Here is a 115,343-nt window from a genome sequence, read left to right as displayed (position 1 = left end):
CAGTGGTGGAAGAAACAGCAATATGATTGCTGTTGAAGTTAAATAGACAGTTGTTTTAGCAGGCTCATCTGGTCTATCATTCCTGAATGGCGCCAGATGATTTCTCCCTTTTTAAAAAGGAGGAAGGTTGGCACGGCTTTGACATTGTATTTCGCTGCAGCAGCCTGATTTTTATCGATATTGATTTTGATCACCCTTGCCCTTCCCTCCGTAATTCTGGCGACCTCCTGAATCACAGGGTTCATCGATTTACATGGTCCACACCAGTCGGCATAAAAATCTACGAGTACCGGGGTTTCTGATTGAATAAGTTCCTGAAATGCGCTCATATCTGTTTTTTGAATTCCGGAGAAAATGTAAGCACTGAGGCGGTCGTTTTCTCCGGTTTGTGGTTAATTATAATGCGTCATAAATGGTGACCTTTTCAAAAAGACCACGGAATTCATCTAAGAAAGCAAGGTGTAAAGGATGCGTTTGATAAACGTCATGTCCGGCAAGATCTTCAAAAATAATGATCAAAGAAAAAGTATAAGAGGTATCCACTACGGCGCGCTCAATGGGAGCAGGGACGCCTACATAAAAAGTCTTTACAGATTCGATTTTTTCTAATGATTCAACACCTTTTCTGAAAGCGGTTTTCTGATCTTCGGTGGTATCGGCTTTTAGCCAGAATAAAACGTGGTGAGCTAACATATTCTAATTGTTTTTTTGTAAATATAACGAATTAGAAAATCTCTGATAATAAAGACTCGGAGACAGGGCCTGAAACCTGCCCCCGGAATCTTAATCTAGCGTGCTTTTACTAAAACGCGACAGGGGGAGAAAACGCTACAGGAAATTGTAAATAATTATTTTTAATGTATTTGGCATAATGATTAATTCGTTGAGTAATAAATTAATACAGAGGTGAATTGTGGGAGTAAACAAAACCTATTGAAGCTTTTTCCGATGAAACGGAATTTGTCCCGGAGAAAACGAGATGAAAAAGAAAGCCGGATGTTAAATAGCTAACATCCGGCTTTTCAGCTGTTAAAAAGGCTTTTTTTCTTAATATCCGGCTACTTTTTGCCGATATTGAATTTAAGGTTGACCTCAAAGTCGCCATCGGTATAACCGGTAATGGCAGAGGTTGCCGTATTGTAATAAGCCATTATATATAAGCTCGACTTGTAATTTATGCCCAGGCCAACCGTTACATTTTCCGTGCTGTGGTACATGCCCATCAGGTACAGCTTGTCGTTGGCAAAGCTGGCATTAACCCCGGCATCCCATAGGTTATCATAATTCTTGATTCCTCTGAATACCCCTTTAGGCTCAAGTCTGACTGCATCCACATCGCTGCCCAGGTTGAATTTGTAACTTATTGCGGAGTAAAATGTAGGCTTATCTGCATAATTTAAATCTTCTTTTTTAAATGCAGAACGCAGATTCGGGATGGAGCCTTCAATGTTTAATCCTTTGGAGGTATAGGCAACTCCAAAATCACCATCTACGAGATAACCTCTGTCGTTAAACCTGGCAATCGAAGGGTCATTGATGTCGCTGTTTTTTAAGCTGCTCAGGTCAAAACGGTCCTTGCTCGCGCCGAAAGAGAGGCCAAAGCTTAACCCTTTGTCATCTGCATTGAGGGGAAGGTGGTAGGCAAAAGTCGCTACTGCTTTGGTATGTTGTATTCCGCCTGCCTTTTCATTACATACATTTACACCAAGACCGACTTTACCCAATTGCTGATCGAGGGTAATCCCCTGACTAAGCGGAGCGCCTGGAATGTTTGACCATTGTTTGCGAAAGCTTCCGTTAATATTTAAACCGCTGCCTGCTCCTGCCATTGCCGGATTGACCAGGTATTTGTTATGAAAATACTGTGCATTCAGAGGAAGGATCTGTGCCTTTAATTCCTGCATAAATACCGATGTAAATAACAGTAAACTAAGGCTGATGTGTTTTATATGTGGATTGATTGATTTCATGTCTCTATAAATTAATCTCTGATAATATTGATATACCCTTTGAAATTACCTAGTCCGGCGCCCATATCCAGAATGTAGTAATAAGTGCCTTCCAGAAGTGGACTGCCATTTACAGTACCGTCCCAGTCGTTGGCATAGGATTGTCGCTGAAACAATACCCGCCCGCTCTGGTCAAAGATTCTCAGCGTATTTTTAGGATAATAATCAATGTTTTTAATCACGAACCTGTCATTAATACCATCTCCGTTCGGCGTAATGAGGGTTCCTGCTTCCAGTTTGTAATCATCGGCCACACTGATCGAAATGCTTTGTTCTGAACTGCAACCACTGGCATTGGTTACGGTCACTTTATAATTGCCGCTTTGTTTTGGCCTTATAGATACCGTGGCGCTATTTTGTCCGCTTAACACTTCATTGCCCGTCCAGCTGTATTGCGTTCCCCCTGTGGCTGTTAACTGGATCACATCTCCTTTAGAGATATTGCCTCCTTTGCTGCTTAAGATCTGTATTACCGGCAAAGCGTTGATCGTAATGGTTGCGGTTCCTGTTTGTGCCTGTGTACCGTAAGCATCTGTAACGCTGACTAACTTATAGGTAAACAAACCTGAATTGTTTGAGGGCGCAGTTGTGCTGGCAACATTCGTATTGCTGATCAGACGGATAGTATTGCCTCCATTTATCGAATATAAAAAGGTGAATGGAGCGGTTCCTGTTGTGCCATTGAAGGTGACTGCCGGCGGAGTACCATTGACACATACTGCCGCGGAACCTGATATTGTAGCTACCGGCAATGGTTTTACGACAACTGTTGCAGATCCTGTTTGCGGCTGACTGCTATTGGCATCACGCACATTGGTCAGCGTATAGGTAAAGCTGCCCGGTGTTTGGGTCGGAACTTCCAGCATTGCCGTATTTCCTGAGCTGTTCAGGCTTTGTGTTTCGCCTCCGTTGATCTGATAACTGAAGGTAAAAGGAGGGACACCAGCTGTCGCGGTAAAGATGATCATCGGTGCCGGGCTGCCTATGGCCACGGTGGTATTGCCACTGATGGTTCCGGATGCTTTTGCATGGATCGTTAAAGTTGCAGGTTTGTAATCAATGGAATAATTAGGGCTCAGCGCGAGATTGCCCTGGGTAATCTGGTAGGTCCCTGCAGCTTCTCCGGTATTCCTGCTCAGCTGACCTGAAAATACATCTGTTTTTATCGGTGCTGTTGATGAAGTATAGGTAAATACCGGATCTGCTGCTCCGGCTAGTTTCTGTTTGTTTTCGGCAGTAACCACCATTGGTAGTTGTGCAACAGTTAAAATCTGTTGTTTTGGTGTCGCCGGACTGTAGAGTGCATTGCCTTCCTGGTTCGCTGTAATCGTAGTTACCCCGGCATTGACGATACGGATTTTATGGTCTGTGATCGTGGCAACATTTGCATCAGAAGTAGTATAGGTCAGGTTGATGTCCGTATTGTCGCTGCTGGCACCAATTTCCATGTCAGGATCTCCATAAGTGGCGGTTCTGGTCGGATTGAAAGTGATGGTTTGGGTTTTCGGAATAAAGCTGTCGTCGCGGGTATACCAGATTGGAGAGGTGATGATCCTGCTTCCGTCAGTTTCCAGAATGTCAGCATAATAATAACCTGTGGCTAAATTCGTCAAATCACTATGGGTATAATTTAGTACTCCCGAGCTACTGTTACTGAGTTGGGTGGGGTTAACGCCACTTCCCGGCGTTCCATACATCAGTTTGATGCTCGTTACGGGATTGGTGGTTGCGGTGCTGACTGAGATTACTGGTCCGGCGACACCGGTAAAGGTACTGCCCAGCGGCATTTTATTTAAAGTGAAGGTTACCTTTGCTGCCGAATCCTGAGAAGCATAAAAACGCATTTTCTTAATGGCATCCAGGAGATCGTTTTCTGTGAGTGCAGGGGCGAGGACCACCAATCTGGCACGGGTATGTCGTCCAAAGGTTAAATTGTGATTGTCGTGGTCAATGCTGGCACCAAGACGGTATCCTTTGGCCAGCATGCGGTTGTAATACCCGAGGTAACTCATCGAGCTGGCCGGATCTGAATAGGTCAGGTTGGTAGAGAAGGCAGGGCCGCTTTCAAGCGCTGTTCCTACAATGGCACTGTCTGCACTTAAATCATAAGTGGCCAATAAGTTGTTGTAATCTGCTGTACTTGGATGCGCAAGGGTAGCAATGGCATTCAATCCATGGCGGTTGATGGCCCTGAATAATCCTGTCGGGCCCGTGTATACACTTTTAGGAACATAGATCTGGTGTTCTCCGGTTTCCCATCCGATTAGCGAATCTATTCCGTAAACGATCACGTGACCACCACCGCTGATGACACCCCATTCCATGCCGTGAAGGGCGAGGAAAGTGGAAGTAGTTGCTTTTTTAGCGGCATCCATGCCTGGCTGCCAGTTGGCAAGCGACATTCCTGCTCCGGTATGGTTATGCTCGGAAAGGCCGAGAAAGTCCATTTTCATGGAATTCTTCGCAAATTCATAATCATCTTCGGGTTTTTTAGTCTTATCGTCTTTATTCCCGTCTGAATAACTGCTATGACTGTGCAGGTTTCCGTAATAGAAATTAAGGCTGTTAGGGTCTAAAATGCCTGTTTTATGACTTCCTGTAAGTGGGCTGCTGCTCAGGTATAACGGACCACCACTACAACTGCTGTTGAGGGCGAAAATATAAAAATAGTAAGTTGTGTTTTGAGCGAGCCCGTTTCTGATGAAGCTGTTTCCTGTTCCTCTTTTAATTACTGTGCCACCTCCTAAAGCGTCTCCAACGGTGTAAACCGTTTGGTTGACAGGGCTGGCAGTAAGTGTATTGTTGGTGCTCATCACCACCAGGTACTCATCCGCATTATTGGCAGGCGTGTAGCTCCCCTGGATAAAGTTGTAATTCGATGAAGTTACGGTAAAAGCGGTAGGCTGACTTGCCGGAATGGCACAGGGCGCAGGTGTTTTTGTAATTTCAGATCCGTTGAGTGAGTTTGTGCTGAGGTATTTCGGCCCCCCTGTGCAGGAGATGTTGTTTAAAGAGAAAATGAAGTAGTAATATTTAGTGGAGTTTGGGAGTCCGGTATCTGTGAACGTTGAGCCCACAATGCGGGCGGCAACAATGCCACCACCGATGGCAGTCCCTTTATTGTAAACAGTTCCGTCTACTGGTAAGGCCGTCAGGCTGGGTGATAAGCTTCTGATGATCAGGTATTCGTTGGCATCTGTAGCTGCGGTAAAGCTGCCTGTAATGCTGTTGGTGCTGATGTTGCTAAAAATTAATGAACCGGCAATGGTAGCTGGTGCCACACATGGAGGAAGGTTGGGCGGCAGGTGAACGCCCAGTCTGTTCAGGTCGTCATCGTCTATGGCATTCTGAACGATGGGGATGGCCAATTGGGTCCAGTCGTCGATATTGAAAGTTGGCGTTGGTCCGGTTACGGATATATTTCTTACATAAGAGATGTCTTTCGCGTTGATACCTTGTCCGAAAGCGTCAATGATGTTGTTGTCGTTGTCCAACAGGGTAACGCCGTCATTTCCATTGAAGTTGATCACCAGATTGCTGGTTTGTGCAGCACTGGCCGGGGTTAAGTAAGAAACCTCAGCACCATTTCCTGTATTGCCAATCAATACTGTTCCCTGAGCAGGAATGATCACGTTTAGGTTCACAGTCTGGGATGGGTTTGGCGTAATGTTAATGTTGCCGGCATCTCCTGAAATGTTATATAATGCAAGTTTTAATTGTAAAGTGGCGGTGTTGACCGGACTATTGCTCAGGTTACTCAGTTCAATCCATTTGTTGGTGGAAGTACCTTCGTAATACTGACTGATGATTACCGGAATGTTTAGGGCCGGTGGGTTCTTGGTGGTCGCGTTCAGTATACTGATGGCCGTTTGTGTATTTGAGGTTGCATCAGACGCGACGAGGTAAATGTTGTAGGCTGTACTGGCAACTAATCCGGTGATGGTTTGTGTGGCATCAGTATTGGCTGTATTGACCATCAAGCCCGACTTTAATGCGGCAATTCCATTGCCATCCAGGCCTGCTTTTATCTGTGCAGTGGTCGTTGGTGCCGTTCCTGTAGCTGGAATTAAAACATAATACGTTGTTCCATCTTCATTGATGTTGCTGATCAATTCCAGTGTCGTATTGCCAATGGTACCCATTTTTGGGTAGCCTGCGGTATTAACGGGCGCTGTGACATCCGGATTTAAGGTTGTCGCATTTAAGGTAGAAAATGTAGTTTGAAGGTTTGGTATGGCCGCAGCATCCGCGGATACGCTGAATATTTTGTAAGCCGTGCTTGGATTTAAGCCATTGATGGTAGTACTGGCTTCGATATTCGCTGTATTTGGAATGCTACCTGATTTAAATGCGGCGATTCCATTGCCATCCTGGCCATTTTTTATTTGTGTGGTGTTGGTTGGAGCGGTTCCTGAAGCTGGGATCAATACATAATAAGTAGTCCCGGGTTCATTGATGTTTGTTAAAAGATCAATAGAGCTGGAACTGATGTTGTTGGTTTTTGGGTAGTTAAGGGCATTCACAGGGGGAGTATTGTCAGTTCCTCCGGTACTGGAAACGTTTCCGCCAATGTCAAAACCCATTCTTCCCGGAGCAGGGGAATTGAAGCCCCAGCCGCCAGTTGCGGTTTGTCCGCTTGCATAAAAACGCAAGGTAATGGTGGTTCCTGAAGCTACATTTTGCAAAGCAGTAACTCCCGAAAGGCTGATGGTTGGAAAAGGGCTTGTCGTTGAATTGGTCACATTGGCTGCCAGAACAGTAGACGGAGCGCCAATAAGTGTAAAATTGGTGCCATCCAGGCTGTAGGCAAACTGAACACTTACTCCTGAATTTGCGTAATAGGCGCCAGTCCCGGCGAAAATTGCGTTGATGGTGGAGAGGGAAATGGTTTTTCCGCTGGAGACAGCGAGGGTTACCTCGTAATAATCTGTGTTTGCAACACTGATCCCATCGTTTCTAAAGCCAGTGGTCCTGAAAGAGTTTCCTGCCATACTGGCGGGTGCGCCGGCTCCTCTGGTCAGTACGGGAGCAGCAGTAAGTCCTGGATCATAGGTGTTGGCTGTGGAGGTGGGGAGCTGATTCTGTCCGCTGAAGTCCCAGCTGGCAATTTGAGCCTGAAGCTGGGCGGGAAAATAAAGAACAACAAAAAATAACAACAATAGTAATTGTTTTTTCATAAGAGCATAGGTTTAGATTGCCAAAAATATACGCAAAAAATTCCGCTGATGTTAATTTGTTGTTAAATATTGTGTTTGTTGAAAAATAAAGTTAATGATCTCATTTTTTAAGAGTTAGCATCATTATTTTAGAGTTAAATCTGCTTATATTGCTTCTTGTTGAAAAATAGGGGATTACAATCTTCAGAATTATTAATTCGGAAACATGTATGTTACATTAACTTAATTTTGATAAATTAGTTTCGGGGATTCAAACATGTCATTACAACACACACTTTCAGATCATGATCTTAAGACCAGGTTAATAGCCGGGGAGGAGTCTGCTTTTGCGGAACTGTATGATCGTTATAGTGCCCCGATTTATCAGTATATCAAGAAGTTTGTGCATTCTACAGATTTATCTGAGGACCTTACTCAGGAGATTTTTATTAAGATCTGGCAGTGTAAATCTAAATTGTGTGAAGTCAGGTCGATTAGGGCTTATCTTTTTATTATGGCCCGAAACCATACTTTAAACAGTCTTAAAAAAGCATTGAGGTCTGATGTAGCCATGTCGGAGGTCCTGAATTCTTTTGTAGAGGAAAGAAATGATACAGAAGAAAGCCTTTTAAGTAAGGAGTATCATGAATATCTGGAAAAAGCACTCGAGGCTTTACCTTCCAGGACCAGAGAGATCTTTAAGCTGTGCAGGCAACAGGGGAAAAGTTACGATGAGGTGGCTACTGAATTGGGAATCTCCAGAAATGCCGTAAAAAACCACATGGTAGGCTCTATGAAAATTCTCAGTGCTTCCGCGAAAAGAGACCTTGGCATCTCATTGAGTGTCCTGCTAACCGTCTTTCTTAAATAATTTTAAAAAAAATCTATTTCCAGCTACCCTTACCTGCCTCAAATATTGTCTTCCTATTTGAATGGCTAGCCCTATGGAAGAAAACGAATTTTATAAGATCCTTGTTCAGCGTTACCTGGACAAACAACTCAGTGATGAGGAGCTGGAGTTTTTTGTGCAGTTAACAAAAGAAGGAAAGCTCGATGATCAGCTGCTGGAGGCCTGGAATGAAGGTGCAGAGATTTCTGAGGACGATGAGATGGACTATCAGCGGGTCAATCAGCCGAAACCTTTATGGCCAAAAATTGCTGTCGCAGCAAGTATCCTGATTGCGATTTTTGCCGGGTTCTATTTTTACTCCGGTACTGGCAATACTTTAAATCCCTTAGCTGCGGTCGAAATTAAGCATGACGCTGCACCGGGAGGGAATAAGGCGACGCTGACTTTATCCGACGGTTCACAAATTTCATTGACTGATGCAGGAAACGGCCAGCTGGCAGAACAAGCTGGTGTAAAGATTACCAAGAATGCAGAGGGACAGCTGGTTTATTCTATCGTTCAATCTGATGCGAAGGAGCTGGCCTATAATACCATCAGTACGCCAAGAGGAGGTGTTTATCAGGTGAACCTGCCTGATGGGACCAGTGTTTGGCTGAATGCGGCTTCTTCAATTAAATTTCCTACCACATTTGCACACCTGAGCCAACGTAAAGTTGAACTCCGCGGTGAGGCTTATTTTGAGGTGGCAAAAAATAAAAAACTACCCTTTATTGTCAGCACTGACCGGCAGCAGGTAGAAGTCCTGGGAACACATTTTAACATCAATTCTTATGAGGATGAGGGGGAGGTGAAAACCACACTTCTGGAAGGCAGTGTAAAAGTTTCTGCCGGAAATGTGATGTTTCTAAAACCTGGTCAGCAGGCCACATTGCCATTACATTCCGCGGGAAAGATTAAGGTCGGACCGGCAAATATAGAGCAGACCATGGCCTGGAAAAATGGTTTCTTCCATTTTGAAAAAGAGAGCCTTCATTCGGTATTGCGACAACTGGCGCGCTGGTACGATGTGGAGGTTATTTACCAGGTAGACCGCCCTGATGATGAATTTATCGGAGATATCCCCCGTGGGGTGAAATTGTCTGAAGTGTTGAAGATCCTGGAATTTGAAGGAACACATTTTAGAATTGAAGGCAGGAAACTGTTTGTGATCAAATAAATACTAACCCAAATATATAACTCATGTATTGTTAACTCAAAAACGGTCAGATATGAAAAAATAGATACTCAAAAACAACGATCTCATATGAAGGAATAAACCGGACCCTGCTCGCAACAGGATCCGGATTGCCCATCCGATCATATCAGAATGGAACATTGTTCCGGTTGATCTCAAAAAATACTTATTGGATAATTAATGAATAAACCAAAACATTCAAAAATATGAATTTAAACTCATGTAGTAAAGCCTCTTTTGTCGGGAGGCTCAGCTCAATTAAGATTTTATTGGCCATGAAACTAACAGTAATTTTACTCTTTCTCGGTTGCCTTCAGGTATCCGCAGATGGTTTCTCGCAAAGAATTACGCTTTCAGAAAAAAACAGCTCTTTTAACAGCCTGTTTGAAAGCATCAAAAAACAAAGCGGTTATACTTTCTTTTACAATAATAAACTGATCAAAGAAGAAGGTAAAATCAGTGTGAGCTTAAGGAACGTAACGCTTGATGAAGCGCTTAGCCAGATTTTAAAAGACCGTCCTTTCTCTTATATGATCATGAATAAAACTGTGGTGATCAAGAAGGTCGAAGTAGAGAGCAGAAACAGACTGGAAAACCCGGAAGCCTGGGTTAACATCAAAGGAAAAGTCGTAGATACAGAGGGGAATCCGTTACCAGGGGCATCGATTCAGGTAAAAGGAACCAAAGAAGGTGCTTCTGCCGGTACTTCCGGTGAGTTTGTGGTTAATGCAAAGGCCGGAGATGTGCTGGTTGTGAAATTTCTTGGCTATGTGACTAAAGAGGTCGTTGTTACTGCGGCTAATGTCGTATTAAACGTGGTGATGGAAGCTCAGAAACAGGAACTTTCGGAGATCGTGGTGACTGCCCTGGGGATTAAGCGTTCGGAAAAATCTTTGGGTTATGCTGTACAGAAGATCGGTGGAGATAAAATCCAGACCGTGAAAGGTGTGGATCTGGGAACTTCTTTAACCGGTCAGGTAGCTGGTTTGGTAGTGAAAAACTCCACAGAATTTAATGGAAAGCCAAGACTCGAACTGCGCGGAGAGGACGCGCTATTGGTGATTGATGGGGTGCCGTATGGCAATATGACCCTTCGTGACATTCCTGCGGATGATATAGAAAGTATGGATTTACTGAAAGGCTCTACCGCATCGGCTCTATATGGTTCCAGGGCCATCGGTGGTGTGTTGTTGGTGACGACCAAGAAGGGCGCAGCAGGAAAAGGTTTTGCAGTAGATTTTAACAGCAATACCATGCTTCAGCTGGGATACCTTGCTGTTCCGGAAGTGCAAAGTTCTTATGGACGCGGTCAGAATGGAAAGATCGACAACGATTATGTCTGGGGACCAAAGCTTGATGCAGGCAATACAGCGAGAGACTGGAATCCGGCAACGAAGCAATTTGAAGATAACCGCCCGCTTGTTTCTGTTGGAAAGGATAACCTGAAGAATTTTATGAGTACTGGTGTGATCACGAACAACAACATTTCCATCGCACAGACCGGAGAAAATGGCAGTTTCAGAATTGGCTTAAACCACATTTATAATAAGGGCCAGTTTCCGAACCAGAAACTGAATATGATGAACTTAACTTCTGGTGGTGAAATCAAAATCAATGATCAGTTTAAAATTGAAAGTCACCTGGGCATTAGCAGACGTTCTGCTCCGCAGGTATGGGGAGGTGGTTATGACAACCAGGGCTACCTGTATCAATTGGTGATGTGGACAGGAACGGAATATGACGTTCGTGATTATAAAGATTATTGGGTGGTGCCGAATAAAACGCAGAACTGGATGTATACCAACTGGTATGACAATCCTTACCTGATTGCAAATGAGAAATTAAGCGGCATTACTGAAAACACGGTGAATGCGAATGTAACCGCTAATTATAAGTTTAATGAGGATTTTAACCTGATGCTGCGTTTGGGATATGACAATCTGAACAATGCAGAAACGATGAGGAATCCCACTTCAAATATCTTCTCCACCCGGGGTGGCTGGAATGCAAGGGGAATGTACAGCATTCAGAATAAATCCCAATTCAGTACCAATAATGACCTGATTTTAACCTTTAAAAAGAAAATCAATAAATGGTCTTTTGATGCACTTGCAGGGGGGACTCTTTATTACTATTCCAACGAATGGTTGAGAGCAACCACGAAAAATGGATTAATTTCTCCGACTTTCTTCTCTTTGGCAGGTTCTATAGAGCCGCCAACAGTAAGCCCATCACATAGTTCAAGACAAATCAATAGTCTTTACGGAAGGGCCTCCATTGGCTGGAATGATGCGGTGTTTTTAGATTTTACCGGAAGAAATGACTGGAATTCGGCGCAGCCAAAAAGCTCAAGAGATTATTTTTATCCTTCTATAGGTTCCAGTGTAGTGATTTCAGAATTGGTTAAACTTCCTGAAGTGATCGATATGTTTAAGCTTCGCGGATCATGGTCTGTCTTTAAAACTGCGTTTGATCCCTATGCAATCAACAATGTGTACAATACCACAACGGCGGCCTGGAATACATTGAACTCCGGCAGTTACCGTAATTATTTGCTTGGTGATGGCTTGCTTCCAAGTTCTCAACGGACCTGGGAAATTGGTACCGCAGGATATCTCTTTAAAAAACGATTGCATTTTGATGTGGCTTATTTTAATAAATATTATTACAACAGACAGACGGATACCAAAGAAAATGGAAATACTGCTTACCTGCCGGCTTCGAGCGGTTTTGCGATGGCAATCATCAATACCAAAGAGACTTTTGAGCGGAGAGGTATAGAAATTACGGTAGATGGATCGCTGATTAAAAGCAGGGATTTTGAATGGTATGCGACGATGAACTGGGCACAGCAACACCGGTATTATGTGGATACTGATCCTCAGTATTCTCCGGACGACCTTTGGACAAAAAAGGGACAACGTTTGGATACCTATAAAGCAAACTATTGGCTTAGAGATCCTCAGGGGAATGTTATTTATAACAATGGATTGCCTGTAAACAGTGATTATCAGCAAAAATATGGTTACGGAGAACCTGATTTCAGTTTTGGATTTATCAATAATTTCCGATACAAAAACTGGAATTTGGGCTTGAATATTGATGGCCGTATCGGTGGATTGATGTACAATTATATGTATGATAAGATGTGGGATACGGGAACGAATCCGGACTCAGACAATCAATATCGCTACGATCAGGTGGTGAATGGCCTGAACAACTATATCGGTCAGGGAGTGAAAGTGATTTCCGGAAAAGTGACCTATGATAAATACGGACAGATCACCAGTGACACCAGACAGTATGCGCCGAACGACGTACAGGTGGGCTATCAGAATTTTGCGCAGAATTTCAGAGGAGGAGATAAAGGGATTCAGAATGAATCTTTTGTGAAGCTTCGCGAGTTGTCGCTGGGCTACAGTTTCTCGCCTAACCTGATCAGTAAACTGGGCTTAAAAAGAGCTTCGTTTTCGGTGACCGGGCAGAATTTATTCATGTGGACGAATTTCAAGTATTCTGATCCGGATGTGGACACCGAAAACCTGAACTCGCCATCGCAGCGTATGATTGGTTTCAACATTAAACTGGGACTGTAAAAATATCTTATTGTAAATCGTAAAAATATAACCGATGAAACGTATTCTTTTAAAATATATGTTGGTCTTACCCACGCTGGTAATATTAACTCCCGGATGTAAGAAATTTGATGACATCAATTCAAATCCGGATAAAACAGGAGAAGTTAGTTCTTCTATTCTTGCCACTGGCATGATCCTCAATATGACGCGCGCCGATATCTCTACCCAGAAAGCATTTATGCAGCCTTTTCTATTGGGGAAATACATCACCTGGGGTGAAGGACAGGAGAGTTTTCAGTACAATAAGCTGACAAGAGCGGATTTTGGAAGGCTGACACAGCTTCGCAATATCGCGCCAATGGAGAAATATGCGACAAGCGATGCTTTGAAGAAATCTTATCAGGCATTGGGACATTTTATCCGGGCCTGGCAGTTTTTTCAGGCCAGTATGCAAGTTGGAGACCTGCCTTATAAAGAGTCTGTAAAAGCAGAAACAGAGAATATCTTACAGCCGAAATACGATTCACAGAAAGTCGTGTTTCAGGGGATTCTGGATGAACTTGATCTGGCAAACCAGCTTTTTTCTGAAGGTGCAACTTTTGATGGAGACCCGATATATGCCGGAAAAACGGATAACTGGAGGCGGTTAACCAATAGCTTTGAGCTTCATGTACTGATCAACCTGTATAAAAAGACCGGTGACGCAGATTTAAAGGTAATCGAGCGGTTTAAAGATATCCTCGCCAATCGCCCTTTGATGCGTGATTACAAAGATAATTTTGCACTCGCTTATAATAACATTGCCGGACAAAACTATCCATGGTCTGATGTTCCTGCGGGTTCAGGGAACTCCTTCGTGAAATCAAACTATACCATGCTTTCTAATACCTTGCTTGGCCCGCTGAGAACGCTGAAAGATAAACGTTTGTTTTACTATGCAAAACCTTCTCCGGTTAAAGTAGCAGGTGGATTGTCTGAATCAGATTACAATGCTTATCCAGGTGTAGAACCTTCTGATGCTTTTTCTGCGCTTCAAACCAGAAGAGTAGGGAAAGATTATGCCGATTTGAACAACCGCTATGTGCAATTGGTGAATGCTGAAGCGGTGAGCGTATTCAGCTACTGGGACCTGCAGTTTATCCTTGCAGAAGCGGCAGTAAGGGGCTGGATTACCGGACCTGCGGCACAAACTTATTATGCAGCAGGAATCAGCAGCTCTATGAATTTTATTGTCTCTAATACACCTGATCTGATGGATTATCACCATAACATGAAAATGGATGCTACCTATATCAGCGCTTTTCCGGGTACTGCAGGTGTGGCGCTTGCCGGAACCAATGAAGAGCAGATCTCTCAGATCATCACTCAGAAATATCTGGCCAACTTTTTACATGGAAGTAAATATGGTGCCTGGTATGAAAACAGAAGAACGGGATATCCCAACTTTATTTTGAACAGCACGACAAACTTAAATGCGCCGACTACACAGTTTCCTTTGCGCTGGATGTATCCTTCCAATGAGCTGGATTATAACAGTGCAAATGTGTCTGCAGCCATTCAAAGTCAATTTGGTGGCAATGATGATGTTAACGGGATGATGTGGTTGTTGAAGTAGTATTTTATGTTATATTTATAATCATGTAAAACAGATCATCGAATGACACAAAACAAGGGTTTAAAGAAAACGCTGACTCCCTTTATGTTGTGGGGGCTTGGAGTAGGGTATGTTATTTCAGGCATGTATTTCGGTTGGAATCTTGGCCTTGAAAAAGGAGGGACAGGGGGCATGGCAATTGCCACCCTGGCCATCATGGTGATGTATATCACCTTTACCTTTAGTTACGCAGAGCTGGCTTGCGCGATCCCTAAAGCAGGGGGAGTGTTCGACTATGCCAACAGAGCAATGGGGAAAAATATCGGCTTTATAGCCGGTATTGCCCAAATTGTTGAATTTATACTGGCACCTCCGGCAATCGCATTTGCCATAGGTGCCTATTTTAATGCCTTCTATCCACAGGTACCTGTTCTAACCAGTGCCATCGCCATCTATTTTATCTTTACCGCTTTAAACGTCTATGGGGTGAAAGCCGCAGCCTCGTTTGAAGTGATTGTAACCATCTTCGCGGTAGGAGAACTCTTGCTGTTCTCCGGAATAGCACTCCCGAAATTTGAGGTGGCCAACTTAACGCACAACGCTTTGCCAAACGGGTGGACAGGTGTTTTTGCCGCCATTCCATTTGCCATCTGGTTTTTTCTGGGCATCGAGGGTATTGCCAATGTTGCTGAAGAGACGAAGAATCCGCAAAGGGACATCAGCAAGGGATTTGGCTGGGCGATATTTACGCTGGCCATTCTTTGTATCCTGATCTTTATCTCCGCAACAGGGATTGCAGGTTGGGAGGCCATTGTCTATAAGAACGGAATAAGCGGAGAGACTTCGGATTCCCCACTTCCGCTGGCGCTGGCAAAAATCACGGGTAATAATCACCTGATGTATCATTTGCTGATTACGGTTGGCTTATTTGGTTTGGTCGCTTCTTTTCATGGATTGATCCTTGCCGCCGGAAGGTCTACCTATGAAATGGGGCGGGTGCACAATATCCCTTCCTTTCTTGGTAAGATATCTCCGCGGTTTCATACACCGGCCAATGCGCTGATCGGGAATATGGTGATTGGAATCCTGGCCCTGCTTTCGGGGAAAACATCAGAGATTATTATCGTCTCTGTTTTTGGCGCCTTAACGTTATACATCATTTCCATGATCTCGATTGTGATCCTGAGAAAAAGAGAACCAGAATTGCCGCGTCCTTTCCGGGTTCGTTTCTACCCTTTGTTTCCAGTGGTGGCGCTGATCATTGCATCAGTATCGATTGTCGCCATGTTTATTTTTAATCCTAAACTGGGCCTGATCTATTTCTCCATTCTGGCAATTACATTTTTGTTATACAGGACCTTTAAAACAGCTGATAAATGACAACAGAAGAAATTTTAGCATACGTAAAACAACATCCTTCGGGAAAAGTAAAAGTGGCTGTGGCGGATATCGATGGGGTGTTAAGAGGTAAATACATCGCGGCAGATAAGTTTGCAGCGATGGTAGAAGGCCGGTTGGGCTTTTGTGATGTAACCTTTGGCTGGGATATGGGCGATGTGGCTTACGACAATGTGAAGTTTACCGGATGGCATACGGGTTATCCTGATGCCCAGGTGAAACTGGACCTGAGTACCTTTCGGAAAATCCCCTGGGAGAATGATGTTCCTTTCTTTTTAGGTGATTTTGTCAATGATAAAAATGAGCCCGCTTATACTTGTCCGCGGCAACTGCTTCGTAAAGTGCTTGCTGAAGCGGAGGACCTTGGCTTCCGGCCCTATTTTTCCCAGGAGTTTGAATGGTTCAACTTTGCAGAGACACCGGAAACGGTCCACCAGAAGAATTTTCATGACCTCAATCCTTTAACACCAGGGATGTTCGGCTATTCCATTTTACGGAGCAGCCTGAAAAATTCTTATATGACCGATCTGTTTGACCTGTTGTGTAAGTTTGATATTCCTGTGGAGGGCTTGCATACAGAAACGGGGCCGGGAGTATACGAAGCGGCGATTAAATATGCGGAAGTACTACAGGCTGCAGATCAGGCGATATTGTTTAAAACCGCAGTAAAAGAGATCGCTTACCAGCATGGGATTATGGCCACCTTTATGGCAAAAATCTCTGAAAATCTGCCAGGTTGCAGTGGTCATGTGCACCAGAGTTTATGGGACAAGGAAGCAAAGCATAATTTGTTTTATGATGCAGATGCTAAAGATAAAATGAGTAGCCTGATGAAAAGCTATATTGCTGGTCAGCTGCACTGCCTTCCTTATATTTTACCGATGATTGCCCCAACCATTAACAGCTATAAAAGACTGGTAGAGGGTGCCTGGGCGCCGACCACCCTGACCTGGGGAATAGACAACCGGACGGTAGCCTTAAGGGCTTTGCCCGGCCATGTAAAGGCTACCCGTTTAGAAACGAGGGTAGTGGGCTCAGATACCAACCCTTACCTGGCTTTGTCGGCCTGCCTGGCAGCGGGTTTGTATGGGGTAAAACACAAACTCAGTCTGGATAAAGAAGCGACTACAGGTAACGGATATAAGGACCTCTCTAACGGTATTCTTCCTGGAAATCTGCATGAAGCGACCCTTAAAATGAAAGGATCTCCGATTGCCGGAGAATTGTTCGGAACTTCCTTCGTGGAACACTTTACCTTAACCAGGGAATGGGAGTGGAGGCAGTATGCGAAAGTGGTGACCGACTGGGAAATGAAAAGATATTTTGAAATTATTTAAGCTATAAAAGTGATGACATTTGATAAAGTATATCAATATAATTTTCCGACCACCATTCGTTTTGGTGCCGGAGCGATAAAAGAACTGCCAGCTTACCTTCAGGCAAATGGATTAAAACGGCCATTGATCGTGACCGATCCTACAGTGGCGGCCTTGCCTTTTTTTAAAGCCATCGTGGCTGATCTGGAAGCGCATCATCTTTCGGTAGAAGTCTTCAGTGATATTCATAAAAATCCGGTAAAGAGTGATGTTTACAAAGGAACGGAGGTCTGGGATCAAACCTCAAGAGATAGTGTGATCGGGATTGGTGGCGGAGCGGGTTTAGATGTGGCCAGGGCAATAGTGCTGCGTGTGAACCACCGGGAAGATTTGTTTAAATACGATGACCTGATTGGTGGGGATGTCTACGTGACGAATGAGGTGCCTCATTTTATCACCGTGCCAACGACTTCCGGAACAGGAAGTGAAGTGGGGCGAAGTGCGATTATCTCCGATGATGAAACGCATCAGAAAAAGATTTTATTCTCGCCCAAGCTGATGGCGAAAATCGTGTTTGCAGATCCGGTACTAACGATGGATTTACCTCCGCACATCACTGCAGCAACAGGGATGGATGCACTGACTCACAATATGGAAGCTTTTTTGGCGAAGAACGTACATCCACTATGTGATGGAATTGCCTTAGAAGGTATTTATCTGATCAAAGATGCCCTGGAAAAGGCTACCCATCAATCTGATCTGGAGAGCAGAAGTAAAATGCTGATGGCTTCGATGATGGGGGCAATCGCTTTTCAGAAGGGATTGGGAGTGGTACATTCTTTGGCGCATCCGCTTTCTTCCTTGCTGGACACCCATCACGGACTGGCCAATGCAGTAAACATCCCTTATGGAATGGAATTTAATATCGCCGGTTTTGAAGATAAGTTTCGTCGGATTGCGAGAACATTGGAGTTGAAAGAAGAAAATGGCGAAGCAGTGGTGAAGTATCTTTTTGAACTCAATACTAAGCTGCATATCCCTCATCGTCTGACTGATATCGGTGTGAATTCCTCGCATATAGAAACACTGGCCGACCTGGCTTTTGCCGATTTTGCACATCCGAATAACCCAAAGCCGGTGAGCAGGGAAGACTTTAAACAGCTATATTTAAAGGCCCTTTAACAAGGGATGAAGTGTTGATTGTTTATGAAAAAGAAGATAGGAATTAGCTATACAGAAGTGAATGCTCCGAATTATTGGAACTGGTTTACTTCGGATGATCTTGGGACAGACCTGGAGTTGCTCGAACTCTCTTTTGAAAAGAATAATGTGGAAGATATTGCCAGCTGTGATGGCTTTGTGTTAACAGGAGGAATCGATGTGGAGCCTTCTATATTTGGCGGTGCTCAGGATTATCCCCATCGTCCGGAGTCCTTTCTGCCGGAAAGAGATGCCTTTGAGAAATTGATTTACGAACGGGCTAAAAGGGAAAAGGTTCCTCTGCTGGGCATCTGCCGGGGCATGCAGTACATCAATATCCTGGAAGGCGGAAAAGTTTATGACGACATTGGAGAAAATGCAAATGTTGTTCATAAGAAAGCTGCCGAAGACAAAGTTCATCAGGTGAGTGTAGTTGAAGATAGCCTGTTGTGTGCTGTTACCGGTCAGCTGCAAGGAAGTGTGAATAGTGCGCATCATCAGGCGGTACATCCGGATCATCTTGGTGTTAGCCTGATGGTTAGTGCGTATTCAGAAGCCGGAGATGGTATCATTGAGGGCCTGGAGTATAAAGATAAAAGTGATGCCGGTTTTATGATTGGTGTGCAGTGGCATCCGGAAAGAATGAAAGAAAAAGAAAACAATCCTTTTTCACAAAAGATCAAAGAACAATTTATAATTGAAGTAAGAAACCATAAAAGATGAACATTATTAATCCCGCTACCGCAGAAATAATTACTACCGTTCAGGAAGATTCCAGATCGGCTCTTGAGGAGAAATATTTGGTTCTTAAAGCCGAACAAATCAGTTGGTCGAAGAAAAGTCTGTTAGAGCGACTGGCTGTGGTTCATCGGTTTTATGACCTGCTGGAAGCAGATCAGGAGCGATTGGCCGAGGTACTGACTTCGGAGGTAGGAAAACCTTTGCAGCAGTCCCGCAATGAAATAAACGGGGCGAGAACAAGGATTCAATGGATGATGAACAATGCGGAGAAATACCTTTCTGAAGAATGGGTAACGGATACAGAAGAGTTGAAAGAAAAGATTTCTTATGATCCTCTTGGCGTAGTTTGCAACATCTCTGCCTGGAATTATCCCTATCTGGTAGGGGTGAATGTTTTCGTTCCGGCATTGATCGCAGGGAATACCGTTCTATATAAGCCTTCTGAATATGCAACCCTTACCGGACTGGAAATAGAAAGGTTATGGAGGAAAGCAGGATTGCCTGATGGTGCTTTTCAGATCGCGGTTGGTGGAAAGTCTGTGGGTGAAGAATTGCTGGCTATGGACTTTGATGGTTATTTCTTTACAGGATCCTATAAAACCGGTAAACATATTTATGAACGCGTTGCTTTGAAAATGGTTCCTTGTCAGCTGGAGTTGGGTGGAAAAGATCCTTTGTATGTGGCCGATGATGTGAACGATGTTGCTGCGGTGGCAGCAGGTACCGCTGATGGTGCTTTTTATAACAATGGGCAGAGCTGCTGTTCGGTTGAGCGGATCTATGTCCATGAGCAGGTTTATGAAGGCTATCTTGATGCCTTTTTGAAAGAAGTACAATCCTGGAAGCAGGGAAAACCAACGGAGGAAGGGGTTTATATCGCGGCCTTGACGAGGAAAGAACAATTAGCCGTATTGGAAGCTCAGGTAGCGGATGCTTTAGCGAAGGGTGCTTTATTGCTGACAGGAGGGAAAAGAGGAGTGGGCCCGGGTTATTACTTTGAACCTACGGTGTTGAGCAATGTGACGAATGGTATGAAAGTGATGCAGGAAGAAAGCTTTGGACCGATCATTGGAATTATGAAAGTTCAGGACGATAACGAAGCGATTGCTTTGATGCAGGATACGGAGTACGGTTTGACCGCTGCAGTCTATTCCAGTAACGGCGACCGTGCGCAAAAGATTTTGTCGCAGATTGATTCGGGATCGGGGTATTGGAATTGCTGTGACCGGGTTAGTGCAGGGTTACCCTGGAGCGGGAGAAAACATTCCGGAATAGGTGCTACCTTATCGCATCAGGGACTGCGTGCTTTTACCAAGACCAGGGCCTGGCATATGAGGGGCTAGTTTTAATTGAGTGTTAAATGTTGTTAATTCGTATTTCTTTTTCGGATAAAATATTTAATTTGGAGGGATTAGATGCAGAGAAAATATGAAGATACTATTGTTGTTGGGTTTGTCGATTGTTGCCATGAGTTGCTTTGCTCAAAATTCGGTTAATCTGGAGTTGAAGAAGCAACTGGATGCCATTTTGCTGGCCGATCAGGGGATCCGGGAGTTCGGAGATACAGAGACGAGCGATAAAAGGAAAGATACACTTGCGGTGCTGCTGAATTATCCAAGAGCAGCATTAAATAAAAGTGCTTATGCTATTTCCCGTAAGATTGATTCTGCCAATCTTGAAAAAGTGGAGCGGATTATTAAGGAGTATGGTTATCCCGGGAAAACAATGGTCGGGGAGCCTGCAAATACGGCTGTTTTTTATGTTATTCAGCATTCGGAAAAAATTTCAACCTATTATCCCCTTATTGAGAAAGCAGGGAAAACGGGAGAATTGCCTTTTAAATATACGGCGATGATGCTGGACAGGAAGCTTGGTCAGGAAGGCAAAGCGCAGGTTTATGGTACGCAGGTGTATATGGTGATGGTTCTTAATCCTAGAACGGGTAAAAAAGAGCCTTTTGAATATGTGATTCCTATTGAAGATGCTAAAAATGTAAATAAAAGACGGAAAGAAGCTGGTTTTGAAAGTACGGTTGAAGAGAATACTTTAAAATTTGGTTTTGCTTATAAGGAATATACCATTGAACAGATCAATAAAATTGTTAAACCATAGTGTGTAATAAAATTTTTTATCATGAATTTGAAACCTACTGTTGCCATTGAATATTGCCCTAAATGTGGCTGGATGCTTAGGGCGGCCTATATGGCGCAGGAATTATTAAGCACCTTTACCGAGGAGATTAATGGTGTGTTGCTGAAGCCCAGTGAAACGGGAGGTGCTTATATCATCACTATAAATGAAGTGGTGGTCTTTGATCGAAAGGAAGAAGGTCGTTTTCCTGAGGTTAAAGAATTAAAGCAGATCGTTCGAGATGTGGTTAGTCCGGATAAAAGTCTGGGGCATTCTGACAAGACCAGTTAGTGATTGATCGCATGATGTATAACAGTTATTTAAATTCTTCCTTAATGCTTTCCCTCAGATCGTAGAGTGACCATTGTTTGTTGATTACAGATTGTTTCTCTGTTTTTAAAAGCTGAATGAAATCCTGAACACCTAAAGGCTCATTTCCATTTCCATGAATCAGGACAATGCTTCCAGCATGTGTTTGTTGTCCTTTAGCCAGCCATGCATCGCTTCCTACAGGAATAAGACCGAATGTTAAGATTTCATCCAGGAGTTTCTGATCTGACACTAATCCCGGGAAGCGGAAGAAAACGGAGGGTAGCAATCCCTTTTGTATCATCAGTATTTCGGTTGCGAGAACCTCATACATCACACTTGTGCCTGGTTCCAGCAGAAAGTTGACTGCCAAAGGAGATTTAGGGTCGTAATGATGGTTAAAGGTATGGTTGGTCCAGGTAATGGCCAGGTCTCCGGATTTTTCCAATGCTTTGAGCCAGTCGATATCAGCAGCATGATTGATCATGAATTTGCCGGTAATGGACAGTGCGACAGGAACTGGTTTCTCGATTTTTTGAAACTCAGCGATTAAAGATGTAAAAATCACCCGGTCTAAGGCTTTATGAGAAGGGCAGAGGTCAATGGTTAGCGTAATCCCTTTTTCTTTTGGAAAGCCATGGATGATTCCGGCGTCCTGAAGTGCGATGGATTCTTGTTTTGCTGCCTGAATGGCTTTTAGATAGGGGCTGTCTTTGAGGTAAGGGGATTCCTGCCAGTTTGAAATGGGTTTTGTGCTCAGTGCTGTGGCCTTGATGATTTGTGTTTCCAGGCTTTGAGGGTCGACAGTCAGGTAGTATTTCTGACCTGATTTTTCAAATTCGCGTAAGGTCATGATCTTTTTGCCCTGATCATCTGCGGCAGCAAAATATTGCTTGTAGTTTTTGATTTCCTCCTGAGCGTATAAAGTCATCACCCAGGAAGAAATAAGGAGGATCAGGGCGAATTTCTTCATCCTCTAATTTACTTCATTTCTGCTTTAAAAGCATGAAATTCTCTATGGAGTTTTAGCAATTCTGATTTTAAAGAGGAGACCTGTTCTGTCAGGATTTTATGGTTTGTTTCCAGTGTTTTGATGTCTTTGATCAGTGTCCCTTTTTCCGGTGTGAACTTCCTGTTGCCCTTACCGGTATAAAACCATTCAAAAGACATGTTGAATACATCATGAAGTTTCTTTACAAAATCGATCGGGATGTTTAAGCGGTTGTTTTCGTATCTGCTGATCACAGAGTGATCCAGGCCAAGTTGTTTTCCGAACTCTTCCTGACCCATTTTTTCTGCTTTCCTGAACACTTTTAATCTTTCCGCTTCTTCCGTTGTTTCTTTTAGTTCTGCCATTTGTTGCTTTACCTCTTTTGTAATACGTTCACAATATTGAACATTTGTCTGACATCATCCAGGTGAATGTCGAAATCCGGATACCGGTCTTTATCTGGATTGAGGGAATGGCAGGTGATCACGCCAGTGTCTGTATCGTGGTGGGTGATCCTCTTCGCGATAATGCCGTGTTTTTTGTGGACGATGATGTAATCTTTGAACCTGTGGGTGTGAAATTTACTGGTCCATAAATGCTGTTGGATTTCCCTTCCGGTTGCAATACTTCCGTCGCTGATGCTTTCCTTGGTATTGTCGTCCATACTGTCTCCTACAATTTCAAAAGCCCTGTACTGGCCTTTATGATGTTTATCCACGATAATCGTATGCTTTGGTAATTCTTCTAAATATTCCGGATCTCTGTAGCCTGGTAAATACCCGGCATATGCATATTCATTAACTAATGGTACAACCATTATGTACTTTCCTTCTCCTAAGTCTATAAAAGGAGAATCTCCTACTTCCAGTGGATAGTGGATTTCACCTAATGAGGTACTGTTTGCTTTTTGGGTTACTGCTGATTCAGGCAGCATTTCTCCCTCGCCTTCTTCATACCACTTCCTGGAAACACCAAGGTGATCTTCTAATTTCTGTCCCATTGTTTTGGGTGCCTTTTCACTTTTCAAAATTTCCGAGACGTAAGACTTGGACATATTAATTGCTTTTCCAAACTCTGTGTCGTTCTTAAATTTAAAGAAACTGTAGATCTCTTTAAGTCTCTGGAATTTTTGTGAATTTTTTTCTTCCTGATTCACAATACGTTATAATTTTAATGTCCCCTTTTACGAATACTTGATTATAATAGTTCGTAAATACGAACTATATTTGTTCTATATAGTTCAGCAAATATATATTTTAAGAATCATATTCCAAATTAATACTAAATATTTAATAATTGGAACACACCTGATTAAATAAGCTGAGTTGAATTGTATAAGAGTTGGTTGGCTCTTTTTGTATTGATTATTAGTTGATTATAATTTTATGAGCATGGAAGAAAGGAAAACAGTAAAGGCGTTACGTCAAAGAATTAAGGTTCTGGAGAAAATGCTTTTGGAAGAAGTTCTTAAAAATGACCTTATGAACGAAAAGTTAGGTTTAACGAATATTAAGGTTAAACCATGTCCGGTTGTTTAAGGAGAAGAGGTCAAATGAAAGAGACACGTAATCATATTGATATTCCAATTGCGCAGCTGCTGGGCTGTACCGATGCCGCCTTTCGATATTTGGAGGAGTGGTTTCTGAAGTACGCGATCGGCTCCGGTTGCGGAAAGAAAGAGGAGAATTGTGGTTGGGCGCTTTGGGTTGCCAGGGATTTTGTCCCTTCAAAGGTTGCCCCGGACATGAATTTCCAAAAGATATATATTAAAAATTTTACGCTATAAATTAATAACCTGTGGCAAGAATAAGAACTGTTAAACCCGCTTTTTTAAGACATGAGAAATTACAGGACCTGGAGCATGAAAATCCAGGACAGTACATTATGATCGTGTTTATGGGCTTGTGGATGCTGGCAGACAGCAAGGGCAGGTTTGAGTATAAACCCCGGGGACGGCCATCGACCTGGATCCGGATCGAAACTTATTAAGAGAAACTGCAAAGACCGCACGTTTTGCGAGGCCGGAATATAAACCAATGATTGATATCTTCTATAAACATGGATTCATTTCATTGGGTAGAGAGAAAAATTATGATTGGATGCATTTTGAAATTGGAAGATAATGGAAGAGGAGATAGAAACAAAACAAGATATGATCGACAGGAAGGCAGCCTGGTTAGAAAGGATGTTTGACCGGCTATTTATCGCAGTTCAGCAAAACCCTTTTGCTACGATGCTGATCCTCTCTGTGGGGCTTAATTTCTGGCAATATAATGTCATTAATGAAATGAACAGGTTAAGAATCCAGGACATCACCATGCTGAATGAAAAGATCAACATCGCGGTAGCGAAAGGTGTGGAGAGAGAGCTTCCAAAACAATTAGCCCCATATAAGGAACAACAGGATAGCAATAGCAAGAGATTGGATACCTCTCTAATCAATTTAAATGGAACAGTTGAATCAGTTAAACAATATTTTAATAAAAATAAATGAGAATACTATTTATAATCACTGTATTTATGTTGATGGTATCTGGAGCTTCATCGAACAGACTGGGAAACCAAAAAATCTTTAAAGCATCACATCCTCACCCGATTCATCTAAAATTGGATAGTATCAATAAGATAGTCCTGGAATTGGAAATCCTGGTAAAGGACCTCTAAACAACATCTAAAAAAGAAATCAATTCCTGTAAAACAACAAGGATAGAGCTGAAGGTAGGGGAGGCTATTTCGGGTCTAAAAGGAATCGTTATGCATTAAATTTCTGAAAATCAATTCAAATATAAAACAACAAAAAATGAACAATCAAGTAACAGCGACAGGGCGGACAGTTAGTGTTATTGTCGGTGGACAGGTCATCACTTACAACGAGGTTGTGGACACGGTAAATTTTGTATCTCTTCTGCCTGGAGTAGGTGCATAATAAAAATCAGTAAGAAGCCAGTTGTAAAACTTCAGCAGCTGGCTTCTCTTTAAGTATAAATCAGGTCGAAATGACCAAAGAAAAATAGCTATGAATAATTGGTGTTTAAAATGTCTTCCACTGCTCGTAATGATAGTTATTCTCTCCGGATGTGGTATGTTCCGTAAAGTGTTTAAAACTAATGAATATGCTGAACAGGAAATCAGCTCATTAGAAAAAAAGAAAATGAAGGAATGGACTATAGACAGGTCTACCCTGACTATTCGGGAGCAATCGGATACGGTAGTGGTCACTCCTGAAAAAATAATTAAACAAGACACTTACCTTAATCTCGATAGTCTGGTAAATGGCTTGACAGTTATTTAAAATGATTTTCTTGATGTGAGCCTGGTTTTTCAGCCAAAAACGGGTATGCTTTCTGCATCGGCGATTTTGAAACCCCGGCTTATTCCTGTTAAATTTAATAAGGAAACAATCTTGCAAAATGAGGTCAGCAGACAGACGACACAATCCAGTTCTGTCAAAGAAAGTTCAAAGGTAGAGCAGTCGAAATCCATAGTCGAAAAAAGTCTCGGCAGTTTCTGGTTGTATATATTTGGATCAGGAATACTTATTCTGATCAGCTTTTCTCTGTTTTATTGGTTAAAGAAGCGTTATCTGTAGTAGCATCGCATTTTTGAAATGAATTTCGGAACTTATCCCCGTAATAAATTATCTTAGGTTGATAAATACATCAATTATGAAAAGAATTGTCCTGACCCTTGTTTTCTTAAATAGTCTACTCGCATTTGCTCAAACTGACATAGCTCTTAAAGATTCTTTGGCCAAAATGGTCATTTGGGACCAGAAGGTGGCGGGATTTCAGCCTGAACATAAAATCGATGATCCTAAAAGGAAGCAATTTCAGGATAGTGTATTTACCTCGCATTATGGCCGGCTTCAAAAGATCCTCTCAGATCAGGGATATCCTGGATTTGATCTGGTAGGAAAACAAGGTTCCAGAGATTTCTGGTTATTGGTTCAGCATTTGGATAAATGGCCGGATTTTCAGCAGAAAGTATTGGATGAGATGAAAAAGCAGGTGTTAAAGAAAAATGCTTCCAGTGGGGACTACGCTTATCTTACGGATCGGGTAAGGCTCAATACCAGTCGCAACCAATTGTATGGGACACAGGTCTCGTATAACACAGACAGTTGTCAGGCGTTTCCTCGTCCAACAGAAAATCTGGAGTCCTTAAATAAGCGTAGAAAGGAAGTTGGGTTGGATAGTATAGAAGAATACTTAAACAAAATGAGCGAGCTTCATTTTCGAATGAATAAGGATAATTATGAAAATAGAGGAATTAAAGGGCCTAAATTATATGTGCTGGAAAACAAAAAGACATCGTTAATCAAACGCTAAGCAGAACAAACAGATAGCCACATCGGTTACCTGTTTGTTTATTCAGCAAAGTTTTGACAACAACTTCTTGATATCAGCTGTATCGAAGAAAGGCAGTTTTATCCCGTTCAGGATGCTGATTGATCATGAAGTGGTAAAATGGTACCTGGTGGAAGAGCTGCTTCGCGGTTGTAGACCATAATATTGGCGACTTTAAGTGCAACGTCAGGACCGTTGTATTGTTCTACAACATACAGCGCACCGTCGATACCAGAAGTGATTCCACCGGTTGTGATGAAATTATCATCGTGCACATAACGGACGTTTTTTATCATGTCGATACCTTTGTAATGAGATTCAACATAGTCTATGGCGAGGTAGTGTGTGGTGGCTTTTCTCCCTGCAAGTAAGCCTGTTTCAGCAAGCGTATATAATCCAACGCAAACCGAAAGAATAAGCTTGCCTTTTCCAGCCATTTGCCTAACATATTCCACCACCTCTGGTTTTGCAGGGATGGAAGTGGAATCTGCGTCATTGCCAATTCGGCCAGGGATCACAATCAGCTCGGGATCCGGACAGGTTTCAAAAGTATATTGAGGAATTATTGTGACAACGCCTCCTTCACTGATAATCGGAACAGGCGTTGCTGCTACTGTATATACGTTATAGAAAGGTGCTACGTTGAAGCGGTTGGCATGAAGAAAAACATCTAAAGGACCGTTCATGTCGACGAGCTCAACACCATTAAAAACAAGTACTGCTATATTCATTTTTTGAGAGGTTATGTGATTTTAGAGTTATGACTCAATTTACATTAAATATCCGAAGTTCCGGTAAGTAAAGTTACATGGCTTTAAAATCAGATAACTCAATGGTTCCTGTTTAGGAAAAATTCTACCAGGAATACGATCGCCATTTCCATAGATGAATATTTAGATCGTAAAATATAGATGTTTGTTTGATTATAAAGTACACTGACGATATTCTCATATAAATTAATAAATTACGTCAAAAAAACCAAACGAATGAAAAATCTATTTACGTCACTCTCTATTTGCTCGATGGCATTATTCCTTTCTTCCTGTGATCGTGCGCAGTCTAATGTACAAACATTATACACTAGTAATTGCGGTGTGAGCTGGGAACTGATAAAAGCAGGAGAAACGGTGCCCAAAGGCGTGGGAATGTGTTCTTATAAAATTACAGTCCCTGATTATCCTATGCAGGGTGAAAGCGTTTTTAAAAGCGCTTTTAAAAATCGTGTGATGGCAAAAATTGAAGTTACCTACGATTATTCCATCACGGATGCAAGGCTATATATCGGAGAGGCCAAGTACCTGGGGAAAATGAATAGCGACAGCGATAGTGAGGTAAACAGTTCTAAAGCCTATGAAACTGCTGAAAATTCTGTAATTGATAAAAGGATAAAAGAAATTGCCAGAGATCTGTTATTGAACGAGGATATCGTTGATTTTAACCAGAATGAGTTTGAAGCGGAGTTGCTTAAAAATGTAAATAATCTGCTGAAAACAAAAGGAGTGACTTTAAACTTCCTTTCATTCGTTCCTATTCCTGAAGAGCAGACCAGGCAGGCGATTGACGTAGTGACCGCAATGAAGATTTATGAATCAAAAGGGTTAACTGAAATTGGTAAAGCTGTTTCATCCGCCAGAGCAGGGGCAACGAAAGTTGAGGTTAAGGTGGTAAAAGATGAACAGGTGGTGAAAGAAGATTAATAAAGCAGGAAAATAATTTAAAACAGAAACGGCTAAGATCTTAGCCGTTTCTGTTTGTAATGTTTGGGGCCGATTACCATCCCGGATTTTGTACAAGACCTGGAGCTCTTTGTAACTCGCCCTGCATGATTGGGAACAAATAATGCTTCGGGGTTTGAAACACCCGGTCTTCCACAAAGAAGCGTTCCATGCTGTATTTAATACCATCGATTACAATCTTTCCATTTGGGTTCACTACTGGCCTCATGCCATTGATCATATGCTGAGATTTAGGATATGGCCTTGGATTTTGTGACCAATATTTTTGTGAACGCTCCGTACCGGTTGATCCGCTGCTGTTCCATTCCTGTTCTCTTGCCAGTTCTGTTGAATTGCTGGGTTCCAGGTACAAACGGGAATCAAATGCCCTTTTATTCTCATAGAAAAACTCAACCCGACGCTCCCTTTTAATATACTCGCGCATAACCGATTGGTTGGAAGCTGCTTCAGGAGGCATAGGTGCCATAAAAGATCTTGCCCTTACTGTATTGATGAGGTCATAAATTTCTGAGGTGGGTCCGGATGTTTCATTGACCGCTTCTGCATAAATGTAAATGAATTCTGGTAACCTCCAAACAGCAGGAGCGGTAATACTCACACCTCCGTCTCTGTTCCATGCTTCCTGTAGAAATTTACGAAGATAGTATCCTGTTCTGGTGGCGTTGGAAGCATTGATCTTGTCACTTCCGGTAGCTGTAGTTAATGTGGAAGGTTGGTTACTGCCATTTCTAAAAGGTGCACCATGGTAAATAATATCGCGATAAAAACGAGGGTCCCTTTTTACCGAGCGGTAAGGATTAGCATCATCATAGCCATCAGTGATGGCGCGGCTGGAGTAAATAGGGTAACCAAATCCATTAGGTGAAATGTACTCATATTCATCTACCTGTTCCTGTACCGGCTGTTGACGGGCACCACCACCACGACTAGGTGGGTATACATCTCCAAACCATCCTTCTCCTTTTGATTTTGTTACAAACCAAACGGCTTCGTTCTGAAAAGCATCCATATCATAAAACATCTGCCACAATCTGGTGTAGACCGTAGCGCCATTATAATCTTTATTGCCGCTATCGTTAAAGTCTTTATTGGTATATCTGTTATATAACCTGTAGCGCAGTCCCCCGGCTTCAGTTTTGAAGTCCAGCACAGCTTTAGCTGCATCCCTGGCAGCCTCCCAACGGGCGGCTTTGTATGTATATTCTCCTTCAAATTTCCGGTTGCCGGTATATCCGTTAGCTTTTGCTCCATTCCAAAGCGGAGTGGCTGCGGTCCACCTTGCCACTGCAATTAAGCCCAGACAGGCCCCTTTGTCTACACGGGCAAAATTCTGACCGTCCTGAGATGCCGGTAAGCGATTGTAGGCTTCTGTAGCATCCTTAACTATTTTTTCTGCCATGGTATGAACGGACTCCGGTTTAAAATCCAGCTCATTACTGGTTTGAACGGCGCGCTCTACGTAAGGCGCTTCTCCATAAATCCGAAGCACTAAATAGTGCAGGTAAGCACGCAAGAAATAAGTCTCCCCAATCCGTTTCTCTAAATCACCGGGCTGTATTGGATTATCGGGTGTTTTATTGGCTGCAACGCCTGAAAGAATGATGTTGGCTTTCCGGATGCCGCTGTATAAGTCATCCCAAAACTGACCATTGTCCCCGGGGAGCCCATTTGGGGTCCAATCGCCTGTGTTATAGCTATTGGTAATACCACCTTCAACGGTTGTTCCTTCGGCTTCATCAGTGATGGCTGCGGAAGAAAAGTGGTAAAACCAGGCTAAGGGTACATTAGCCCCCTTAGATTTAGAATAGAGATCTGTAACCAGCTGGTTCACTCTTTCATAGCGTGCAAAGGTTTCTTTTTCTGTAGTTAGATCATCAGGCAGCTTATCCAGATATTTTTTACAGGAAAGCAGCGCCATCATTAAAACTAAAAAACTTAAGGTAATTTTTATATTTTTCATCAGTATATAATTGTTTTTTAGCGATCATCAGCATATTATTCATTGATATCTATTGTTTTCAATGGTATTCATGAGCTCGCAAGCGAGGTTCATTGCTGTTTGTAAGCGGTATGCTGATGATGGTTTTATGTGATTAATTCTTTATATAATAGCGTTAAAGGGTAATGTCTATACCGAAATTATAAACCTTCAATACCGGGTACCAATAGCCACCGGCATCTCCGATTTCCGGATCTACATCAGCCCTGTCTAATCCATCCCATGTAAAGAGGTTTTGGCCTTGTGCATAAATGCGGACATTGGCAAGGCCAATTTTACGCATCAGACTTTTTGAGAAAGTATAGCCAACTTCCATATTCTTCATCCGTAAGTATTTGGCATCATAAAGAAATAAGCTATTGTTCGGATTTTTATTGTTGCTGTTCTGTCCGATATGCAAAGCTGGATACTTAGCTGTAGCGGCTGTTTCTGGTGTCCATCTATTGAGGTGCATAGGCTTTACTGATCCGGTTTTATCCTGATCAAACTGTGGGAAATCCCATGTCGCCGCATCTCTTAGCATAACGGAAGTATTGAGGGCACCCTGAAGCAATATGCTGAAATCAAATCCTCTATATTGTAAAGAGATGGGTAATCCGAACTGGATTTCCGGACTTCTGGGGTTACCAACAATCATCCGGTCTCCTAAATCATCTATTTTGCCGTCGCCATTTAAGTCCTTATAAACTACATCACCAGGACCGACTTTGCCCCAGGGTTGGAACTGGCTTTTATTTAACCGGTCTGCCTCAGCCTGGTCTGCTACAAAATGATCGAAAACATAGACGAAGTTCTCGTATAAGCGGTGACCAGTGCCCTGACGCCAGGGATGCGCTCTCGGTACTTCATTCTGGAATACAATTTTGTTTCTCGCAAAGGTGAAGTTTGGTTTCAGGGTATACCTGAAATCTTTTCCGATCTGGTCAGACCAGTTGACTTCAAATTCGAGACCACGATTGGTGACGATCCCGGAGTTGATGAATGGGGTAGAAGTTCCGGTTACCGCGGGGAAACCTAGTCTGTCGTTCCCACTTAATGAAGTTAGGATATCATAACGGTATTCATGAAAATAATCAACGGTAACATTTAAGCGTTGTTTTAGAAAGGTAGCGTCTAAACCAATGTTTGTTTTTCTGGCCTTTTCCCAGGTCAGGTTCACGTTGGCTAAAGTTCCTTCACTGATTCCACCTGGGTTCACGTTGAAATTCTGGATCCCGAAGTCGTATCCACTGCCTCCGCCATAGGTTTGAAGATAAGCAAAACGTTTATTGTCCGTAAGCCTGTCGCTGCCTACCAGACCATAAGACCCTCTGATCTTTAATTGATCCAGCCAGGAGGCTGTTCCTTTCATAAATTCTTCTCTTGAAATTACCCAGCCAATAGAGCCTGCGGGGAAGAAACCATAACGTTTATCTTTGGCGAAATTTTCCGAACCATTATAACCAAAATTGAATGAAGCTAGATATTTTCGGTTGAGATTATAGTTAAACTGACCTGTCATTCCCTGATATCGGTAATCGACCCCGGCCTTATCCCCACTATAGGCACCCTGACTGGAACGGTTGAATAAAAGCATTCCTGCAACTTCGTGTACCTTATTAAAGCTGCGTTCGTAGTTTAGTTTTAACTGATAATAGGTTCGGTTGGATGGGTCATGCTTTTCGAACTTGTTACCCAGGGTTTGATCAATACTGTATTTGTTGCCGGTTTTATAAGCGCCATCATAAAAACCAGGCGACATATACACATCAGATCCTCCGGTAGGAACAAAAGTAGCGTAACCAGGATATTCGCGGTAACCTTCCGTGTAGTGGTCTACCCTGCGGTTTATCCATTGGTCTGATGTTGCATCATAGGAGAGGGAACCGTCTATGGATAATCCGCTGGTGATGAGATCCAGGTCATAACGGAGGGAGAAAGTACCATTTAAATTGGTTACTTTCTGACTAAGATATCCGGAGCGGGTGAGTTCCCCCAAAACATTGTACCGGTAGATCTGATCTCCAAATAACATCCCACCTGGATTATCTATGAGATAAGCGGAGTTGGCTTTATTCGCATTAGGTGCCACCGTAATAGGTAAATAAGGCGGTTGGGTAGTGGCAAGGGTTGCTAACCGGCTTGCGGTAGTTGCAGGCGCTGTCCGGTCTGTAATGCGGGCACCCAGGTCTAATCTTGCTGATAGTTTGTCAGTGACGTCTACATCAATATTTGAACGAAAATTGTATCGCTTAAACTTGGAGGTTACGCCGTAATTAGAAAGATCTACATGTTTATAGTTTGGTCCCTGACCAAAATAACCACCCAAAATGTAATACCTGGCTTTATCGTTCCCGCCTCTGATCGATAAGTTATATTCCTGCTGTAATCCTCTGCCAAAAATATATTTAAAATAGTCATGATTATAGCCAAGGCCATCTGAGTTATCGCCCTTAGCCCTTCTAAACTTATCTATAGCCTCGGGAGTAAACAAATTCAATTTAGCAATATCAGCGGGGCTTAACCCATCACGAACAGCATCATTAATTTTTGCTTCGTTGTTCAGCACGGCATAATCTGCTGATCCGAGCATTTTTGGTAATTTCGTTGGGGTATTAATTCCTTGCGACATTCTGAAATTAAGCGTAGCTCTTTCAGAGGCCTGTCCTCTTTTTGTTTTAATAACGATCACACCATTGGCACCACGAATCCCATAAGGAGCAGTAGCCGCCGCATCTTTCAGAATCGTAAAAGTTTCTATTTCTTCTGCAGATAAGTAAGACATATCACGCTCTACTCCATCGACAATAATAATGGGCGATTGGTCTCCATAAGTAGATTTTCCCCTAATAAAGATCTCAGATTTATCCACTCCGGGCTCACCACCGCTATATTGGTTAGCGATTAGCCCAGGCAAACGTCCTGCAAGTACATTATTGATATTTGCAGAAGGGCTCTGTAGCAGGTCTTTGGTCGTTATCGTAGAAACCGCCCCGGTAACGGATTCTTTTCTTTGAGTAGTATACCCAACTACGGTCACTTCTTCTAAAGCTTTAGCATCTTCAACTAAAAAAACTTCAATTGTGGATCTGCCATTCAGTTCTATCTGTTGTGGCTGATAACCAAGGTAGGTCACAATGATCACAGCGTCCGCATAAGGAGCCTGGATGGTAAAGTATCCGTTTACATCCGTTCTGGCAGTTATTTTAGTTCCTTTAACCACCAAATTTGCCCCGGGAATAGGTTGTTTGGTACGGCCATCTATCACTTTTCCTGTTACCTGAGCCCGTTTTTCTTTCCCGTTATCCGGGTTAAAGGTGGTTGTTTTTTTCTTGATCAGAACCGTTTTCTCCTGGATCTCAAAATCTAAAGACAGTGGCTTTAAAAAAGAACGGAGTGCGTCGTTCAGCGGAATATGATTCGCCTCGACAGAAACAAGTGCGGAAACATCGGATGCCATGTATATAAAGTCATAACCTGTCTGCTTTTTTAGTGATTTGAATGCCTCTTTGAGCGACATCTTTTTATTAAGAGAGACGGTTTGGGCCTTTACACTTGCATTGACCTGAAACAACGACACTAACATGATGATGGTGATGATTTTCAAGGTCATCATAATTTTTAACAGCTTATTCAAGCTTTTATTTTTTTTAAACCTGTAGAAGTGCATATTTGGTTAGAATAGGTTTTGGGTTAAAATTGGTTAGTTTGTTTAATGATTTTTCATAGCTGATTGCATGGCACGTTCCGGCCAGTGAGCTTGTTTTTAGTGGCTTATATCAATACTTTTATCCTCCTTCCTTCAACAATGAAATGGATGCCGCTCAAACTCTCCAGGTGTTTAAGCAGGGCTGATAATCCTTTTGTACGGGTGTAAGTACCTCCGAATTTTCGGTTATCGTACCGGTTTCCCTGGTAGTAAACATCCACATCATACCACCTGGAGATGTTTTTCATAATTGCTTCAATATTTTTATTCTCAAAAGAAAATTCGTTATTGAGCCAGGCCGTATATTCATCAGTATCAACCGCATTTACGGCTATCTTTTTTTCGGCAACAGATGCCTGCTGACCTGGCCTTAAGGTCACCTCATTGCCATATCCGGATACGTGTAGTCCACCGGTAACCAGGGTGGTTTTTACGCCTTGCTCATCAGGGTAAGCCGAAATGTTAAAACTGGTTCCCGTAACGGTATTTTTAATAGCGCCAACTTTGACGATGAAAGGCTTTTCTTTGTTCCTGGCGACCTGAAAAAATACTTCTCCGGTAACGGAAACTTCCCTGGTATTTCCCTGAAAAATTCCTGGATAAGTGAGGGAAGAGGCCGCATTTAACCGTACCTCTGTGCCATCTGATAGCAAGATCTTGTATTGTCCGCCCCTGGGTGTTTCAATAGTATAAGACGTATTGTCGGATTGTTCAGGTTCTTTGTTCTTCAGGATAGGATCAGTTAGCCTGGTATTGTCCTTATAGAATATTTCCCCATTTTTAATTTGAACGCCTTCTTTATTATGACTGAGCTGAATGATTTCATGACTGCCTGCAATTTTCAGCACAGCGTGGTTACTGCCTGGTGCAATATCTTTGAAGGCCAGAGTTGAAAGAGAAGGCTGATCTTTTGCGTAAAACTGACTTCTGAATACATATCCTATGGTTAATACCGTCAGTAAAATTGCTGCTATTGAAATCCAGTGAAATGCGCTGGATGGACGTTTTACTTCTTCTTTTCTTCCAAACAATTCCAGCAATGCTTTGTCTGTTTGGGCAAAAGCGCGCAGGGCGTGAGGAGAATTTTCATCTGTTGATGGAGCGGATGTCTTTTCAAGCTCTTCAAGGATCAATTGTTTGAACTGTTCCTTGTTTTCATGAAGATTAAAATGATGCAATATGGTGATGATCTCCTCTGGAGCGCAATTCCCTTGAGTATATTTATTAAATAGAATAGTTAATTCCTGTTTTTCCAAAATCGATATTTACACTAATACGCTTTGGAAAAAAAATCAAACTATTGCAATCGTATTTTTTTTAAAAATAGTTGGGAATCAACTTCGGCTCCAAACACATATGGCAAGAACCATTAAACGAAGATAATTGGATTGCTCTAGGAAAATTTTAAGCAGCTTATTGGCTTTAGTAATGTGGTTGTTTACTGTGGCTTTAGAAATGCCCATCAGACTGGCCGTTTCTTCATAACCCCTGCCTTCTATTTTACAATAAATATATGCCTGGCGACATTGTTTAGGCAGTTGAGAAAGCAACAGCTCTATTAATGCCTTGGAATCCTGATCCGCTATTGCGTCATCTATTGGCGTATAATCCGGTTCGACTGCAGCAGCTACGATGAGTTTAGCTTCCAGTTTTTTGTCGCGGGCAACAGTGCGAAAAAAATCATAGACCATGTTTTGGGCAATGCGATAAACGTATGCCTTAAAGGGGAGCTGGGGGTCTATATCTGCCCGTTTTCGCCAAATTTTTATGAATAGGTCCTGCAGAAGATCGGCAGATTGATCTTCCATTTTAACCATTTTATAGATGCTGTTGTATAAACTGCTTCTGTATAGATGGTACAGTATATCAAATGATTTTTCATCTCCTTGTTTTAAAGAAATCAGTAGATCTTTTTCACTTTTTTTATTTAAGATAATCATATATGAAGCCTGTTTTTCATTCCCGACGTTTCGATTGCAATTTAATTTAAAATTGATTAAACGTTTTAATTAATTGGAATCGATGGATGTCTCCTTAAAACAGGCTTTCGAACCCTTGTCCAGACTTCGTGTCATTTAGATCATTACGAAGCCCCCCCGGTAATGAAGGGCTTCGTGATATATGTTTAGTCGTTATTGATTAATTCTTCGTCAAAGAGTTCAAAAAACAGATTCTGTAATTTATGAACGTGTTGCAGGGTTTTAAAATCTCCCGTATCATCGTTTGCGGGTACTTGCTTATAGCAATCATAATACTCATCTTCTTCCACATGAAATAGGAAGAAATTGAAATCTTCGTGCTGAAAGTACCCACCGCCATTGTCTTTAAAACCTAGCTTATTCACCAGCCAATCTGAGTTCAATGGAATAGGAGTAACCTGTTCATGACTGCATGCTAACAGTTCAAGCTGAGCTTTGTAAGCTATCTTTTTGTCTGGCAGGATACCAAGTACTTCGCAAGGGCTGGAGATGTCATTTAAGGTCTCTCCATCTGTAAAGACATAATTGCCAATTCTTAATTCATTTACATTCATATCTTTTTATAATTAATAAAATAAAACCACCGGATCTGCCTTAAAACAACAACAGGCCGGCAAGTTTATGTCTTGCCGACCTGTTTTGTGGAGCCGAAGGGGTTCGAACCCTTGTCCAGTTGTGTGATAAGTTATGCCTTCTACATGCTTGTTTTCCATTCAATTGTCGGGAGCAGACGGGCCGGAAACCTACCTTGTCTTTTTCCTTAGGTACTTTATCTCGCTACTGTATCATACCCTACAGTGGCCAGCTTTGTTATTTCGATGCCCCGGATTCTAACCTAACAATGCAGCAGTCAGAGGGACAAAAGCTAAGCTAATTCTAAATTAGGCAGCTAAGGCGTAGTTATTTTCGCCAATTATAGTGTGAACGTTCTCTTTTAAGTGCTCTCCGTACAACGCACTGCATGCTAACATACGTAGCGCCACCCTGTCAAATCCAAAACGGCCCCATTTGTTAGAACTACAAACTTACAAAAAATTATGCGATTGTTCTACCTGGATATTGATTTAATGCGATTTCCAGACAATCCATCGACTTATTCAAGTCATCAGTATTCAATACATAAGCCATTCTTACTTCATTTTTTCCTGAACCAGCGGTAGAATAGAATCCTGTAGCAGGAGCCATCATTACCGTTTGTCCCTCATGCTCAAAGCTTTCCAGCATCCACTGACAAAATACATCAGCATCATCAATCGGAAGTTTAGCCACTACATAAAATGCACCACCCGGATTCGGACAGAAAACACCTTCAATTGCATTTAATCTTTTAACAATCGTATCTCTGCGAAGGGTATATTCCTTGTTTACCGCTTCAAAATAACTATCCGGAGTATCTACAGCTGCGGTACCGGCAATTTGTTCCACCATACCAGGGCTAAGTCTTGCCTGAGCAAACTTTAATCCTGATTTGATTACTTCCTTGTTTTTCGTGATCAGGCAACCCAATCTTGCACCACAAGCACTGTATCTTTTTGAAACGGTATCCATAATCACCACATTCTCGTCAATTCCGTCCAAATGCATTGGAGAGATGAATTCCTTTCCATCATAGCAGAATTCACGGTAAGCCTCATCAGAGAATAAGAATAAGTCATATTTCAGACACAATTCTTTCAGTGCTTCTAGTTCTTCTTTAGAGTATAAATAACCGGTAGGATTATTCGGGTTACAGATAATGATCGCTTTGGTACGTTCCGTGATCAGTTTTTCAAACTCAGCAATAGCAGGGAGTGCAAAACCATTCTCAATATAAGATAAGATCGGTTTTACAACCACATTACTCATACAGGCAAAACCATTGTAATTCGCATAAAAAGGCTCTGGAATGATGATTTCATCACCTTCATTTACACAGGTTTGCATGGCGATGGTGATTGCTTCAGATCCACCAACAGTCACTAAGATATCTTCAGGGGTGATGTTATAACCCAGTTTATTGTAATATTCGGCTAATTTGGTTCTATAAGATAATGTTCCTTCGGACGGAGTATATGCCCAAACATTAAAATCAATATTTTTGATGGCATTCAACATGCCTTCTGGTGTAGCAATATCGGGCTGACCAATATTCAAGTGATAAACCTTTTTACCCTCCTTTTTTGCTTGATCAGCATAAGGAGTAAGTTTTCTAATCGGCGAGGCGGGCATTTGTAACCCTTTTTCTGAAATGTTAGGCATGGCACAAAAATAAAAAACCTCGTTGATTAACGAGGTTTTAATAAAAAATATCTTTAAAAATGTTACTTGGTACTGGCAGCTACGGTTTCTCCTTTGATGTACAACACTTTAGTTGTTGTTTTTGCATTGGAAGTAATGGTAATACTTTTGCTGAATGGCATTGCTGCACCAGTTGGGTTGTAAGTTACTTTAATCACACCTGATTCTCCTTTTTTAACAGGAGTTTGTGTGTATTCCGGTACAGTACATCCACAAGTAGTTTCTACTTTGGTAAGAATTAATGGTTGATCTCCAACATTGGTGAACTTAAATTCAACCGTTGCAGCTTTGTTCAATGGGATTTTACCAAAATCGTGAAGCTCTTTATCAAATTTGAACTCTGCAGGTTTTGTTTGAGCGTTAGTTGCAACACTTACTCCTAAAATTAATGTAAATAATAGTAATAACTTTTTCATGATTATGGTGTTTTAAAACAAATTTAATCTTTTGATTCATAAATCAAAAAGTATTCCAATATATAAATTACCCGACAGCCATAAGTCATACTTTAGATTTTATGTATCTTTGTCACCTAACTAATATTGCTTATGATGCCGGATATAAAACCTACTACCAATCCCATTGATGCTTCAGAGTTAAGTTTTGAGGATTTCAAAACCATTGTGGTAAACGATTATAAAATAGCTTTTGAGAGTAGACAAGCCAGTTTATTAGGTCGTAAGGAGGTTTTAACAGGTAAGGCTAAGTTTGGTATTTTTGGTGATGGTAAGGAAGTTCCTCAGATCGCCATGGCCAAAGCTTTTAAGAATGGAGATTGGCGCTCGGGATATTACAGAGATCAGACATTTGCATTTGCAACAGGCATTTGCACCATCAAAGAATTTTTTGCCCAACTATATGCCAACCCTAGCGTTGAAGCTGAACCTGCATCTGCAGGCAGACAGATGAATTGTCATTTTGCTACCCGTTCCATTAATGAAGACGGCAGCTGGAAGGATCTTACCGCGATGAAAAACTGTTCATCCGATATTGCGCCTACAGGTGGACAAATGGCGAGGTTAGTCGGACTGGCATATGCTTCGAAATTATTCAGACAGAATCCGGAACTGGAATACTTAAAAAACTTCTCTGTAGAAGGAAATGAAGTAGCTTTTGGAACAATCGGTAACGCTTCTACTTCAGAAGGCGTATTTTTTGAAGCCATCAATGCTGCTGGTGTATTACAGATTCCTATGGCAATTTCTATCTGGGATGATGCTTATGGAATTTCAGTTCCTGCAAAATATCAGACCACAAAGGAGGACATCTCGGAAATCCTGAAAGGCTTCCAAAGAGATGAAAATGCTGCGGGATATGAAATATATAAAGTAAGAGGCTGGGACTATCCGGCTTTATGCGAGACTTATCAGAAAGCCATTGATGTCTGCAGAACAGAACATGTTCCTGTAATGATTCACGTAACTGAAGTTACGCAGCCGCAAGGGCATTCTACTTCAGGTTCACATGAACGTTATAAAGATAAAGACCGTTTAGACTGGGAGAAAGAGTACGATTGTATCGTTCAGATGCGTAAATGGATGATCGAATCTGCCATTATTCCTGAAGAAGAATTAGCTGCTCTGGAAGATGAGGCAAAGAAATTTGTTCGTGAAACACAAAAGGAAGCATGGAATGAGTTCCTTGCAGATATAAAAACAGAAAAAGATCAGGCAATTGAATTGATCAATACCCTTGCAAAAGGAAACCCTGCACTAACAAAAATTACTACTCAGCTGGCCAATACGCCGGATGCACAGCGTAAAGAAGTGATTTCTTCTGCAAGAAAAGCATTGCGTTTAAGCTTGCAACATCCATCTGGCGAAAGAAACGAGCTGTTGGAATGGTATAAGGAACAAAGTGGAATGAATACAGAACGTTACTCTTCGAAACTGTTTACAGATGGTAAAGAAAGCCCTTTTCTCGTAGAAGTGGTTGAGCCGGAGTACAATGAGTTGAGTAAAATGGTGGATGGTCGCGAACTATTGAATGCCTGTTTTGATGCCAATTTCGGCCGTGATCCTCGCTTGGTTGCTTTTGGTGAAGATTTAGGTGCCATTGGCGATGTAAATCAAGGTTTTGCAGGTTTGCAGGCCAAATACGGTGACCTGCGAATTACAGATACAGGAATCAGGGAAATGACCATCGTTGGTCAGGGGATCGGACTGGCCATGCGTGGCTTAAAACCAATTGCTGAAATTCAATACCTGGATTATCTCCTGTTTGCTTTAAATGTATTAAGCGATGACCTGGCAAGTTTATCTTACCGTACCAAAGCCGGACAAAAAGCACCGGTAATTATCAGGACCCGCGGACATAGATTGGAAGGGGTATGGCATTCAGGATCACCAATCGGACTAATCCTAGGTTCTTTGCGTGGATTACACATCTGTGTGCCCCGTAATATGACTCAGGCTGCGGGAATGTACAATACCTTGTTCAGATCTGATGAACCTGCTCTGGTTATCGAATGTCTGAACGGATATAGATTAAAAGAAAAACTTCCTGAAAATGTAGGAGCGTATACCGTTCCTTTAGGTAAAGCAGAAGTGATTAAAGAAGGATCAGACCTGACCATCGTTTCTTACGGATCTACGCTTAGAATAGTGGAAGAAGCCGCAGAGGAGCTGGCGCAGTTTGGCATCTCTGTGGAGATCATTGATCCGCAAACCCTGCTTCCTTTTGATACAGATCAGCTTTGTGCTAAATCTTTAAATAAAACCAATAAATTATTGGTAGTCGATGAAGATGTACCTGGTGGCGGAACAGCGTTTATCCTGCAACAGATTTTAGAAGAACAAAAAGGTTATTATAGCCTGGACGGACAACCTCAAACGCTAAGCGCCAAAGCACACCGTCCTCCTTATGGCTCTGATGGTGATTATTTCAGCAAACCATCAGTAGACGATGTAGTGGAAGTGGTTTATCAAATGATGCATGACCATAATTCAGTTAAATATCCTGCGATATTTTAATAAATATTAAAGCATAAAAAAGGTGTTCCGTTTTACAGAACACCTTTTTTATGTTTTTGATTCTCTATTAATTCAGCTGACTGCTTTTATTTCTAAGCAGTTGATCTGCCAGTACCAAAGCGGCCATTGCTTCAACAATGACTACCGCACGTGGTACCACACATGGATCATGACGGCCTTTACCTTTTATCTCTGATGCTTCTCCAGCCGCATTAATCGTTTGCTGATTGTGCATGATGGTAGCTACAGGTTTAAAGGCGACTGTAAAGTTGATTTCCATCCCATTAGAGATTCCTCCCTGGATTCCTCCGGAAAAGTTAGTCAATGTTTTAGGAGCCTCATTTCCAGGAATAAAGATGTCATTGTGTTCCGATCCCTTCATCTCACTACCACTAAATCCTGACCCATATTCAAAACCATGGACTGCATTGATGCTGAGCATGGCTTTACCCAAGTCGGCATGTAGCTTGTCAAATACCGGCTCACCGAGCCCAACGGGGCAGTTTCTGATGATACAGCTAACTTTACCACCGATGGTATCTCCATCTTTTCTGATGGCATCAATACATTCAATCATCTCCCTTGCGGTTGCAGGATCTGCACAACGGACGATATTCTCTTCCCTGATCTCCAAAAGCTGATCAACAGTTAAAGATGATTCCAGGTTAGGTGCATTGATCTTTCCTACAGCAGAAACATGTGCGAAGATTTCTATGCCATGGTGCTTTAAAAACAGTTTGGCAATAGCTCCGGCAGCTACACGGGCCGCAGTTTCTCTGGCTGAGGAACGGCCACCACCGCGATGATCACGGATGCCATATTTTGCATCATAGGTGTAATCTGCATGGGAAGGACGGTAAACATCAGTATTATGACTGTAATCTTTACTTCGCTGGTCTTCGTTCGGGATCAGCATCGCAATAGGTGTACCTGTACTTTTACCTTCAAAGGTTCCGGAAAGGATCTGAACAGTATCGCTTTCTTTCCTTTGCGTGGTGATCTTCGATTGCCCTGGTCTGCGTTTATCCAATTCCGACTGGATAAAATCCAGGTCAATTGGCAACTGTGCCGGACAACCATCTAAAATAACACCAATAGCTGCACCGTGTGATTCACCAAAAGTGCTGATGCGAAATAGTTGTCCGAATGTATTACCTGCCATTTTTTTGTTAATTTTTATAGATTAATTTAAATCACTTCAACTGTAAACCCTGCTTTTCTCAGGTCTTTCCAGAAGTCAGGATAGGATTTCTCCACTACATCCATTTCCTCCAGTACCACCTCCTTAATCAGCAGACTAAGCGGAGCAAAAGCCATCGCCATGCGGTGATCTTCATAAGTGCCGAATATAACCCTGTCCGGAAAATGAAGTCCTTCACAGTTTAGCGTGTATACCAGGTTGTCTTCGCTTAAAGTTACGCCAATTTTAGAGAGTTCATTTTGCAAAGCTTTAATCCGGTCAGTCTCCTTGATCTTTAAAGTCTCCAGTCCGGTAAAGGACAGGTTTTTCTTTAAAGCTGCCGCACATACGATAATGGTTTGTGCTAAATCCGGACAATCCTTCAGGTCTAAAATTTCATCACTGAAATCAGTTTCTGACGAGCTTAAAGTAATTCCGGTAGCGGTGGTTGCAGTTTGTACGCCAAATGCAGTCATAATTGACCTGATCCGGCTATCGCCCTGCAGACTTTTTTCCTTTAAATAGGGCAGGGAAATGGTCGCATTTTCTGCTAAGCAGGCAATGCTGTACCAGTAAGAAGCAGCACTCCAATCTGGCTCTACCAGCAATGTGGCTGCTTTGAAAGGTTGCGGTTTGATACTGATGTTGTTTCCATCCCAGGTATGACTGATTCCGGCTTCCTCTAACATGTTCAGGGTCATATTTACATAAGGAAGAGAAGTTAATTCACCTTCAATCTGTAGTGTAAGACCTTGTTCCAGCGTAGGTGCAATCATCAATAATGCAGATATATACTGGCTGCTGATGTCTCCTTTAATCTTAACAGCACCTTCGCTTTGCGCCAACGGACCGTTAATACTTAACGGAGGGAAACCCTCTTTTTCCGCATAGCTGATGTCTGCACCAATTGCCTTTAAAGCTTCGGCCAGAATCCCAATCGGACGTTGTTTCATCCGTTCTGTTCCAGTCAGCAAAAACTGTCCGGGAAGGGTGGGAAGGTAAGCCGTTAAGAAGCGCATTGCAGTACCTGCAGGGCCCACATCAACGGTTTGCTGATGTGGATCTGTGCTGGAAATCTGGTTTAAAATACGGTCAAGCGTTACAGAGTCGGCGGCAATAGACATATTTTCTACTTCTACCGAGCCTTTACTTGCTGCACTAATGATTAATGCCCTGTTGCACTCGCTTTTAGAGCCCGTAAGCGCGATCTCTGTATGGATTTCTGTGTTTCCCGTAAAAGAAACAAGTGCATGCTTACTCATTATTAAGACTTAACTTCTGTATGTGTTTCTGCTGCAATGCCTTTTTCTGCTTTGCCGGCATTCATAATTTCTGTTTGTTTACGGATAGATTCTCCGTGCACCAATTCTAAGAATTTCTCTGTAAAGTTTAAGTCTAATTTTAAAGCTTTAGCAAATGAGATTCCTTTGTTCATGATCGCGTCCCAACGATTTACCTGTAAGATCGTTACCTGGTTGTCGCGTTTAAACTCACCGATTTTACCTACGATGGCCATACGTTCTCCTAATTTCTGTAACAACTGATCATCGATTTTATCAATCTGCTTACGCAAATCAGCCAATTGATCTACAAAAGCTTCGTTTTGAGATTCCGGTTCACGTACAGTTAAACGGTCTACCAATTCGCTTAATGCAGCAGGTGTTACCTGTTGTTTGGCATCTGTCCAGGCTACTGAAGGATCAACATGTGACTCGATCATCAGACCTTGCATGTCTAAATCCAGTGCTTTCTGAGAGATGTAAGGAATCAGTTCGCGGTTACCGCAGATATGACTTGGATCATTGATGATCGGAAGGTCAGGACATAAAGTTTTCAATTGGATGGCCAGTTCCCACATTGGCTCATTACGGAAAGAGCTTTTCTCGAATGAAGAGAAACCGCGGTGAATGGCACCTAGTTTAGTAATTCCCGCACCATTGATACGCTCTAATGCACCAATCCATAACTGAAGGTCGGGATTTACAGGGTTTTTAACCAATACAGGGATGTCAACACCTTTTAAAGCGTCAGCAATTTCCTGAACGGTGAATGGGTTTACAGTTGAACGTGCACCAATCCATAAAATATCAACGCCGGCAGCCAAAGCTTCCTCTACGTGTTTCGCATTTGCAACCTCAACAGCAGTAGGCAATCCTGTTTCCGCTTTTGCTCTTTTCAACCACTCTAATCCAATGCTTCCGATACCTTCAAACTCTCCCGGACGGGTACGTGGTTTCCAGATACCAGCTCTCAATACTGATACTTTTCCGGTTGCAGCCAATAAATGTGCAGTAGTTAACAGTTGTTCTTCAGTTTCTGCACTGCATGGTCCTGAGATAATTAATGGCTCGTTGTTGATGTTAAGCCAGGTATTTAATGGCTGGATGTTCAATTGTAATTTCATTTTTTTGGGGTTTAATTTTTGTATGTTTTATGAAGGTGTTTTATTTTTTATACTTTATCATTTTTCAGGTATTCACCCATAATGTTAAAGTTTACCGTGTATTTTAAGGTCTGGCGGATGGCTTTATCGTATTGTTCCATATTGCTCCATTCCATATCTACATAGAAATAGTATTCGTTTCTTTTTCCCAGAACAGGCATACTTTGAATCTTTGTTAAATTCACATCCTGATCGGCGAAGATGTTGAGGACTTTTGACAGCGCACCTACATGATTGCCTACCTGGAAACAGATAGAGGCCTTGTTGATTTCTTTAAGATCTTCTGTTTTATCTTGTTTTAGCACGAGGAAACGGGTGTAATTCTTTTTGTTGGACTCAATTCTTCTTTCAATGATATTCAGTCCGTATAATTCTGCGGCAAGTGTATTTGCAATGGCCACTGTATCTGTTAATTGTTCTTCTTTGATGCGTTTGGCACAAGCTGCGGTATCGTTACTTTCAATCACCTGAATGTGCGGGAAATCATCGAAAAAGTCTACGCACTGGCGAATGGCAATAGGGTGGGAGGTTGCATATTTTATGTCTTCAAATTTTACCCCCGGTAAAGCCATCAGGTGCAACTGAATCGGCAGGTAAACTTCTCCTACGACTGCAAAATTGTATTCCCGGATTAAAGTATAGTTGGGCAAAAGACTGCCTGCAATAGAATTCTCAATAGCCATGATCACAAAGTCAGATTCCTTTCTCTCCAGACTGTCGCAAGTCTGTTTAAAAGAATTACATTCTATGGTTTCGATGTCTTTTCCGAAGAACTTGAAAGCGGCTTCTTCATGAAATGACGCTTTAATACCTTGAATCGCTACTCTTGTTTTTTTCTGTTTCATTTTAGCTGTTGAGTTTTCTGTGGTCTTGTAGTTTGCAGAAGGTTTTTTGTATTTCTGCAGGTTTCGGTTTTTGCATTAAACAAAAAAAGTCCCGGCTTTAGGCCGGGACTTTTTATATACATTTTTATCTTATGATTTTTGTTGCATATCAGTCCCGGCTCTTACTAAAGTAGTAAAAGTAGCCAAACCAATATGTAGTAACATTTTTCATTCGATTGTTTTTTCGTTTTCGTTTTTCCAAATGTACTAACAAAATTTAATTTGTCAATACTTTAATAAAAAAAATTATTTATTGTACGGTAGCTTTGATTCCCTGTGCAACAAAACATTAGCTACTTGTACAAATTTCAGGAACTCAATTTTATTGCTAAAATTAGCTGCTAAATCTATTGTATGTACTATTTAACCTGATTATTGTAATAGCTTAAACTCTCCAGAATGTCCTTCTCTGTTACGATACAGTTGTAATCACAAGCACCGATTTTGTTCAGTAAAGAGAACATAATTTGTCCATGTTCATTCTTTTTATCGCTTTGCATGAAGCCTAAAAGCTCTTTAAAGCTCTTACTTTTGATCTGGTAAGCTGGGTAAAGGCTCAACATATACTTCGTAATGTCTTCCAGTTCTTCCTTTGTCAGGGTGTTGTTCGTGCTCGACAAATAAGCTTCACAGATCATTCCTATAGCGATAGCTTCACCATGTGTTAAAGGAGCTTTATCATTGATCAAAGCATAGCTTTCTACTGCATGACCAATCGTATGACCGAAATTCAGGATCTTCCGGCGTCCTTTTTCCTGCGGATCTTCAGTCACGACCTCATTCTTGATCTCTACAGAACGGTGAACGGCTAAGGGGGCAATCTGTTTATAATCGGCCGTTTTTAGCTCATTATAATATGCAGCGTCTACAATCAGACCATGTTTGATCATCTCTGCAAAGCCGGATAGCAATTCTCTTTCCGGTAAAGTTTTTAGGAAAGAAGTTTCGATAAATACCGCCTGAGGGAGGGCAAAGGTGCCGACCATGTTCTTTACATTGTCTATGTCGATTCCGGTTTTACCTCCCACGGAAGCATCTACCTGGGAAAGCAGCGTGGTCGGAATATTGATGAAATCAATGCCACGTTTATAGGTTGAAGCAATAAAGCCGCCCATATCTGTGATGACCCCTCCCCCCAGATTGATCATCAGACATTTACGGTCTGCTTCAAAATCGAGTAGGGTTTTCCATATTCCAATACAGAAATCAATGTTTTTGTTTTCCTCGCCAGGATCTGTTTCAATTAGGTCAAAACCAGTAAAATCGTCCAGCATTTCCTGAAAAAAAGGAAGGCAAAATTCCGACGTATTCCGGTCTACAAAGACAAATACCTTGCTGTATTTACCATTTTCTATAAGCGCTGCTAATGGCGCAAGTGCTGATTCAAAATGAATGCTATGGCCTGAACTTTCTATTACGTTCATTAAATTACTGTTATTTTCTGTCCCATAAAATCAATTACATCGCCCACCCGCACTTTCAATCTCTTGCGATAGTCTACTTTGCCATTGTATTTTACCAGGCCGTCTTCAACAACTGTTTGTGCTTCGCCGCCACTTTGTACCAATGAGGTTGCCTTTAGCAACTGAATAAGGGGAATAAATTCACCTTCTAATTTGAATTCTATCATTATACCAGCAAATTTACAATTATTTATAAAGTGTTTTACCATGGATAGCCTTGGAATTTATACTTTTGCATGCAATTTGACTAACCACAAGAATTAAATGGAAACTTTCCCCAAAAAAACCTTGAACTTTGACAACACCGAAATCGCTTTTCGCAACCAGTCAAACTCAGAACTAAATGCAGGATACTGGCTTTTTAAAGTAATCAGCAGCAACTTCCTAACAAAAGTTGGCCCGCCAATCACTAATTTTTTTCTGAATATAGGCATGCCTATAAAATCAATCATCAAGGCAACCATTTTTAAACATTTTTGTGGAGGAGAGACCATTGCCGAATGCGAGCATACTGTTGAGCAGCTGGCAAAAGGTAATGTGGGTACTATTTTAGATTATTCTGTGGAAGGGGAAGAAGAGGAATCTGTATTCGACTTTACCTGTGAGGAGATCATCAGAACGATAGAAAGAGCTGCAGGAGATAAACGCATTCCCATTACAGTATTTAAGGTTACAGGAATAGGCCGCTTTGGATTATTGGAGAAACTGGATGCCAAACAGGAATTAACAGCAGCAGAGCAGGCGGAATTTGCGAAAGTAAAAGCCAGATGCGAAAAGATTTGCAAAAGGGCATTTGACAAAAATGTACCTATCATGGTCGATGCAGAAGAAACCTGGATTCAGGATACGATTGATGAGCTGGCAGTAGATATGATGCGCCTGTTTAATAAAGAAAGGATCATCGTTTACAATACTTACCAGATGTATCGTCATGATAAACTGGCTGATTTAAAAGCAGATCACCTGATCGCTAAGGCCTCTGGGTACATTTTAGGCGTTAAAATGGTAAGGGGAGCATATATGGAGAAAGAAAGAAAAAGAGCCGAAGAAATGGGCTATTTATCTCCGATTCAACCAACCAAAGAAGCTTCAGACATAGATTATAACGAATCTTTGAACTACTGTATGGCACATATCGATGATATTGCGATTGTATGCGGTACACACAACGAAGAGAGCTGTCGTTTATTGGCTGAATTGCTGGATAAGCATAATATTGACCATAACCATCCTCATGTTTATTTTGCCCAATTGCTGGGGATGAGCGATAACCTTAGCTTTAACTTATCTGATGCGGGGTATAACGTAGCTAAATACGTTCCTTACGGCCCGATTAAAGCAGTAATGCCATACCTTTTCAGAAGAGCGCAGGAAAACACTTCCATTGCAGGAGCGACGAGCAGAGAGCTTGGCCTGATCATGAAAGAGAAACAACGCAGAAGATTATCATAAAACGACTTAAAAAAAGAGGGCCTGCTGATGATCAGGGCCCTCTTTTTTTTGCGAAAAATACTTAGCTGTGTTTGCTAACCATGGCCTGATCTATATCAACACCAAGTCCTTTTGCAATCGCCATTCCCAGTTGAATGTCTGCTCTGAAGAAATGACACAATTGTAAATTGATAATCTGTGCTCTTTTAGGACCATTGATGCCACTCATTGCGCCCACAATATTGTTTACCAGATTGACCTTATCTTCAGAACTCAAAACCTTACGGTAAAGATCACCTGGTTGCGTATAATGATCATTGTCGCCAGGACCTGCATTCCTATCGTACCAATCGGCAACATTTGAATCCAGTTCCCAGGCCGGTTCTTTATAGCTTTCGTCAGGAATGACATCCCCGAAGCTGTTTGGGTAGTAGTTTGGATCGTCGTTTCCATTGTCATCTATACGCATCTGTCCGTCGCGATGGTAATTGTTCACCATGAAGGGGCAGCTGTTTACAGGAATCTGCTCGTAGTTTACACCCAGACGGTAACGATGAGCATCGGCGTAAGATAATATGCGCCCCTGAAGCATCTTATCGGGCGAATAGCCGATTCCATCTATAGTATTGGAAGGTGCAAATGCAGCCTGTTCTACATGGGCGAAATAATTTCTCGGTATCTGGTTTAATTCCAGGACACCTACGTCGATCAAAGGAAATTCTCCGTGAGGCCATACTTTAGTCAGGTCAAAGGGGTTCCATCTGAAGGTTTTAGACTCAGCTTCTGTCATTACCTGGATTTTTACATTCCATTTCGGGAAATCTCCACGGTCAATAGCCTCTACGAGGTCACGCTGTGAATGGTCCATGTCCTGAGTACGCATGGCATCTGCTTCCGGACCGGTAAAGTTTTTTATGCCCTGTTGCGTCTTGAAATGGAATTTTACCCATACCCGCTCATTCTCACTATTGATGAAGGAATAAGTATGACTTCCAAAACCATCCATATGACGGTAAGAAAAAGGAGTGCCACGGTCAGACATCAGAATCACCACCTGGTGTAAGCTTTCCGGATTTAAGGACCAGAAATCCCACATCATCGTTGGGCTTTTCAGGTTTGTCCTTGGATCTCTCTTCTGTGTATGAATAAAATCACTAAACTTCTTAGGGTCTTTTATAAAGAAAATAGGGGTATTGTTTCCCACAAGGTCCCAGTTGCCATCTTCTGTGTAAAATTTAAGGGCAAAACCACGTGGGTCTCTTTCAGAATCGGCACTTCCTTTTTCTCCGCCTACGGTAGAAAACCGTAGAAATGTTTTACAGGTATTGCCAATCTTACCGAAGATCTTAGCTTTTGTATATTGAGTAATATCATGAGTAACAGTGAATGTGCCGTAGGCCCCGGTACCTTTCGCATGGACTACACGTTCTGGAATTCTTTCACGATTAAAATGAGCCATTTTCTCATGAAGAATAAAGTCCTGAAGTAACAATGGGCCTCTGCTTCCTACGGATTGTGTGTTTTCATGTTCAGCATAAGGTCTGCCCGAGGCAGTTGTAAGTTTGCGCTTGTCTGTGTTATTGTTTTCCATAACGAATGATTTAAGTGTTGATGTAAAACTAGGGGTAATAGTCTTCGGGATCAAACACCAAATATCTATATCGATATAGAGCCTTTCTATGTTGAAAAATTATTTCGCTTTAAAGCTTTGATTTCCTGTGAGTAAGTCCCAGAACAAAAGGAAGTCGCTGGTCAGGCTGAAGAGAGGATACTGGAAAGTGGCGGGTTTGTTCTTCTCAAAAAAGAAATGTCCTACCCAGGCAAAACCGTATCCCAGGAATGGCGTTGCTAAAATGAAACGCCATTCATGAAACAGGATTCCTGTAAATACAGAAAGGACAACCAGGCCCGTTCCTATAAAATGTAACACACGACTGGTTAAATTTCTATGCTCTGTTAAATAGAATGGATAGAATTCTTTCAGAGTTTTGAACTTTTTTTCCGTCATCGTATTTGAGTTTTATTTAGGCCTGCAATTTACGATATTTTAACTAAGCCTTATAATATTTGGTGCTCAGTTAATACCTCTTCCAGATATTTAGGGTGTTTGGTCATTAATAAGGTCTGCATCCCAGCTTGTTTTGCGCCAACCAGGTGCTGCGGACTATCATCTATAAATAAGGTTTCTTCAGGGTCGAGTTTGTTTTCAGTAAGCACCTGCTCAAAAATCTCTACATGAGGTTTTCTCAGGAACATCTGCTGGGAATAATAAGCCCTTTCAAACAGACTGCTGTTATCAGGCATATCGAATTCCCTTTTCAGGTAATCTACGATCCAGTTGTAATGAATTTCATTGTTGTTGCTCAGCAAAAATGTACGGTACTTCTCTTTTACTTTTAACAAGACTTCATGCACATTTGCTGGAACTCCAATCAATAAACTGTTCCATGCGGCATCAATTTGCTCGTCTGTGATCTCTTTATTTGAGGATGCTTCCCGGATTCCGGCCCTGAATTCCGCAGGACTAATGGCTGCGGTCTCAAAATTATTGAAAATATCATGATGACTTTTATGCGCGAAAAAATCCTCTATATTTGTGATACCAAGTTGTATTAGAGCTGTTTGAGCCCTTTTAAAGTCTATTTCGAAGATGACGTTACCATAATCGAAAATGATATTTTTTATTTTTTTCATAAAAACTGTTTCCAAAATTCGTTTCAAATATGTAACATTGCACTCGCAAAATCAATAAGATTTTTCAGGGCCATTAGCTCAGCTGGTTAGAGTAGAAGACTCATAATCTTTTGGTCGATGGTTCGAGCCCATCATGGCCCACTGCTTAAAAAGCCGTTTTTCTGAAAAGAAGAACGGCTTTTTTTGTGTCATTATATTAGTCTATTGAGTTTTTCAGTCCAAATATTTTTAAAGTCGGTTTTATATTCATTACTCATAAATGACTGATCTATCAATTTGAACACTTTATCAGGATTTTTAGCGTACTTGTCCAATATCCTTTTAAATATTTTGTCTGAAATCTTTAAGACGCTAGCTAGCATTTCAAAATCTTTCCTACTGAGTTTCTTCTTTTTACCATTCAAGCTAAGCGCAACATCTTCTTGATCTTTTGGATTAATCAAGTTGCTATTGATCAGATCATAAGCTGGAGAAAGAATGATTTGACCTTGTTGGTGGAGTATAGAGAAATTCTTCATATGCATATCATTATTCCCTGACAGGAAAGAAAATATCAACAGCTCGAAATAGTTGACCAAATCCAACCCAGAGTTTGTACAATACTTAGTTATCAGTTTTCCGCAACGTTCGTATGAGCTATTATATTTCTGTTCTGTCTGGAATTCTCCAATTTGACAGAAATCCTCCATATGTATTTTTTGTCCTTTCTCTCTATCAAATCTTTTAGCAATATATACCATCTGGCCATCAGAAGCTTTAAGCAAACAGTGCTGACAGGTATTCAGTTTAAATATTTCTGCCAGGTGCATAGTTAGATCTTCTACTTCTGGCATTTGTTCATAGTGAATATTCTGTGGCTTTAAGATATAATTCCCCCATAGCCCAACAATAGTAAGCCGTTTTTCAGCTCCTTTTACATCTTCAAGTTCAACCGAAAGCTTAGGCTGTACACCAGTTACTGAAATTCTATTGTTAACCGTTGTTTTTGCTAAGTCATTAAGCAGGTTTTTATCTAAAGTCAATACAGGTAGTTCAGTTATTCCAAACATTTTTTTGCAACATTTGGCATGGTATGTTCCTTTATCAACCGATTGATAACAAAATGGACATTTATTCATTTACCTCCTCCTCTCCGATAACCGTTACAGCACCAATAGTATCCCTGCATAGCGTAGCCAATAGTTCAAAACGATCATTACTTTTAAAATTCCAATATTCCTTTGCAATATTTAGAAGCCAGCCCTCTGGGATCAGTCCATCAAAAAAGGGGAACAGAATATTACTGTTATAAGGATAATTAGAAATTGGTAAGGTAAGACTTATCGGCTTAGCTTCCGGTTGTTTAAGGTAGGTACTGTCGTATGAAAACCGATAACCAAAATCGGTTTTTTCAAGATAACCTGCCAGAGTTTTATCATAATATACCTTTGCTCTGTTCATCATTAGTTTTCCTCCTCTTCTACGTGATCAAGGTCAGTAATCCCTACTTGTTTACCAAAAAGAGCTAGCACCTGATTAACTTTATCTAAACGAAGCGTGGTTTTCCCCTGTTCCAATTCACGAACGAAACGAAGACCTACACCAGATTTAAATGCTAATTCCACTTGGGACAGTTTTAAAGCTCTCCTTTTCTCCTTAATAAATGTTACAATTGGCTTCATATTATACCCTTTAGGGTACTAATATAAGGAAAAACACTGAAGTAATACCCGATAGGGTATATTTTAAATGTAAAGCGAATATTTATACCTTATCGGGTATGATTTGAGATGTCCTCAAATGGATGCTTTTCCAAAACGCAACGAAATGCGTTGCATTTTAAATTCATGGTGGAATTAATATATTAGTATAATGAAATATGCTCCAATTAAATTAACCCCTGCATTACTTTTTCTGTCAACAGCAATTCTTTCTTTATTAATTGGCTTTTGGACTAAGAAACAAACAATTGATGTTAATATTTACGACATGTATTATGTTATTGGGCACTTGGGTATTGCTGTTTTGATATGTCTCTTCACAGGATTAACGGGTTTGATTTATCTTGCATTAGAAAGGATAAAAAGACCCGTCAAATTAAAAATGGGATACTGGCATTTTTGGTTTTTTATGGCTGGATTATTGATTTTAGTACCTGCGTTTGGTTTAAAAATATTAACGGACTCACCTTACACAGCACCAATATTTGTGTTAGCTAGCATTCTTCTATTTTTTATAAGCCTGGTTATTTTTGTTATCGGGCTAGCACGAGCATTTTTTTACGCAAAGTAATATGAAAGTTGAGCCATGCTTTTAACCTAAATTTTAACTTGGCACAGCGCATCAGCTGATCATTTATCGAACAAATCAGCGATTAAGCGTAAATCAGATAGGAAATGGTTCGAGAAGCACCCGCTTGGGTCCACAAACCCTCTTTACAAATCGTAAAGAGGGTTTTGTTTTTTAGACATTTTTATAGACACTACAAGTGGTTTAGGTGTGGTTTTTGTTGGAGCGCTTAAAGATATTTAGTTATATTTCATTATCATTGCCCAGCAATGAGTCACTTTAGTTGATCCTTATGAAAACCGTCCTCTTTTTATTTTCTTTTTTTATTTTTTCAGGTGCTGTTTATTCACAAACAATTAAGCTTGACCTTTCTGAGAATGATAAAAAATATGTTTTTATCGTTCAAAAGGAAGGCTTGAATGTACGATTAGATTCAAAAGGTAGGCTGCAAAATAAAAATGTTTCAACTTTTGACAGCATTGGCGATAAACCAGTGAAATATGACGTGAACGGCCGATTGAGTGATATTGACGGTTTAGTAATTGATTATGATATCAATGGCCGTGTTCGTCAAATTGGGGACAAACGAATAGATTATGATCTTAATAACCGAGTTCGCCAAATAGGAGATGATCGAGTTGACTATGATATCAATGACCGTGTTCGTCAAATTGGGGACAAACGAATAGATTATGATCTTAATAACCGAGTTCGCCAAATAGGAGATGATCGAGTTGACTATGATATCAATGACCGTGTTCGTCAAATTGGGAACAAACGAATAGATTATGATCTTAATAACCGAGTTCGCCAAATAGGAGATGATCGAGTTGACTATGATATCAATGACCGTGTTCGTCAAATTGGGGACAAACGAATAGATTATGATCTTAATAACCGAGTTCGTCAAATAGGAGATGATCGAGTTGATTATGATTTAGATGGCCGGATTCGCCAAATAGGAGATAAACGAATTGATTATGACATCAATGGTCAGATTCGCAAAGTAGGCGATTTAGGTGATAACCTCTTACTCCTTTACAAAACAATTCAAAATTTTAACAATAAAAATGCACATTAGTTTTAATATTTGAGCAACTTGTTTCTTTCTTTTGTTGCGCAGCTTAAGACCGTTTTACTGCCTGAGGCTTTGATACACGACTGTTATTTATTGGAACGAATACATAAGTACATATCATAAAACAACCGTTTTTTGATAGAGGACGAAACGGCTAGGTCTTCCATTGGTAGTACTTTAGAGCGGTATGCCTTTAAAACAGCCTTGCTCGGCTTTGTGAAGCGTATCATAAACAATCAGTCAATATAATTTTTGCACATAGATTCCTAAAAGGAGCTAAAGTTTGAACTTTAATGCGAAAAACTTACTTTAGATAATATTGCGGCTTCTTCCGTTATTAAGAACTTAGACCAACTTAAATGATTAATGAACGTTTCGAATGTGAAATTTTAAGAGCTAGCAGGACTAGACTATTGCAATTAATGGAAACGAGTAACTACGAAACATTATTTAAAATTCCAGAAGGTTTCAACAATAATATAATTTGGCAAATTGGTCATTGTATTACTTCTCAACAGAGACATATGTATATGCGTAGCGGATTACCAATGTATATATCTAAAGAATTCATGGAGTCCTTCAAAATTGGATCGTCTCCAGGTTCCTGGAAAATTACTCCAGATGTTAACGAGGTGAAACATTTATTGATTGATACAGTTAACCACCTTGAATCAGATCTGGAATCCAAATTATTTGTCAACTATGAGCCCTTTGAGTTACCCATAGGATTTCAAGTGAAAAATCATGCTCAGGCACTACAAGCCGCTAACTATCACGAAGCGGAGCACAGTGGGAAGATTTTTACGTATTTGAAGCTGCTACTCAAAGAATGAGATTGCTATCGTACACACTGCCACGGTGGTGTTGGTTCGATACTTACCCAATGGATAAAAAGTAAAGGCGCAACGTAATTGCAACTGTTCATAAGGAAGACAAAAAGAACATGCGAAAAAATTAGGGCTGATCTGTTGATCAACACACAGGCGGAAGACATTGCATCTGAAGTGAAAAAGTTTACCAACGGCAAAGGTGTAAATGTAGCGTATGATGAACTTGGAAAAGCGGTAACAGAAGCATCGCTCAAATCATTACGGAATTTTGGCTATTACCGCTTCGGCTCGTTTCCCGAAAAGTAACATTTATGGTTTTACGAATTTGCCCAAATATTTTGAAAAAAAATCATTGGTAGTGCCAAATAAAAAACCTAAATAAAAAATAAAGGAACCGGGAATCATGATATAAGGATGCCAAAAATACAGATACCGCCAACCATAGCCACGGCTTTCATTTATATAGGTATAAACCAATATTCCTGTTGCCAAAGCAAGTAATAGTAGCAGCCCAATCACAGTAAACACTATGGTTTTGGTATTCCATTTCACCACCTGCCCGTCTATCCCAATGGTATTGCCCACTTCAAAGTGGCGTTGATACGGCTTTGAATCCATAAACTCAAACTCGTACGAAGCCGTTCCTTTTCTTTTTTCACCATGCTCCAACAATTGAATAATGCCATTTTTTTTCAAAAGAAGATTGATCAAAAATCGCTTGATGTAATAAATAAATACGATGAACCAAAGTGCTGTGCCAAGGCCAAACAAAACGAATGCTTCGCTGGCAGATGTATTAATCATCTGATAATCGCTTTGATGATGATTTCCTGCGTAATGGAGAATGAGTGGTAGTCCAATCGCAAAAAATAACAAAAAGATGATTCGAAATATAGTAAAACCATTCCAAAATTTCATAGAAACCAGTTTTTTAGAGATTAAAATAACGCTTCACGATACTTTGTTAAAGATAGGTAATATTTTATTCGCAGAGATGTGTCATTTTATATCGATGAGTCGGGAAAAGAGCAAAAAGGCAACAACAGGATAAGGGTAATAATCTTGAAGTAATTTTTAAGCATAGGGGATAATTACAATGCTGGTTTTTAATGTCTCCTTTTCCAAAATGGAGCGTCCTTCCAACGCATTTCTTCGCGGTAATACATTCTTTTATGTTGGGTGTAATATGCCCAGATCCGATCGAGCTGATCCGTATAACCCGTTTGGATTTCTTTCAGGCTTTCAGGTTTCAGGATCCCCGTTGGATCGGATTTTATCATCAATTCTGTTAATTGGACCGCATTCGCCATTGCATTAAACATTCCTTGTGAGGATAAGGGATCAAAACTCATCGCAGCATCGCCAAGCGCCACCCACTGTTGACCGGCAACCTGGTTAAGGCGTGTGGAATTGGCAGCTACGGTTTGATGAAAACCAAATTCACTACAATCTCCGGGAATAACATTCGCCATTTCCCGATTGCTTTGTGCTAATTTGAAAAACTGATTAACATCTTTTAGGACATTCCGATCTATCAGGTCCGGGTCAGTTTGCAAGGCCAGAATTCTTTTGTTCTGGGGTAAAGGCGAGCTGTACCACCATCCGATTTCAGTCGCCGATATGGTACTCATTTTATTCGCTTCCTGATTGGGAAGCATGAGCCAGCAGCTTATTAATTTATCGTATTGCTGGCGTCCGATACCAATTTTTCTTGCGAACTGCGATTGTCTGCCACTTGCATCGATTACAAATTTCGCCTTGAAGTGATAAGGCGTATCATTTGATGCCTTATCCTTTGCCACAGCAGTGATAGACCATCGATGATTTTCAAAATGAGCGCTTTGTAATTTGGCGGGCCAAAAGCAATTGACACCCCGTTTCAACGCAGCCTCCCGTAAATAAATTTCAAATGCCTGGCGATCCAGGTGCCAGCCAAATCCATCAGGATTGCGCAAAAGATCCACAATATGGGCTTGTTCGTTACCCCAATAGGATTGTGTGCCAATATGTTTGAGGTGCTTACTTTGGTTGCCGGATAGGAGGGGGCTGTCTAAGCCATCCAGCAAATCAAGCTGCTTTAGAATACGTCGTGTTGCCGGAGGCAGACATTCGCCAATCCGTTTGGGAGGGTTGTCTGTCTGATCGATCAAGACTACGTTATACGATCCGGCGAGAGCGATGGCGGCGGTACAACCCGCCACGCCACCGCCGATAATCGCGATATCTACTTCTTTATTTGTTTCTACTTTCATCAGGAAAATACGGCCTTTTAATCCATTTTTATTTAGGAATAAATCGGGAGAAACGATTGCTTTTCTCGCTGATACCAGTACTTGTTCCTGTCTGAGATTTTACCATCAGTGGTCTAACCGATTTAGGCGCTTTGGACGACAATAAAGTCAGTAGTTTTTGAACACTCGGACTAGATTTGAAATCTTCGTTCAATTCCTCTTTAACCAGTTGGATCAGGTTGGCTTTTGCACCTTCTATTAGATTCTGCTCTGTGAGCAATTGTTTATGTGATAAGTCGGTAATGGCTGTAGCCAAAAGATGCTGAGCACTTCCTTTCGCGGCTTTCTGACGGTTTAAAATACTTTCCAGTTCTTTTACCGCTTCGGCTAATAAGGCAGCTTCCTGTTCTGCATTTGGCGTGATTCCAACCTGCATTTTCGGCGGAAAGTTTGGGTCATTTGGTACGCCAGGCCGGGATTGAACCACCGCAAGTTTATCAAAATACTTTACCATACTGTTAATCTGGTTGGTGTAATTTGGATCCTCGCCATCAAGTGGCAGATCGTCCAGCCAGTCTTTACGGTAGGCAAAGGCTTGTTTGCGTGTTTCTTCCGATAGCAGTGGATCTATAGACGCATTGTACTGCTCTTCAGTTAAGATATTATTGGGAACCCTGGCCGGCCAAAAGGTTGGCAGATACGGATCGTAGGCCGATGTATAGCCGTCACGGCAACTCGCGGTATCGGTTTGCCAGGGGATAGCCATCCATCTCGTAATACCACCGGCTACCTGTCCACCAAGTAAAGGGCCTTTTGCTAAAGTGAATACATCGCTATTCATCACCGGGCCATAGTAAGAAGAGTTTACCGGCGGTGTTTTTGGTGCATGTTTAAGTCGGAAGGCAGACATATACATACCGGCAGTTCGCATTGGCCAGGTCATCTCACAACCTGGATGAAAGGCATCTGCCAGGCAAAACTCCATCGCCGCTCTGGTCAGCATATCCGGTTGGTCTTTAACATCCAGCTGATCTATGGTAGTCGGCTCTGGGATATGCGGACAACCGGTCATATCCACATAATCTGCATCAAAATCACCTTTCACCCATTGGTCAATAAAAGACAATTGTAATTGTGAAAGCGTAGAATGCTGGCGCACAGAACCTAAAGTAGGGATACTAATGGCATCACCATACATCCATGGCCATAATTGCGGCGCTTCCGCACCCGAGACCTCATAGCGACGGAAATTATTCGAAATCGTACGTCGCATTTCCATATTTGCAGAAGAAGGATCATTCAGCTTTACCATCCATTTAGCGGTGGTATAATCAAACTGACCACCCCAGCCAAATGCGGCTCCAAAGCCTGCATTCACCCATTGCAGGTTCGTCATGCGCTGGAAAATGGGCAGGATGTCCTGAGTAAAAGAAGGCCTTTTCGGACGGACCAGCATTCCTGCGTCAATGGCTACGTCTCTCATTAGATCCCACATGGTACGAACCGATTTCTGCATCGGAGCATAATCCGGTGGCCCACAAATTACCCATGCAGGTGCCACTTTAAGTTTAACCCCAAGGTATTCCACATCTGCAGTAACGGGACCGTCAGAAATATCATCATACCAACCTTCGTTGTTCGCGAAGGTAATGGCAATATCTCCGTCTATATTTTTGGATACACCATGTCCTCCGAGCATGATTAACCTTCCTTTGTCGTCAGTACGCATTTCACCAAGGTAAACCGTCTCCGTCAGGAATTTCCCGATAAAAGGATGGCCCTCCTCCACGTTGGGCGCGTTTACGGATTGATGTCCGCCATCTATGATCAGTGAATTCCGGTCAGCCACGTTGATGTTACGCAACATCGAAGCCGGTGCTCCAACAGCGTCCGGAATATCCAGGGCCATTTGAAACTGATACCAGGATGACTTTTGATTGGCTAAATGTGAATGCCAGACAATACTCGAATTTTCGGCAGTCAGCTCTTTAATTGCTTTTCCGGCGGCATTAAATCCGTAAATTCTGAATTGGGCAGCTTGCCGTTTCAGGGCTCCGGTTTTATCCCGGTAGGCATAGTCATCGGTTAAGGCTACCGGTTCGGAAACCAGTGGGCCAATAAAATATCCATCCTCACTATTTCCGACACGCATTACTCCGATTGGGGGATAGATCCCGGCGGTAACAATACATTCGCTGTCTTCGTCTGTATCTCCTTCAAAAGGAGGATTAATGTGCTCAGGTTCATCTGATTGCTGGCCATTGGCCTGATGACGGGCTTCTGCACTTGCTGCGTAGACGTCTTTTCTCGCTTCAGCAATGGATCCCAGCGGCTCATGTTGTGCTAAGGTTCTCCAGATGTTAAAAGCCAGAATACTTCCAAATTCAGACTGGCCAATTGCGTGAATGTCCTGCTGAGGGAATTCTAATTCAGCAATACAAACATAAGGGCTCTCTTCCGTGCTCCAAACCACCTGTGCATCATTAAGGGGCATGGTCGCATCATTGGTACGGACTTGTATCTCAAAGCGGAATTTTGCAGCCTTATTGCGCAGGCGTTGTTGTAAATCAAGTGCGAGATAATTTTTATCATTAAAAACAGCACCATGATCGGTTTCCTCCGGTACTAAACGATACTTAACAATGTTTGTATCGCCTAATTTAAAAGGGAGTATTGCCCAATAACCGGCACTCAGACAACTCGCTTCAACTTTTGTCATGGCGGCAAGAATCTCAGCCAGCTCCGGGTGTTTATTGATATAAGAGTCGTAGTCACGATCTACAACACCAGCGGTAGTGAAACTGCACATCTGTTGTGCATCACGTGCAAAAAAGCGGTCTATGTTTTGAAAGATGAAATCCGCATTATTGCTGTCGCCCAATAACTTAGGGCCCTCAACGCCAAATAGTTTCAATCCCAGTCCCAGTGTAGTGTGCAGGTCTGGTGAACGTGGGTCAGTGTCACTGGAAAAGCGCACGGCACATTCGTAAGTATCGCCGGCAAAAATTCCCACTTTAAATTCGGGGTTGATGTCTTTTTTTACGCGGAAAGTACCATAGGCGATGCCATGTTGTTTCCTGAAAACGGCTCGTTCAGCAGGCATCTGCCCTTTTTCGATCCTTGACTTTTGTCCCATTTCGACAAACATCTCTTTGAGCCGTTCTGTGACAATTTTTGTGGTTCCTTCGCTATCCCAGCATGCTACATTGTTTGCTGTAGCTTCGCCTTTATTTGTAGCTGAAGATTCAGTGTGCGGTGTTGCACCCGATTTTTTTTTCGATTTTTCAGTCATGGTGTTATTTTCGTTTAGATGATTAAAATGAGAAAGAGGCTATTACAAATTTTGAATATTGCATTAACTCTGCTTACGAAAAAAATGACTGATTATTTGGAATTGAACTAGAGGAAGTACATCATTTAAAAGATTCATAATGGAGAGGTTAATTTAAAGCAATAGGGTTTGATAGATTAAAGCTATAGAAAATAGCTTAATAATTAAAGTATTTATGAAAATTCATTATTTCTGATACAACGTAGGTAAAACATAGCTTTTTGTATCGGCTGATTCGGTAAATAGAAGTTTTGACCGAAAGCTCAAATTTTTTATATATTTATCGGCTACACAAATCTACGAATAAACGATTTTATGAATCCGGAATCACAGCAAACATTAGCCGATACGAATAGCAATACCATCTTCATGGTTTGGAATTTTAAAGAGAATTTAGAGGTTAAAGATATCTTTAACAGGCTTTGTAAACTGGTGATCAACCTTAACAATTCTGCCGCGATTCGCTTCCCGGTTTCCAGAGCCAGTTGTGTAATGGGGATCGGCTATGACGCATGGCTGCGGCTTGACCTCCCGGTTCCACTCCCTAAAGAGTTGCTGGATTTTATTCCGGTTGCCGGTGAAAAACATACCGCAGTTTCTTCCAAAGGAGACTTGCATTTTCATATCAGAGCGGATAGCCAGAGCATATGTTATGATATGGCAGCTGAAATATCAGATCTCTTAAACAAGGTAGCAGTCAGCGTAGAAGAAATCAAGGGGTTCAGATATTGGGATGGCCGTTCCATTTTAGGTTTCGTTGATGGTACCGAGAATCCACATGGACAGGAGCGGGAATTCTTTGGTGTTGTTGGTGATGACGATCCTGATTATAAAGGAGGAAGTTACCTTTTTGTTCAAAAATATATTCATGACTTAACCGCCTGGAAAGAATTATCTGTTCAGGATCAGGAAAAAGTAATTGGCAGATCCAAACCAAATGATATCGAAATGGCTGATGAGGTAAAGCCCGCCAATTCCCATATCGCCTTAGCTAATGTGGGCGACGATCTTAAAATTGTTCGTGATAATATGCCTTTTGGAAGTATGTCTAAGAATGAAATGGGGACTTACTTTATTGCCTATGCAAGCAAATTCAGTACCGTGCAAAAAATGTTAAATAATATGTTTATTGGTTCTCCTATAGGTAATTACGATAGGATACTCGATTTCAGTAGCCCCAAAACAGGCAGTTTGTTTTTCGTTCCAACAGTTGACATGATGGATGAGTTCTCTTCCAATTAAGCAAAAAGATGGATCGCATGACAAATGCCTTGAAACAAAAAAAGCACCTCTTTTGGAGATGCTTTAGGTAAATCATCAATCAATTAGATGACTTTAACATTTGTTGCGTTCAGGCCTTTTTTGCCATTCTCAACATCATAAGTTACGGTGTCGTTCTCCCTGATAGGACCTGTTAGTCCAGTCACATGAACAAAGATTTCTGCATCTCCGTTGGCAGGTACGATAAAGCCAAATCCTTTTGACTCATTAAAAAATTTTACTGTTCCTTCTTGCATTGTATTTAAACTATTAATGATAAATTGTATTGGCTTCCCAAATTGGTTACTCAATGGAAAACAAAACACTGTAAAATAGGGATTGTTTAAAAGAATTCTAAGTTTTTTTTGCAAAATTTTTAAAAACAGCTTTTTTTCCTTGTAAAAGGAGGTTTATTCTTCCTCATTTGTAACCACCACATTTTTTCCAAGTGTTTTGAACCGAACGGAGTTTTTTTGTTCAACTGTAATTGTAATGTGGCCTGTCTTACTGGTGTTTACATTGCTAACTCTGCCTGATTTACCCTTATGTGTTCCTCCAATAACAAGACATTGATCTCCATCCTTTAAATTTTGAACAGTTTTGTTTTCCATATCAGGTGTCTTTTTAAAAAGTAAATGCCTAAATAACCATTTGTTCAACAAATTAAGCTATTTAGGCATTTATTGGTCATTTTATTTTTTCAGGGATATGGATTTTATTGCAGCATAAAGGTCATCACGATAGTGGGATCTTCGACGCTTGCCATTTTTCCATAAACAACGCCGTTATCTATATAATAATCAAAAGTTACATGATTGGCGAGTATAAAGTCATGCAACTTCAGGATAATTTTGCCTGCATATCCTTCTGAAGGCGGAGATAGAAGCGTAAATTTGTACACGCCTTTATCATCTGTTGTATAGCTATAGCTTGATGACGTAACCCAGGTACTGGCTCCTCCACTCTGACTGGTATGGGCGTTAATCGTTAATCTTTTGTTAACCACACTCCAAACAAAGTTGATGCGGCCGTAATTGAAACTATAAGGATTAAGTGGATTAGGTTGTAAGTTATTGTGGAAATAGTTCAATATCACCGCGCCGCTGGCAGAAGTGCCCGGATATATCGTTTTAAACTCGGAAAGCATGCCACTATATTTGGTACCCCAGAGTTGACTCAGCGGGATTAATGGTACTATTGAATTTTTAACAATATATTCCTTTCCTGCAGCGTCGTACATCGCTAAAGTTGTGGCATCCTTCCAGTTCAGCCTGACAAACGTTATACCCTGAAAAACAAGCCCGTTATTCAGGATGGACAGGCCATCAAGTGTAAAATTAAACTTCTCTGAGGCGGAGCTGATTTTTCCATCTGCCCCGGGACCGGTAAAATCGATTCTTTTCCCGATATCAAGGTTGTTGGTCGTATTAGGCGTGATCCCAATCTTTCTGGCTTCCGCACCGGAACCCAGTTCTATATAAGGGTTTTGATTGGTGATGAAGAAATTTTTAAATTTATCAATGGCTGTTTTATAGCCGCCCGCTTCATAAACCGCTTTTTGCGCGGCCGTAGCTTTGACGAGTTTAAAGGGTTGCCGAAACTTCTTCCCTATAAAGATGATGCTATCGGCTGTAGCGTGATCGTAAATGAATTCTATGTCACTGCTAAACCCGATCTTACTTTCTCCTCCAAGTACACCATCATCAGGATCGTTCAGCATAGAGATGTAATTATAGGTGTCAAAGATTAAATCTGTGCCCATGTCCTGCTTCACTCTGAAATAAGATTTTCCAGCTTCTGCAGCACTTTTATCGGTTAAATCCCCGTACATAATCACATTCTGGTCCTTATCAAAACTGATGTAAAAGCCATAACCTCCACCTTTAGCCGTTGGCAAAGATCCGATCCAGCCATCTTTGGCGGATGTTAACGAATTTAAAACCAGGGCAATCTGTTCTCCTGCTCTTTCCTGCGGCAACTTATCAAATTTTGCAACGTATGATGTTTTTTTGCAACTGATCAATACAGATAAGAGTGCAATAAAAAATAATATTCTTTTCATTTTGTCTTAAGTTAATTTAATAAGCCAGCGGTCCATAGAAATAGCTTGATGGGCTACCCTTAACATAAAAACCACCATATTTCATGTAATTGTCGGCATCAACGGTTACCGGAAGCCAATCGGCAACAAACACCTGGTTACCGAGGTAATCCAGCAATGGCTGCACAGATGTCCGTAGTAAATTGGCATTGTTTACCCAATTATTGTCTGTTCCCCCGGGTGTGCCCGTTGTAAATTTGACTTCTCCTGTACTCTGATTGATCGCCATGTTATAGGCATAGTTGGCAAGAAAAGTATTCGCTCCCTGACTAAAACTCACCTCCACATTCATTGTTGTTGCTGAAGTAAAATTGAATTTTAAAAAATTGAAAGTGAATCCATATCCGGCCATGCCATTTATACCTGTTTTCACGTTTTTATACACCTGACCAAAAGCATCTGAGCCTCCATATTTGGTATAGGATGCTGACTCATGGTTGACCACCATGGAAGTATATATTTTTCTATTGAGCCAGTAAGAAAACTTCGATTCATTTAAACTCAGTGTATTACGCATATAGTTCTGTACCTCTCTCTGCAATTCCTTGAAACTTATTCCCAGCGTGTTATAATAATTGATCACATTTTGCTCTTTTTGGATCAGCCTGTTTTTTCCTGCTGCTGATGAGGTGTTGGCCCAGTTGTCGTACCATGCCTGTCCGTTAATTAAGGCCCAGCTGATGGTTTCCGCATAGTCTTCGGTATAGACGCCACTGGCATAGCTGGTTACAAAACCATTTTGATGGGCGGTTTCTTGCGGGGTATCTTTATAGGGTTGCTTATAAAAACCTTTGGAGATACTTTCAAAATCTGTAGGGATAGGAATGATCTGATTCAGGATATGACCAAATTCATGGTGCATGATTCTTTGTCTGTCCCAGAAATAAAACGCACCTTCAGGAAGTGGGGCGTAATCATTTAATCCATATAGGGTAATCCTCCTGCCGGCAGCGGCAGTTCCTGCCACACCCGGATCGTTGCCATCAGCATAAGAGTAAGAACCAAATAAAACAAACTCTTTTGGAATGTACTTTTTAGAGAAGGTTTCACCAGCCACTTTTCTGTATGGCGCAATGAAGCCATTCAGGACTTCCTGCATGGTCGGCTGGATATCTCCCAGTCTGTTGGGGGTAACATTTGCTGTATTTCCATGGTAGTACCTGTTGTAACGGTATACCACATCTATGTTATAGGCATCCAGAAAATTCGTTTTCAACCATTGGTCTAACGCGGTATTGGTTTCGGGATGATCAGCGTTAAATGTACTGTAATCTACATTCAGGTTTTCAGCTTTGCGACAGGCCGTTATCGAGGTAACTAAAGCCGCAAATATTAAAAATTTATATATAGGTCTCATAATATTAATTTTATCTCGGGTTTAATTCTATACCAGACAATTTAACCTCTTTGGGCAATTGAAAAAGTCTTCGTTTATCACCTGGTTTAAGTTCGGTGAAGGTCTCCAGTCCGGTAGCATCGAAGTTGTTGTGTACAACGGTAAGCTTCCTGCGGATGATGTCAAACCACCTCATGCCTTCCTGTAAAAACTCCGCTTTTTTGGCGTCCAGTATGGTTCGGATCAAGCCCTCTTTAGGATTGGATAGCTTATAAAAATTATTGATCTTGGCCAGGGTTACGGCATCATTCGTCGGATTGTAGGATTCTGTACGGACACTGTAAAAATCATTGATGTCTTTCAGCGCCAGTTCATTATCTCCAAGTTCAGCATAAGCTTCGGCTCTGTTCATTAAAGCTTCATCTACTGTTAACGAAGCACTCGTAAGGTAAGGGAAACCAATGCCGGGACCGGTGTTAAAGAAATAGCCTTTATACTTATAAGTGGTATACTGAGGCACACCATAAGATACAACCCGGTTGCCTAAAATTTTACCTGTTACGTTGGGCGTCGTAAACATTTTTACGAGTTTGGCACCATATCCATGTCGGGGCCCGTATTGGTAATGATAAGTCGAATAATTATTAGACAACAGCAGGTTATACTTTTGTGCACTGGAGAAAAATGCGGCATTAAATTCCTCGCCTGTCATGTTTTTCAAAGTCGTCGTAATCGGACGGATATTGCTCACGAAATCATTACCCGGGACGGTTAAAGTGGCGTGATCAATCACCTTTCTCCAGTCTCCTTTAAATAGGTAGAAACGGGAAGCAAAGGCATGTGCTGCTGCGGGGGTAAAATGGAACTTCGGTGTTTTATAGGCCGAAGCGGAAAGGAGTTTTATGCCATCTTCCAGATCTTTCTCGATTTGCTCATAAGTGGATTTAACCGTTCCTCTGCTGTATTGTACAATAACCTTGGTTTCCGGTGCCGTAATGTAAGGGATTCCGGGCGCCCCATTATCAGTCCCGATTTCATAAGGCGTTGCATAGAGTATCGCCAACATGAAATGTGCGTAGGCACGGGCTACCAGCGCCTCACCTTTATAAGGCAATGCAGCTGCACCCAGGTTTTCTTTTTCTATGGCTTCCAGTGCCTGATTTGCGGCGGCAATCGCTTCATAACATCCATTCCAGTAGGCAGAGGTAGAATTGGTTCCTGTGCCAATCACATCCACCCAGTTGTAAGGCAGGTCAAACATTTCGTCTGTACTTCCGATGCCTACTCCTTTATCTTCTGTGTTGTCGGAAGCGGCTTCCGTAAATGTGAGGTAATCGTAGGTAGGGTAGGCCGTAGAAACCAGCTGAGCTACCTTTTCAACGGAATTAATTTCCGTTCTGTTGTCCGGAGCTTCGTCTAAATATTTTTTACATGATAGTAAAGAAAGGATTGGGACGGCTCCTAACAGGACAAATGATATTTTATTTAATTTCATAATCGATGCTGATTAAAATCCAAATTTTAACGATAGGGTATACTGTTTCGCAACCGGCATGGCCACACCACCGGAAGCATAAAACTCCGGATCCTGTCCGTTTAAGCGTTTATCCGCATAAATCAACCAAATGTTATTGCCTACCAGCGACAATTGTGCATTGGACATATTTAGTCTGGAATAAATGCTTTTTGGAAGGGCATAGGTAAGTGACAGTTGTCTTAATTTGATGTAATCCCCTTTTACCACTCTTTCGGTAGAATAATTGTAAACATTATAGGGATACCTGATGTCTACCGTAGAACCATCCGAACCAATGATTTTAGCTGCAGAAAGCGGATCTAATATGGCTGGAACACTCGTGAATTTCTCATCTCCCGGCAACACCCATCTGTTCATCACATCTCTGCTCAGTGCCGTTAAATCATCGTATGCACTTTGAACAGTTGGTTTTAGACGAAGAAAGTTTCCTGCAGAAAATCCGAATAAGGCCGATAAGCTGAACCCTTTATAGGAAAACTGATTGTAAAAACCACCGGCAAAAGTAGGGTCAACAGGTCCTTCATATTTTAGGAAGGATAAATTGTCATCCTGCAAACCGATGTAAGTGGTCGCTTTGCCATCCGGACCAATAAAAGTAGGATATCCATAATCATGATTTAACCCTGCAAATTGTACGGAAAATAAGCTTCTTTGAGAATAACCTTCCACAGGAGCGCCATTGGCGGATATGGATCTCCAGACATTGGGAGCAACCTCCAGCTTAGTTACCTTATTGGTATTGTATCCAAAATTAAAATTGGTTCTCCATTTAAAATCCTGATGGTCTATGACTTTACCGGTAATCGCCAGCTCGAATCCATTTCCTTTCATCTCTCCGTAATTCGCCGTTTTTTCAAACTGACCGCCAATACCTGAGGTTTTGATCCCGCCAATTAAGTCGAAAATATTGCGCTTATAAACGTCTACCGTTAAATTTAAGCGGTCGCCAAGCATGGCTACATCCAAACCAATGTTCAGGTCTTTGGTTTTCTCCCAGGTAAGCTGAGAATTCTCTAAACTGGAGATGTAAGTCTGTACCTCCTGATCCACAATATTCGGCCTTCTTGCGATTTGATTGTAAAAGACCGCAGATGAGTTTCTGGCATTTCCGATATTGGCAACCAAACCGTAAGAAACCCTCAGTTTTGCCGCATTGACGATCTTGTTTTTAGGCCAGAAAGACTCTTCATCTATATTCCAGCTACTGGAAAGGTTCCAGGTCGGCAGCCACCTCGCTACCCTGCTGCTCCCCATTAGGTTGGAGCCATCAATACGGTTGGAAAATTTTAAGGTATATTTTTCTTTATAGGTGTAGGAGGCATTTGAAAAATAAGCAATGTAACGGTCAAGTCCATAACCCATTCCAAAGTAGGGCTTACCGGTTTCAGCAGCCTGTTTAAAATATTTGTAATTCGAACTGACCAATCCTCCATTCTCAAATTGATAACCTGCACCATCAAAATATTGATTTTGTCTGTCTGCATAGCGCAACTCCATCGCCCCAAAAACATTCAGATTATGGTCCTTCTTAAAGGTTTTGTTGTATTGTAAATTTTGTCTGAAATAATAGCTTTTTAAATTATCCCCGGCAATCTTGTAAAAACCACCATCCGGTAATACACTCACACGTAGTCCGTTTGGAAAATCCGGGTCGAGGTATAAATTGGGGTTATCTACAGAGGAGGTGGCATCATCTACGGTTCTAAATGAAGTCGCCATATTGGAATTCTTGAGAATATAGATTTGACTTTCCGTTTTTGTAAACCGATAGGAACCATTAACGGAGTAGGTTAAGCTGGGTAGAATTTTGTAGTTTACTCCTCCCTGAACCTTAAAATCAATCATCCCTAATTTCAGATAATTCGTGTTTAACTCATTTAAGATATTAAACGGAGCACTATTCTGGCGGAAATATTCCAGGTTGCCATTTTCATCATAAGGGGTAATCAACCGGCTGGTAGAGAGCGCATAGTTATAGGGATTGATGTCAAATCCTCTATAATAAGTGCCATAAACAGGGTCCGATTGCAATGCCGTTGTTCCAGGTGTTTGTTGGTTACGTACAGAACCGTTTGCCAGTAATTCACCACTAAGTTTGTCGTTTAACTTGAAATTGGCGCGATAGTTACCTGTGAAACGATCCACGCTGTTACCCCGGGTCTGGCCGTTATCACGAAGAAATGAGGTGGAAGCATAGGTTTGAAATTTTTCTGTACCTGAATTGACGCTGACAGAATGGTCCTGTTGCAGGGAATTTTTAAAGAGCACATCAAACCAATCGGTATTTGCATTCGCGTACCTTGATAAGAAAGCAATTTTACTGGCATTGTCATTTCTCAGTGCCCAGGTCTTGGTGCTTTCATTATAATCATAAAGCATGTTGTACATCTTATAAAAGATACCTCCTGAATTACCTCTGGAGGCACCGGGGATTTGGTAATATCCTTTATTCTGCATCTCAATCATAATGGCCATCTGATCTGCCGAATTCAACACGTCAAAATCTGCATAACTGGGCTTGGCATAGGTAGTATAGTTTCCACTGTAACTAATTCTTGCGGCACCCTCTGTTTGTCTTCCCTTTTTTGTCGTTACGACAATTACACCATTCATCGCCCTTGCACCATACATACCTGTGGCCGCGGCATCTTTCAGGATATTGAAACTCTCAATGTCATCGGGATTCAAACCGGCCACAGAAGAGCCGATCAGTGTATTGGCATCACCTGTGGTGAGGGCCTCATTTGAAATGTTCACGACATCTTCCAGGATAATACCATCTACTACCCATAGCGGTTTATTATCGCCGGAAAAGGAGGTGGCTCCACGCACGCGGATTTTTGGTGCCGCACCAAAGGTTCCTGAAACGTTCTGTACGGTAACTCCGGCAACCTGTCCTTCCAGCATGCGGCTGATGTCCGGAACACCGTTACGCTCTGCATCACTGGCTTTTATAAGGGCAGAGGAACCTGTAAATGTTTTCTTCTCAAGGGTTTGGTAACCTGTCGAAATGGTGACTTCCTGCAACTGAGATACATCCTCTTTCATCCGGACGTTCAGAATGGTCCTGCCGGCAAGCGTGATTTCTTCGCTTTTATAACCTACATAGGAAAAAACCAGCGCGGAAGACTCATCAACTTTCAGCTGATAGTCTCCTTTATCATTGGTGGTCGTAGAGTTCTTTTTACCTTTTTCCCTGATGATTACTCCCGGAATAGGGCGTCCACTGTCGTCTGTTACACGTCCTTTTACCTCAACTATAGCAAAATAGTCTGCGATCGCTTCCAATATAGATTTCTCTCTGGCTTTCACGACGACTGTTTTATCCATAATCTCGTAAGAGAAGGGTTGATTTTCGAAACATAGGTTGAGTGCTTCGACCAGGGTGCCGTTTGCGATCTCAACATTTACTTTGCTGGCTTTCTCCAGCAAGCGTTCGTTGTAAAAGAATTGATACCCGCTTTGTTGACCCAGATCGGCAAAGATTTGGGTAAGTGGGGTATTCCTTTTCTTTAAGTTAATGGTTTGGGCTGTTCCCGACGCACTTACCTGCATAAATACGGAGAATAATAGAGCGAAGGTTAACTTCATAATTCGCCAAATGAGATTGCGTCCCTGCGGTTTTTTGGACAGCAGGGTGCAATGAATAATATTATTCATATGTTTGTTTTGGTTGGGTTAATACTAAAATGGTTTACACGAATTGTTAAAAGGGTCTACCCAATCATTTCAGAGCTCCGATCGCCATCGGGGCTTCTGTTTTTATATGGATAGCCCTCGTCGGTTAGGGGCCGGTGTCTTTGTAGATTTTTTCCATTTGGTTGGTTTGGTTAAGGTTAATAGTTGGGGTTAATTATCGTTTTTTAATCAATGATCATGTGATGTCCTTCCAGTGTGAATTTTACATCACTCAATTGCAATACTTTAATAAACATGCCTAAGCTTGCCGTTCTGGGTACTTTGCCGGTAAAACGATCCGCAGGGATATCGCTTTTATAGGTGATTTTTAAGTCGTACCATTTCGCAGCCTCATTCAGAACTTCGGATAAACTGGCACTCTTAAAATAGAACCAGCCATCTTTCCAGGAAACAGCCTGTTCTGTATCTACGGAAATCACTTCGATCTTACCGGATTTTTGCACTGCCTGTTCGCCGGGTTTTAACAGCACACCGGATGCGGAGAGTGCTAAGCCTTCCTGACCGTTTGCATAGCCTAGCGGAGACACGGCAACTGAACCTTCCAGCAGGGTGGTTCTTACCGTACTGTGGTTACTATTGATGTTGAAATGTGTGCCCAGTACTTTGACCTCCTGGGTATTTGTCTTGACGATAAATGGCCGGGATTTATCTTTGGCGACTTCAAAATAAGCCTCGCCACTCAAAGTGATCATCCGGTTGCCCTTGGCAGTAAAAGTGGTAGGGAAAGTAAGCGCCGAGGAGGCATTGAGCCATACCTTAGTGCCATCTGGTAAGATGAGCTGGTACTGTCTGCCCGTTGGCGTACTGACAGTTAGATTGCCGGCTTTGCCATCATCTTCAGGATTCATAGGTTGGAGCTGTTTCTCAGCGGCAGAATTCAGGACAACCGCTGTACCATCATCATAGGTGAGCGCAGCGACGTTTATAACGATACCTGTTTTTGTTCCATTTAAACTGATCACTTTTCCATCTGCCAGTTTTAAAGTAGCGGTGTTCTTGGCGGGATGGATGGTATTGGCATAAGAGATCACACGATCCTGTTCTGATTCATGACCAATAACGTACAGACCGATGCCAATTGCAATTAATACCGCTGCTGCTGCGGCAATTCTTGGCCAAAGTCTCCTTTTCAAGACCTTAGGCGTCTGTGTTTTCAGCGCATTTGCTGCAGTGATGTCGGTAAATAAAGCATTTACCCATACTTGCTGCGCTTCGGCATCCATTTCCTCAAAACTTGTTTTGGCAGAGCCATGCTCAGCAAACCACTCATTTACCCTTGACTCCTCTTCAGGAGTACATTCATTGTTGTAATATCGGGTTAAAAGTTCTGATATGCTTTTTGTTGTCATGCGCTACCGTAGATAGTTAATTCTCTATCTTCATTACGGTAGTAGTTTCAGCGGATAAAAAGTACCGAAGAAAAGTTAAAATATTCTGAATTATTTAAAAAAGGTAAAAAAAGAACGAGGAAAGCGATTTTCTCAGGTGATTCAGGGCAATACTAATCTGATTTTTCACCGTTTGATCGGAAAGATTTAGCTCTTCGGCAATTTCCTTAATAGTTTTATGCTCATCTCTGCTCCGTTGGTAGATGTATTTGGTCTTTTGGGGTAACTGATCCAGTTTCGAGCGGACATTGGTGCTCAGCTCTCTGGCATTGAGTTCTTCTTCCAGGGAATGATAAGCAGGGGATAAAGCCCTTAATTTTCCGGCGTAACTTTCTCTGACTACATTCTTTCTGATCTTATTGATGATCTGGTATTTGGCAATACCAAAAAGATAAGACTTCAGGTTATCCTGAATATGAAGATCCAGTCTATCACTCCAGAAGTTGGTGAACAAATCCTGAACGATGTCCCGGGCATCTTCCAGACTGTATAGCTTAGATTCTGCAAAACGAACCAACAACCTGACATAGCGCCTGTAAATTTCAGCATAAGCTTCCTGATCGCTGTCACTGTCTTTTAACAACGATATCAGTTCGAAATCAGAATAGGTACTGTAATCAGCCATCACGATTCTACTTTGCTTTAATTATCAATCTTTTCTCAATGATATAAAATTATTTTTAATTCAGGCAGATTAACTTATGTTTTCACGTTAATCGAAATAACCTTTTTTTAAGAGATTTGTTGAATCGTTTAAGCTTCTGTTTTTTCGTTTTAGCAGCGTATTATCAAAGGATATCTATTTTTTTATTAATATTTTAAGCCGTCCCTAGGCATGGTCATTTTCAGCATCCGGCCTCAGTACCTGCCCGTAGTAATCAATCGCATTTTCTACAGTTCCTATCAATCATATCCTTCACCCAGGCCATCATAGGCATAGCGCTGGCTGGGTACAGATGCGTATTTTGGTATAAACGAGGTAATGTAAATTACCTCGTTTTTTTGGAGGGATCATAAAGCTCATAGATATGAGAAAGATTAACGCGACGAAAGTTCATCAATGAAAAAGAGACACAGGAATGAATGCGAAAAGAAAAATGGAAGAAAATAACCTATTTAACAGGTTTGGGAGCGCTTAACAAAGAAAGCCTAATCAGTTAAGATCAGGCTTCCTTTATCTTTGTTGACAGGGCCAATAATCGATTTTTATATCTTGTATATGATTATTGTTTTATGACGCCGATAGTGGGTACAGCAAACCATGCGGTAAAAATTTGCGATAATTAATGTTTTGTTTTGGCCGCTTTTAGTTCTGTTACAATCATTTTAAGTGTGTTCTCCCCGATGTTTTTAGCCATGTGTGTTGTGGCTGTCAAATACATCGCTTCTCCTTCTTTAATGTCGGCTATAACCGCAGGTTTGCCTTTTTCGGTAATCTCCAGCTTTCCATCTGTTAGCGCATAGGCGAAATGGTCAGGATGACTATGCCATGGAACGATCTCACCGGGGGCTAGTTCAACCTGCATCACCCGCAGCTTCTCATTTTCCAGGATAACTTTTTTGTATACATTTGACGCAACTTTAATTGGGTCTTGTGCATGTACATTTGTGCTCACGGACATAAATAATCCAAAGAGCAGAGCCATTGAAATCATTTTAATCGTTTTCATTTTATTATGGTTTTAGTGAGACTAATATTGGGTTAACTTAGAGGGTATTTAGAACAATTAAGAACCATAAAGGTTTGTTATATTTTTTGCGTAAATTTTGTTGTTTTTTACCATACCCTTGTCGCTCATTATTGTTCTTTTTTGCAGTTTACAATTAAAAAGCTCAATGGAGGTTTATGCTCCATATTTTTCAAATTCCCGTTTTATGGATTCATCATCATGTTACCGGTCCAGCCATTGTTTAAAAGTTCTGGACCTGTCCCGGCTCATGATGATCTTTTCTGCGGGCTCGGGATTCAACACGATATGGAGCTTTCCATTGAAATAATTATTGATGCGTGTAATGCTTTTATTGTTGATCAGATACTGACGGCTGACCCTGAAAAACACCTCCGGATCTAATTGTTCTTCCAGCTCCTCCATCGTAAAAGAAAGGATATGGTGCTGATTGTCGGGCATAACAGCTCTGGTCGTCCTGTATTCTGTATAGAAATAGGCAACCTCTTTGATCATTACGGTATAAAAAGAATCTCTGACCGGAACAAGAAACCGGGTCCGGTAGTTTTTTTGCTGCTGTTTTAAAATTGCGGCTACATCGTCCAACATCTGACCGAGGTAAGATGGATGGGGATTGGTTTTGAACTTATGAAGGCTCTTGATGAGTTCTTCTTTCTTAATGGGTTTGAGCAGGTAGTCAATACTGTTCACCTTAAATGCCCGCAGGGCATACTCATCAAAGGCTGAGGTGAAAATGACGGGGCATTTGAGCTTTATCTCAGAGAATATCTCAAAACAAAGCCCATCGGTTAAACGGACATCTGTGAAAATCAGGTCCGGATGGTCCTGCTCTTTCAGCCAATTGATGCTCTCCGTCACCCCTTCAAGCATCGCAAGGACCTCGATTTCCGGATCAATATCTTCCAGTATGGCCTTTAGCCTCTTGGCGTTGTGTAATTCATCTTCTATAATTAATACTTTCATCTTGCGAAACGTTTAAAGGGAGTAAAGGAACTTTGACTACAAAGTCAAATTCTGTCTGAATGATTTCAGGAAGCTTTGTGGACAGTAATTTATAACGGTTAATGATGTTTTTTAGGCCAATCTTTGAGGAACCTATGGTCGATTGTATTTTTTGTATGTTGTTGACGACCATTAAATAATCACCTTCCGGGAAAATCCGGATGTGCAGGGGCTGATTGCGTGAAGCAATGTTGTGTTTCACCGCATTTTCGATGAGTAGCTGTAATGTTGTGGGTGGAATTCCCTTGTTCAGCAAGTCTTCTACATCGGTTACCTCAATCCTCAGGTTCTCTGAAAACCTGATTTTGATAAGGTAAATATAAGAGCCAATAAAGTCCAGTTCCTCTTTCAGGGTAATGATGTTCCTGTCCAGGTTATAAAGCATATAGCGGTGTACTTCCGAGAGACAATCGAGAAACTGCTGCGCCCCAGCCTGATTTTCAGAAATAAGACTGGACAGCGTACTGAAGTTGTTAAACATAAAATGTGGATCCAGCTGTAATTTCAGCGAGTGCAATTGCGATTGTAGCGTAGCTTGTTTGAGCTCCGAAGCTTCTATAATTGAATTTTTCCAGTTGAGGAGTAAACGACTGCCGGTGTGAATAGCCGTGATGATTAATGACAGTAAGGTGCTGATAAAGAGCAGTTGCCGGTAACCTACCAAATCGCTTTTAATCCCATCTTCTTCCAGTGCTAACAACAGATCCATCGTGAACAAGAGCAAAGTCATCACTGAGATGACGATGAAACATTGAACAAAGAGCTGTAAAACAAGGCGTTTAACAGAAAACTGCTCCCAGGGGAGGCGCTTATCCAGATAATAGGAAACAAATCTACCCGTCTCCGTAATCGCCCAGCCGAGAATCATAAACCAGACAAGGTCGAAAAAAGACTCCCAGCTTAGTTCCAATATCGAGTTGTAATCTTCCTCATCGATGGGGTTGATGATCATGATCGAAAAGATCAGGACTACGGTGACTGCAAATACCAGGATGATCCTGGATAGCGCGGAACTGAATATGGAAGTAGCATGAGAAGTCATTTACAATAATTTTAATAAACCGGGAAAATCTTTTTAGATAGAATTCCGGTCAAATTTAAAAGCATCCTGTGGCTCGGGGAAAGAGAACTGACTGAACTGACCTAAATGATACTTGAATCTGCGATTTAGCAGTCTAAAAAGGGACCATTTCCAGGACTAAGCAGGTTTCAATTCAAAAAAACGGCTCAGGAAAGCAGAATTACAATTGACGTATCATTTTTGCCGGTTGGCGTAGTTTACAGGCCCCGGCCATTACCTCCCAAATTACTTTTGTCTCATTATTGATTGATTAAAAGCACATTATATATGCGTTATTTTTGTTTTATCTTCTTCCTGCTCGGGGCATTGAATGGCGCTGCCCAGCAGGAAATTTCGGGTAAAGTTACCGACGAACGGAACCTGCCCTTACCTGGTGCGACCATCACACTAAAACAGGCGTCGGATGCTAAAATTAGCGTTTATGCCATTGCTGACTCCCTCGGGAAGTTTAGTTTGAAGCATGTTAAAGTGGGCAGTTATCAAATCGAAGCCGCCTTTGTAACCTATAAAAATGAAGTCAGAATCGTTACGGTAGGGAAGGGACCGGTAGCAGTACAGGTTTTTAAACTCCTGGCGGAAAGTCAGCAATTGCAGGAAGTAACCATTAGTGGGAAGAAAAAACAGGCCATTTCTGTTGCTGCAGGTAAAACTACGATGAATGTGGAGCAAAGTATCCTGGCTCAAAGCCAATCGGCCTACGAACTGCTCAAAAGCCTTCCGGGGGTAAACATCAACAAAGATGGAGAGATCCGCATTAAAGGGAAATCGGGGGTTACGGTGATGATCGATGGGGAACCGGCAGAAATGGGCAGCTCACAACTCAAAGCGCTGCTCAAAGGTACGCCTGGAACCACACTTCAGTCTATAGAAGTGATGAACAACCCGCCATCAGGTATGGATGCTGCGGGAACAGCTGGTGTAATTAATATCGTCTTCAAAAAGAAGGTTAAAAAGGGCTTTAACGGAAGTATCAGTTCCAATGTCAGTAAAGGCAGATATTACAGAACAAACCATAGCCTCAACATGACCTATGGTATCGAAAAATGGGACCTGAACCTGCTGTATGCTTATGATTTTGACCATAGCAGGAACGAAGAAAGCGTATTCCGTAGCCAAAATACAGATAAATCTTTCTTCATGAGTCAGCTGCAGCTTAACCCCCAGAAATCAAAGGGACACTTGCTCAAACTTGGTTTAGATCATCATTTTGATGGCAAAAATACATTGCGCTTCAATCTGTCTTTTAATGATCTACGGAATCCTGCCGATGGCCGGACGATTTCCCGTTTTGGTACAGGAAAAATACAGGATTCCCTCCTGGATCAACGAAATGAGCTGCGTAATACCATGCGCAACTGGGATTACGGACTAAAGTTTAAACATAAATTTACGGAACTGAAAAGCCTGAATGCCTTCCTGCAGCTCAATCATTTAAGGTCCCGGGGATCTGAAGATTATACGATCTTTAAAACCTTAGGTCCGGAGAATAAGCTGTCTGAATTGCGTTACCGGAATATTTATCCTTCAAAAATAGACAGAAGGGTCATCAAAGTTGATTATCTGGAGGAGTTGAAAAAGGGAGATGAAAACTTCGGGAAGTTTGAAGCCGGAATCAAGAGCTCACAAACGAATCTCCATAACAGTCAGTTTAGTGAAAACAGGAACAATGGGATGTGGCAAAACGATGCCTTACGCAACAATAATTTTCGATATAAGGAAGCCATCCAGGCTGCCTATGCGGCCCTGGAACTGAACATGGAACCCTGGACTTTTAATGCGGGTTTGCGCGGGGAATATACGCATGTCAGGGGGGAGGAAGGGACAGATCCAGGGCGGGTCCGTCAAAATTATTTCTCCCTCTTTCCCAATGCACTGATCGGATATAAAGTGAACGACGAATACAAACTGTCTGTCAGCTATAACCGTAGGATTGAACGGCCGGATTATGATCAGCTGAACCCTTCTATCCGTTACCTGGACTTGTATACTACGAGACAGGGAAATCCAAAGCTGAAAGCACAATTCTCTAACAACATTGAATTGAATCAGCAATTTTTCAGCTTTATTGACCTTACCCTGGGCTATAGCAGCATTAAAAACCCTATTTTCTCTACCTTTCTGAGTAGTCCTGGAGTAAAATCAGCTTATACGACCATAAATACAGGCCATCAACAGCAATGGCAAGCCTCTTTGTCTTTCCCGATACCAGGGGTCGACTGGTGGGAGAATTACCAAACCTTTTATTTTTATACTTCCCAGTTTAACGCAAATCTGGAAACAAAAGCATTTAAAGAAAGGGCAAATACTTATGGTATCTATTCCTACAATTCCTTTAAACTTCCGGCGGGTTTTAACCTGGAGCTGAGCGGCTGGTACGAAAGTGCCGGACTATATGCCAATTTCAGGTATAAACCCGTTTCTGAAATCACTGCAGGTCTCAACAAGAAAATGTTAAAGGATAAGTTAACGTTAGGACTGGCTGTAGCCGATGTCTTTTATACAGGGATCTTCAAAGCCGCGATATTATCAGATCATACGCAAACCTTTAACCTGGATTCCAGAACAGACTCCCGGCAGGTCAAATTCAGCCTGAGCTGGAACTTTGGTAAAAAGCCAAAAGCAGAAGGTTCGGCTGAACAGCCATCAGATGAGAATCGGTTCCCTTCAGGTAAAAGTAAACAACTGATAAAAACAGGAAAACAATAAGATCGGAAAATGATCGCAAGACCATAATCCATATTTGATATGAAGATTTATAGAAAATTGCGACCGGAATTTATGAAGGAAGCCGGCGAATTGCTTGCCGAAGCTTTTGAAGATAAATTCCGGTATTTCTTAGGACCAAAAAAGGTGATACAAAAAGTCATCCCTCATTTAATCAACAAAGAGCAGGTGCTTTCAATCGTATCAGACAGCAATGAATTGATTGGGATCGCAGGTTTCAGCTATGAGCAAAAAAGTATGTTCTCTATGAATATGAAAGCGATGGTCAGACAGTATGGTCTGATAAAAGGGTTGTATAAAATATTTCAAATGGGAATATATTTCCCAAATTCATTTCCGGTTACCCATCTATACATTGATGCGATCACCATAAAGGCGGATTACAGAGGTAAAGGATACATCCGCCTGTTATTTCAGGAATTGGAGAAGATTGCTTTTGAAAAGGGAACCACCAATTTGCAGCTTGAGGTTTCCTACCACAATACAGCTGCCATCAGGGCATATCGGAAGATGGGCTTTTATGAGCTGAAATCGGAAGCCCTGAACAGTAGCGTTGCCTGCCGGGTTGGAATTTCCAGGTTGAATAGAATGATCAAAATCCTGGATCAATACCTGGCAAATAAAAGAATATAGATAATATCTTTGCTGAAAGACGGATAGATCAAAGGGAAAAGACAAGGAGCATAGCGGGCATCATCAACTATAAATAAAATGAAACTTTCTTCTAAAATTAAAGAGATCAATGATGCGGGGGAATTCAAGGAGTATTATCTTCTGGATGCTCAGTATTCCTTTTGTGAAGAATGCAACCGGATGGACTATGCGCATGGAAATGGTTTTTTGGAAATTGTTGCTTTAGAGGATTTGCAAAAATTACATAGCCGTCATATCGGACATCAGGCGCGCAGGAAATTTTATAGTGTGGTTCTCCTGACCGCAGGAGAGGTGAGCGAAGTGATCGGGTACCAGGAGTACCATTTTGGTCCGCAGAGCATGTATTTCATTCCTGAAAATCAGCTGCATTCTATTGGCTCCTGGAGCGAAACTGTAAAAGGATTCCTCTGCATGTTTGATGCTGATTATTTTCTACTCTGTATCAAACATCAAATTAAGCTCAACCAGTTTCCATTCTTCCAGCTGGACAATGTCCCTTATCTGAAGCTATCTGACCGGGAAACACAGATGATGACGCACCTGTTCTGGAAGCTCAATAGTGAAAAATGCCAGAAAACAACCCTTAACGATGATTTGCTGGTCAAAATGTTCCTCAATATCATCCTTCTGGAGGCCGAACGGATCTACAACCATAAGGCTGCGGAACAGCCTTTTAATCTTTCCCGAAACGAGCAGCTGGTGGCACAATTTCAACTGCTGGTCAATCAACACTTTCTGGAAAAAAAACAGGTGAATGAATATGCCGGAATGCTACATGTACATCCGCATTACCTGAACGATGTCGTAAAAGAAGTCTCAGGTTTTTCAGCGAGTTATTTTATTCAAAAACAATTGATACAGGAAACCAAATCACGCCTGATACAAACGAGCGATACGGTTTCTATGATTGCTGCAGAACTTAATTTTACCGATGATTCCTATTTCGGACGTTTTTTTAAAAGGATAACCGGCTCCACACCCCAGCAATACAGAAAACAACATCGGCATCAATAACCAATAAAAGGCACAAATCTGATATCTGTGATTTGTGCCACTTTCCCTCCGAAAAGTGTTAACCTGATCGATATTCTGTAAGTAATTTTGTCGTATTCAATTTAAGTTATGGCATATTCAGAAAACGAAATCCAGGAAATTACTACGCCAACACGGTTGCATACACGACGACAATTTATAATAAAAAGCAGTGTGTTATCTGGCACACTTGCCATTCCCGCGACGCTGATGTCTTTTGTGGAGTTCGACGAAAAAAATACCGACCGCATGTTTGATGTCATTATCGTAGGTGGGAGCTATGCAGGACTTTCTGCGGCTATGGCATTAGGTCGCTCTCTGAGAAAAGTACTCATCATCGACAGTGGACTGCCCTGCAACAGGCAAACACCCTATTCACATAACTTCGTTACACAGGATGGAGAGAAACCAAAGGATATTGCAGATAAAGCGAAACAGCAGGTATTGAATTACAACAGTGTGTCGTTCCATGAAGACGTTGCATTGAAGTTACGACCGACTGGAAGTTTATTTGAACTCAGTACACAATCCAGAGCAGTGTTTTCGGCCGGAAAGGTGCTGTTTGCTACCGGTTTAAAAGACATAATGCCCGCTATTTCCGGATTTTCCAATTGCTGGGGAATATCCATCTTACATTGTCCATATTGTCATGGTTACGAAGTAAAAGGCCAGAAAACCGGCATTCTTGGCAACGGTAATGTGGCTTTTCACTATGCACAACTGGTCTCGAACCTAACGGATAAACTTTCCATTTTTACTGATGGAAAGGCGCAATTTACTGCTGATCAATACCAGCTGATGCGGAAAAACAATATTCAGGTGGTAGAACAAAGCGTACAGTCTATCGTACATGATAAGGGGAAGCTTTCTGGCTTGGTGCTGCAAGACGGGGCAGTACACCCACTCGGGGCACTTTATGCAAGGCCTGCTTTTGAACAACATTGCAAAATCCCGGTCGAACTGGGCTGTGAGCTTACAGAGCAGGGCTTGTTAAAACTGAATACTGCTCAACAGACCAGTATTCCGGGAATATATGCTTGTGGCGACAATTCTGCTTTCCGCTCCGTAGCAACGGCAGTGTCAACAGGTTCCCATGCAGGCGCCGCCATCAATATGGCATTATCAACAGAAAATTTTAATTTAAAGTAATACAAATGAATACCTATTTAGAACTCATTGCCTTTTCATTGGTCATTGGTATAGGAGCAACCCTGGTGATGGACATCTATGCAGTCATCCTGAAACGCTTTTTTAACATCCCTTCCTTAGATTTTCGTATCGTAGGCCGTTGGATAGGACATTTTAAAGAGGGCGTGTTTTCTCATAAAAATATCCTGCAGGCAGAGACGATCAGGTACGAAGGAGCCATAGGATGGCTTGCACATTACCTCATCGGGATCTCTTTTGCTTTCTTACTTTTACTGATCTGGGGTACGGAATGGGCATACCATCCAACTTTTGGACCAGCCATCAGCATCGGGTTGTTAACCACTATTGCGCCATTCTTCCTGATGCAGCCGGCTTTTGGTTTTGGTATTGCCGCTTCTAAAACACCCAACCCAAACCTGGCAAGGTTTAGAAGCCTGAAAGCACACGCGATATACGGAATAGGTCTGTATGTAGCTGCATTATTGCTGAGTATGGTCCTTTCCTAACCAGGGAGAGGTAAAGATGAAATAGATTCTGCTGTAGAACAGCGTTACGAACTTGTTTTGATGTAGACGTATTGTATACACCTGTCGGGGACGGTGTAGCTGTTTTGTAGCAGGGCCAGACTTGGAAAATGAATGGCTAAGACTGCACCTTTGCTGTTGAACAATTTTTCCATAAAAACATGAACAACAAAACCTTATCTATCGTATCCTACATTACCCTTATTGGCTGGCTGATCGCTTATTTTAATGGGAAAGAAAAAGCAGATTCTCTGCTTAAATATCACCTCCGACAAGCGCTGGGCCTGGCCATCGTCAGCATTATTTTTAACGTGGTCCTGACTGTTGTTGCGACTATTGTACCTGCCCTTTCTTTTTTAGGGATAGCAGGTCTGGTCATCTTAGTGCTTTGGATTATGGGCATCATCAACGCGGCAAATGGAGCGGAAAAACCCACGCCTCTTGTTGGTAAAATGTTTGAGAACAAATTTGCTTTTATAGGATAAAAGGAGATCAACACACCCATAGATCATAAAAGACATCAAATGAGATATCCCCTTTTTAAAATCACTTTGTTGCTGCTGTTGTGTATCAACAGCAGTTGCAATCTGATACATAGTCCCGAAGAGTATTTTGACAAAACGGCCCTGAACACCAATATGCTTTCCAGATTTGGCGGAAGCTATTTTCATACTTATCAGAAATACATTAAAGGTGGCGCAGGAACAGGGAGCTTCAATACCTGCGAAAAATACCTGAAAAACTATTCCATCGCATTTGCAGAACGTGATTTGAAAAAAGTAGAAGGACTTTACCCCAATACAGAAGCCAAACCGATGATCGAGGCATCCATAGACCTTTACAACTATGTGTTACAGAGTTATAAAACAGATCACCTGGAAATAGCGCAGATGATTGACCGGAAAGCACCTGAAAAGACCATTAATGAGGCGATTAAAGCATTGGACGAAAAGAGCTACACAGGTTTTTCTGAAAAGTACGATAAGCTCTGGATTCTGGCCAAAACTTACGCCAAAAACAACGGTATAGAAGTAAAAGAGATGCCTTTTTAGTCAATGTTTTTGTCAGAATTTATTGCAGCGCAGGTAAGGTAAACCAAAAATTACTGCCCTTGTTTAATTCGCTTTCCACGCCGATCTGTCCATTGTGTTTTTTAATGATTTCTGCGCAAATGTAAAGTCCCAGGCCTAAACCTTTATAGGTGCTGTCATTGCTTTCTGCACGGTAATAACGGTCAAAAATGTAACGCAGTTTTTCAGGCGGTATGCCGGGGCCCCTGTCAATTACGGATACTTTGACCATGTCATTTTCTTTCTCAATACAGATCCGTATTTCTTTCGATTCCGGGGCATACTTTATCGCATTATTGATAAAGTTAATGAGGATCTGTTCGACCCGGATGATATCTGCATGTACTTCCGTCTGCAGGTCTCCTTCTGTTACAATGGCATATACACCTTCTGCGTTTAGATCATTAGAACGCTCCATAATGACCTCAGATAAAGCAAAAGGTTGGGGATTGATGTGAAGTTGTCCCTGACTTGCCTTACTTGCGTTTAACAAATCCTCAATGAGCGCATTCACTTTGCCCAGGCTTTTATTGGCCTGCACAATGAGCTTGGGCAGCATGGTTGAGGTTGGATTATCCTTTATTCTATCCAGAAGCTGCAGCGATGCCTTTAAACTGGTTATTGGCGTTTTGAGCTCATGACTGGCAACAATGATGAAGTCGTCTTTATATTGTTGCAGCAAACGGAGTTCCTGTATGTCTGTAGCAGTGCCTGCCCAAAGTTGAATCTGATCCTGCAGATCCATGATTGGCATTAGCCGGATCAGGTGCCACCGGTATAGGTCATCGGCACGCTTTACCCGGATTTGAAATTCACCTCCCTCATTGGCATTGAGGATCGAACTGAACTGATCAATGCCCATCTGAAGATCCTCCTCATGGACTACCGCTTTAAATCCCAGCAATTTGGTTTGCGCTTTATCCAATCCGGTATAGTCATACCACCGCTGGTTGTAAAAAACAACTTCTGCTTTTGTCGTATTTGTCCAGGCGATCTGGGGAATGGTTTCCATCATGCTGCGGAACCTGCCTTCACTTTCTGCAAGCGCTTTTGTGCGTTTAATCACCCGGGCTTCCAACTCCTGATTTAGTTCTAAAAGCTCCTGATTAATGACCTTTAATTTTTCATCCGTTATTATTTTTTCTTTCCTGGCCTGGGTGTCATTTAATGCCCTGTTGATTTTTGTAGAGAGTGTAAATAGCTTGTTTTTAGAGACGTAATCGGTTACGCCTGCTTTGATCAGCTCCACTGCATTTTCCTCTCCAATAATTCCTGAAACAATAATAAAAGGAGTATTGGCATATTTATCTTGTTTGATTTGGAAGGCAGTAACCGCATCAAAAGAGGGAAGGGAGTAATCTGATAAGATCAGATCCGGATCAAAACTTTCCAGCGCGTTTTCGAATGCGGCCCGAGTTTGTACAATTTCAGCTGTAAAACTCAATCCGGATTTTTTCAATTCACGGATCAGCAGATCGGCATCGCTTTCATTGTCTTCCAGAATGAGTATTTTAAGACCTGGTGTCATTATTTATTCTTCATGTTAATAGGGCGGCTGACTTAATATCATCCAGTATAATCCAATCTCTTTTACTGCATTGAAAAAATTATCGCTGTCAACTGGTTTCACGATATAACTGTTTGCACCAAGTGCGAAACAGTTTTCTATATCAGGACCTTCATTAGAGGAAGTGAGCATCACCACCGGGATAGATTTAAGCATCGGATCTGATTTTATTTTTTCCAACACCTGCAGGCCTGATACTTTTGGCATTTTTAAATCCAGCAAGATCAATTTTGGAAATTCCTGATCACTCCGGTCTGCATATGCTCCCCTGCAATAAACAAAGTCCAGTGCTGCTGCTCCATCAATAACATGATGGAGCTTGTTGGTAAAACCACTTTTTTTTAATGCACGAATGGTGAGTGCAGCATCGTCCTGGCTGTCTTCAACAAATAAAATTTCAACGTTATGGTAACTCATTTTTTTGATTTAATCGTTTATAGCTGGCAGACTGAAATAAAAGCAGGATCCTTCGTTTATTACGGATTCTGCCCAAACTGTTCCATGATGTCGCTGCACTATTTTTTGCACAATGGCCAAACCAATTCCTGTACCCTCAAATTCTTCCTGGGAATGTAACCTCTGAAAAACCCCAAAGAGCTTGTCATAGTATTGCATATCAAACCCGGCCCCTGCATCCTTTACATAGTATACAATGAGCTGATTTTTTTTGTGGGCACCAATTTCGATTTTCGTTTTTTCTTTATGTTTTGAATATTTAATGGCATTGGAAATCAGATTGATCCAGACCTGTTTAATGAGTGATTGATCTCCCTTCGCATTTGGAAGTTCAGCGATCTCAAATTCAGGTATGTTTTCCCCGTCCTCGAATAATGATTCTTCCCGAACCATATTCACAAGGTGCAACATGTCTATTTCCGAAAAGCTGACTTGTTTTCTGCCCAGTTTGGAAAAGGCCAGTAAATCATCAATTAATTCGCCCATCTTTTTCGAGTTTCGAATGATGGACTGAAGGATTTTTAGCCCATCAGGATCGAAGTTCTCCGCATAATCTTCTGTCAGAATTCTTGTATATCCGTTAATTGCCCGGATTGGCGCACGTAAGTCATGAGATACGGAATAGGAAAATGATTCCAGTTCTTTATTTACAGACTCGAGTTGTGCGGTACGTTGAATGACCTTCTGTTCTAATTCGTCATTTAGTTTGCGAATATCATCTTCCGCATTTTTTAATTCCTTGTTTGCAATGATTAACTCTTCGGCTCTTTTTTCCTTCTCTTCATTTTGAAAAGCAAGCTCCTTATTTGCGATGACCAGTTCTGCAGCGCGATTTTCCTTTTCTTCATTCTGAAAAGCAAGCTCCTTGTTTGCAATGACGAGCTCTGCAGCCCGGTTTTCTTTTTCTTCGTTTTGAAAAATCAGCTCTTTATTGGCAATAACCAGTTCTGCGGCCCGGTTTTCCTTTTCTTCATTTTGAAAAGCAAGCTCCTTGTTTGCGATGACCAGTTCTGCGGCCCGGTTTTCCTTTTCTTCATTTTGAAAAGCAAGCTCCTTGTTTGCAATGACGAGCTCTGCAGCACGGTTTTCTTTTTCCTCATTTTGGAAAATCAGTTCTTTATTGGCAATTGCCAATTCCGCTGCCCGGTCTTCTTTCTCTTCATTTTGAAAGGCGATCTCCCTGTTAGCAATGATTAATTCATCAGAATCGTTTTTTTTCATATGCTTCACTAAAAGACCGTATTTTAAAATGTGTAGGAAATGAACGTAATGGGATTTTTCTAAAGCTAACACATTATAGGGCGAAAACACTGTAATCTGAATTTAAAAATGAGAATGAGCGATTTCAATATAGGTTTTAGGTAGAATATTTCTGTGGCTGAGTCAATTGGAATGAACAGCGCCTGTTTAATGCCCTGGATTTAAAATGATGGCGCGGGGATGTAAAAAAATATTTTTTTTTAATTACTTCCTGGCTAATTGCTTAACTTGTGGTGATGTCTTTATTGAAATCTGAAGTTTCTGTCTTCTATAAAGATATTAAGCTTTTAAATTTTAGACAACGATAAAATATTTTTTATAAACAAAAACGCTCAATCGATGATAACTTCTAAAATTCCCATAAGAATTAAGTGCCTAATTGTGCTGGATAACAGTGTGATATGTTTGTCTTTGCACGGCTGTTTTAAATGCTGAAGTAGTATTAAAGGAATGTGAAAACTGTTTTTTTACTACTTCATTATTTAGTATAATTGTCATAAAAAAATACATTTTTACATTAAATTTTACTTTTTTGTAACTATTTGTGTTTGATTTCGTTATATCCTCTATTAATTATAGATAAAATGCCATGCCAATCGCCGCCAAAATAAGAGTTCAGAGAATGATTAAGGGTTATAGCCAGGAGTATATGGCTTTCCGGCTCAATATTTCCCAAAACGCCTATTCAAAATTGGAGCGTGGGGAGACGGAACTGACTGTGAGAAGGTTTTATGAAATCATAGAAATCCTGGAGGTACCAATGAATAGTTTACTCACCGAGTACAGGAGCTTCGATCTTTAATTCTGCTCCTAAAAGTTGATCCTGTGTTAACAATTTGAAAATATTTTTTTAACATTGCCTGAATTTATTAGTAAATTTATATCAACATCCCTCAAGTCATAAAATCAAAACGTTGATAATGAGACTGTATGCTGAACTTTCGGATGTAGAACTGGTCTCCTTATTAAAATCGGGCAACCAGCTTGCGTATACTGAAATCTTTGAACGGTACACAAGGATTCTCCTGCGCCATGCATTCCGTCTACTGTCCGACCATGACGAAGCTCATGATGTCGTACAGGATGTCTTTCTCCAGCTTTGGCAAAAACGGGAAGACCTGGAATTTAAAACTTCAATCTCTTCTTACCTGTATGCTTCCGTCAGAAACAAGATCTTTAACCTGTTGTCTCATCAAAAAGTAGTTTTGAGATATGCCGAATCCATCAGCAGTTTTATGGTGGAAGGCTATAACATTATTGAAGATGAGATCCGGGAAAAGGAACTTGCAGCCGTTATAGAGAAGGAAATAGCCGCTTTGCCGGCAAAGATGCGTGAAGTCTTTCTTCTCAATAAAAAAGAAGAACTGAGCTATCATGAAATATCCGAACGGCTTAACATTACCAGAGAAACTGCAAAACAGCAGGTGTATAAAGCAATGAAGATCCTGAAGCTTAAAATAGATTCCTTCCTCAGTATTTACCCCTTTCTATAAGAATTTTATTTTTTTTTCATGATGACGTATGACGCTGGCCTTACTTGGCTGTCTTAGGGTTATAACAGGCGTTAAGAAGCCTCTTATCAAAAGTCATGAAGATAGAAGCTGTCAAGTCATTAATAAGGGAATACAACGAAGGTACATTAAGTCCGGAGCAAAAGGCAAAGCTGGAATCCTGGTACATCAACCAGGCTGCAAATAGCAAAACTGAGCTTGATGAGGATAGTGAAAATGAAATCATCCAATTGCTAAGGTCAACACTGCCGCTAAAGTACGCTAAACCTTCCAGAACCTTATGGCCTCGTATTGCTGCGGTCGCTTCCATTATATTATGTCTTGGAACAGCCTGGTACTTTTATCAAAGAGCTGATTCCAATCCCGAGGTATCACACGCAAAAAATAATATCCTTCCCGGTGGCAATAAAGCGTACCTGACTTTAGCCGATGGTCAAAGAATCGCGCTGACCAATGCAAAAAATGGCACCCTCGCGCAACAGCCAGGGGTTAACATCACAAAAGCTTCGGATGGAGAAGTGATATACAGCATTACCGGCCTCAAACCAGAGCGCGAAGGAGCAAAGAATTACAATACGATCGAAACACCTGTTGGTGGACAGTATCAGATCGTATTGCCGGATGGCACCAAAGTATGGCTAAACGCCGCGTCTTCACTAAAATTCCCCTCAACTTTTGCCAGGTTAGTTAATAGAAAAGTTGAATTACGCGGCGAAGCCTACTTTGAAGTGGCAAAGAATAAGCAACAGCCATTTATCGTGAAAACGGTAGGGCAGGAAGTCGAAGTTTTAGGAACACATTTTAACATCAATACCTATAAGGATGAGCAGGGTGTTAAAACGACTTTATTGGAAGGATCGGTCAAAATCCATAATGATCTGGAATCCAAAATCCTGAAGCCAGGGGAGCAGTCGACTTTAACCAGCCGGAGATTCATGGTCAAAACTATTGATGTTGAGGAGGCCGTGGCCTGGAAAAAAGGTTACTTCTATTTTAATAATGAAAACATTGAAAGCATTATGCGGAAGCTTTCCCGCTGGTACAATGTAGATGTCGAATACGAAGGTAAGATTACTGACGAAGGATTTTATGGTACAGTATCGCAGACTAAAAATATCAGTCAGGTGCTCAATATATTGGAAAAAACAAAAGGGGTTCACTTTAAGATCGAAGGGAGGAGGGTCATCGTTATGAAATAATGCTACCTAAACTGACATCCAATAAAAAAGCCATCCCAACGCGAATCAGGATGACTAAGTCTGGATAGACAACATACGAAATATGGTATCAACCGCGAAGAGCCGAACCACCTCGAAAATGAAAAGGCGCAACGCATAAACCCAAACTAAACAAATGTACAGTTTTTATAGGAAATGTCTATGGGAGCCATTGTGCTACATAGCTAAACTACTGCTGTTTATGATCTCGGTCCTTGGCCGGATCAGCGATTCAGATAAAAGAAAATGGATCATGAGAGCTAACCTAACCACGGTTCTTTTAATTTCAGCAATCATACAGGTGAGTGCAAGTTCATTTGCACAGAAAATCACCTTGTCGGAGAAAAATGCGCCACTGATGAAGGTGTTCAGGGCGATTCGAGCGCAGACGGGATATGATTTTATGCTTACCGCGAGAACACTTAAGGGGACGAAGGATATTACAATAGAGGTTAAAAATGCAGAGTTGAATGATGTATTGAAGAAGATTTTTGAGGGGCAACCGCTGAAATATTTTGTAAATGATCAGACGATAATTGTGTCGGAGAAAGAAGGAGTTGGTTTGAGTGGAAAGGAGAAGTCTTTGATGGATATTACGGTTAGAGGTAGAGTGGTGGACGAGAAGGGGGAGGGCTTGCCCGGGGCTACTGTGAAGTTGAAAGGAAATGAATCTAAGGTGTCGATTGTGACGAGTTCTGAAGGTAAGTTCTCGATAAATATTCCGGGAGAAAATGCGGTATTAATCGTTTCATATGTCGGATATAAAACTAAGGAAATAAATGTATCTGGAGCAGATGTGGATTTAGTTATTCGCTTGGAACCAGTAACAGGACAGCTGGAAGAGGTCTCTGTGGTTAGTACCGGTTATCAGACTATTCCTAAAGAAAGGTCAACTGGGTCTTTTGAAAAGATTGATAATGCCTTACTAAACAGAAGTACAGGAGCAAGTATACTTAGTCGACTAGAAAATATTACTCCAGGTCTTTTCGTAGACAGAAGGCTAAACTCAGAGCGTGCTCCAGGAATTGGGAACATAAGTATTCGGGGTCTAACTACGCTTACACAAGCTATTGCAACCCCTTTGATTATATTTGATAATTTTCCTTATCCCGGAGAATTAGAAAATATAAACCCAAATGATGTAGAGAGTGTGACTATACTTAAAGATGCAGCGGCAGCATCAATCTGGGGGGCTCGTGCAGCGAATGGAGTTATCGTGATCACCACAAAAAAAGGAAACTATAACCGGAGAACACAAGTTTCATTCAATACGAATTTAACTGTTCTGGAAAAACCTGATTTGTTTACACTGAAGCCGATGACGGCTTCCGATTATATTGATCTGGAAAAGACGCTTTTTAACAATGGTTTTTATAATAACAAGATAGATGATATTTACACCTGGCCATATCTTTCACCTGTAGTTGAATTGATGTTAAACGCACGACAACCCGGTGCAACGATATCCCAGGAGGAAGCAGACACCCAAATCAATACATTGCGTAATCACGATGTACGTAATGATTATACGAAATATGTATACAGGATGGGTATAGCCCAACAATATGCACTTAATATCAATGGGGGGGGAAATGAATTTACCTACCTGCTTTCAGGAGGCTTTGATAATAATCGTATAAATGTGGTCAAAAACCAAGGACAAAGAATTACTTTAAGGAGTGCCTTTGCTTATAAACCTATAAGCGAGCTTGAATTTGAAGGAGGTATGTTTTATACGCAAAGCAAAGATTTAGCAAGTGGTAATTTCAGCCGGTTACTTTATGATCCAGCTGTTGTTCTTCCTTATACAAGATTGGCTAATCAAGATGGTAATCCACTTGTTGTTGGTAGGAACTATGGTGTAAGATTTTTAGATACAGCTGATCCGCGCTATTTAGATTGGAGATATCGTCCATTGGCAGAACTGGATGCGAGCTCAAATACGATAAATACTTATGACTGGTTAATGAATCTGGGATTGAACTATAAAATCTCCAAAATATTCAGTGCTTCAGTTAAGTATCAGTATGGGAGGACAATAGCTGAAAATACAAACCTCCAAAGGCAGGAATCCTACTATACACGTAATCTTATTAATTTGTTAACGACATTTAATGGCACAGAACCTAAACGCAATTTGCCCCTTGGAGGGGTTCTGGGACAATTTAGAGGAAACAATGACGCTTACAATATAAGGGGTCAAATAAATGCCAGTAAAACCTGGAACGATAAACATCAATTTGATGGCTTGGTCGGTGTCGAAAAGAGCGAAAAGCATCTCCAGTCCAACAGCTCTACAGTTTATGGTTATAATGAAGAAGTGTTGACGCACGCAGACGTGGATCACCTTACTCAGTTCATTTCTCCTGTTTATTCATTTGTGAGTTTGCCAAGTAATATTGATATTAATGATCAACTTTATCGTTTTACATCGATTTTTGCCAATGCTGCTTATACCTACAATAGTCGATACACGATATCGGCAAGTGGACGTAAGGATGCAGCAAATCTTTTTGGGGTAAACGCAAATCTTCGAGGAACTCCTTTTTGGTCTACGGGAATAAGTTGGGATATCTCCAAAGAGCCTTTTTATCATTTCGCCTTAATGCCATTTTTAAAATTGAGAGCGACATATGGATATCAGGGTAATACGGATAGTCGATTATCAGCTCATAGTTCAATAAGATATGCCAGTGCTAACGCCTACACAATTAGCCTCCCTTATGCGGACCTGATTAACCCTGCCAATAACGACCTGAGATGGGAAAGAGTGGGGACACTGAATTTAGGGATTGACTTTCGTTCAAAGGATAACGTCATTTCAGGAAGTATTGAGTACTACAAGCGTCATTCAAAAGATGTATTAAATACCACTCCTTTAGATTATACTACTGGATTTTCTTCCGCAATATATAATAGTTCTGACCTGAAAGGAAAAGGACTGGATCTGTCTTTGCACTCTCTAAATCTAAAAGGTAGTTTCAAATGGAATACTGACTTGTTTTTGAATTATAACTCAAATAAGGTTACAAAATATACCCCACTAAATACGGATATCACCAATTATATTAACGAGGGATTAGCAGTTTCATCAGGTTTGATTGTGGGGAGACCTGTTTATGCTATATTTTCCTATGGCTGGGCTGGTCTTGATCCCAATTCTGGTGACCCTATGGGTTATCTTAATGGAGAAAAAAGTAAGGATTATACAGCACTGACGAGTGTCACCCCAGATCAGTTACAGTACCATGGCTCTGCTATTCCAATCTGGTCGGGAGCTTTCAGGAATACTTTCACTTATAAAAATATAAGTGTTTCCGCAAATATCATTGGCAAATTTGGACACTTTTTCAGAAGATCAAGCATCGATTATGGATCATTGTTAAACCCTAATTCAACTAATATTGTAGGAGGACATTCGGATTATGCCCTTCGCTGGCAGAAACCAGGGGACGAGTCGTCGACAAATGTTCCGTCATTCATTTATCCCGACGATCCCTTACGCGATAAGTTTTATGCAGGGTCAGCAATTCTAATCGATAAAGCTGATCATATTCGCTTACAGGATATTACGCTGGGGTATACATTGGATAGAACCAGTTGGGCTATTAAAAACGTCAAAATATTTGCAAATTTTAGTAATCTGGGGATAATCTGGAGGGCAAACAAACTGGGGCTTGATCCTGAGTTTTATCGTGGCTATCCTGCGCCCCGAACAATTGCATTAGGTTTAAACGCTAATTTTTAATATTATTACCATGAGATCCACATATAAAATAATTTTCTTGTTGGCAGCAGTTTGCATCCTTAGTGCCTGCAAAAAATTCCTGGATGTGAAGCCTGATAAAAAACAGGTCATTCCTGTTTCATTAGAGGATTGCCAGGCTCTTTTAAACAATGTTGATATTTTACCCATCGGTCCAATCTCAGGAGAGACATCGTCAGATGACTATTACCTCACCGATGCGAATTGGAACTTACTTATTCCTCAAAACAAAGAGCCTTATATATGGCAATCGAATGCTAACGTAAACATTACGGATTGGTCTGGCCCTTACCAAAAAATATTGGTCGCCAACCAGGTGTTAGAAACGCTGAAGGATATTAATCGTGCTGCAAACCAGCAACAGTGGGATAAAATAAAAGGAGCTGCTTTATTACTCCGATCGATAAATTATTTTTATTTAGCCGAACTTTTTGGTAAACCGTATGATGCGAATACGGCAGGATCGGATTTAGGTATTCCAATACGATTAACATCTAGTATTGACGAGGAAACTGTAAGGGGTAATTTACAACAGGTTTATGACCGCATGATCCAGGATTTTACGGAAGCAGCGACATTATTACCCTCAGAACAACCCCTTACACCACTTGCTAAATCTGTAGCAAGTCCGGTAAAAGCGACGGCATATGCTGGTTTGGCCAGGACATTTCTAATTATGGGAGACTATACCAAAGCCTATAATAATGCTGATGCCAGTTTGAAGCAATATGGTGCATTGATGGATTATAAAACTCTAGATCCAACTGCCTACTATCCAATACCAAGGTTTAATACCGAAGTAATATATGAAATTAATGGGAATGGCCTGGCTCCGCTTATCTATGGCTTAGTTGCCCCTGAACTATATAATCTTTATAGTCCTGGAGATCTTAGAAAGGGTCTATATTTCAGGGACAACGGAAATGGCACTTTTAGTTTCAAAGGAACCTATGTTCCTGGAGCACTATTCTTAGGTTTTGCTACCGATGAAATTTATCTGATCCGGGCTGAGTGTGCTGCTAGGAGAGGGAATGTGGCTGTAGCCATGGATGATCTGAATACATTGAGACAAAATCGTTGGGACAATACTTATACCCCACTAGTAGCCAGCAATGCGGATGAAGCTTTAAAGTTAATTATAAATGAACGTAGAAGGGAATTACCCTTTAGAAGTTTAAGATGGGTCGATCTGCGAAGATTAAACAAAGAAAATTCATTTGCCAAAATCTTACAACGTACGCTAAACGGTCAGGTTTATAGCTTGCCTCCGAATGATATCCGCTATACGTTGCTCATACCGAGAGAAGTATTGGAGCGGGTAAATATACCGCAGAATCCCAGATAAGCAATTGTTTTTCTAACGGAAGGATAAGATGGCGTTTCTTTTGTCTGTTTTACTCTTCCAAATATTAAGCTAAAGATGAATTTTAAAATAATGATTTTACTATTGTCATTTCTCTTTTATAAGACAGTGAACGCCCAAAAACATCCAGTTAAAATAGCAAAGAATAAAACGTCTTCTATACAAAAAATCCAAAACCTAAAGATAGGAGACCCGATGCCTGATATTCTTATACCGATGATAATCAATGACCGTTATTCTTCTGTGAGAAGCACTAATTTTAAAAACCAGTTGCTGATTGTTGATTTCTGGTTTACAAACTGTGGGGCTTGTGTTGCAGGTTTGCCAAAAATGATGTCATTGCAGCAGGAATTTGGAGATCGGATTAAAGTACTTCCTGTTACTTTTGAAAAAAAAGAGGTTGTCGGTAAATTCTTAAAAACTAATTTTAAAACAAGAGATATCGTCGTTCCTACTGTTATTGAGGATAAAGTCTTGTCGCAATTGTTCAAACATGTTGCCGCTCCACATCAAGTTTGGATTTATCATGGAAATGTGATTGCTATCACCGAACAGGATTATGTAAATAGTAAAAACATTAATTTTATTCTGAATGGTGGAAAAAATGACTGGCCAGTTAAGAATGATTATCTTCCTGCTGTCGATATAAAGACACCCTTAGTCCGCCAGGATATGAGCCGATTTACGGGAGTCAATCCATTAAAAAGATATGCTGCTATTTTTGGTTGCTATCAGGATGGGGTTATTACCAAGATGGGAATGACTGTTGATTCTGTCAACGGTACATGCCGAAATTACATTATAAATCTTCCTATTCTTAATATCTATTCCATTCAGTGGAGTATCGCTTCCGGGATTAATCGTTTTCCAGAGCCCAGTGGTATAATCCTTGAAGTTAAAGACCCATCAAAATTTGTTTCTCTTGAAGATAGTGAGGAGACGAGTTTCGTCAGACGTCAAAAAACCTATATATGCTACGAATCCATGGGCCCGAATACTCTACAAACCCGGGAAGAAGCCGCCCTGGAAATAATTAAAGACTTCGACAATCTGTTGGGTCTAAAGGGACGCTATGAAAAAAGGAAAATGAATTGCCTTATACTTATTGAAAAGGATTCCATCGATGCGATTAAATCACGAACAGAGAATGGAGAGGGTAAAGAGTTTTTGGCAGCCCCCAATATTAAAATTCAAAACAAAAGTCTTGATGGAATAGTCTGGAAGATGAATCAGGTTTATGGCAATCCACCTGCATTCAATGAAACAAGCTATAAAGGGAATGTAAACATGAAGTTTTCATTAAACTCCTGGAAAAACATCCCTGAATTACGGATAGCGCTTCAAGGTTTTGGTCTCGACCTAAAAGAAGAGCAGAGAGAGCTGGAAGTCTTTGTTTTGACTGAAAATCATACAAATCAGCAATTAAAGAAATAAACCATTTAAAGGCAAACAACATTTACTTATTCAGGTAATTGTTTAAAGAAATTTTAATGAAAAATAAGATAAAAATATTCCTGACAATTATGGCGTTATCTACTAGTCTAGGCATTTTCAATACTTTGGGCCAAGTCATTCCAAGGGATACCGCAGTAAGAATCGGAAAACTAAGTAATGGCCTGACCTATTACATCCGTCACAATACTATTCCAAAGAACCAGGCAGATTTTTATATTGCTCAAAAGGTGGGTTCAGTACTTGAAGAAGAAAATCAGCGCGGACTGGCACATTTTCTGGAACATATGGCATTTAACGGAACTAAACACTTTCCTGGAAATATGTTAATTACGGAGCTTGAAAAGAAAGGAATTAAGTTTGGCGCCAATATAAATGCTTACACGGGCTATGATGAAACGGTTTATAAGCTAACTAATATTCCTTTAAATAGACCTGGGATCCTAGATACCGCGTTAATTATCCTGCATGACTGGTCGGGCTTTATCCTCAACAATGATAAGGATATTGATGAAGAAAGGGGTGTTATACGGGAAGAATGGCGGACGAGATCTTCCAGCTATTTACGTGTACAGGAAAATCAAATATTACCAAAACTCTTTGAGGGCACACCGTACGCCAATAGACTGCCTATTGGGTTGATGGAGGTAGTCAATAATTTCAAACCGCAAGAGCTTAAAAACTATTATAAGAAATGGTACAGACCGGACTTGCAAGGCATAGTTGTTGTTGGAGATTTCGATGTGGACGAGGTAGAAGCCAAACTTAAACACGTTTTTTCTGATATCCCCAAGCCATCAAATCCTACTTCACGCAAATATTTTACGATTCCAGATAATAAACAGCCAATCATAGCAATTACTTCTGATCCAGAAATCAGGAATACGTCAGCCGTTGTCTATTGGAAACTGGATACTGTTGAAGCCAGTAAAAAGGAAAGCCAACAATATTTTAAAATCATGCTTATCAACAGGATTGTCAGCAATATGCTGAATGAACGTTTTGCTGAAATGGCAAGGGAAAATAAGGCTACTAATTCTCTAAGTGCCATCATGGGAAACTATTCAGTATCTTCAAGACCAGCGTGGAATTTAAACATAGACGCTCCAAATAATGACCTCAAAACTGCCCTAAGAACTGGTTTGCAGGAATGCGAACGAATGCGCAGGTTCGGCTTCAGTAAAAATGAATTCGAATATTCGATTAAAGATTTCAATTTAACTCACAACGAATCGCAATACTATGACCGGAAAAATAGAAACACTTTTGAATACTCTAGGGAATATGTGGGACAATTTCTAAATGGAGACATTTCTCCAACACCTGAATGGAGATATCTTATGACCAGGAGTATTCTTAATGAACTTAGCGTTGATACCCTGAACTTTTACGCAAAAAAATATATTCAGGATAGGAACATGGCTTTTGAAATTTTGTATCCCGTCAAAGAAGGTCTTCTGCTGCCCAGTAAATCCGATATTATAAAAATCTGGGAAGAAGTTAAGCAGACGAGGTTGAAGCCTTGGATAAAGGACGAAAAGTCTAATGATTTAACCACTTTAAAAATTCCTGCTCGCGGTAAGGTGATTAAAACAGAAAAAAATATAGCTCCTTTTGGTTTTACTAAATGGTCGCTTTCTAATGGCATAGAGGTTTGGTTTAAGAAAACCGGTTATGACGAGCCCTCGGTTTATATTTATGGATTTAAAGCGGGAGGCTATTCTACGGTCGTGATGGATGATCTTCCATCTGCGATGGCTTATACTAACATTGCATCATTAAGTACTTTTGAAGGGATCAATGGCCGGGCCCAGGTCCAGAGTAAGCTTGATAAAAATTTTGAATCAATAACTGGTAATGGCACAATCTTACATCCAAAAATCCTTTTTCAGAATATCTATTTAAAGATGACAAAATTTAAAAATGAGCAGGAAGCTTTTGGCAACTGGAAACATAAGCAACAAGAGAGAAATCAATCACGCTCCGTAAACCCACAAACGGTTTATGCAGATACATTGGTCTCTATCATGAGCAATCATCACCCTCGAGCATTGTCTCTTAATAATCCAAAGGTTTTGGATAAAGTAGACTATGAGAGGATCAATAGGCTGCACGAAGAACATTTTGGAAATGCCAATGGGTTTACCTTCATTATGAGTGGGAATTTAAACGAAGACAGCGTCAAAGTTCTTGCTGAAATCTGGTTGGGGGGATTGCCTTCAACAAACAAACTAGGAAAAATATTAGATCATAGGATCTATCCACCCCAAGGGATTGTAAAAAGACACTTCAATAAAAAAATGGAAACGCCGCAATCGTCCATTACGATTGGATATACTGGTGAAATCCCTTATACCGCAGAGAATAGTGTATTAATGTCCATTAGTTCGGAGATTCTGAAAATGATATTTACTGAGACTATACGGGAGCAGGAAGGGGGCAGTTATGGTGTTGGTGTGAGTGGTGAGTTGATGAAACATCCAACAGAAAGATTTCTTTTTCAGGTAAATTTTGATACTGATCCAAACCCAATAAAAAAGAAAAAGCTGATTGATATTGTTTACAGGGAGCTTAAAATGATCATGGATAAGGGGCCTGACCAAGAAAAAGTAGAGAAGGTAAAGCAGAATTTGCTAAAGGACTATAGGGAAAGTATTTCTAAAAAAGATGCGAAATACTGGAATGGATATCAAGGAGCAATATTATTCTATGGTGTAGACTGGATAACAGGTTATGACAAAATCATATCATCCATTACACCTGAAATGATACGGTCATTTACTAAAGATATTTTTAACCAGGGTAACTTGATTGAGGTGGTGATGGACCCGGAAACAAAATAGAAAAATCAAATTGAAATCATGAAAAGGACAGCTGTACTTATTTAATACCTGACCAGCCTGTCCTGATGTTTTCATTTGAAAATTATTGGGGTTTTAAGCGCACGTTCGCCGACTCCATTTTTGTCGAGAAAGCGAGGTTGATCTCTGCCTGTAAAGCTGCAGTTATTACAGGTCTTTGAACCGCCCCAATAAATTGGATATCTGCAAAAATTGCACAAAGATGCACTTTTGGTGTTGGACATATTGGTGTCCCACTTACTAAATTGTAGTTCATTGGGTCGGTAATTGAACCCGAACAATCATATTTAAACCATGCTGCCGCCATAATTTCAGTGCTTTTATAAATCAAAAAGCTTAAACTTTACTTATCGCCTACTCTATTAGAGGTTTTCAGTACTCCCTTTGTAGATTTTTTAATATTTTTCGTACGATCTAAGTCTTGCTATTTAGTTATTTGTGGTAATATTTTTAATTTTACGGTTTGTGTTTGTAATTTATGTTGATTAAATATTTATAGGTAGAAATATTATTCTTTAATGGAAAAAGAACAGATCTAACTAATTTTAACATATAATTAGACCTGTCCCTGATTTTTCGCTTAAGAAATTACACTTATGGTTTTAAGCGCACGTTCGTGGACTCAACCTTTGTCAAGAAAGCGAGGTTGATCTCTGCCTGTAAAGCTGAAGTAATTACGGGTCTCTGAACTCCATTAATAAATTGAATCTCTGCAAAAATTGCGCAAATATTCAATTTTGGTGTTGGACAAATTGGGGTTCCACTCACTACGTTGTAATTCATTGGGTCAGTAATTGAACCCGAATCATCATATGAAAACCATGATGTTGCCATAATAGTAATGCTTTTATATACTTAAAAAGCTTAAACTTTATTTTTTACCTACTCTATTAAAGGTTTTCAGCGCTCCCTTTGCATACTCTATTTTGGGTTTTCTGCTTGGCCCAGGTTTTAAGTCTTGCAATACTTTAAACCTTTGTTTAAACAAATTTCTTTAATTTACCTTTTAGGGTGATCGATTATCTTCTATCTTATTTTTAAGGGCAAAGTCGTACGTTTGCTGATTCTGTTAAAGTCAACAGAGCAATATTTATCTCGGTACAAAGTGCTGAAGTTATAATTGGTCTAGTTACTCCGTTGATAATTTGAACTTCTGCAAAGATTGCGCAAAGATGTATCTTTGGGCTTGGACAAGTCGGAAATGTTATTTGAGTATAACTCATTGGACTGCATACCGGCCCCCCTATATATTTAAACCATGATGTCGCCATAATCATTATGCTTTTATAAATTCAAAAAGCTTAAACTTTATTTGTTGCCTACTCTGTTCAAGGTTTTCGGCTTTTCCTTTTGCTTGCGCTATCTCTACTTGTTTTGCAATTGTTTAAGTAATAGCCATAGTTGGCTAACTGTTCAAATTGGATATATTGAATGATCTAAGGCTTTAATCGTACATTTGAGGATTCAATAAGCGTTGATATGGCCAGATGAATTTCAGAACATAATGCTGGCGGTATATATGGCTTTTGTACCCCACCAATCATTTGAATTTCTGCAAAAATTGCGCAAAGACGTCGTTTAGGCGCAGGGCAAATTGGATTTCCCGAAATAATTGTATAGTTTAGGGGATCACAGACACCCCCCGTATCGTCGTACACAAACCATGATGTAGCCATAATTTTTATTGCTTTTATAATCTTAAAAAGCTTAAACTCTATTTTTCTTCCTACTCTATTAAAGGTTTTCGGCTTTCCTTTTTACTCAAATAAACACTCAATACCTCATCTCCATCAACACTACCCCAACCACTGCAATCAACGTCAGCAATAAATTAACCCTGAAATGTTTTTTCCACCCTATTCTGCTAAAAACCCCTCCACATGGACACGGATATATATCATAAACCCTAAAAATAATCCCGCTCACATACACCGTAAAAACTACCATCATGAACAAAGAGATATACATCCCAATCAATCTCGTCTCCGGAACAATCAATAATACCACCGTTCCTAACTCCCCAACCGGCAACATCCAACTCAACCATGGCACTGTCCATTTAGGAATAGCCTGACTTTTCAAAACCTCCTTAAAATACTTTATGTTGCGTAATTTTGGTACTGCTGCATATATCCATAACGCGATGAACAATACAATAATCGTATATATTAAAACAGACATCACCATTTATCCGGGGCTTTAAAAATTCATCTTTTACCATTTCAGAACTGAGTGAGTTACAGTTGTTAAAAACTGAGTTACCCGGAAAAACAATTCACCAAATAATAGGACTAAATCTGGCCTATATTTTATCTAAAAAGTTGTTATCCGAACCTCCTTCAGTTAAAGAATATCATCCGATATCTTAGTGCCAAGGTCGGGAGGTTTCCACTCATATTCTAGGGTCAAATGTCCCAAAATCCTATCCCTCCATTATTTCTGTTTATAAAATGTAAAATCAGGCTCAATTCCCGCAAACAAAATAAAACTAATTGGAACACTCGTTCTAAATAACTACTTTTGCTTCCATTATGGCACGTAATAAAGAATTTGATCCTACAGAAAAACTGGAAAAGGCCCGCGACTTATTTTGGGAAAAGGGGTACCACGCCACTTCTATGCAGGACCTTGTGAGCCAGATGAAAGTGAATAGGGGCAGTATGTACGACACTTATGGCGACAAGCACCAGCTTTTCATAGAAAGCTTACAAAATTATGCCAGGGAGACCTACAGCGAATATAAAAAGGCTGCAATAGGAGAAAAATCACCATTCAAATCCATTGAACTGATCATTAAAAAGGCAATTGAACGATCTTTTGAAGAAGAAAAGGTCTGTATGATTGTCAAATCATCTTTTGAAATGGCTCCGCTCGACAATGATGTCAAGGAAATACTAAAACAACTCAGCAATGCCCTGATCTCCATTTTCGAAGATTTGATCGGAAAAGCACAGCAAGCCGGGGAAATGTCAATAGATAAAAATGCCAGGCAATCGGCACAATTTATCGTGGGAAGCTTTGCCGGCTTATGGCAAATGCAAGCCTTATACAACGACAGGACAATGGTAGAACAAATGGCAAAAAGCACCTTGGATAGCTTAAAATAACATTCTAAAAGAACAGATTTTTTTTAACCAATAATGGAACGATTGTTCTATTAATAATAGCACCTATGGAAACGGATAAAATGACCCTTACTTACCTTTTGAAACACCAACAGCATCGAAACCTGGATTCGATCGCTGAAATCATGAACAATAACAATTTCTGGGAGATCTTTCCACCAGAAAACGTAGAAGTACTCAGCTGGAAAGTCCTGATTGGTCTGGGACACCTGGTTACACTGAATTTCCCACCTTCCCAACTTAGAGAAGTCAACCTTTCTATAGAAAAAGGGGCCTGGGGAGCTTTTGATACAGAAGCTTACAGCACGTACGATTACCTCGATATCTGGAAAGAAAAGGTAAAAAGATAATTTTTTTGACCAATAACAGAACGATTGTTCTAGAATAACAATAACACATATATATGGAATTAGGAATCAGTATGTTCGGCGATTTACACGTCGATCCGGCAACCGGAAAAATACAATCGGCACAGCAGCGCCTGAAAGAACTCATGGAAGAGATTAAGCTTGCCGACGAAGTCGGCATCGATCTTTTAGGAATAGGAGAGCACCATCGTCCCGAATACGCCGTGCCAAGCCCGGAAATTATCCTGGCTGCCGCTGCAGTCATCACGAAAAGAATCAAATTAAGCAGTTCCGTAACGGTATTAAGTTCATCAGATCCTGTTAAACTTTACCAGAACTTCGCTATGGTAGATTTGCTTTCCGGTGGCAGAGCCGAATTGATGGCGGGTAGGGGAAGCTTCACCGAATCCTTTCCGCTGTTTGGTTACGATTTGCAGGATTACAGCGCGCTGTTTGAAGAAAAGCTGAATTTATTATTAGCAATCAATAAAGAAGAAACCATCAATTGGCAAGGTCGCTTTCGTGCCGCTTTAAAAGACCAACAGGTACTCCCCAGGGCGGTAAATAATAAACTTACCGTATGGATTGCTGCCGGTGGAACGCCGGAATCTGTAGTGCGTGCCGGAAGTTTGGGTTTGCCTCTGGTCTTTGCCATCGTCGCAGGGACACCTTTACAACGCTTTAAGCCACTGTACGACTTGTACAAAGAAACTTATCAGGAGTTTGGATATGATATGTCAACGTTCCAGGTGGGGATGTTCTCGCATGCTTTATTTGGCCAGGAGGCGAAAGCAGTCAGCGAATACTACTACCCATTATATGCCGGACAAATGGACAGGATCGGAAGAACCAGGGGCTGGTTCCCTTTTCAACGGGAACAGTACGACTTTGGCAGGTCCAAAGCAGGGGCCTTATTTGTTGGGGATGCAGAACAGGCCATCGACAAAATCCTGTATGCACAGGAACTCTATGGAATCACCCGCTTTTCAGCGCATCTGGATGTAGGTGCACCTGACCACCGTCATTTGATGAAATCAATTGAAATATATGGGACTAAAATAGTACCAGCGGTCCGGAAAGCCTTAAATCAATAAATGAAACCGATAGCAAACAATTATATACTGATGAAACCATCATGATCTTACAGATCACATAACGAAATGAATAAAGATCATGATCGCTTCATAACCGATAAAAAACAATTATATTCCAATGAAAAACGTAAAAAGACTAAGCCTGTGGAATGGAAATCCACCTACCAATAGTGGATTATCCGGCAATGAAATTCTAAATCCGGAAGCGATCCTGGAACTGACCAATGTTACAGAAGCAGAGCTGATCATTTATAGTCCAGACGATGCGATAAATACAGGAGCTGCGGTGATCATCTGCCCTGGAGGCGCTTATGCGGGATTAGCCATTACTACGCAAGGCTACGATTTTGCAGAATGGCTAAACACGATCGGCATTACAGGGATCGTATTGAAATACAGAATGCCAAATGGAAACAAAGAAATTCCCCTGGATGATGTTCAGGAATCCATCCGGTATATCCGGAAAAACGCCAAAAAATTGAAACTAAATGAAAACAAGATTGGTGTAGCTGGTTTTTCCGCGGGAGGGCACCTTGCCGCGTTGTCGGCTACTCTGTTCTCAAAAGAATCAAAAGAATCAGAAGAGTTAAAAGAAGAAATCAGTACACGTCCTGACTTCTCCATCTTATTTTACCCTGTGATTTCAATGGGCCTGCACACTCAAAAAGACACCTGTCAAAATCTATTGGGCGAAAAACTGTCAGCCATAGAACGCTACTCTTGCGAAACACAGGTTCGTCCAGATACTCCGCCTGCGTTAATCTTAGTCAGTGATGATGATACCATTGTTTCTCCGCTCAACAGTATACGCTATTATGAAGCGCTGAAACAACATCATATTCCTGCTGAATTACATGTGTTTCCTCAGGGAGATCATGCCTGGGGAATAAAAGGACTCAACATGTTTGGGAAGAAATTTGAATATATTGAACAGGCAAAAGACCTCATTTTAAATTGGATCAGGAACCATTGCTAAGATCTTGATCCATCTAAAAAAAAGCTGTTTTCAACGCAAAAGGAAATGGCTTTTTTAATCTTTCCGCCAAATCCTGGTCTTTAAGAAGAAGACTTTTTATTGCCATAAGGCACGATCTTCCCGTGTTTGAAGGTAAGGTGTAAGGTCTGAGCGGAGACATGACCTTGCTGTTGCCATTTCGGTGATGCTTTTATAGCCCTCAATACTTCTTCGCGAACAGGCTTAGGCAATTGTTCAGTAAGCCTGATCTGACTAAAACTGCCATCCTTTTTAACACTAAACGACGCAATTAATCTGCCATTTGTGGATTCAGGGACTTTGCAATTCATAACCAGGTATTCATGCAAGGAATTTAATTCTGCATCTTCCACCACCCTGGGTGCCACGAATCCCAAAACAACCATTTTGCCCAGGTCTGGCTTGGTCTCTTTCTTTACTACTTTACCCATGAGTTCCTCTTGTGCATTTGCCTTCTGTCCGGTAGCTCCAAAGCCAATAAAAACCATCGCGGCTACCGCCCATCTTTTCCAAACGGATCTTTGGCTTTGTGCTGCAGGAACAAGCTGGTCAACCGTAAATCTGCCGCAAACATTGTTGTTGTTTTCCTGCATGATCTGAAGAAAATAAGCTGCTTTTTTATCCGTTAAATCGTAGACCTTCTTTTGGCAAACTCCGCAAAAGCGGCCATCACCTTCGGCTTTCATTGCCTCCCATTTTTCTTCACATTTGAAACTCAGACTGGCACCATTAATACGCTCTTCCATAATTTTATGATTTAAAATTGAGATGCATAAAAATTCAATTTTCCATATCAGGGCATTTTATTTATTTAAATATATCTATGTATCTATATGTATTGATATATAGATGTAATAGATCTGTTCATAGGTAAAATAGGTCCTTCAGTAAGTAGAATAGCACTTTCCCCCTGGTATTTGAGGAAACAGCTTAAATTAATTGAGCTTTTAATCGCTGAAATGAATATAAGTTTACACTTTTGCTGAAATACTCATTTGTCATTATTAATCAATACCACATACATTGAAACAAGTAGACGAAAAATCTGAACTGCAAAAACCTGAGGAGCAAAAACTGGTAAGGGGATTGCAAAACAGACATATTCAGTTAATTGCCCTTGGCGGTGCCATAGGAACGGGCTTATTTTTAGGCATCGGGCCAGCAGCAGTGCTTGCCGGGCCTTCTGTTATTTTAGGATATACTTTAGCGGGGATCATTGCCTTCTTCATCATGCGCCAGTTGGGCGAAATGGTAGTGGAAGAACCGGTATCAGGAAGCTTCAGTCATTTTGCATATAAGTATTGGGGTTCATTTGCCGGCTTTGCATCTGGCTGGAATTACTGGGTGTTGTATATCCTCGTGAGCATGTCGGAATTAACCGCGATCGGAATATATGTGCATTTCTGGTGGCCTGAAATTCCTTTATGGTCTTCCAGTCTTTTCTTCTTTCTGACCATTAATGCCTTAAACCTGACCTCGGTTAAGGTCTATGGAGAGGTCGAATTCTGGTTCTCCATTGTTAAAGTCGTGGCGATTATTGCCATGATCCTTTTTGGTATTTACCTGCTGGTAAGTGGAACCGGAGGGGAAAAAGCAAGCATTCAAAACCTTTGGAATGATGGCGGTTTTTTTGCGAAAGGATGGTTTAGTGCTGATGGAAAAGGTGGATTTGAAGGCTTATTTGCAGCCATTACGCTGATCATGTTTTCTTTCGGCGGACTGGAACTTATTGGGATCACTGCTGCGGAAGCGGAAAATCCGGAGAAAACAATCCCTAAAGCAACGAATCAGGTCATCTATCGCATCCTGATTTTTTATGTAGGTGCATTGGTGATCCTGTTCTCCTTATCGCCATGGAAAAGTATCACGACAGACAGCAGCCCTTTTGTAATGGTTTTTGAGAGTTTAAAAGGTTTTCAGTTTGACCTTTTCGGAAAGACGATTTATTTTACCAGTATCATTGCCAATGTGCTTAACCTGATCGTTTTAACAGCTGCATTATCGGTGTATAACAGCTGTGTATACAGCAATAGCAGGATGCTTTTTGGTTTGGCAGAACAGGGAAATGCACCGGCTTTCCTAAAGAAACTGAATAAGAACCATGTTCCTATAAAAGCCATTCTGGTGTCCAGTATTTTTGCCGCCATTTGTATTGTGGTGAATAAACTGATTCCGGAAAAAGCATTGGGAATCCTGATGTCATTGGTGGTTTCTTCCTTAATGATCAATTGGTTAATGATCAGTATTACCCATTTGAAATTCAGAAAAAGTAAAAAAGAAGAACAGATCAAAACAAAATTCCCTTCTTTTATCTATCCATTGTCGAACTATATCTGTCTGATTTTCCTGATCGGAATTTTAGTGATCATGTGGATCACAGGAATGAAGGTTTCCGTTGAATTGATCCCGGGATGGATCCTGCTCTTATACGTCTGTTACCTGCTGGTGAAAAGAAAGAAAAAACAACAAGCTTAAAAAGACTGATTTTATATTTTTCGAAGCCTGCGCTATCCTGGAGATGAAGCGCAGGCTTTTTTTATGTTCTTTCGTAATGTCTGTTAAATGTTTCCAACGAGTAGAAACGATGTGGTCGTTATGTGTTAACCTGCTTATGAGCATTCATCGGGGACCTATCAGGAGTCGCTAGGGCTTTTATCAGGCCGATACCCCTCCAAATCCGTTTATTCAGTTATTACAAGTCTTCTGGAACCTTAAAAGGACGTTAACACATAACGATCACATTAAAATCACATTTCAAATAATCTCTGTTCACCTATTGTAATGACATGGGATTTATGGTAAATTAGGTTAAAACAATTAATCTAATCATTATGGCATTATCTCCTTACGGACCTCATGGTCCACTAATCGGAAAAGTAGGAAAATTGGTTTCCTATGTCTTAAAGGGACGAGTGGTTACGCGCAGCCTGGGGCCCAAGCGGACCAAACACAGTAAAAATCAGCTGGCCAATTATCAGGCGATGGCGGTCACCATGAAACTTTTAAGTAACATGACCTCTTTTATCAATTCCAGTTTTGAAATCGAAGCAAGAGGAACCATTAAAAATCAGCACAACCTGGCTACTTCCTATAATAAAAAACAGGCCTTAAAGGGCGAGTATCCTGACATCAGCGTGGATTACAGCAAAGTAGTGCTGAGTTATGGCAAGCTTAAAATTGCTGAAAACCTGAAAATGGTAAAGACTGATACCGGTCTGAAAATCAGCTGGGATACCACAGGCGGGCAGGCAAATGATATGGTGATGATTATGGTTCACCATCCGGTGGATGGTGAGTCCCGTGACCATCTGAATGCTTGTCGCAGGGATGTAGGAACCCATTTTATTCTTTTGGATAAAGACAGGTTGGAGCAGCAATTAGAAGTCTACATCTGCTTCAAATCGGCAGATGGGAAACAAATTTCCAATAGTGTATACCTTGGAAATCTCAATGGAGAAACGTACAGCCTTGAAGTACAGAAAGAAAAGGAAAAGTATGTGGTGTTAAAAAACCGGTTTGATCAGGTTTCAGCAGAATATTTCAGGATTATGGAATTGAGAATAAGTGCTTCTATTGACAATAAAGCTTTTCGGAATCTGGAAAAGGAGTATGAGGTGCTCAAAGAGAAACTAAAGTATATGCCCGGTAAACCCGGTTAGTCTCCAAATGTACTAACCGGTGTTAATGATGGGAAACAGTACTAACCGGCAGCGTCAAGATTAACCGTAGAAATGGTCATCTGTTCCAATTGTAGCTTTGCATCAAAGGCGAGGTGGATATAGTATTGCCCATTTTTTACCGTTAAGATGAAACTGCTTGTTTCTCTTTTAAACTGCTGCCATTCAAGATCAGGTCGTAAGGTAATCCGCTCAATACCTTTCCTTTATCTGCTTTCAGAAAAACAGTGGAACAGGTCCTATCTTCTCCCATAAGACCGGAAAATGAAAGCCCGCTAAGTAGATTCCAGGTATAATCATCGCCAAACGTTTCATCATTTATGACAATTGGCTTTACTTTAAGGGCCTCATTAATTTTCTTTACCGGAACGGGAAGGGGGCATTGCTCCGCTTTTAGACAACAGCGTTTTTATCCCGGCGTCTTTTTGAGCAATACAGTTAAACGTTAGCAATAAAAGGAAGACAGATAGAAAGAACTTGTTCATCATTGTTTCTGATCCGGACCTCAAAAGTGGTACCATGTTGTATAAAAAAATTCTCACATATGTGAAACGGAATGAGAAAATTCCACAAGCGACTTCACAATTGGGTTCAAGCGCATTTATACCCTGCAATTAGTTAGTAAATTCATATTGTAATATTTAATCAAACATTTATTACTGTTTAATTTAAATTGTATTTTATGAATCTAAAACTTGTAGTGTGTTACTTAATGGTAATAACATTAAGTAGCTGTTCGAGACAAAGAAATTTAGTCTATTTCAGTGATCTGGATTCTAAAACAGGACCTTATTCGAAGATCTTGAATAACGGAGAACCAACTATTCTTCAGAACGATATCCTGTCCGTTACCGTAAATAGCACGAGTCCGGAGTCCAATGTTTTGTTCGCTTCACAACCTGTGAATCAGAGCGTAAACGGAGTCTATGAACGGGAAGGTTATCGGGTAAACGAAACCGGAACGATTAAGTTTCCTGTACTGGGAAAGGTTTCAGTGGAGGGACTAACGATCAGTCAGGCTCAGAACCTGATTGAATCCCAACTCAACAAATATGTCAAGAACGCAATCGTTAATATCAAATTCCTGAATTTCAGGGTAACGGTGATCGGAGAGGTCAACCATCCCTCCACCTTTACCGTGAGCAATGAAAAGATCAATCTGCTGGAAGCTTTGGGACTGGCCGGTGATATGACCGCTTATGGCAAAAGAGAAAATGTCCTGCTGATCAGGGAAGAAGATGGAAGACGCATCATGGAACGCATCAACCTGAACCGTCAGGATGTACTGAGCTCTCCCTATTTCTACCTGAAACAAAACGATGTGATTTATGTAGAGCCTGATAAGGCCAAATCGGTGGAGGTGAGTAACAACAACAGGTTAATGCCTTTAGTAGTGGCAACGATCTCTGCAGTGGCGGTGTTGGTGGCCACGGTTTTAAAATAGCATTAAGTTCATTCCTTAAATCTATTGTCATGGCTTACAATAAACAAAATCCGATAAATAATCCCGGCATTATCGCTGAGGGGATGAAGTATGTGAAATATTGGTATTTCTTCGTCCTGGCACTGGTACTAAGCCTGGGAGCCGCCTGGTTATACCTGCAAACTACCGTGTCAAAATACAAAGTAAGCAGCACCTTACTTGTTCAGGATGATACCAAAGGAGATGGTTTGTTGAAGGGAACGGCGTTTAGCGACCTGAATATGTTCAGGAGTTCTAAAACGGTGATCGATGAGATGGAAGTGATGCGCTCCCGGGATTTGATCCAGGGTGTAATGAAAGACCTGAAAATGGACGTCAGTTATTTTTATGAATTGTCGCTTAAAAACAAGGAATTGTATGGAAATACCTTACCGGTAAATGTGCTTTTAAACAAAAATACTGAACAGGCCTATATTCAAAAATTAAGCCTGACCATCATCAACGACCATCAATTCATTTTAAATGAAAATGGAAAAAGGACGATTTACAATTTTGGTTATGCCATTGCCCGTCCTCAGTTCAACATCACCGTTGTCAAAGGTCCTGCATTTAGCATATCCGACAAGGTCATTCAGATCCGGTTCGTCAACCTGGGGCAATTGGCACAAGCCTATAGTACTGCCGGACTAACGGTTCTGCCGGTGATTAAAGATGCGAATACCGTGGTATTAAGTCTCCTGGATGCCATACCACAACGTGGGATCGACATCTTAAATGCGCTGATCTCGAGGTACAATATGGAAAACGTCAATAACAAAAACATCATGGCTTTAAATACGATTAAGTTCATTGATGGGAAGTTGAAATTCCTCACCAAAAACCTATCGGGAGTAGAGCAGGATGTAGAAAATTATAAAAGGGATAACAGAATTACAGAGCTGAGTGCTGATGCACAGATGAACCTGCAATCCTCAGGAAGTTACAATGAGCAACTGGCCTCTAGTGAGGTACAGCTGAGCCTTGTCCAGTCATTGATTAGTTATCTGAGAGGTGGGGATGCCAGTTTTGAACTGGTGCCTACCACACTGGGGTTGAAAGATCCTACCTTACAAAACCTGACCGATAAATACAATAACCTGCAGATTGAAAGAGAGCGGCTGCTGCGGAACAATAGTGTCAACAACCCGCTCGTGGTCAGTCTGACGGAACAACTGAGCGGCCTGAAAGGAAGCCTGCTGGAAAACCTGACGATGATCAGAAGAGGGCTTACGCTGGAAAGAAACAAGCTGAGCAGCAAAACTTCCCAGTTTGAGAGCAGGTTAAATCATGTTCCGGTGATGGAGCGCGGGCTGCTGGAGAGAAGCAGGGAGCAAAGTGTGAAAACAACGCTTTACCAGTATCTGCTGCAAAAAAGAGAAGAAACAGAGCTTTCTTTATCGGCTACGATTCCTACTTCTAAACTCATCGACAGGCCGGCTTACAATCCGATTCCTGCTAAACCGAAAGTGCAGCTGATTTATATGCTCAGCATGATGGCAGGCCTGATGATTCCATTTTCAGTGATCTACCTGAAAGATAAACTCAACAGCAAAGTGAAAGATATTTATGATGTGGAATACATCGCCATGAACGGGAAAATCCTGGGCGAGCTCAGCCATAAAGCCATTGGGGAATCTATTGTGGTGCACAAAAACCAAAGCAATACCATTTCTGAACTGTTCAGGTACATCCGCTCCAACCTGCATTTTATGGACATGAACCTGCACAATAAGGTATTGCTCGTGACCTCTACTTCTAAAGGAGAGGGGAAAACTTTTTTCAGCATTAACCTGGGCATTACGCTGTCCTTAATTGATAAAAAGGTGGTCATCCTGGAGTTCGACCTGCGCAAGCCAGACCTGCTCAACAACATGAACCTGAAGAGTAAAACGGGGTTATCAGATTACCTGAAATCGGATAAGCTTCAGGTAGATGACATTCTAATCAAAACACCTCAGTCTGAGCACCTCTTTGTGATTGGATGCGGTGAAATTTCAGACAGCCCTTCAGAGATTCTGATGAGCCCTAAACTTGAAATCCTGTTTAAGGAGCTCAGAGAACGGTTCGACTACGTGATCGTAGACACTTCGCCTGTAGGGCATGTCGCCGATGCGTTTACCATCGCAACTTTTGCCGATTCCAGTATTTACCTGGTACGGTACAATTATACGCATAAAGAAGACCTCGCCATATTTGAAGAAATCTGTGAAAATGGCCGGCTTAAAAATCCAATGATCGTGTTTAATGACGCGGGTAAAGGAAATAAAAATGCCTACAAATATGGCAGATATGCTTATTCTGCTTAAATAGAAAACGAACTTAAAAAAGCAATAGAAAACAAGCTTGAAAAGCGTTTGATGTGGTGACAGACCGGTACTCAATCCCGGTAAATTCAAAAAAGTAAAAGGGGGATACGGAAAATTTCTTAAAGACAGGAAACATCATGTAAGTGAGGAGGCGAAGCCGTATAAAGCCCGTAGTCTATTAACATTTCTCAAAATAAAACTATGGAAAGTCTATCCGCACTCAGGGTCAATGCACCTAAAAAATGGTTCGTCATCTATACCCGCCCAAGATGGGAAAAGAAAGTTGATGAATTGCTTAAACTACAGGGAATCATGAGTTACTGCCCCCTGAAAAGAGTGAAACATAAATGGGCGGATAGAATTAAAGAAGTGGAATTGCCACTATTCAACTCTTATGTATTTGTCTGTGTCGATCCAAGGGAAGAACTCAAAGTAAGGGTTACCCTGGGGGTGATGAATTTTGTGTATTACATGGGTAAACCTGCACAGGTAAGAGATGTGGTGATAGAGGGTGTAAAAAAATGTATGGAAACATTTTCCGATGTAGAAGTGGTAGACCTTCAGCACATGGAGGTCGGCGACCGCGTAATGATTAAAGAAGGGTTGATGAACCATAAAGAAGGGCAGATCATTAAACTCAGACAAAAAAATGTAGTCGTGGTTATCGATAGCCTCAACTGTGTATTGATGACGAATGTAAATATCGAAGATCTCGAACTCATTAACTGAAATAAGATGGTAACTCAAGTGCTTAAAGGACTGAAAATTGGCATCGTCGGACTCGGATATGTAGGTTTACCCCTGGCTGTAGCCTTTGCCGGAAAATATAAGGTATTTGGTTTTGATTCAAATGCAGAGCGGATTGCCGAACTGAAAATGTGGTACGACCATACGCTGGAGATTGAAGGGGAGGTGCTGATGAAAATCATCACGAACGATTGCAGCACTTTAACAGGCTTGTTTTGTACCAATGAACTGGAAATGCTGAGGAAATGTAATGTGTATATCGTTACAGTTCCCACACCGGTGGATAAGAACAACCGCCCGGATATGACGCCACTCCTGAAAGCCAGCAAAACCATAGGCCGCGTTTTGAAGAAAAATGATACGGTGATTTATGAATCTACCGTCTATCCAGGGGCGACAGAAGAAGAATGTGTTCCGGTGCTGGAAAAAGTATCGGGACTAAAGTTCAATACCGATTTTTTTGTCGGCTATTCGCCGGAACGGATCAATCCGGGAGATAAGGAGCATACGGTCACCCATATTTTAAAGATTACTTCCGGTTCTACACCTGCTGCGGCCGATATGATCAATGACTTGTACGGCTCAGTGATCTTAGCCGGAACTTATAAAGCATCGTCGATAAAAGTCGCCGAAGCAGCTAAGGTGATTGAGAATGCACAACGCGACATCAATATTGCTTTTGTCAATGAATTGGCGATGATTTTCAATAAACTGGGCATAGATACAGGCGAAGTACTGAAGGCCGCGGGAACGAAATGGAATTTCATGAAATTTCAACCGGGCCTGGTAGGCGGACATTGTATCGGTGTAGATCCTTATTACCTGGCGCAAAAAGCACAGGAACAAGGCTATTATCCGGAGATCATCCTGGCCGGAAGAAGGATCAACGACCGCATGGGAATTTACATCGCCGATGAGCTGGTGAAACGCATTGTGGCGTCCCGAAAAATGGTGGATTGCAAAGTGCTGATCCTTGGCTTTACCTTTAAAGAGAACTGCCCTGACGTTAGAAATACCAAAGTGATAGACATTGTAAGGAGGCTCAGGGAATACAACATACAGGTGGTGATCCATGATCCCTGGGCAGATCCGGCACAAGTGGAACGTGAATATGGCGTGATTTGTCAGAATGGAGAATCGAAAACGCGAAAATATGATGCCATCATCCTCGCCGTAGCACACCGTAAATTCAAGGATATCGATATTTCGGCCATGTGTAACGCGCAGACCATCGTCTATGATTTAAAGTCTTTATTGCCGGATAAACTGGTCAATATGCGCTTGTAACGCACCATTATAATTCTTGTAACACACCACTATAATTCTTGTAATACACCATTATCATTATGGTACGCTTAAAAGAACTGGACGTTTTAAGGGGGATTGCAGCAATTAATGTCGTGCTTTTCCATTATACCGCTAAATTCAGGTTGAATTTCGGTCATGATTACCCTCAGAAATACGATTGGAATATTGGCCAGTATGGTGTAGAACTGTTCTTTATCATTAGTGGCTTCGTGATTTTTATGTCGCTCCAGGGTAAAACAACAATCGGGGATTTTGCTTATAAACGCTTTTCGAGATTGTATCCGACCTATTGGATTTGTATGGGCCTTACTTTCCTGATCGTTGGCCTGGCCAATGATCCCAAAATTGAAAGTCAGCCGCCAGCAGTATTCCTGATGAACCTGACGATGTTTCAGGGGGTGTTCAATGTTAAAAATATAGATGGCGTATACTGGTCGCTGATTCCTGAATTGTTTTTTTATGTGAGCATGGGACTGCTGTTCCAGCTCGGATGGTTAGACAAGGTGAGGACGATAGCCGTGGTTTGGCTGAGCTTAATGATCGGCAACAGCCTATTTAAATTGCCCTTTGGGGCCTATTTTCTGAACCTTGACTATGGCATGTTCTTCATGGCAGGGATTCTTTTTTACCAGCTCAAATTTGCAAAAGGCGATTGGCATGAACACCTTTTAATCGCTTTCTGTTTCCTTGCAGCGGTATTGCAACACCCAGGAATGACGCTGTTTTATGTGTTTGTTTTCATCTTTCTGCTGTTTTATCTGTTTGTATACAACCAACTTCAAATACTTACCTGGAGGCCGTTTATATTTCTGGGGTATATCTCTTATCCTTTATACCTCCTTCATCAGAACATTGGTTTCGTGTGGATGAGGATAATGGCGCGCTACATTCCTAATGAATACCTCCTGATATCGGTTACCATTGCGCTGATTGTAACCATAGCATGGCTGGTGACAAGGTTTTTAGAAAAGCCGGTGCTTCATTTCTTAAGAAACCTAAGGGTTCAGAGGCAGGGATACGCCAACGCTTTGCAAAAACAAAAATAACCTAAACTGCCATTCGGAGCATCAGTATCATGAGCTTAAAAAAGGAGACCTTATCAGGATTGATCTGGACGTTTACACAGCAATTCAGCGTACAGCTGATCAGTTTCTGTATGACGATTATTCTGGCCAGGATTTTAATGCCTGCGGAATTCGGGCTGATCGCGATGCTGAGCATATTTATTGCCATAGGTAACTCCCTTTTG

General features: G+C 41.2%; 100 protein-coding genes, 1 tRNA gene and 1 other RNA gene (2 of these 102 only partly in view). 54 read left to right on the top strand and 48 right to left on the bottom strand.

The window, feature by feature from the left end; translation table 11 throughout:
* Positions 1-46 carry the end of an ArnT family glycosyltransferase gene (locus BLQ87_RS09760; protein ID WP_074605968.1) on the top strand. The gene continues 1,661 nt to the left of window position 1, outside the view, so the window shows 46 of its 1,707 coding nt (coding positions 1,662-1,707); its start codon lies off the left edge, out of view; the stop codon is at positions 44-46.
* On the opposite strand, the gene trxA is transcribed toward BLQ87_RS09760, so the two are convergent.
* The 4 genes from trxA to BLQ87_RS09740 all read right to left on the bottom strand — a co-directional run bounded on the left by trxA (position 39) and on the right by BLQ87_RS09740 (position 7,186).
* The gene (gene trxA / locus BLQ87_RS09755; protein WP_074605967.1) at positions 39-329 is read right to left on the bottom strand and encodes a thioredoxin; all 291 of its coding nucleotides are present in this window, start codon (positions 327-329) and stop codon (positions 39-41) included. The two genes, BLQ87_RS09760 and trxA, sit on opposite strands and share 8 nt — an antisense overlap.
* Before the next feature lie 67 nt (positions 330-396).
* Positions 397-693, bottom strand: a complete 297-nt coding sequence (locus tag BLQ87_RS09750; RefSeq protein ID WP_074605966.1) for a Dabb family protein — start codon at positions 691-693, stop codon at positions 397-399.
* Between the two features lie 365 nt (positions 694-1,058).
* On the bottom strand, positions 1,059-1,970 hold the full coding sequence (locus BLQ87_RS09745) for a PorP/SprF family type IX secretion system membrane protein (RefSeq protein ID WP_074605965.1): 912 nt from the start codon (positions 1,968-1,970) through the stop codon (positions 1,059-1,061).
* 11 nt (positions 1,971-1,981) lie between these two features.
* Entirely contained in the window at positions 1,982-7,186 is a 5,205-nt protein-coding gene (locus BLQ87_RS09740) for a CehA/McbA family metallohydrolase (protein WP_074605964.1), read from the bottom strand.
* Positions 7,187-7,442: 256 nt separating this feature from the next.
* On the opposite strand from BLQ87_RS09740, the gene BLQ87_RS09735 reads away from it, so the two are divergent.
* The 11 genes from BLQ87_RS09735 (at position 7,443) to BLQ87_RS09685 (ending at position 21,497) form a co-directional block, all read left to right on the top strand.
* Entirely contained in the window at positions 7,443-8,036 is a 594-nt protein-coding gene (locus BLQ87_RS09735; protein WP_074605963.1) for an RNA polymerase sigma factor, read from the top strand.
* 73 nt (positions 8,037-8,109) lie between these two features.
* Positions 8,110-9,231: a FecR family protein gene (locus BLQ87_RS09730; RefSeq protein WP_074605962.1), complete on the top strand. Its 1,122-nt coding sequence runs from the start codon at positions 8,110-8,112 to the stop codon at positions 9,229-9,231.
* Between the two features lie 293 nt (positions 9,232-9,524).
* The gene (locus BLQ87_RS09725) at positions 9,525-12,845 is read left to right on the top strand and encodes a SusC/RagA family TonB-linked outer membrane protein (protein WP_074605961.1); all 3,321 of its coding nucleotides are present in this window, start codon (positions 9,525-9,527) and stop codon (positions 12,843-12,845) included.
* A 34-nt stretch (positions 12,846-12,879) separates the two neighbouring features.
* The gene (locus tag BLQ87_RS09720) at positions 12,880-14,442 is read left to right on the top strand and encodes a SusD/RagB family nutrient-binding outer membrane lipoprotein (RefSeq protein WP_074605960.1); all 1,563 of its coding nucleotides are present in this window, start codon (positions 12,880-12,882) and stop codon (positions 14,440-14,442) included.
* A gap of 42 nt (positions 14,443-14,484) precedes the next feature.
* Positions 14,485-15,801 carry an ethanolamine permease gene (gene eat, locus BLQ87_RS09715; protein WP_074605959.1) on the top strand — a complete coding sequence of 439 codons (1,317 nt, stop codon included), beginning with the start codon at positions 14,485-14,487 and terminating at the stop codon, positions 15,799-15,801.
* Positions 15,798-17,156 carry a glutamine synthetase family protein gene (locus BLQ87_RS09710; protein WP_074605958.1) on the top strand — a complete coding sequence of 453 codons (1,359 nt, stop codon included), beginning with the start codon at positions 15,798-15,800 and terminating at the stop codon, positions 17,154-17,156. Before eat ends, BLQ87_RS09710 begins: the two co-directional genes overlap by 4 nt.
* A gap of 12 nt (positions 17,157-17,168) precedes the next feature.
* A complete protein-coding gene (locus BLQ87_RS09705; RefSeq protein ID WP_074605957.1) occupies positions 17,169-18,317 on the top strand; it encodes an iron-containing alcohol dehydrogenase in 1,149 nt (382 codons plus the stop codon).
* 24 nt (positions 18,318-18,341) lie between these two features.
* Positions 18,342-19,058, top strand: a complete 717-nt coding sequence (locus tag BLQ87_RS09700; RefSeq protein WP_074605956.1) for a gamma-glutamyl-gamma-aminobutyrate hydrolase family protein — start codon at positions 18,342-18,344, stop codon at positions 19,056-19,058.
* Positions 19,055-20,419: an aldehyde dehydrogenase family protein gene (locus BLQ87_RS09695; protein ID WP_074605955.1), complete on the top strand. Its 1,365-nt coding sequence runs from the start codon at positions 19,055-19,057 to the stop codon at positions 20,417-20,419. The genes BLQ87_RS09700 and BLQ87_RS09695 overlap by 4 nt, the downstream gene beginning before the upstream one ends.
* Positions 20,420-20,504: 85 nt before the next feature.
* A complete protein-coding gene (locus BLQ87_RS09690; protein WP_143010396.1) occupies positions 20,505-21,188 on the top strand; it encodes a DUF6624 domain-containing protein in 684 nt (227 codons plus the stop codon).
* 21 nt (positions 21,189-21,209) lie between these two features.
* Positions 21,210-21,497, top strand: coding sequence for an Rdx family protein (locus BLQ87_RS09685; protein WP_074605953.1), 288 nt, complete (start codon positions 21,210-21,212; stop codon positions 21,495-21,497).
* 25 nt (positions 21,498-21,522) lie between these two features.
* Here BLQ87_RS09685 and BLQ87_RS09680 read toward each other — a convergent pair whose 3' ends face one another.
* Genes BLQ87_RS09680 through BLQ87_RS09670 form a run of 3 tightly spaced genes read right to left on the bottom strand, consistent with a single transcriptional unit; the run spans position 21,523 to position 23,506 of the window.
* The gene (locus BLQ87_RS09680) at positions 21,523-22,488 is read right to left on the bottom strand and encodes a polysaccharide deacetylase family protein (RefSeq protein ID WP_074605952.1); all 966 of its coding nucleotides are present in this window, start codon (positions 22,486-22,488) and stop codon (positions 21,523-21,525) included.
* Positions 22,489-22,496: 8 nt separating this feature from the next.
* Positions 22,497-22,871 carry a helix-turn-helix domain-containing protein gene (locus BLQ87_RS09675; RefSeq protein ID WP_074605951.1) on the bottom strand — a complete coding sequence of 125 codons (375 nt, stop codon included), beginning with the start codon at positions 22,869-22,871 and terminating at the stop codon, positions 22,497-22,499.
* An 8-nt stretch (positions 22,872-22,879) separates the two neighbouring features.
* A complete protein-coding gene (locus tag BLQ87_RS09670; protein ID WP_143010395.1) occupies positions 22,880-23,506 on the bottom strand; it encodes a S24 family peptidase in 627 nt (208 codons plus the stop codon).
* Positions 23,507-23,897: 391 nt separating this feature from the next.
* On the opposite strand from BLQ87_RS09670, the gene BLQ87_RS33730 reads away from it, so the two are divergent.
* The 7 genes from BLQ87_RS33730 to BLQ87_RS09635 all read left to right on the top strand — a co-directional run bounded on the left by BLQ87_RS33730 (position 23,898) and on the right by BLQ87_RS09635 (position 26,834).
* On the top strand, positions 23,898-24,044 hold the full coding sequence (locus BLQ87_RS33730) for a hypothetical protein (protein WP_172664763.1): 147 nt from the start codon (positions 23,898-23,900) through the stop codon (positions 24,042-24,044).
* 14 nt (positions 24,045-24,058) lie between these two features.
* Entirely contained in the window at positions 24,059-24,292 is a 234-nt protein-coding gene (locus BLQ87_RS09665; RefSeq protein ID WP_074605949.1) for a hypothetical protein, read from the top strand.
* 11 nt (positions 24,293-24,303) lie between these two features.
* On the top strand, positions 24,304-24,495 hold the full coding sequence (locus BLQ87_RS09660) for a hypothetical protein (protein ID WP_074605948.1): 192 nt from the start codon (positions 24,304-24,306) through the stop codon (positions 24,493-24,495).
* Positions 24,496-24,628: 133 nt separating this feature from the next.
* Positions 24,629-25,000 carry a hypothetical protein gene (locus tag BLQ87_RS09650; RefSeq protein WP_074605947.1) on the top strand — a complete coding sequence of 124 codons (372 nt, stop codon included), beginning with the start codon at positions 24,629-24,631 and terminating at the stop codon, positions 24,998-25,000.
* 522 nt (positions 25,001-25,522) lie between these two features.
* Positions 25,523-25,798 carry a hypothetical protein gene (locus BLQ87_RS09645; RefSeq protein WP_143010394.1) on the top strand — a complete coding sequence of 92 codons (276 nt, stop codon included), beginning with the start codon at positions 25,523-25,525 and terminating at the stop codon, positions 25,796-25,798.
* 15 nt (positions 25,799-25,813) lie between these two features.
* Positions 25,814-26,095, top strand: coding sequence for a hypothetical protein (locus BLQ87_RS09640; protein WP_074605945.1), 282 nt, complete (start codon positions 25,814-25,816; stop codon positions 26,093-26,095).
* Positions 26,096-26,171: 76 nt separating this feature from the next.
* Positions 26,172-26,834 (top strand): DUF6624 domain-containing protein, encoded by a 663-nt coding sequence (locus BLQ87_RS09635; RefSeq protein WP_074605944.1) that lies wholly within the window; start codon positions 26,172-26,174, stop codon positions 26,832-26,834.
* A gap of 107 nt (positions 26,835-26,941) precedes the next feature.
* On the opposite strand, the gene BLQ87_RS09630 is transcribed toward BLQ87_RS09635, so the two are convergent.
* Positions 26,942-27,583, bottom strand: a complete 642-nt coding sequence (locus BLQ87_RS09630) for a DJ-1/PfpI family protein (protein ID WP_074605943.1) — start codon at positions 27,581-27,583, stop codon at positions 26,942-26,944.
* 255 nt (positions 27,584-27,838) lie between these two features.
* On the opposite strand from BLQ87_RS09630, the gene BLQ87_RS09625 reads away from it, so the two are divergent.
* Complete coding sequence (locus BLQ87_RS09625) at positions 27,839-28,549, top strand: SPFH domain-containing protein (protein WP_143010393.1); 711 nt, start codon at positions 27,839-27,841, stop codon at positions 28,547-28,549.
* Between the two features lie 73 nt (positions 28,550-28,622).
* Here BLQ87_RS09625 and BLQ87_RS09620 read toward each other — a convergent pair whose 3' ends face one another.
* The 8 genes from BLQ87_RS09620 to BLQ87_RS09585 form a co-directional block, all read right to left on the bottom strand.
* Positions 28,623-30,548 (bottom strand): RagB/SusD family nutrient uptake outer membrane protein, encoded by a 1,926-nt coding sequence (locus BLQ87_RS09620; RefSeq protein ID WP_074605941.1) that lies wholly within the window; start codon positions 30,546-30,548, stop codon positions 28,623-28,625.
* A 154-nt stretch (positions 30,549-30,702) separates the two neighbouring features.
* The gene (locus BLQ87_RS09615) at positions 30,703-34,182 is read right to left on the bottom strand and encodes a TonB-dependent receptor (RefSeq protein ID WP_074606910.1); all 3,480 of its coding nucleotides are present in this window, start codon (positions 34,180-34,182) and stop codon (positions 30,703-30,705) included.
* 158 nt (positions 34,183-34,340) lie between these two features.
* Entirely contained in the window at positions 34,341-35,531 is a 1,191-nt protein-coding gene (locus BLQ87_RS09610; protein WP_074605940.1) for a FecR family protein, read from the bottom strand.
* A gap of 78 nt (positions 35,532-35,609) precedes the next feature.
* The gene (locus tag BLQ87_RS09605) at positions 35,610-36,215 is read right to left on the bottom strand and encodes an RNA polymerase sigma factor (protein ID WP_074605939.1); all 606 of its coding nucleotides are present in this window, start codon (positions 36,213-36,215) and stop codon (positions 35,610-35,612) included.
* Positions 36,216-36,400: 185 nt separating this feature from the next.
* Positions 36,401-36,808, bottom strand: coding sequence for a hypothetical protein (locus BLQ87_RS09600; RefSeq protein WP_074605938.1), 408 nt, complete (start codon positions 36,806-36,808; stop codon positions 36,401-36,403).
* Between the two features lie 85 nt (positions 36,809-36,893).
* Positions 36,894-37,260: a transfer-messenger RNA gene (gene ssrA / locus BLQ87_RS09595) on the bottom strand.
* 29 nt (positions 37,261-37,289) lie between these two features.
* Entirely contained in the window at positions 37,290-38,492 is a 1,203-nt protein-coding gene (locus tag BLQ87_RS09590) for a pyridoxal phosphate-dependent aminotransferase (RefSeq protein WP_074605937.1), read from the bottom strand.
* A gap of 62 nt (positions 38,493-38,554) precedes the next feature.
* A complete protein-coding gene (locus tag BLQ87_RS09585) occupies positions 38,555-38,947 on the bottom strand; it encodes a DUF1573 domain-containing protein (RefSeq protein WP_074605936.1) in 393 nt (130 codons plus the stop codon).
* Between the two features lie 132 nt (positions 38,948-39,079).
* On the opposite strand from BLQ87_RS09585, the gene BLQ87_RS09580 reads away from it, so the two are divergent.
* Complete coding sequence (locus tag BLQ87_RS09580) at positions 39,080-41,503, top strand: alpha-ketoacid dehydrogenase subunit alpha/beta (RefSeq protein WP_074605935.1); 2,424 nt, start codon at positions 39,080-39,082, stop codon at positions 41,501-41,503.
* A gap of 67 nt (positions 41,504-41,570) precedes the next feature.
* Here the strand turns inward: BLQ87_RS09580 and aroC are convergent, their stop codons facing one another.
* The 6 genes from aroC to BLQ87_RS09550 all read right to left on the bottom strand — a co-directional run bounded on the left by aroC (position 41,571) and on the right by BLQ87_RS09550 (position 47,640).
* Complete coding sequence (gene aroC / locus BLQ87_RS09575; RefSeq protein ID WP_074605934.1) at positions 41,571-42,665, bottom strand: chorismate synthase; 1,095 nt, start codon at positions 42,663-42,665, stop codon at positions 41,571-41,573.
* Positions 42,666-42,691: 26 nt separating this feature from the next.
* Entirely contained in the window at positions 42,692-43,945 is a 1,254-nt protein-coding gene (locus BLQ87_RS09570) for a 3-phosphoshikimate 1-carboxyvinyltransferase (protein WP_074605933.1), read from the bottom strand.
* A gap of 2 nt (positions 43,946-43,947) precedes the next feature.
* Complete coding sequence (locus tag BLQ87_RS09565) at positions 43,948-45,087, bottom strand: chorismate mutase (protein ID WP_074605932.1); 1,140 nt, start codon at positions 45,085-45,087, stop codon at positions 43,948-43,950.
* A 47-nt stretch (positions 45,088-45,134) separates the two neighbouring features.
* Complete coding sequence (locus tag BLQ87_RS09560; RefSeq protein WP_074605931.1) at positions 45,135-45,971, bottom strand: prephenate dehydratase; 837 nt, start codon at positions 45,969-45,971, stop codon at positions 45,135-45,137.
* A 398-nt stretch (positions 45,972-46,369) separates the two neighbouring features.
* Positions 46,370-47,434 (bottom strand): 3-dehydroquinate synthase, encoded by a 1,065-nt coding sequence (gene aroB, locus BLQ87_RS09555; protein WP_074605930.1) that lies wholly within the window; start codon positions 47,432-47,434, stop codon positions 46,370-46,372.
* The gene (locus BLQ87_RS09550) at positions 47,434-47,640 is read right to left on the bottom strand and encodes an RNA-binding S4 domain-containing protein (protein ID WP_069382236.1); all 207 of its coding nucleotides are present in this window, start codon (positions 47,638-47,640) and stop codon (positions 47,434-47,436) included. The genes aroB and BLQ87_RS09550 overlap by 1 nt, the downstream gene beginning before the upstream one ends.
* Positions 47,641-47,737: 97 nt before the next feature.
* On the opposite strand from BLQ87_RS09550, the gene BLQ87_RS09545 reads away from it, so the two are divergent.
* Positions 47,738-48,925, top strand: a complete 1,188-nt coding sequence (locus BLQ87_RS09545) for a proline dehydrogenase family protein (RefSeq protein ID WP_074605929.1) — start codon at positions 47,738-47,740, stop codon at positions 48,923-48,925.
* Between the two features lie 61 nt (positions 48,926-48,986).
* On the opposite strand, the gene BLQ87_RS09540 is transcribed toward BLQ87_RS09545, so the two are convergent.
* The 3 genes from BLQ87_RS09540 to BLQ87_RS09530 form a co-directional block, all read right to left on the bottom strand.
* A complete protein-coding gene (locus BLQ87_RS09540; protein WP_074605928.1) occupies positions 48,987-50,495 on the bottom strand; it encodes a catalase in 1,509 nt (502 codons plus the stop codon).
* Positions 50,496-50,594: 99 nt separating this feature from the next.
* The gene (locus BLQ87_RS09535) at positions 50,595-50,912 is read right to left on the bottom strand and encodes an Mpo1-like protein (RefSeq protein ID WP_074605927.1); all 318 of its coding nucleotides are present in this window, start codon (positions 50,910-50,912) and stop codon (positions 50,595-50,597) included.
* A 50-nt stretch (positions 50,913-50,962) separates the two neighbouring features.
* Positions 50,963-51,598 carry an HAD family hydrolase gene (locus tag BLQ87_RS09530; protein ID WP_074605926.1) on the bottom strand — a complete coding sequence of 212 codons (636 nt, stop codon included), beginning with the start codon at positions 51,596-51,598 and terminating at the stop codon, positions 50,963-50,965.
* A 67-nt stretch (positions 51,599-51,665) separates the two neighbouring features.
* Here BLQ87_RS09530 and BLQ87_RS09525 point away from each other — a divergent pair.
* Positions 51,666-51,739: transfer RNA gene (locus BLQ87_RS09525), tRNA-Ile, on the top strand.
* Positions 51,740-51,789: 50 nt separating this feature from the next.
* Here BLQ87_RS09525 and BLQ87_RS09520 read toward each other — a convergent pair.
* The 3 genes from BLQ87_RS09520 to BLQ87_RS09510 all read right to left on the bottom strand — a co-directional run bounded on the left by BLQ87_RS09520 (position 51,790) and on the right by BLQ87_RS09510 (position 53,259).
* Positions 51,790-52,647: a HipA domain-containing protein gene (locus BLQ87_RS09520; RefSeq protein WP_245723828.1), complete on the bottom strand. Its 858-nt coding sequence runs from the start codon at positions 52,645-52,647 to the stop codon at positions 51,790-51,792.
* Positions 52,648-52,708: 61 nt separating this feature from the next.
* Positions 52,709-53,041 (bottom strand): HipA N-terminal domain-containing protein, encoded by a 333-nt coding sequence (locus BLQ87_RS09515; protein WP_074605924.1) that lies wholly within the window; start codon positions 53,039-53,041, stop codon positions 52,709-52,711.
* Positions 53,041-53,259 carry a type II toxin-antitoxin system Y4mF family antitoxin gene (locus tag BLQ87_RS09510; RefSeq protein ID WP_074605923.1) on the bottom strand — a complete coding sequence of 73 codons (219 nt, stop codon included), beginning with the start codon at positions 53,257-53,259 and terminating at the stop codon, positions 53,041-53,043. Before BLQ87_RS09510 ends, BLQ87_RS09515 begins: the two co-directional genes overlap by 1 nt.
* A gap of 190 nt (positions 53,260-53,449) precedes the next feature.
* On the opposite strand from BLQ87_RS09510, the gene BLQ87_RS09505 reads away from it, so the two are divergent.
* From BLQ87_RS09505 to BLQ87_RS09490, 4 genes are all read left to right on the top strand, one after another.
* Entirely contained in the window at positions 53,450-53,869 is a 420-nt protein-coding gene (locus tag BLQ87_RS09505) for a hypothetical protein (protein ID WP_074605922.1), read from the top strand.
* A 289-nt stretch (positions 53,870-54,158) separates the two neighbouring features.
* Complete coding sequence (locus tag BLQ87_RS09500) at positions 54,159-54,947, top strand: hypothetical protein (protein WP_074605921.1); 789 nt, start codon at positions 54,159-54,161, stop codon at positions 54,945-54,947.
* 356 nt (positions 54,948-55,303) lie between these two features.
* Entirely contained in the window at positions 55,304-55,777 is a 474-nt protein-coding gene (locus BLQ87_RS09495) for a DinB family protein (RefSeq protein WP_074605920.1), read from the top strand.
* A gap of 78 nt (positions 55,778-55,855) precedes the next feature.
* Positions 55,856-56,080, top strand: coding sequence for a zinc-binding dehydrogenase (locus BLQ87_RS09490; RefSeq protein WP_074605919.1), 225 nt, complete (start codon positions 55,856-55,858; stop codon positions 56,078-56,080).
* Between the two features lie 3 nt (positions 56,081-56,083).
* Here the strand turns inward: BLQ87_RS09490 and BLQ87_RS09485 are convergent, their stop codons facing one another.
* From BLQ87_RS09485 to BLQ87_RS09475, 3 genes are all read right to left on the bottom strand, one after another.
* On the bottom strand, positions 56,084-56,692 hold the full coding sequence (locus tag BLQ87_RS09485) for a hypothetical protein (RefSeq protein WP_074605918.1): 609 nt from the start codon (positions 56,690-56,692) through the stop codon (positions 56,084-56,086).
* A gap of 188 nt (positions 56,693-56,880) precedes the next feature.
* A complete protein-coding gene (locus tag BLQ87_RS09480; RefSeq protein ID WP_074605917.1) occupies positions 56,881-58,026 on the bottom strand; it encodes an NAD(P)/FAD-dependent oxidoreductase in 1,146 nt (381 codons plus the stop codon).
* 28 nt (positions 58,027-58,054) lie between these two features.
* The gene (locus BLQ87_RS09475; protein ID WP_172664767.1) at positions 58,055-61,297 is read right to left on the bottom strand and encodes a LodA/GoxA family CTQ-dependent oxidase; all 3,243 of its coding nucleotides are present in this window, start codon (positions 61,295-61,297) and stop codon (positions 58,055-58,057) included.
* Positions 61,298-61,651: 354 nt separating this feature from the next.
* Between BLQ87_RS09475 and BLQ87_RS09470 the strand changes: the two genes are divergently transcribed.
* On the top strand, positions 61,652-62,578 hold the full coding sequence (locus BLQ87_RS09470; protein ID WP_074605916.1) for a Dyp-type peroxidase: 927 nt from the start codon (positions 61,652-61,654) through the stop codon (positions 62,576-62,578).
* 83 nt (positions 62,579-62,661) lie between these two features.
* Here BLQ87_RS09470 and BLQ87_RS09465 read toward each other — a convergent pair whose 3' ends face one another.
* From BLQ87_RS09465 to BLQ87_RS09415, 11 genes are all read right to left on the bottom strand, one after another.
* Positions 62,662-62,853 (bottom strand): cold-shock protein, encoded by a 192-nt coding sequence (locus BLQ87_RS09465; protein ID WP_074605915.1) that lies wholly within the window; start codon positions 62,851-62,853, stop codon positions 62,662-62,664.
* Positions 62,854-63,006: 153 nt separating this feature from the next.
* The gene (locus BLQ87_RS09460; RefSeq protein ID WP_074605914.1) at positions 63,007-63,207 is read right to left on the bottom strand and encodes a KOW motif-containing protein; all 201 of its coding nucleotides are present in this window, start codon (positions 63,205-63,207) and stop codon (positions 63,007-63,009) included.
* 104 nt (positions 63,208-63,311) lie between these two features.
* Positions 63,312-64,658, bottom strand: coding sequence for a DUF4302 domain-containing protein (locus BLQ87_RS09455; RefSeq protein WP_074605913.1), 1,347 nt, complete (start codon positions 64,656-64,658; stop codon positions 63,312-63,314).
* 16 nt (positions 64,659-64,674) lie between these two features.
* The gene (locus BLQ87_RS09450) at positions 64,675-66,054 is read right to left on the bottom strand and encodes a substrate import-associated zinc metallohydrolase lipoprotein (protein ID WP_074605912.1); all 1,380 of its coding nucleotides are present in this window, start codon (positions 66,052-66,054) and stop codon (positions 64,675-64,677) included.
* 10 nt (positions 66,055-66,064) lie between these two features.
* Complete coding sequence (locus BLQ87_RS09445; RefSeq protein ID WP_074605911.1) at positions 66,065-67,528, bottom strand: RagB/SusD family nutrient uptake outer membrane protein; 1,464 nt, start codon at positions 67,526-67,528, stop codon at positions 66,065-66,067.
* Positions 67,529-67,540: 12 nt separating this feature from the next.
* Positions 67,541-71,161: a SusC/RagA family TonB-linked outer membrane protein gene (locus BLQ87_RS09440; RefSeq protein ID WP_074605910.1), complete on the bottom strand. Its 3,621-nt coding sequence runs from the start codon at positions 71,159-71,161 to the stop codon at positions 67,541-67,543.
* A gap of 272 nt (positions 71,162-71,433) precedes the next feature.
* Positions 71,434-72,618 (bottom strand): FecR domain-containing protein, encoded by a 1,185-nt coding sequence (locus tag BLQ87_RS09435; RefSeq protein ID WP_074605909.1) that lies wholly within the window; start codon positions 72,616-72,618, stop codon positions 71,434-71,436.
* Positions 72,619-72,712: 94 nt separating this feature from the next.
* Entirely contained in the window at positions 72,713-73,282 is a 570-nt protein-coding gene (locus tag BLQ87_RS09430) for an RNA polymerase sigma-70 factor (RefSeq protein WP_074605908.1), read from the bottom strand.
* Between the two features lie 658 nt (positions 73,283-73,940).
* A complete protein-coding gene (locus BLQ87_RS09425; RefSeq protein ID WP_074605907.1) occupies positions 73,941-74,327 on the bottom strand; it encodes a cupin domain-containing protein in 387 nt (128 codons plus the stop codon).
* Between the two features lie 222 nt (positions 74,328-74,549).
* Entirely contained in the window at positions 74,550-75,308 is a 759-nt protein-coding gene (locus tag BLQ87_RS09420) for a LytR/AlgR family response regulator transcription factor (RefSeq protein WP_074605906.1), read from the bottom strand.
* Positions 75,283-76,389 carry a sensor histidine kinase gene (locus BLQ87_RS09415; RefSeq protein ID WP_074605905.1) on the bottom strand — a complete coding sequence of 369 codons (1,107 nt, stop codon included), beginning with the start codon at positions 76,387-76,389 and terminating at the stop codon, positions 75,283-75,285. The genes BLQ87_RS09420 and BLQ87_RS09415 overlap by 26 nt, the downstream gene beginning before the upstream one ends.
* Before the next feature lie 306 nt (positions 76,390-76,695).
* Here BLQ87_RS09415 and BLQ87_RS09410 point away from each other — a divergent pair, with 306 nt between their 5' ends.
* The 7 genes from BLQ87_RS09410 (at position 76,696) to BLQ87_RS09380 (ending at position 83,563) form a co-directional block, all read left to right on the top strand.
* On the top strand, positions 76,696-79,134 hold the full coding sequence (locus BLQ87_RS09410; RefSeq protein ID WP_074605904.1) for an outer membrane beta-barrel family protein: 2,439 nt from the start codon (positions 76,696-76,698) through the stop codon (positions 79,132-79,134).
* Positions 79,135-79,173: 39 nt separating this feature from the next.
* On the top strand, positions 79,174-79,785 hold the full coding sequence (locus BLQ87_RS09405; protein ID WP_083361777.1) for a GNAT family N-acetyltransferase: 612 nt from the start codon (positions 79,174-79,176) through the stop codon (positions 79,783-79,785).
* A gap of 78 nt (positions 79,786-79,863) precedes the next feature.
* Positions 79,864-80,820 (top strand): helix-turn-helix domain-containing protein, encoded by a 957-nt coding sequence (locus BLQ87_RS09400; protein WP_074605902.1) that lies wholly within the window; start codon positions 79,864-79,866, stop codon positions 80,818-80,820.
* A 108-nt stretch (positions 80,821-80,928) separates the two neighbouring features.
* Positions 80,929-81,987, top strand: a complete 1,059-nt coding sequence (locus BLQ87_RS09395; RefSeq protein ID WP_245723826.1) for an NAD(P)/FAD-dependent oxidoreductase — start codon at positions 80,929-80,931, stop codon at positions 81,985-81,987.
* Between the two features lie 5 nt (positions 81,988-81,992).
* Positions 81,993-82,493, top strand: coding sequence for a DUF2938 domain-containing protein (locus tag BLQ87_RS09390; RefSeq protein WP_074605901.1), 501 nt, complete (start codon positions 81,993-81,995; stop codon positions 82,491-82,493).
* A gap of 179 nt (positions 82,494-82,672) precedes the next feature.
* Positions 82,673-82,996, top strand: coding sequence for a magnetosome magnetite crystal formation protein family (locus BLQ87_RS09385; RefSeq protein WP_074605900.1), 324 nt, complete (start codon positions 82,673-82,675; stop codon positions 82,994-82,996).
* Between the two features lie 39 nt (positions 82,997-83,035).
* On the top strand, positions 83,036-83,563 hold the full coding sequence (locus tag BLQ87_RS09380) for a hypothetical protein (RefSeq protein ID WP_074605899.1): 528 nt from the start codon (positions 83,036-83,038) through the stop codon (positions 83,561-83,563).
* 19 nt (positions 83,564-83,582) lie between these two features.
* On the opposite strand, the gene BLQ87_RS09375 is transcribed toward BLQ87_RS09380, so the two are convergent.
* From BLQ87_RS09375 to BLQ87_RS09365, 3 genes are read right to left on the bottom strand one after another with little or no spacing between them, the layout of a single operon-like run.
* Positions 83,583-85,109 carry a sensor histidine kinase gene (locus BLQ87_RS09375; protein ID WP_074605898.1) on the bottom strand — a complete coding sequence of 509 codons (1,527 nt, stop codon included), beginning with the start codon at positions 85,107-85,109 and terminating at the stop codon, positions 83,583-83,585.
* Positions 85,110-85,124: 15 nt separating this feature from the next.
* On the bottom strand, positions 85,125-85,565 hold the full coding sequence (locus BLQ87_RS09370) for a response regulator (protein WP_074605897.1): 441 nt from the start codon (positions 85,563-85,565) through the stop codon (positions 85,125-85,127).
* 9 nt (positions 85,566-85,574) lie between these two features.
* Positions 85,575-86,825, bottom strand: a complete 1,251-nt coding sequence (locus tag BLQ87_RS09365; protein WP_083361776.1) for a sensor histidine kinase — start codon at positions 86,823-86,825, stop codon at positions 85,575-85,577.
* 661 nt (positions 86,826-87,486) lie between these two features.
* Here BLQ87_RS09365 and BLQ87_RS09360 point away from each other — a divergent pair.
* The 7 genes from BLQ87_RS09360 (at position 87,487) to BLQ87_RS09330 (ending at position 99,016) form a co-directional block, all read left to right on the top strand.
* The gene (locus BLQ87_RS09360) at positions 87,487-87,666 is read left to right on the top strand and encodes a helix-turn-helix domain-containing protein (RefSeq protein WP_216857751.1); all 180 of its coding nucleotides are present in this window, start codon (positions 87,487-87,489) and stop codon (positions 87,664-87,666) included.
* 118 nt (positions 87,667-87,784) lie between these two features.
* Positions 87,785-88,357 (top strand): RNA polymerase sigma factor, encoded by a 573-nt coding sequence (locus tag BLQ87_RS09355; protein ID WP_074605895.1) that lies wholly within the window; start codon positions 87,785-87,787, stop codon positions 88,355-88,357.
* Between the two features lie 95 nt (positions 88,358-88,452).
* The gene (locus BLQ87_RS09350) at positions 88,453-89,574 is read left to right on the top strand and encodes a FecR family protein (protein WP_074605894.1); all 1,122 of its coding nucleotides are present in this window, start codon (positions 88,453-88,455) and stop codon (positions 89,572-89,574) included.
* Positions 89,575-89,845: 271 nt separating this feature from the next.
* The gene (locus BLQ87_RS09345) at positions 89,846-93,340 is read left to right on the top strand and encodes a SusC/RagA family TonB-linked outer membrane protein (RefSeq protein ID WP_172664768.1); all 3,495 of its coding nucleotides are present in this window, start codon (positions 89,846-89,848) and stop codon (positions 93,338-93,340) included.
* Positions 93,341-93,350: 10 nt separating this feature from the next.
* On the top strand, positions 93,351-94,703 hold the full coding sequence (locus BLQ87_RS09340) for a RagB/SusD family nutrient uptake outer membrane protein (protein ID WP_074605893.1): 1,353 nt from the start codon (positions 93,351-93,353) through the stop codon (positions 94,701-94,703).
* Between the two features lie 75 nt (positions 94,704-94,778).
* Positions 94,779-96,155: a TlpA family protein disulfide reductase gene (locus tag BLQ87_RS09335; RefSeq protein WP_074605892.1), complete on the top strand. Its 1,377-nt coding sequence runs from the start codon at positions 94,779-94,781 to the stop codon at positions 96,153-96,155.
* 56 nt (positions 96,156-96,211) lie between these two features.
* Positions 96,212-99,016: a M16 family metallopeptidase gene (locus BLQ87_RS09330; protein WP_074605891.1), complete on the top strand. Its 2,805-nt coding sequence runs from the start codon at positions 96,212-96,214 to the stop codon at positions 99,014-99,016.
* Between the two features lie 1,791 nt (positions 99,017-100,807).
* On the opposite strand, the gene BLQ87_RS09315 is transcribed toward BLQ87_RS09330, so the two are convergent.
* On the bottom strand, positions 100,808-101,215 hold the full coding sequence (locus tag BLQ87_RS09315; RefSeq protein WP_172664769.1) for a MauE/DoxX family redox-associated membrane protein: 408 nt from the start codon (positions 101,213-101,215) through the stop codon (positions 100,808-100,810).
* A 350-nt stretch (positions 101,216-101,565) separates the two neighbouring features.
* Between BLQ87_RS09315 and BLQ87_RS09310 the strand changes: the two genes are divergently transcribed.
* The 4 genes from BLQ87_RS09310 (at position 101,566) to BLQ87_RS09295 (ending at position 104,576) form a co-directional block, all read left to right on the top strand.
* Complete coding sequence (locus tag BLQ87_RS09310) at positions 101,566-102,141, top strand: TetR/AcrR family transcriptional regulator (protein ID WP_074605887.1); 576 nt, start codon at positions 101,566-101,568, stop codon at positions 102,139-102,141.
* Between the two features lie 65 nt (positions 102,142-102,206).
* Positions 102,207-102,509 (top strand): hypothetical protein, encoded by a 303-nt coding sequence (locus tag BLQ87_RS09305; protein ID WP_074605886.1) that lies wholly within the window; start codon positions 102,207-102,209, stop codon positions 102,507-102,509.
* A 53-nt stretch (positions 102,510-102,562) separates the two neighbouring features.
* A complete protein-coding gene (locus BLQ87_RS09300) occupies positions 102,563-103,600 on the top strand; it encodes an LLM class flavin-dependent oxidoreductase (protein WP_074605885.1) in 1,038 nt (345 codons plus the stop codon).
* 118 nt (positions 103,601-103,718) lie between these two features.
* A complete protein-coding gene (locus tag BLQ87_RS09295) occupies positions 103,719-104,576 on the top strand; it encodes an alpha/beta hydrolase (RefSeq protein WP_074605884.1) in 858 nt (285 codons plus the stop codon).
* 80 nt (positions 104,577-104,656) lie between these two features.
* On the opposite strand, the gene BLQ87_RS09290 is transcribed toward BLQ87_RS09295, so the two are convergent.
* Entirely contained in the window at positions 104,657-105,340 is a 684-nt protein-coding gene (locus BLQ87_RS09290) for a hypothetical protein (RefSeq protein WP_074605883.1), read from the bottom strand.
* A gap of 277 nt (positions 105,341-105,617) precedes the next feature.
* On the opposite strand from BLQ87_RS09290, the gene BLQ87_RS09285 reads away from it, so the two are divergent.
* Both BLQ87_RS09285 and BLQ87_RS09280 read left to right on the top strand, forming a co-directional pair.
* Positions 105,618-107,069: an amino acid permease gene (locus BLQ87_RS09285; protein WP_216857752.1), complete on the top strand. Its 1,452-nt coding sequence runs from the start codon at positions 105,618-105,620 to the stop codon at positions 107,067-107,069.
* A gap of 356 nt (positions 107,070-107,425) precedes the next feature.
* Positions 107,426-108,253 carry a DUF6266 family protein gene (locus BLQ87_RS09280; RefSeq protein ID WP_074605882.1) on the top strand — a complete coding sequence of 276 codons (828 nt, stop codon included), beginning with the start codon at positions 107,426-107,428 and terminating at the stop codon, positions 108,251-108,253.
* Positions 108,254-108,395: 142 nt separating this feature from the next.
* Here BLQ87_RS09280 and BLQ87_RS34170 read toward each other — a convergent pair whose 3' ends face one another.
* Positions 108,396-108,524: a hypothetical protein gene (locus BLQ87_RS34170; protein WP_262502375.1), complete on the bottom strand. Its 129-nt coding sequence runs from the start codon at positions 108,522-108,524 to the stop codon at positions 108,396-108,398.
* 549 nt (positions 108,525-109,073) lie between these two features.
* Between BLQ87_RS34170 and BLQ87_RS09275 the strand changes: the two genes are divergently transcribed.
* The 6 genes from BLQ87_RS09275 to BLQ87_RS09250 form a co-directional block, all read left to right on the top strand.
* A complete protein-coding gene (locus tag BLQ87_RS09275; RefSeq protein WP_245723825.1) occupies positions 109,074-109,715 on the top strand; it encodes a polysaccharide biosynthesis/export family protein in 642 nt (213 codons plus the stop codon).
* Positions 109,716-109,744: 29 nt separating this feature from the next.
* Positions 109,745-112,039, top strand: a complete 2,295-nt coding sequence (locus tag BLQ87_RS09270) for a GumC family protein (protein WP_074605880.1) — start codon at positions 109,745-109,747, stop codon at positions 112,037-112,039.
* A gap of 201 nt (positions 112,040-112,240) precedes the next feature.
* Positions 112,241-112,768: a UpxY family transcription antiterminator gene (locus BLQ87_RS09265; RefSeq protein ID WP_074605879.1), complete on the top strand. Its 528-nt coding sequence runs from the start codon at positions 112,241-112,243 to the stop codon at positions 112,766-112,768.
* A 6-nt stretch (positions 112,769-112,774) separates the two neighbouring features.
* On the top strand, positions 112,775-114,073 hold the full coding sequence (locus tag BLQ87_RS09260; RefSeq protein WP_074605878.1) for a nucleotide sugar dehydrogenase: 1,299 nt from the start codon (positions 112,775-112,777) through the stop codon (positions 114,071-114,073).
* A 59-nt stretch (positions 114,074-114,132) separates the two neighbouring features.
* Positions 114,133-115,140, top strand: coding sequence for an acyltransferase family protein (locus BLQ87_RS09255; RefSeq protein WP_074605877.1), 1,008 nt, complete (start codon positions 114,133-114,135; stop codon positions 115,138-115,140).
* A 29-nt stretch (positions 115,141-115,169) separates the two neighbouring features.
* On the top strand, positions 115,170-115,343 hold the 5' portion of the coding sequence (locus tag BLQ87_RS09250) for a lipopolysaccharide biosynthesis protein (protein WP_074605876.1). It continues 1,269 nt past the right edge of the window; the window shows 174 of its 1,443 coding nt (coding positions 1-174); its start codon is at positions 115,170-115,172; its stop codon lies off the right edge, out of view.

Source organism: Pedobacter steynii (genome assembly GCF_900103665.1).
Lineage (GTDB): Bacteria > Bacteroidota > Bacteroidia > Sphingobacteriales > Sphingobacteriaceae > Pedobacter > Pedobacter steynii.
The sequence above is the reverse complement of the archived record's forward strand: the minus strand, read 5'-3'. Positions and strand labels throughout refer to the sequence as shown.

Excerpts from the sequence above, each read along its gene's own strand:
- trxA (WP_074605967.1), bottom strand. The coding sequence starts at position 329 with ATGAGCGCATTTCAGGAACTTATTCAATCAGAAACCCCGGTACTCGTA.
- BLQ87_RS09750 (WP_074605966.1), bottom strand. The coding sequence starts at position 693 with ATGTTAGCTCACCACGTTTTATTCTGGCTAAAAGCCGATACCACCGAA.
- BLQ87_RS09745 (WP_074605965.1), bottom strand. The coding sequence starts at position 1,970 with ATGAAATCAATCAATCCACATATAAAACACATCAGCCTTAGTTTACTG.
- BLQ87_RS09740 (WP_074605964.1), bottom strand. The coding sequence starts at position 7,186 with ATGAAAAAACAATTACTATTGTTGTTATTTTTTGTTGTTCTTTATTTT.
- BLQ87_RS09735 (WP_074605963.1), top strand. The coding sequence starts at position 7,443 with ATGTCATTACAACACACACTTTCAGATCATGATCTTAAGACCAGGTTA.
- BLQ87_RS09730 (WP_074605962.1), top strand. The coding sequence starts at position 8,110 with ATGGAAGAAAACGAATTTTATAAGATCCTTGTTCAGCGTTACCTGGAC.
- BLQ87_RS09725 (WP_074605961.1), top strand. The coding sequence starts at position 9,525 with ATGAAACTAACAGTAATTTTACTCTTTCTCGGTTGCCTTCAGGTATCC.
- BLQ87_RS09720 (WP_074605960.1), top strand. The coding sequence starts at position 12,880 with ATGAAACGTATTCTTTTAAAATATATGTTGGTCTTACCCACGCTGGTA.
- eat (WP_074605959.1), top strand. The coding sequence starts at position 14,485 with ATGACACAAAACAAGGGTTTAAAGAAAACGCTGACTCCCTTTATGTTG.
- BLQ87_RS09710 (WP_074605958.1), top strand. The coding sequence starts at position 15,798 with ATGACAACAGAAGAAATTTTAGCATACGTAAAACAACATCCTTCGGGA.
- BLQ87_RS09705 (WP_074605957.1), top strand. The coding sequence starts at position 17,169 with ATGACATTTGATAAAGTATATCAATATAATTTTCCGACCACCATTCGT.
- BLQ87_RS09700 (WP_074605956.1), top strand. The coding sequence starts at position 18,342 with ATGAAAAAGAAGATAGGAATTAGCTATACAGAAGTGAATGCTCCGAAT.
- BLQ87_RS09695 (WP_074605955.1), top strand. The coding sequence starts at position 19,055 with ATGAACATTATTAATCCCGCTACCGCAGAAATAATTACTACCGTTCAG.
- BLQ87_RS09690 (WP_143010396.1), top strand. The coding sequence starts at position 20,505 with ATGAAGATACTATTGTTGTTGGGTTTGTCGATTGTTGCCATGAGTTGC.
- BLQ87_RS09685 (WP_074605953.1), top strand. The coding sequence starts at position 21,210 with ATGAATTTGAAACCTACTGTTGCCATTGAATATTGCCCTAAATGTGGC.
- BLQ87_RS09680 (WP_074605952.1), bottom strand. The coding sequence starts at position 22,488 with ATGAAGAAATTCGCCCTGATCCTCCTTATTTCTTCCTGGGTGATGACT.
- BLQ87_RS09675 (WP_074605951.1), bottom strand. The coding sequence starts at position 22,871 with ATGGCAGAACTAAAAGAAACAACGGAAGAAGCGGAAAGATTAAAAGTG.
- BLQ87_RS09670 (WP_143010395.1), bottom strand. The coding sequence starts at position 23,506 with ATGGGACAGAAATTAGAAGATCACCTTGGTGTTTCCAGGAAGTGGTAT.
- BLQ87_RS33730 (WP_172664763.1), top strand. The coding sequence starts at position 23,898 with ATGGAAGAAAGGAAAACAGTAAAGGCGTTACGTCAAAGAATTAAGGTT.
- BLQ87_RS09665 (WP_074605949.1), top strand. The coding sequence starts at position 24,059 with ATGAAAGAGACACGTAATCATATTGATATTCCAATTGCGCAGCTGCTG.
- BLQ87_RS09650 (WP_074605947.1), top strand. The coding sequence starts at position 24,629 with ATGGAAGAGGAGATAGAAACAAAACAAGATATGATCGACAGGAAGGCA.
- BLQ87_RS09645 (WP_143010394.1), top strand. The coding sequence starts at position 25,523 with ATGAATAATTGGTGTTTAAAATGTCTTCCACTGCTCGTAATGATAGTT.
- BLQ87_RS09635 (WP_074605944.1), top strand. The coding sequence starts at position 26,172 with ATGAAAAGAATTGTCCTGACCCTTGTTTTCTTAAATAGTCTACTCGCA.
- BLQ87_RS09630 (WP_074605943.1), bottom strand. The coding sequence starts at position 27,583 with ATGAATATAGCAGTACTTGTTTTTAATGGTGTTGAGCTCGTCGACATG.
- BLQ87_RS09625 (WP_143010393.1), top strand. The coding sequence starts at position 27,839 with ATGAAAAATCTATTTACGTCACTCTCTATTTGCTCGATGGCATTATTC.
- BLQ87_RS09620 (WP_074605941.1), bottom strand. The coding sequence starts at position 30,548 with ATGAAAAATATAAAAATTACCTTAAGTTTTTTAGTTTTAATGATGGCG.
- BLQ87_RS09615 (WP_074606910.1), bottom strand. The coding sequence starts at position 34,182 with ATGATGACCTTGAAAATCATCACCATCATCATGTTAGTGTCGTTGTTT.
- BLQ87_RS09605 (WP_074605939.1), bottom strand. The coding sequence starts at position 36,215 with ATGATTATCTTAAATAAAAAAAGTGAAAAAGATCTACTGATTTCTTTA.
- BLQ87_RS09600 (WP_074605938.1), bottom strand. The coding sequence starts at position 36,808 with ATGAATGTAAATGAATTAAGAATTGGCAATTATGTCTTTACAGATGGA.
- BLQ87_RS09590 (WP_074605937.1), bottom strand. The coding sequence starts at position 38,492 with ATGCCTAACATTTCAGAAAAAGGGTTACAAATGCCCGCCTCGCCGATT.
- BLQ87_RS09585 (WP_074605936.1), bottom strand. The coding sequence starts at position 38,947 with ATGAAAAAGTTATTACTATTATTTACATTAATTTTAGGAGTAAGTGTT.
- BLQ87_RS09580 (WP_074605935.1), top strand. The coding sequence starts at position 39,080 with ATGATGCCGGATATAAAACCTACTACCAATCCCATTGATGCTTCAGAG.
- aroC (WP_074605934.1), bottom strand. The coding sequence starts at position 42,665 with ATGGCAGGTAATACATTCGGACAACTATTTCGCATCAGCACTTTTGGT.
- BLQ87_RS09570 (WP_074605933.1), bottom strand. The coding sequence starts at position 43,945 with ATGAGTAAGCATGCACTTGTTTCTTTTACGGGAAACACAGAAATCCAT.
- BLQ87_RS09565 (WP_074605932.1), bottom strand. The coding sequence starts at position 45,087 with ATGAAATTACAATTGAACATCCAGCCATTAAATACCTGGCTTAACATC.
- BLQ87_RS09560 (WP_074605931.1), bottom strand. The coding sequence starts at position 45,971 with ATGAAACAGAAAAAAACAAGAGTAGCGATTCAAGGTATTAAAGCGTCA.
- aroB (WP_074605930.1), bottom strand. The coding sequence starts at position 47,434 with ATGAACGTAATAGAAAGTTCAGGCCATAGCATTCATTTTGAATCAGCA.
- BLQ87_RS09550 (WP_069382236.1), bottom strand. The coding sequence starts at position 47,640 with ATGATAGAATTCAAATTAGAAGGTGAATTTATTCCCCTTATTCAGTTG.
- BLQ87_RS09545 (WP_074605929.1), top strand. The coding sequence starts at position 47,738 with ATGGAAACTTTCCCCAAAAAAACCTTGAACTTTGACAACACCGAAATC.
- BLQ87_RS09540 (WP_074605928.1), bottom strand. The coding sequence starts at position 50,495 with ATGGAAAACAATAACACAGACAAGCGCAAACTTACAACTGCCTCGGGC.
- BLQ87_RS09535 (WP_074605927.1), bottom strand. The coding sequence starts at position 50,912 with ATGACGGAAAAAAAGTTCAAAACTCTGAAAGAATTCTATCCATTCTAT.
- BLQ87_RS09530 (WP_074605926.1), bottom strand. The coding sequence starts at position 51,598 with ATGAAAAAAATAAAAAATATCATTTTCGATTATGGTAACGTCATCTTC.
- BLQ87_RS09520 (WP_245723828.1), bottom strand. The coding sequence starts at position 52,647 with ATGTTTGGAATAACTGAACTACCTGTATTGACTTTAGATAAAAACCTG.
- BLQ87_RS09515 (WP_074605924.1), bottom strand. The coding sequence starts at position 53,041 with ATGATGAACAGAGCAAAGGTATATTATGATAAAACTCTGGCAGGTTAT.
- BLQ87_RS09510 (WP_074605923.1), bottom strand. The coding sequence starts at position 53,259 with ATGAAGCCAATTGTAACATTTATTAAGGAGAAAAGGAGAGCTTTAAAA.
- BLQ87_RS09505 (WP_074605922.1), top strand. The coding sequence starts at position 53,450 with ATGAAATATGCTCCAATTAAATTAACCCCTGCATTACTTTTTCTGTCA.
- BLQ87_RS09500 (WP_074605921.1), top strand. The coding sequence starts at position 54,159 with ATGAAAACCGTCCTCTTTTTATTTTCTTTTTTTATTTTTTCAGGTGCT.
- BLQ87_RS09495 (WP_074605920.1), top strand. The coding sequence starts at position 55,304 with ATGATTAATGAACGTTTCGAATGTGAAATTTTAAGAGCTAGCAGGACT.
- BLQ87_RS09485 (WP_074605918.1), bottom strand. The coding sequence starts at position 56,692 with ATGAAATTTTGGAATGGTTTTACTATATTTCGAATCATCTTTTTGTTA.
- BLQ87_RS09480 (WP_074605917.1), bottom strand. The coding sequence starts at position 58,026 with ATGAAAGTAGAAACAAATAAAGAAGTAGATATCGCGATTATCGGCGGT.
- BLQ87_RS09475 (WP_172664767.1), bottom strand. The coding sequence starts at position 61,297 with ATGACTGAAAAATCGAAAAAAAAATCGGGTGCAACACCGCACACTGAA.
- BLQ87_RS09470 (WP_074605916.1), top strand. The coding sequence starts at position 61,652 with ATGAATCCGGAATCACAGCAAACATTAGCCGATACGAATAGCAATACC.
- BLQ87_RS09465 (WP_074605915.1), bottom strand. The coding sequence starts at position 62,853 with ATGCAAGAAGGAACAGTAAAATTTTTTAATGAGTCAAAAGGATTTGGC.
- BLQ87_RS09460 (WP_074605914.1), bottom strand. The coding sequence starts at position 63,207 with ATGGAAAACAAAACTGTTCAAAATTTAAAGGATGGAGATCAATGTCTT.
- BLQ87_RS09455 (WP_074605913.1), bottom strand. The coding sequence starts at position 64,658 with ATGAAAAGAATATTATTTTTTATTGCACTCTTATCTGTATTGATCAGT.
- BLQ87_RS09450 (WP_074605912.1), bottom strand. The coding sequence starts at position 66,054 with ATGAGACCTATATATAAATTTTTAATATTTGCGGCTTTAGTTACCTCG.
- BLQ87_RS09445 (WP_074605911.1), bottom strand. The coding sequence starts at position 67,528 with ATGAAATTAAATAAAATATCATTTGTCCTGTTAGGAGCCGTCCCAATC.
- BLQ87_RS09440 (WP_074605910.1), bottom strand. The coding sequence starts at position 71,161 with ATGAAGTTAACCTTCGCTCTATTATTCTCCGTATTTATGCAGGTAAGT.
- BLQ87_RS09435 (WP_074605909.1), bottom strand. The coding sequence starts at position 72,618 with ATGACAACAAAAAGCATATCAGAACTTTTAACCCGATATTACAACAAT.
- BLQ87_RS09430 (WP_074605908.1), bottom strand. The coding sequence starts at position 73,282 with ATGGCTGATTACAGTACCTATTCTGATTTCGAACTGATATCGTTGTTA.
- BLQ87_RS09425 (WP_074605907.1), bottom strand. The coding sequence starts at position 74,327 with ATGAAAACGATTAAAATGATTTCAATGGCTCTGCTCTTTGGATTATTT.
- BLQ87_RS09420 (WP_074605906.1), bottom strand. The coding sequence starts at position 75,308 with ATGAAAGTATTAATTATAGAAGATGAATTACACAACGCCAAGAGGCTA.
- BLQ87_RS09415 (WP_074605905.1), bottom strand. The coding sequence starts at position 76,389 with ATGACTTCTCATGCTACTTCCATATTCAGTTCCGCGCTATCCAGGATC.
- BLQ87_RS09410 (WP_074605904.1), top strand. The coding sequence starts at position 76,696 with ATGCGTTATTTTTGTTTTATCTTCTTCCTGCTCGGGGCATTGAATGGC.
- BLQ87_RS09405 (WP_083361777.1), top strand. The coding sequence starts at position 79,174 with ATGAAGATTTATAGAAAATTGCGACCGGAATTTATGAAGGAAGCCGGC.
- BLQ87_RS09400 (WP_074605902.1), top strand. The coding sequence starts at position 79,864 with ATGAAACTTTCTTCTAAAATTAAAGAGATCAATGATGCGGGGGAATTC.
- BLQ87_RS09395 (WP_245723826.1), top strand. The coding sequence starts at position 80,929 with ATGGCATATTCAGAAAACGAAATCCAGGAAATTACTACGCCAACACGG.
- BLQ87_RS09390 (WP_074605901.1), top strand. The coding sequence starts at position 81,993 with ATGAATACCTATTTAGAACTCATTGCCTTTTCATTGGTCATTGGTATA.
- BLQ87_RS09385 (WP_074605900.1), top strand. The coding sequence starts at position 82,673 with ATGAACAACAAAACCTTATCTATCGTATCCTACATTACCCTTATTGGC.
- BLQ87_RS09380 (WP_074605899.1), top strand. The coding sequence starts at position 83,036 with ATGAGATATCCCCTTTTTAAAATCACTTTGTTGCTGCTGTTGTGTATC.
- BLQ87_RS09375 (WP_074605898.1), bottom strand. The coding sequence starts at position 85,109 with ATGACACCAGGTCTTAAAATACTCATTCTGGAAGACAATGAAAGCGAT.
- BLQ87_RS09370 (WP_074605897.1), bottom strand. The coding sequence starts at position 85,565 with ATGAGTTACCATAACGTTGAAATTTTATTTGTTGAAGACAGCCAGGAC.
- BLQ87_RS09365 (WP_083361776.1), bottom strand. The coding sequence starts at position 86,825 with ATGAAAAAAAACGATTCTGATGAATTAATCATTGCTAACAGGGAGATC.
- BLQ87_RS09360 (WP_216857751.1), top strand. The coding sequence starts at position 87,487 with ATGATTAAGGGTTATAGCCAGGAGTATATGGCTTTCCGGCTCAATATT.
- BLQ87_RS09355 (WP_074605895.1), top strand. The coding sequence starts at position 87,785 with ATGAGACTGTATGCTGAACTTTCGGATGTAGAACTGGTCTCCTTATTA.
- BLQ87_RS09350 (WP_074605894.1), top strand. The coding sequence starts at position 88,453 with ATGAAGATAGAAGCTGTCAAGTCATTAATAAGGGAATACAACGAAGGT.
- BLQ87_RS09345 (WP_172664768.1), top strand. The coding sequence starts at position 89,846 with ATGAGAGCTAACCTAACCACGGTTCTTTTAATTTCAGCAATCATACAG.
- BLQ87_RS09340 (WP_074605893.1), top strand. The coding sequence starts at position 93,351 with ATGAGATCCACATATAAAATAATTTTCTTGTTGGCAGCAGTTTGCATC.
- BLQ87_RS09335 (WP_074605892.1), top strand. The coding sequence starts at position 94,779 with ATGAATTTTAAAATAATGATTTTACTATTGTCATTTCTCTTTTATAAG.
- BLQ87_RS09330 (WP_074605891.1), top strand. The coding sequence starts at position 96,212 with ATGAAAAATAAGATAAAAATATTCCTGACAATTATGGCGTTATCTACT.
- BLQ87_RS09315 (WP_172664769.1), bottom strand. The coding sequence starts at position 101,215 with ATGTCTGTTTTAATATATACGATTATTGTATTGTTCATCGCGTTATGG.
- BLQ87_RS09310 (WP_074605887.1), top strand. The coding sequence starts at position 101,566 with ATGGCACGTAATAAAGAATTTGATCCTACAGAAAAACTGGAAAAGGCC.
- BLQ87_RS09305 (WP_074605886.1), top strand. The coding sequence starts at position 102,207 with ATGGAAACGGATAAAATGACCCTTACTTACCTTTTGAAACACCAACAG.
- BLQ87_RS09300 (WP_074605885.1), top strand. The coding sequence starts at position 102,563 with ATGGAATTAGGAATCAGTATGTTCGGCGATTTACACGTCGATCCGGCA.
- BLQ87_RS09295 (WP_074605884.1), top strand. The coding sequence starts at position 103,719 with ATGAAAAACGTAAAAAGACTAAGCCTGTGGAATGGAAATCCACCTACC.
- BLQ87_RS09290 (WP_074605883.1), bottom strand. The coding sequence starts at position 105,340 with ATGGAAGAGCGTATTAATGGTGCCAGTCTGAGTTTCAAATGTGAAGAA.
- BLQ87_RS09280 (WP_074605882.1), top strand. The coding sequence starts at position 107,426 with ATGGCATTATCTCCTTACGGACCTCATGGTCCACTAATCGGAAAAGTA.
- BLQ87_RS34170 (WP_262502375.1), bottom strand. The coding sequence starts at position 108,524 with ATGGGAGAAGATAGGACCTGTTCCACTGTTTTTCTGAAAGCAGATAAA.
- BLQ87_RS09270 (WP_074605880.1), top strand. The coding sequence starts at position 109,745 with ATGGCTTACAATAAACAAAATCCGATAAATAATCCCGGCATTATCGCT.
- BLQ87_RS09265 (WP_074605879.1), top strand. The coding sequence starts at position 112,241 with ATGGAAAGTCTATCCGCACTCAGGGTCAATGCACCTAAAAAATGGTTC.
- BLQ87_RS09260 (WP_074605878.1), top strand. The coding sequence starts at position 112,775 with ATGGTAACTCAAGTGCTTAAAGGACTGAAAATTGGCATCGTCGGACTC.
- BLQ87_RS09255 (WP_074605877.1), top strand. The coding sequence starts at position 114,133 with ATGGTACGCTTAAAAGAACTGGACGTTTTAAGGGGGATTGCAGCAATT.